This window comes from Streptosporangium sp. NPDC048047 (genome assembly GCF_040653115.1).
GTDB lineage: Bacteria > Actinomycetota > Actinomycetes > Streptosporangiales > Streptosporangiaceae > Streptosporangium.
In genome coordinates this window covers 1-114,042 of the sequence record NZ_JBEZNH010000003.1, presented here as the reverse complement: position 1 = coordinate 114,042, position 114,042 = coordinate 1, and the positions used below count along the sequence as shown (strand labels likewise).

Annotated in this window: 95 protein-coding genes and 1 pseudogene; 47 read left to right on the top strand and 49 right to left on the bottom strand. The window is 74.1% G+C overall.

Going from position 1 to position 114,042, the window contains the following annotated elements:
- The first annotated feature begins 19 nt into the window (after positions 1–19).
- The 6 genes from AB0D67_RS03905 to AB0D67_RS03880 all read left to right on the top strand — a co-directional run bounded on the left by AB0D67_RS03905 (position 20) and on the right by AB0D67_RS03880 (position 5,267).
- Positions 20–889: a prepilin peptidase gene (locus AB0D67_RS03905; protein ID WP_362929595.1), complete on the top strand. Its 870-nt coding sequence runs from the start codon at positions 20–22 to the stop codon at positions 887–889.
- Between the two features lie 279 nt (positions 890–1,168).
- Positions 1,169–2,347: a chorismate synthase gene (gene aroC, locus AB0D67_RS03900; RefSeq protein ID WP_362929593.1), complete on the top strand. Its 1,179-nt coding sequence runs from the start codon at positions 1,169–1,171 to the stop codon at positions 2,345–2,347.
- A 136-nt stretch (positions 2,348–2,483) separates the two neighbouring features.
- On the top strand, positions 2,484–2,987 hold the full coding sequence (locus AB0D67_RS03895) for a shikimate kinase (RefSeq protein WP_362929591.1): 504 nt from the start codon (positions 2,484–2,486) through the stop codon (positions 2,985–2,987).
- Entirely contained in the window at positions 2,984–4,060 is a 1,077-nt protein-coding gene (aroB, locus tag AB0D67_RS03890) for a 3-dehydroquinate synthase (RefSeq protein ID WP_362929589.1), read from the top strand. The genes AB0D67_RS03895 and aroB overlap by 4 nt, the downstream gene beginning before the upstream one ends.
- 8 nt (positions 4,061–4,068) lie before the next feature.
- Entirely contained in the window at positions 4,069–4,509 is a 441-nt protein-coding gene (gene aroQ / locus AB0D67_RS03885; RefSeq protein ID WP_362929587.1) for a type II 3-dehydroquinate dehydratase, read from the top strand.
- Positions 4,509–5,267 (top strand): SGNH/GDSL hydrolase family protein, encoded by a 759-nt coding sequence (locus AB0D67_RS03880; protein ID WP_362929585.1) that lies wholly within the window; start codon positions 4,509–4,511, stop codon positions 5,265–5,267. The genes aroQ and AB0D67_RS03880 overlap by 1 nt, the downstream gene beginning before the upstream one ends.
- Before the next feature lie 136 nt (positions 5,268–5,403).
- Here AB0D67_RS03880 and AB0D67_RS03875 read toward each other — a convergent pair whose 3' ends face one another.
- Complete coding sequence (locus AB0D67_RS03875) at positions 5,404–7,527, bottom strand: ATP-dependent DNA helicase (RefSeq protein ID WP_362929583.1); 2,124 nt, start codon at positions 7,525–7,527, stop codon at positions 5,404–5,406.
- A 352-nt stretch (positions 7,528–7,879) separates the two neighbouring features.
- Here AB0D67_RS03875 and AB0D67_RS03870 point away from each other — a divergent pair, with 352 nt between their 5' ends.
- The 3 genes from AB0D67_RS03870 (at position 7,880) to AB0D67_RS03860 (ending at position 12,828) form a co-directional block, all read left to right on the top strand.
- On the top strand, positions 7,880–9,280 hold the full coding sequence (locus AB0D67_RS03870; protein ID WP_362929581.1) for a hypothetical protein: 1,401 nt from the start codon (positions 7,880–7,882) through the stop codon (positions 9,278–9,280).
- A gap of 41 nt (positions 9,281–9,321) precedes the next feature.
- Entirely contained in the window at positions 9,322–10,905 is a 1,584-nt protein-coding gene (locus tag AB0D67_RS03865; protein WP_362929579.1) for a Na+/H+ antiporter, read from the top strand.
- A gap of 285 nt (positions 10,906–11,190) precedes the next feature.
- Positions 11,191–12,828, top strand: coding sequence for an ABC-F family ATP-binding cassette domain-containing protein (locus AB0D67_RS03860; protein ID WP_362929577.1), 1,638 nt, complete (start codon positions 11,191–11,193; stop codon positions 12,826–12,828).
- A 203-nt stretch (positions 12,829–13,031) separates the two neighbouring features.
- Here AB0D67_RS03860 and AB0D67_RS03855 read toward each other — a convergent pair whose 3' ends face one another.
- The gene (locus AB0D67_RS03855) at positions 13,032–13,289 is read right to left on the bottom strand and encodes a UBP-type zinc finger domain-containing protein (protein ID WP_362929575.1); all 258 of its coding nucleotides are present in this window, start codon (positions 13,287–13,289) and stop codon (positions 13,032–13,034) included.
- A 223-nt stretch (positions 13,290–13,512) separates the two neighbouring features.
- Here AB0D67_RS03855 and AB0D67_RS03850 point away from each other — a divergent pair, with 223 nt between their 5' ends.
- From AB0D67_RS03850 to AB0D67_RS03840, 3 genes are all read left to right on the top strand, one after another.
- Complete coding sequence (locus AB0D67_RS03850) at positions 13,513–13,914, top strand: hypothetical protein (protein ID WP_362929573.1); 402 nt, start codon at positions 13,513–13,515, stop codon at positions 13,912–13,914.
- 235 nt (positions 13,915–14,149) lie between these two features.
- Complete coding sequence (locus tag AB0D67_RS03845) at positions 14,150–14,491, top strand: DUF202 domain-containing protein (protein WP_362929571.1); 342 nt, start codon at positions 14,150–14,152, stop codon at positions 14,489–14,491.
- Between the two features lie 49 nt (positions 14,492–14,540).
- Complete coding sequence (locus AB0D67_RS03840) at positions 14,541–14,864, top strand: DUF202 domain-containing protein (protein WP_362929569.1); 324 nt, start codon at positions 14,541–14,543, stop codon at positions 14,862–14,864.
- 141 nt (positions 14,865–15,005) lie between these two features.
- On the opposite strand, the gene AB0D67_RS03835 is transcribed toward AB0D67_RS03840, so the two are convergent.
- The gene (locus AB0D67_RS03835; RefSeq protein ID WP_362929567.1) at positions 15,006–15,470 is read right to left on the bottom strand and encodes a MarR family winged helix-turn-helix transcriptional regulator; all 465 of its coding nucleotides are present in this window, start codon (positions 15,468–15,470) and stop codon (positions 15,006–15,008) included.
- Between the two features lie 269 nt (positions 15,471–15,739).
- Here AB0D67_RS03835 and AB0D67_RS03830 point away from each other — a divergent pair, with 269 nt between their 5' ends.
- Complete coding sequence (locus tag AB0D67_RS03830) at positions 15,740–17,155, top strand: MFS transporter (protein WP_362929565.1); 1,416 nt, start codon at positions 15,740–15,742, stop codon at positions 17,153–17,155.
- A gap of 166 nt (positions 17,156–17,321) precedes the next feature.
- Complete coding sequence (locus AB0D67_RS03825; RefSeq protein ID WP_362929563.1) at positions 17,322–18,386, top strand: alkene reductase; 1,065 nt, start codon at positions 17,322–17,324, stop codon at positions 18,384–18,386.
- 107 nt (positions 18,387–18,493) lie between these two features.
- Here AB0D67_RS03825 and AB0D67_RS03820 read toward each other — a convergent pair whose 3' ends face one another.
- On the bottom strand, positions 18,494–19,606 hold the full coding sequence (locus AB0D67_RS03820; RefSeq protein WP_362929561.1) for a ferritin-like domain-containing protein: 1,113 nt from the start codon (positions 19,604–19,606) through the stop codon (positions 18,494–18,496).
- A gap of 119 nt (positions 19,607–19,725) precedes the next feature.
- Here AB0D67_RS03820 and AB0D67_RS03815 point away from each other — a divergent pair, with 119 nt between their 5' ends.
- Positions 19,726–20,367 carry a TetR/AcrR family transcriptional regulator C-terminal domain-containing protein gene (locus AB0D67_RS03815; RefSeq protein ID WP_362929559.1) on the top strand — a complete coding sequence of 214 codons (642 nt, stop codon included), beginning with the start codon at positions 19,726–19,728 and terminating at the stop codon, positions 20,365–20,367.
- Between the two features lie 83 nt (positions 20,368–20,450).
- Here AB0D67_RS03815 and AB0D67_RS03810 read toward each other — a convergent pair whose 3' ends face one another.
- Both AB0D67_RS03810 and AB0D67_RS03805 read right to left on the bottom strand, forming a co-directional pair.
- Positions 20,451–20,945 (bottom strand): lytic transglycosylase domain-containing protein, encoded by a 495-nt coding sequence (locus AB0D67_RS03810; RefSeq protein WP_362929557.1) that lies wholly within the window; start codon positions 20,943–20,945, stop codon positions 20,451–20,453.
- A 322-nt stretch (positions 20,946–21,267) separates the two neighbouring features.
- A complete protein-coding gene (locus tag AB0D67_RS03805) occupies positions 21,268–21,681 on the bottom strand; it encodes a transglycosylase SLT domain-containing protein (RefSeq protein WP_362929554.1) in 414 nt (137 codons plus the stop codon).
- Between the two features lie 230 nt (positions 21,682–21,911).
- Between AB0D67_RS03805 and AB0D67_RS03800 the strand changes: the two genes are divergently transcribed.
- Complete coding sequence (locus tag AB0D67_RS03800; protein ID WP_362929552.1) at positions 21,912–22,397, top strand: glutathione peroxidase; 486 nt, start codon at positions 21,912–21,914, stop codon at positions 22,395–22,397.
- Here AB0D67_RS03800 and AB0D67_RS03795 read toward each other — a convergent pair.
- Positions 22,369–23,367 (bottom strand): substrate-binding domain-containing protein, encoded by a 999-nt coding sequence (locus AB0D67_RS03795; RefSeq protein ID WP_362929550.1) that lies wholly within the window; start codon positions 23,365–23,367, stop codon positions 22,369–22,371. The genes AB0D67_RS03800 and AB0D67_RS03795 overlap by 29 nt on opposite strands.
- Positions 23,368–23,543: 176 nt before the next feature.
- Between AB0D67_RS03795 and ugpC the strand changes: the two genes are divergently transcribed.
- On the top strand, positions 23,544–24,764 hold the full coding sequence (ugpC, locus tag AB0D67_RS03790; protein ID WP_362929548.1) for a sn-glycerol-3-phosphate ABC transporter ATP-binding protein UgpC: 1,221 nt from the start codon (positions 23,544–23,546) through the stop codon (positions 24,762–24,764).
- Between the two features lie 168 nt (positions 24,765–24,932).
- Here the strand turns inward: ugpC and AB0D67_RS03785 are convergent, their stop codons facing one another.
- Together AB0D67_RS03785 and AB0D67_RS03780 are read right to left on the bottom strand one after the other, a co-directional pair.
- The gene (locus AB0D67_RS03785) at positions 24,933–25,952 is read right to left on the bottom strand and encodes an MraY family glycosyltransferase (RefSeq protein WP_362929546.1); all 1,020 of its coding nucleotides are present in this window, start codon (positions 25,950–25,952) and stop codon (positions 24,933–24,935) included.
- Between the two features lie 184 nt (positions 25,953–26,136).
- Positions 26,137–26,889, bottom strand: a complete 753-nt coding sequence (locus AB0D67_RS03780; RefSeq protein WP_362929544.1) for an SDR family oxidoreductase — start codon at positions 26,887–26,889, stop codon at positions 26,137–26,139.
- Between the two features lie 223 nt (positions 26,890–27,112).
- On the opposite strand from AB0D67_RS03780, the gene AB0D67_RS03775 reads away from it, so the two are divergent.
- From AB0D67_RS03775 to AB0D67_RS03765, 3 genes are all read left to right on the top strand, one after another.
- Positions 27,113–27,733, top strand: a complete 621-nt coding sequence (locus AB0D67_RS03775; protein ID WP_362929542.1) for a hypothetical protein — start codon at positions 27,113–27,115, stop codon at positions 27,731–27,733.
- Positions 27,723–29,561 (top strand): DUF4012 domain-containing protein, encoded by a 1,839-nt coding sequence (locus AB0D67_RS03770; RefSeq protein WP_362929540.1) that lies wholly within the window; start codon positions 27,723–27,725, stop codon positions 29,559–29,561. The genes AB0D67_RS03775 and AB0D67_RS03770 overlap by 11 nt, the downstream gene beginning before the upstream one ends.
- A gap of 221 nt (positions 29,562–29,782) precedes the next feature.
- Positions 29,783–30,376, top strand: coding sequence for a hypothetical protein (locus AB0D67_RS03765; RefSeq protein ID WP_362929538.1), 594 nt, complete (start codon positions 29,783–29,785; stop codon positions 30,374–30,376).
- On the opposite strand, the gene AB0D67_RS03760 is transcribed toward AB0D67_RS03765, so the two are convergent.
- The 5 genes from AB0D67_RS03760 to AB0D67_RS03740 are packed head-to-tail and all read right to left on the bottom strand — an operon-like array spanning position 30,354 to position 36,096.
- Entirely contained in the window at positions 30,354–31,826 is a 1,473-nt protein-coding gene (locus AB0D67_RS03760; protein WP_362929536.1) for a polysaccharide biosynthesis tyrosine autokinase, read from the bottom strand. The two genes, AB0D67_RS03765 and AB0D67_RS03760, sit on opposite strands and share 23 nt — an antisense overlap.
- A gap of 4 nt (positions 31,827–31,830) precedes the next feature.
- Complete coding sequence (locus tag AB0D67_RS03755; RefSeq protein WP_362929534.1) at positions 31,831–32,874, bottom strand: MraY family glycosyltransferase; 1,044 nt, start codon at positions 32,872–32,874, stop codon at positions 31,831–31,833.
- Positions 32,871–33,881 (bottom strand): GDP-mannose 4,6-dehydratase, encoded by a 1,011-nt coding sequence (locus tag AB0D67_RS03750; RefSeq protein ID WP_362929532.1) that lies wholly within the window; start codon positions 33,879–33,881, stop codon positions 32,871–32,873. The genes AB0D67_RS03755 and AB0D67_RS03750 overlap by 4 nt, the downstream gene beginning before the upstream one ends.
- Positions 33,878–34,915, bottom strand: coding sequence for an NAD-dependent epimerase/dehydratase family protein (locus AB0D67_RS03745; protein WP_362929530.1), 1,038 nt, complete (start codon positions 34,913–34,915; stop codon positions 33,878–33,880). Before AB0D67_RS03745 ends, AB0D67_RS03750 begins: the two co-directional genes overlap by 4 nt.
- Positions 34,916–34,920: 5 nt before the next feature.
- Positions 34,921–36,096: a glycosyltransferase gene (locus AB0D67_RS03740; protein ID WP_362929528.1), complete on the bottom strand. Its 1,176-nt coding sequence runs from the start codon at positions 36,094–36,096 to the stop codon at positions 34,921–34,923.
- 587 nt (positions 36,097–36,683) lie between these two features.
- Between AB0D67_RS03740 and AB0D67_RS03735 the strand changes: the two genes are divergently transcribed.
- Complete coding sequence (locus AB0D67_RS03735; protein WP_362929526.1) at positions 36,684–38,024, top strand: hypothetical protein; 1,341 nt, start codon at positions 36,684–36,686, stop codon at positions 38,022–38,024.
- Here AB0D67_RS03735 and AB0D67_RS03730 read toward each other — a convergent pair.
- Positions 37,979–39,088, bottom strand: a complete 1,110-nt coding sequence (locus tag AB0D67_RS03730; protein ID WP_362929524.1) for a glycosyltransferase — start codon at positions 39,086–39,088, stop codon at positions 37,979–37,981. The two genes, AB0D67_RS03735 and AB0D67_RS03730, sit on opposite strands and share 46 nt — an antisense overlap.
- Before the next feature lie 304 nt (positions 39,089–39,392).
- Here AB0D67_RS03730 and AB0D67_RS03725 point away from each other — a divergent pair, with 304 nt between their 5' ends.
- The 3 genes from AB0D67_RS03725 to AB0D67_RS03715 all read left to right on the top strand — a co-directional run bounded on the left by AB0D67_RS03725 (position 39,393) and on the right by AB0D67_RS03715 (position 44,414).
- Entirely contained in the window at positions 39,393–40,526 is a 1,134-nt protein-coding gene (locus AB0D67_RS03725) for a glycosyltransferase family 4 protein (protein ID WP_362929522.1), read from the top strand.
- A complete protein-coding gene (locus tag AB0D67_RS03720) occupies positions 40,523–41,881 on the top strand; it encodes a hypothetical protein (protein WP_362929520.1) in 1,359 nt (452 codons plus the stop codon). Before AB0D67_RS03725 ends, AB0D67_RS03720 begins: the two co-directional genes overlap by 4 nt.
- A 178-nt stretch (positions 41,882–42,059) precedes the next feature.
- Complete coding sequence (locus AB0D67_RS03715) at positions 42,060–44,414, top strand: DUF2298 domain-containing protein (protein WP_362929518.1); 2,355 nt, start codon at positions 42,060–42,062, stop codon at positions 44,412–44,414.
- A gap of 42 nt (positions 44,415–44,456) precedes the next feature.
- Here the strand turns inward: AB0D67_RS03715 and AB0D67_RS03710 are convergent, their stop codons facing one another.
- Together AB0D67_RS03710 and AB0D67_RS03705 are read right to left on the bottom strand one after the other, a co-directional pair.
- Positions 44,457–46,772, bottom strand: a complete 2,316-nt coding sequence (locus tag AB0D67_RS03710) for a hypothetical protein (protein WP_362929516.1) — start codon at positions 46,770–46,772, stop codon at positions 44,457–44,459.
- A 152-nt stretch (positions 46,773–46,924) separates the two neighbouring features.
- Positions 46,925–47,722, bottom strand: coding sequence for a class I SAM-dependent methyltransferase (locus AB0D67_RS03705; protein ID WP_362929514.1), 798 nt, complete (start codon positions 47,720–47,722; stop codon positions 46,925–46,927).
- A 266-nt stretch (positions 47,723–47,988) separates the two neighbouring features.
- Between AB0D67_RS03705 and AB0D67_RS03700 the strand changes: the two genes are divergently transcribed.
- On the top strand, positions 47,989–50,265 hold the full coding sequence (locus AB0D67_RS03700; protein ID WP_362929512.1) for a hypothetical protein: 2,277 nt from the start codon (positions 47,989–47,991) through the stop codon (positions 50,263–50,265).
- A gap of 66 nt (positions 50,266–50,331) precedes the next feature.
- On the opposite strand, the gene AB0D67_RS03695 is transcribed toward AB0D67_RS03700, so the two are convergent.
- Together AB0D67_RS03695 and AB0D67_RS03690 are read right to left on the bottom strand one after the other, a co-directional pair.
- Positions 50,332–51,030, bottom strand: a complete 699-nt coding sequence (locus AB0D67_RS03695; RefSeq protein WP_362929510.1) for a class I SAM-dependent methyltransferase — start codon at positions 51,028–51,030, stop codon at positions 50,332–50,334.
- A gap of 204 nt (positions 51,031–51,234) precedes the next feature.
- The gene (locus tag AB0D67_RS03690) at positions 51,235–51,699 is read right to left on the bottom strand and encodes a GtrA family protein (RefSeq protein WP_362929508.1); all 465 of its coding nucleotides are present in this window, start codon (positions 51,697–51,699) and stop codon (positions 51,235–51,237) included.
- Between the two features lie 79 nt (positions 51,700–51,778).
- Here AB0D67_RS03690 and AB0D67_RS03685 point away from each other — a divergent pair, with 79 nt between their 5' ends.
- Entirely contained in the window at positions 51,779–52,786 is a 1,008-nt protein-coding gene (locus AB0D67_RS03685; protein WP_362929506.1) for a glycosyltransferase family 2 protein, read from the top strand.
- Here the strand turns inward: AB0D67_RS03685 and AB0D67_RS03680 are convergent.
- The 9 genes from AB0D67_RS03680 to AB0D67_RS03640 all read right to left on the bottom strand — a co-directional run bounded on the left by AB0D67_RS03680 (position 52,737) and on the right by AB0D67_RS03640 (position 61,877).
- Positions 52,737–53,528, bottom strand: a complete 792-nt coding sequence (locus AB0D67_RS03680) for a GNAT family N-acetyltransferase (protein ID WP_362929504.1) — start codon at positions 53,526–53,528, stop codon at positions 52,737–52,739. The genes AB0D67_RS03685 and AB0D67_RS03680 overlap by 50 nt on opposite strands.
- Positions 53,528–54,682: a dTDP-4-amino-4,6-dideoxygalactose transaminase gene (gene rffA / locus AB0D67_RS03675; protein WP_362929502.1), complete on the bottom strand. Its 1,155-nt coding sequence runs from the start codon at positions 54,680–54,682 to the stop codon at positions 53,528–53,530. The genes AB0D67_RS03680 and rffA overlap by 1 nt, the downstream gene beginning before the upstream one ends.
- A 144-nt stretch (positions 54,683–54,826) precedes the next feature.
- The gene (locus AB0D67_RS03670) at positions 54,827–55,273 is read right to left on the bottom strand and encodes a GtrA family protein (protein ID WP_362929500.1); all 447 of its coding nucleotides are present in this window, start codon (positions 55,271–55,273) and stop codon (positions 54,827–54,829) included.
- Positions 55,270–56,220, bottom strand: coding sequence for a WxcM-like domain-containing protein (locus AB0D67_RS03665; protein ID WP_362929498.1), 951 nt, complete (start codon positions 56,218–56,220; stop codon positions 55,270–55,272). Before AB0D67_RS03665 ends, AB0D67_RS03670 begins: the two co-directional genes overlap by 4 nt.
- Positions 56,217–57,203 (bottom strand): glycosyltransferase family 2 protein, encoded by a 987-nt coding sequence (locus AB0D67_RS03660; RefSeq protein WP_362929496.1) that lies wholly within the window; start codon positions 57,201–57,203, stop codon positions 56,217–56,219. The genes AB0D67_RS03665 and AB0D67_RS03660 overlap by 4 nt, the downstream gene beginning before the upstream one ends.
- Positions 57,204–57,207: 4 nt before the next feature.
- Positions 57,208–58,308 carry a DegT/DnrJ/EryC1/StrS family aminotransferase gene (locus AB0D67_RS03655; RefSeq protein ID WP_362929494.1) on the bottom strand — a complete coding sequence of 367 codons (1,101 nt, stop codon included), beginning with the start codon at positions 58,306–58,308 and terminating at the stop codon, positions 57,208–57,210.
- Positions 58,305–59,321 carry a dTDP-glucose 4,6-dehydratase gene (rfbB, locus tag AB0D67_RS03650; RefSeq protein WP_362929492.1) on the bottom strand — a complete coding sequence of 339 codons (1,017 nt, stop codon included), beginning with the start codon at positions 59,319–59,321 and terminating at the stop codon, positions 58,305–58,307. Before rfbB ends, AB0D67_RS03655 begins: the two co-directional genes overlap by 4 nt.
- A complete protein-coding gene (locus tag AB0D67_RS03645; RefSeq protein WP_362929490.1) occupies positions 59,318–60,385 on the bottom strand; it encodes a glucose-1-phosphate thymidylyltransferase in 1,068 nt (355 codons plus the stop codon). The genes rfbB and AB0D67_RS03645 overlap by 4 nt, the downstream gene beginning before the upstream one ends.
- 151 nt (positions 60,386–60,536) lie before the next feature.
- Entirely contained in the window at positions 60,537–61,877 is a 1,341-nt protein-coding gene (locus AB0D67_RS03640; RefSeq protein ID WP_362929488.1) for a hypothetical protein, read from the bottom strand.
- A 440-nt stretch (positions 61,878–62,317) separates the two neighbouring features.
- Here AB0D67_RS03640 and AB0D67_RS03635 point away from each other — a divergent pair, with 440 nt between their 5' ends.
- Positions 62,318–63,577, top strand: coding sequence for a nucleotide sugar dehydrogenase (locus AB0D67_RS03635; RefSeq protein ID WP_362929486.1), 1,260 nt, complete (start codon positions 62,318–62,320; stop codon positions 63,575–63,577).
- A gap of 157 nt (positions 63,578–63,734) precedes the next feature.
- Here AB0D67_RS03635 and AB0D67_RS03630 read toward each other — a convergent pair whose 3' ends face one another.
- The 3 genes from AB0D67_RS03630 to AB0D67_RS03620 all read right to left on the bottom strand — a co-directional run bounded on the left by AB0D67_RS03630 (position 63,735) and on the right by AB0D67_RS03620 (position 65,555).
- Positions 63,735–64,244, bottom strand: a complete 510-nt coding sequence (locus tag AB0D67_RS03630) for a carboxymuconolactone decarboxylase family protein (RefSeq protein WP_362929484.1) — start codon at positions 64,242–64,244, stop codon at positions 63,735–63,737.
- 231 nt (positions 64,245–64,475) lie between these two features.
- Positions 64,476–64,703 carry a DUF397 domain-containing protein gene (locus tag AB0D67_RS03625; RefSeq protein WP_362929859.1) on the bottom strand — a complete coding sequence of 76 codons (228 nt, stop codon included), beginning with the start codon at positions 64,701–64,703 and terminating at the stop codon, positions 64,476–64,478.
- A 24-nt stretch (positions 64,704–64,727) separates the two neighbouring features.
- Positions 64,728–65,555: a helix-turn-helix transcriptional regulator gene (locus AB0D67_RS03620; RefSeq protein WP_362929482.1), complete on the bottom strand. Its 828-nt coding sequence runs from the start codon at positions 65,553–65,555 to the stop codon at positions 64,728–64,730.
- Positions 65,556–65,745: 190 nt separating this feature from the next.
- On the opposite strand from AB0D67_RS03620, the gene AB0D67_RS03615 reads away from it, so the two are divergent.
- The gene (locus AB0D67_RS03615) at positions 65,746–66,153 is read left to right on the top strand and encodes an ATP-binding protein (protein ID WP_362929480.1); all 408 of its coding nucleotides are present in this window, start codon (positions 65,746–65,748) and stop codon (positions 66,151–66,153) included.
- Between the two features lie 165 nt (positions 66,154–66,318).
- Positions 66,319–67,614 (top strand): annotated as a pseudogene (locus AB0D67_RS03610) (M14 family metallopeptidase); the annotation flags it as partial.
- A gap of 158 nt (positions 67,615–67,772) precedes the next feature.
- Here the strand turns inward: AB0D67_RS03610 and AB0D67_RS03605 are convergent.
- From AB0D67_RS03605 to AB0D67_RS03595, 3 genes are all read right to left on the bottom strand, one after another.
- On the bottom strand, positions 67,773–68,582 hold the full coding sequence (locus AB0D67_RS03605) for a methyltransferase domain-containing protein (protein ID WP_362929478.1): 810 nt from the start codon (positions 68,580–68,582) through the stop codon (positions 67,773–67,775).
- A gap of 335 nt (positions 68,583–68,917) precedes the next feature.
- On the bottom strand, positions 68,918–70,453 hold the full coding sequence (locus AB0D67_RS03600; RefSeq protein ID WP_362929476.1) for an aldehyde dehydrogenase family protein: 1,536 nt from the start codon (positions 70,451–70,453) through the stop codon (positions 68,918–68,920).
- A gap of 110 nt (positions 70,454–70,563) precedes the next feature.
- Positions 70,564–70,995 carry a cupin domain-containing protein gene (locus AB0D67_RS03595; protein ID WP_362929474.1) on the bottom strand — a complete coding sequence of 144 codons (432 nt, stop codon included), beginning with the start codon at positions 70,993–70,995 and terminating at the stop codon, positions 70,564–70,566.
- 233 nt (positions 70,996–71,228) lie between these two features.
- On the opposite strand from AB0D67_RS03595, the gene AB0D67_RS03590 reads away from it, so the two are divergent.
- The 12 genes from AB0D67_RS03590 (at position 71,229) to AB0D67_RS03535 (ending at position 86,069) form a co-directional block, all read left to right on the top strand.
- A complete protein-coding gene (locus AB0D67_RS03590; protein WP_362929472.1) occupies positions 71,229–72,725 on the top strand; it encodes an SWIM zinc finger family protein in 1,497 nt (498 codons plus the stop codon).
- A gap of 73 nt (positions 72,726–72,798) precedes the next feature.
- Positions 72,799–74,349 carry a DUF5691 domain-containing protein gene (locus AB0D67_RS03585; protein ID WP_362929470.1) on the top strand — a complete coding sequence of 517 codons (1,551 nt, stop codon included), beginning with the start codon at positions 72,799–72,801 and terminating at the stop codon, positions 74,347–74,349.
- The gene (locus AB0D67_RS03580; protein WP_362929468.1) at positions 74,346–75,413 is read left to right on the top strand and encodes an AAA family ATPase; all 1,068 of its coding nucleotides are present in this window, start codon (positions 74,346–74,348) and stop codon (positions 75,411–75,413) included. The genes AB0D67_RS03585 and AB0D67_RS03580 overlap by 4 nt, the downstream gene beginning before the upstream one ends.
- Before the next feature lie 30 nt (positions 75,414–75,443).
- Positions 75,444–78,038, top strand: coding sequence for a DUF5682 family protein (locus AB0D67_RS03575; RefSeq protein ID WP_362929466.1), 2,595 nt, complete (start codon positions 75,444–75,446; stop codon positions 78,036–78,038).
- Positions 78,035–79,225 (top strand): VWA domain-containing protein, encoded by a 1,191-nt coding sequence (locus AB0D67_RS03570; protein WP_362929464.1) that lies wholly within the window; start codon positions 78,035–78,037, stop codon positions 79,223–79,225. Before AB0D67_RS03575 ends, AB0D67_RS03570 begins: the two co-directional genes overlap by 4 nt.
- Before the next feature lie 307 nt (positions 79,226–79,532).
- Positions 79,533–80,558 (top strand): polysaccharide deacetylase family protein, encoded by a 1,026-nt coding sequence (locus AB0D67_RS03565; protein WP_362929462.1) that lies wholly within the window; start codon positions 79,533–79,535, stop codon positions 80,556–80,558.
- Positions 80,555–81,430 (top strand): formyl transferase, encoded by an 876-nt coding sequence (locus AB0D67_RS03560; protein ID WP_362929461.1) that lies wholly within the window; start codon positions 80,555–80,557, stop codon positions 81,428–81,430. The genes AB0D67_RS03565 and AB0D67_RS03560 overlap by 4 nt, the downstream gene beginning before the upstream one ends.
- A 60-nt stretch (positions 81,431–81,490) precedes the next feature.
- The gene (locus tag AB0D67_RS03555; protein ID WP_362929459.1) at positions 81,491–82,843 is read left to right on the top strand and encodes an MFS transporter; all 1,353 of its coding nucleotides are present in this window, start codon (positions 81,491–81,493) and stop codon (positions 82,841–82,843) included.
- Positions 82,844–82,951: 108 nt separating this feature from the next.
- A complete protein-coding gene (locus tag AB0D67_RS03550) occupies positions 82,952–83,965 on the top strand; it encodes an enolase C-terminal domain-like protein (RefSeq protein ID WP_362929457.1) in 1,014 nt (337 codons plus the stop codon).
- 191 nt (positions 83,966–84,156) lie between these two features.
- Complete coding sequence (locus AB0D67_RS03545; RefSeq protein WP_362929455.1) at positions 84,157–84,393, top strand: hypothetical protein; 237 nt, start codon at positions 84,157–84,159, stop codon at positions 84,391–84,393.
- The gene (locus AB0D67_RS03540; protein ID WP_362929453.1) at positions 84,390–84,818 is read left to right on the top strand and encodes a type II toxin-antitoxin system VapC family toxin; all 429 of its coding nucleotides are present in this window, start codon (positions 84,390–84,392) and stop codon (positions 84,816–84,818) included. Before AB0D67_RS03545 ends, AB0D67_RS03540 begins: the two co-directional genes overlap by 4 nt.
- Before the next feature lie 231 nt (positions 84,819–85,049).
- Complete coding sequence (locus AB0D67_RS03535; protein ID WP_362929451.1) at positions 85,050–86,069, top strand: alpha/beta hydrolase; 1,020 nt, start codon at positions 85,050–85,052, stop codon at positions 86,067–86,069.
- A gap of 93 nt (positions 86,070–86,162) precedes the next feature.
- Here the strand turns inward: AB0D67_RS03535 and AB0D67_RS03530 are convergent, their stop codons facing one another.
- Complete coding sequence (locus tag AB0D67_RS03530) at positions 86,163–87,608, bottom strand: prolyl oligopeptidase family serine peptidase (protein WP_362929449.1); 1,446 nt, start codon at positions 87,606–87,608, stop codon at positions 86,163–86,165.
- A gap of 222 nt (positions 87,609–87,830) precedes the next feature.
- Here AB0D67_RS03530 and AB0D67_RS03525 point away from each other — a divergent pair, with 222 nt between their 5' ends.
- Both AB0D67_RS03525 and AB0D67_RS03520 read left to right on the top strand, forming a co-directional pair.
- Positions 87,831–88,958, top strand: a complete 1,128-nt coding sequence (locus AB0D67_RS03525; RefSeq protein WP_362929447.1) for an exonuclease SbcCD subunit D — start codon at positions 87,831–87,833, stop codon at positions 88,956–88,958.
- The gene (locus AB0D67_RS03520) at positions 88,959–93,140 is read left to right on the top strand and encodes an SMC family ATPase (RefSeq protein ID WP_362929445.1); all 4,182 of its coding nucleotides are present in this window, start codon (positions 88,959–88,961) and stop codon (positions 93,138–93,140) included. It begins immediately after the preceding gene.
- Between the two features lie 17 nt (positions 93,141–93,157).
- Here AB0D67_RS03520 and AB0D67_RS03515 read toward each other — a convergent pair whose 3' ends face one another.
- The 6 genes from AB0D67_RS03515 to AB0D67_RS03490 form a co-directional block, all read right to left on the bottom strand.
- Positions 93,158–94,507, bottom strand: coding sequence for a threonine/serine exporter family protein (locus AB0D67_RS03515; protein ID WP_362929443.1), 1,350 nt, complete (start codon positions 94,505–94,507; stop codon positions 93,158–93,160).
- Positions 94,508–94,547: 40 nt separating this feature from the next.
- Positions 94,548–97,565, bottom strand: coding sequence for a chromosome partitioning protein ParA (locus tag AB0D67_RS03510; protein ID WP_362929441.1), 3,018 nt, complete (start codon positions 97,563–97,565; stop codon positions 94,548–94,550).
- Between the two features lie 98 nt (positions 97,566–97,663).
- The gene (locus AB0D67_RS03505; protein WP_362929439.1) at positions 97,664–98,947 is read right to left on the bottom strand and encodes a helix-turn-helix domain-containing protein; all 1,284 of its coding nucleotides are present in this window, start codon (positions 98,945–98,947) and stop codon (positions 97,664–97,666) included.
- Positions 98,944–100,290 (bottom strand): hypothetical protein, encoded by a 1,347-nt coding sequence (locus AB0D67_RS03500; protein WP_362929437.1) that lies wholly within the window; start codon positions 100,288–100,290, stop codon positions 98,944–98,946. Before AB0D67_RS03500 ends, AB0D67_RS03505 begins: the two co-directional genes overlap by 4 nt.
- 194 nt (positions 100,291–100,484) lie before the next feature.
- A complete protein-coding gene (locus tag AB0D67_RS03495) occupies positions 100,485–101,324 on the bottom strand; it encodes an SDR family oxidoreductase (protein ID WP_362929435.1) in 840 nt (279 codons plus the stop codon).
- A 108-nt stretch (positions 101,325–101,432) separates the two neighbouring features.
- Positions 101,433–102,083: a TetR/AcrR family transcriptional regulator gene (locus tag AB0D67_RS03490; protein ID WP_362929433.1), complete on the bottom strand. Its 651-nt coding sequence runs from the start codon at positions 102,081–102,083 to the stop codon at positions 101,433–101,435.
- 57 nt (positions 102,084–102,140) lie between these two features.
- Here AB0D67_RS03490 and AB0D67_RS03485 point away from each other — a divergent pair, with 57 nt between their 5' ends.
- On the top strand, positions 102,141–102,647 hold the full coding sequence (locus tag AB0D67_RS03485) for a cupin domain-containing protein (protein ID WP_362929431.1): 507 nt from the start codon (positions 102,141–102,143) through the stop codon (positions 102,645–102,647).
- Positions 102,648–102,663: 16 nt separating this feature from the next.
- Here AB0D67_RS03485 and AB0D67_RS03480 read toward each other — a convergent pair whose 3' ends face one another.
- Positions 102,664–103,866 carry a histidine kinase gene (locus AB0D67_RS03480; protein WP_362929429.1) on the bottom strand — a complete coding sequence of 401 codons (1,203 nt, stop codon included), beginning with the start codon at positions 103,864–103,866 and terminating at the stop codon, positions 102,664–102,666.
- Positions 103,867–104,151: 285 nt separating this feature from the next.
- Between AB0D67_RS03480 and AB0D67_RS03475 the strand changes: the two genes are divergently transcribed.
- From AB0D67_RS03475 to AB0D67_RS03465, 3 genes are all read left to right on the top strand, one after another.
- Positions 104,152–105,609, top strand: coding sequence for an MFS transporter (locus tag AB0D67_RS03475; RefSeq protein ID WP_362929427.1), 1,458 nt, complete (start codon positions 104,152–104,154; stop codon positions 105,607–105,609).
- A gap of 68 nt (positions 105,610–105,677) precedes the next feature.
- Positions 105,678–106,658, top strand: coding sequence for an alpha/beta hydrolase (locus tag AB0D67_RS03470; protein WP_362929425.1), 981 nt, complete (start codon positions 105,678–105,680; stop codon positions 106,656–106,658).
- A gap of 138 nt (positions 106,659–106,796) precedes the next feature.
- The gene (locus tag AB0D67_RS03465) at positions 106,797–107,480 is read left to right on the top strand and encodes a response regulator transcription factor (RefSeq protein WP_362929423.1); all 684 of its coding nucleotides are present in this window, start codon (positions 106,797–106,799) and stop codon (positions 107,478–107,480) included.
- On the opposite strand, the gene AB0D67_RS03460 is transcribed toward AB0D67_RS03465, so the two are convergent.
- From AB0D67_RS03460 to AB0D67_RS03430, 7 genes are all read right to left on the bottom strand, one after another.
- Positions 107,468–109,582, bottom strand: coding sequence for a prolyl oligopeptidase family serine peptidase (locus AB0D67_RS03460; RefSeq protein ID WP_362929421.1), 2,115 nt, complete (start codon positions 109,580–109,582; stop codon positions 107,468–107,470). The two genes, AB0D67_RS03465 and AB0D67_RS03460, sit on opposite strands and share 13 nt — an antisense overlap.
- A complete protein-coding gene (locus AB0D67_RS03455; protein ID WP_362929419.1) occupies positions 109,579–111,375 on the bottom strand; it encodes an ABC transporter ATP-binding protein in 1,797 nt (598 codons plus the stop codon). Before AB0D67_RS03455 ends, AB0D67_RS03460 begins: the two co-directional genes overlap by 4 nt.
- Positions 111,372–113,084: an ABC transporter ATP-binding protein gene (locus AB0D67_RS03450; RefSeq protein ID WP_362929417.1), complete on the bottom strand. Its 1,713-nt coding sequence runs from the start codon at positions 113,082–113,084 to the stop codon at positions 111,372–111,374. The genes AB0D67_RS03455 and AB0D67_RS03450 overlap by 4 nt, the downstream gene beginning before the upstream one ends.
- Positions 113,085–113,202: 118 nt before the next feature.
- A complete protein-coding gene (locus AB0D67_RS03445) occupies positions 113,203–113,334 on the bottom strand; it encodes a SapB/AmfS family lanthipeptide (protein ID WP_362929415.1) in 132 nt (43 codons plus the stop codon).
- A 42-nt stretch (positions 113,335–113,376) separates the two neighbouring features.
- Entirely contained in the window at positions 113,377–113,508 is a 132-nt protein-coding gene (locus AB0D67_RS03440; protein ID WP_362929413.1) for a SapB/AmfS family lanthipeptide, read from the bottom strand.
- A gap of 34 nt (positions 113,509–113,542) precedes the next feature.
- A complete protein-coding gene (locus tag AB0D67_RS03435; RefSeq protein WP_362929411.1) occupies positions 113,543–113,674 on the bottom strand; it encodes a SapB/AmfS family lanthipeptide in 132 nt (43 codons plus the stop codon).
- Positions 113,675–113,681: 7 nt separating this feature from the next.
- A complete protein-coding gene (locus AB0D67_RS03430) occupies positions 113,682–113,984 on the bottom strand; it encodes a hypothetical protein (RefSeq protein WP_362929409.1) in 303 nt (100 codons plus the stop codon).
- Positions 113,985–114,042: the final 58 nt, after the last annotated feature.

The window sequence follows — 114,042 nt, the reverse complement described above, 5'->3', positions numbered from 1 at the left end:
TCCGGACTATGGTCGAGCGGTGGTCCTCCTCCCCGCCGCCGCGGCCCTCGCCGGAGCGCTGATCGGGCTGTGGTCGCGCCTCCTGGTCGTACGGCACTCCGTGCCCGAGGGGGAACCTCCCCGGCGTGACCGCCACGGGTGCGCCGCCTCGCCACCCGACCCGTGCGACCCCGACCCGTGCGACCCCGACCCGTGCGACCCCGGCCCGCGTGCGGCTTTCGGCGGCCGGTGCCGCAGGTGCTCCGCCCGGTCCGGGCCGCCGCCGTTCACCGTGGAGGCCGTCACCGGGCTGGTCCTCGCCGCGCTCGCCTGGCGGGCCGTCACGCCCGGCCCCGCCGGCCGTACGGGCACCTCGGGACCCCCGTGGACCGCCGGCCTGTGGACCGGCGGCGCGTGGAGCGGCGGCGCACCGGCCGCCGCCCAGGCCGCCGAGTTCCTCGCGCTCTGCTGGCTGGCCGGGGTCTGCGTCGTGCTGGCCTTCGTCGACGCGGCCGTCCGCCGGCTGCCCGACCGGCTCACGCTCGCCGCCGGCCTCGGCACCGGCGCCCTGCTGACGGTGGCCGCCGCGGCCGGGGACCGGTGGGACGACCTGCTGCGGGCCGGGCTCGGCGGGCTCGCGCTGACCGCCTTCTACCTTCTGCTCTTTCTGGTCAACCCTGCGGGGATGGGACTGGGCGACGTCAAGCTCGCCGCGGGCCTCGGCGTCGCGCTCGGCTGGCTCGGCTGGGGCGTCCTCGTCGGCGGCACGTTCCTCGGCTTCCTGGCGGGAGGCGTCTACGGCGTCGCCCTGCTGGTCACGCGCCGCGCGGGCCGCCGGAGCGAGATCCCGTTCGGCCCGTTCATGGTCCTCGGCACGTTCGCGGCGATCCTCGCCGCCCCGCTCCTCTGACGTTCGCGGCGGCCTCGCCGCTCCGCCCCTCCGGGGGAGATTCACCTGACGGGAGACGCCGGGCCGGTCCCACCGGCGGCCCCGGCGCCTGGAGCCGCCGGTGGGTGAGCACCTTCCTCCTCCGGGCCGTGAGCGATCCCGCCCGGATCGCCGGCCGTGTGCCGGAACCGGACGTTCCACGCGCGGAGGTCCGTACGGCGCGGCCCGCCGTACGGGGGCGATGTCTCACCTGGTGAGCTGCGGCCATTCCAGTGGGCGGCACATGGAAGACTTGTCGTCATGTTGCGCTGGTTGACCGCAGGAGAGTCCCACGGCCCCGAGCTCGTCGCGATCCTCGAAGGCCTGCCCGCCGGGGTCGAGGTGACCACGGCCGACATCGACGAGGCGCTGGCCAGGCGCCGCCTCGGCTACGGCCGCGGCGCCCGGATGAAGTTCGAGCAGGACGTGGTGACGATCGCCGGCGGCGTACGGCACGGCCGCACGCTCGGCAGCCCCGTCGCCGTCCGCGTGGGCAACACCGAGTGGCCCAAGTGGGAGACGGTCATGGCGGCCGACCCGGTGGACCCGGCGGTGCTGGAGGGCCAGGCCCGCAACGCGCCGCGCTCGCGCCCGCGCCCCGGCCACGCCGACCTGGCGGGCATGCAGAAGTACGGCTTCGACGACGCCCGCCCGGTCCTCGACCGCGCCAGCGCCCGCGAGACCGCGGCCCGGGTCGCCCTCGGCCAGGTCGCGAAGAAGTTCCTCAAGCAGGCCCTCGGCGTCGACATCGTCAGCCACGTCCTGTCGATCGGCGGGGCCGGCACGGACTCCGACGTCCTGCCCGGCCCGGAGGACCTGGCGAGGGTCGACGCCGACCCGGTGCGCTGCGCCGACCCGGCAGGCAGTGCCGCCATGGTCGCCGAGATCGACCGGGCCCACAAGGACGGCGACACCCTCGGCGGCGTCGTCGAGGTCGTCGCCTACGGCCTGCCGCCGGGCCTGGGCAGCTACACCCACTGGGACCGCCGCCTCGACGCCCGCCTCGCCGCCGCCCTGATGGGCATCCAGGCGATCAAGGGCGTCGCCCTCGGAGACGGCTTCGAGACCGCCCGCCGCCCCGGCTCCCGGGCCCACGACGAGATCGAGAACACCTCCGGCGGGGTCCGCCGGATCACCAACCGCGCCGGAGGCGTGGAGGGCGGCATGACCAACGGCGAGCCGCTGCGGGTCAGCGCGGCGATGAAGCCGATCTCCACCGTTCCCCGGGCGCTGGCCACGATCGACGTGCTGACCGGCGAGGCGGCCAAGGCCCACCACGAGCGGTCCGACGTGTGCGCCGTGCCGGCCGCCGCGATCGTCGCCGAGGCGATGGTCGCGCTGGTCCTGGCCGACGCCGCGCTGGAGAAGTTCGGCGGCGACTCGGTCGAGGAGGTCGCCCGCAACCTCGCCGGCTACCTGTCCTCGCTGGTGATCAAGTGACCGGACGGACCGCCGCGCACGGGACGGCCCGCCGCGCCGCGGAGGCCGCTCACGGGGCCACGCGGAAGGCCCGAAGGGAGACCATGAAGATGACCATGGAGATGAGCAGGGAGACGGCCACGGAGAAGGAGGCACGGTGAGTCCCCGCGCAGTTCTGATCGGCCCCCCGGGAGCGGGCAAGTCGACCGTCGGCAGGCTGCTCGCAGGGCGGCTCGGCGTCGCCTTCCGCGACACCGACGCCGACGTCGAGGCCGTGGCGGGCAAGCCCGTCGGCGACATCTTCGTCGAGGACGGCGAGGAGCGCTTCCGCGAGCTGGAGGCCGAGGCCGTACGGCGGGCCCTCGCCGAGCACGACGGCGTGCTGGCCCTCGGCGGCGGCGCGGTCCTGGCCGGGGAGACGCGGGAGCTGCTGGCCGGCCACCCGGTGGTCTACCTGGAGGTCGGCCTGTCGCAGGCGGTCCAGCGGGTGGGCCTCGCCTCGGCTCGGCCGCTGCTCGTGCTGAACCCGCGCAGCCGGCTGAAGAAGCTCATGGACGAGCGCCGCCCGGTCTACGAGGGCCTGGCAGGCGTCGTCGTGGCCACCGACGACCGCGAGCCGGCCGAGGTCGCCGACGAGATCGCGAAGGGACTGGAGCCGTGACCGCCTCCAGGATCAGGGTCGGCGGGGCGGCCCCGTACGACGTCGTCATCGGCGCCGGCGTGCTCGGCGAGCTGGGCGGCCTGCTCGGCGCGGGGGTCCGCACCGTCGCGGTGGTCCACCCCGTGAGCCTGCCGGAGATCGCGAGCCCGGTCCGCGACGCCCTGGAGTCGGCCGGGTACGAGGTCGTCGCGCTGCCGGTGCCCGACGGCGAGCGGGCCAAGACGGCCGAGACGGCCGCCGCCCTGTGGTCGGAGTTCGGCCGGCACGGCATGACCCGGTCCGACGCCGTGGTCGGCGTCGGCGGGGGAGCGACCACCGACCTCGCCGGGTTCGCCGCCGCGACCTGGCTGCGCGGCGTCAAGGTCGTGCAGGTGCCGACCACCCTGCTCGGCATGGTCGACGCGGCGGTCGGCGGCAAGACCGGGATCAACACCCCCGAGGGCAAGAACCTCGTCGGTTCCTTCCACCCGCCGGCCGGCGTCCTGTGCGACCTCGCCACGCTGGCCTCGGTGCCCCGCGACGACTACGTCGCGGGCCTGGCCGAGGTCATCAAGGGCGGCTTCATCGCCGACCCGGAGATCCTGGCGCTCGTCGAGGACGACCCCGAGGGCGCCCGGCGTCCGGAGGGGCGGCACACCCGCGAGCTGATCGAGCGCAAGGTGCGGGTCAAGGCCGACGTCGTCGGCGCCGACCTGCGCGAGAGCGGCCTGCGGGAGATCCTCAACTACGGCCACACCCTCGCCCACGCCATCGAGCGGGTCGAGGACTACCGGATGCGCCACGGCGAGGCCGTGGCCGTCGGCATGGTCTACGCCGCCGAGCTGTCCCGGCTGGACGGCCGGATCGGCACGGCGATCGTGGAGCGGACCCGCTCGATCCTGACGTCGGTCGGACTGCCCACGACCTACCGCCGGGAGGCCTGGCCGGAGCTGCGCGACCACATGCGGCTGGACAAGAAGAACCGCGGTGCCAGGCTGCGTTTCGTCGTCCTGGACGACCTGGCTGAGGTGTCCCCGCTGGAGGATCCGCCCGAGGAGCTGCTCGAGGCCGCCTACCACGAGATCTCCCGGTGAGCGACCTCATGAGATCCGTCTACGTGTTCAACGGCCCCAACCTGTCGCGGCTCGGCACGAGGGAGCCCGACGTCTACGGCGCGGAGACCTTCGAGGACCTGGTGGAGCTCTGCCGGGAGGCCGGCCGGGAGCTGGGCCTGTCGGTGGAGGTCCGGCAGACCGACGACGAGGCCGAGCTGGTGGGCTGGCTGCATGAGGCGGCCGACTCGCGGACCCCGGTGGTGCTGAACCCGGCGGCGTTCACCCACTACTCCTACGCGCTGCGCGACGCCATCGCCCAGCGCACCGCGCCCCTCGTCGAGGTGCACATCTCCAACCCGGCCGCGCGGGAGGAGTTCCGCCACAACTCGGTCGTCGCGGCGGTGGCCACCGGAACCGTCGCGGGCTTCGGCCTGCGGTCCTACGTGCTCGCGCTGCGGGCCGTCGCCGAGATCACCGAGGAGGCGTGATGGGCTACCGCTCCTTCGTCGCCGTCGGCGACAGCTTCACCGAGGGCATGAACGACCCCGGGACCGGCGGGGCCTTCCGCGGCTGGGCCGACCGGGTGGCCGAGCGGCTCGCCGGGCTCGACCCGGAGTTCCGCTACGCCAACCTGGCCGTCCGCGGCAAGCTCATCGACCAGATCATCGCCGAGCAGCTGCCCCGGGCGATCGAGATGCGCCCCGACCTGGTCAGCTTCTGCGCCGGAGGCAACGACCTGCTGCGGCCGGGCAGCGACCCCGACCGGATGGCCAAGAAGGTCGCGGGGGCGGTGCGCGAGCTGCGGGCCACCGGCGCCGAGGTCCTGCTGTTCACCGGCGTGGACCCGCGCGACACCCCGATCATGCGCCGCGCCCGCGGCACCTTCGCGATCTTCTTCATGCACCTCCGGTCCATCGCCGACCTGCACGGCTGTCACCTGGTGGACCAGTGGTCGATGCAGGGGCTGCGCGACTGGCGTGCCTGGAGCGCGGACCGCCTGCACATGAACGAGGAGGGCCATCGGATGGTGGCCGCCAAGGTGTGCGAGGTGCTCGGGATCGACTGCGACGACGACTGGCGGAAGACCTGGCCGCCGCTCGGCCACGTCGATCCGGCGGCCAAGCGCCGCGAGGACGTCCAGTGGCTGCGCGAGCACTTCGGCCCGTGGGTGGTCCGCCGGATCCGCGGGCGTTCATCCGGCGACGGGCTCGACCCCAAGCGCCCCGGTCTGGAGCCGTTCCGCTGATCCTCCGCGGCTGAGGGCCCGCCCGCCGGTACGGCCCGGCGCGGGACCGTGACGGGGCCGGGGCGCGGCGCCCGCCGTACCCAGGGCTGAGCACGGGCCGTCAGCGCTCGCCGTACTCGGGGCCGGGCGCGGGCCGTCAGGGGGCCGCGAGCCGTCGCAGCGCCTGGCGGACCTTCTCCGGGTCGTTGGTGGGCCAGAACGGCGGCAGGGAGTCGCGCAGGAAGCCTGCGTAACGGGCGGTGGCCAGCCGGGGGTCGAGGACCGCGACCACGCCCTTGTCGTGCTGGCTGCGCAGCAGGCGGCCCGCCCCCTGCGCGAGCAGCAGGGCGGCGTGGGTGGCGGCGACCGCCATGAAGCCGTTGCCGCCCTTGGCCGCCACGTGCCGCTGGCGGGCGGAGGTCAGCGGGTCGTCGGGGCGGGGGAACGGGATGCGGTCGATGATGACCAGTCGCAGCGACGGCCCCGGCACGTCCACCCCCTGCCACAGCGACAGGGTGCCGAACAGGCAGGTCGGCTCGTCCTCGGCGAACTGCTTGACCAGCAGCATGGTGGAGTCGTCGCCCTGGCACAGCAGCGGCACGCTCAGCCGGTCGCGCAGGGCCTCGGTGGCGGCCTTGGCGGCGCGCATCGAGGAGAACAGGCCGAGGGTCCGGCCGCCGGCCGCCTCGATCAGCTCGGTGATCTCCTCCAGGTACGCCTCGGGCAGGCCGTCGCGGCCCGGCTGGGGCAGGTGCCTGGCGACGTAGAGGATGCCGCTGCGCGGGTGGTCGAACGGCGAGCCGACGTCGAGGCCGGTCCAGCCCTTCGCACGCTTCCCGCCCTTCTTGTCCGGTTTCCCGGCGGCTTTCCCGGCGATCTTGTCCGCCCCGCCGGCGCCCTCCCCGGAGTCGCCCTCGGCGTCGTCCTTGGAGCGGTCGCCGGTGCCCAGGCCCCACTGGCGGGCCAGGCCGTCGAACGCGCCGCCCAGCGCGAGCGTCGCGGAGGTCAGGATCACCGTACGGTCGCCGAAGAGCTTGTCGCGCAGCATCCCCGCCACGGTCAGCGGGGCGATCCGCAGCACGGGCGGGCGGCGGTCGGTGCCGGCGTCCAGCCAGACGACCTCGGCCCGGTCGATCTCCTCGGCGTGGCCGAAGGCGTCGAGCATCCGCTGGGCGGTGTCGTGGACCTCGTCCAGGGCGGTGAAGGCCGCCTTGCGCAGCCCCGCGCCCTCGGGGTCGTCCTTGTCGCCGCCCTGGCGCGGGCCCAGGGAGGTGATGCACGCCCACGCCGCGTCGCGGACCAGGGCGAGGGTCATGCCGAGCACCTGGGGCAGCTCGTCGAGCCGGCCGGGCGGCGCGGCGGCCAGCAGGGCCTTGAGGTCCTCGCCCGCCTCCATGAGGCGGTCGGAGGTCGGCTGGTCGATCAGCCGCCCCACCCGCCGCACGGCCGCCGTGACCATCGTCTCCGACAGCTCGCCGCTGACCACGGAGGTGACCCGGTCGACCAGCTCGTGGGCCTCGTCCACCACGACCACCTCGTGCTCGGGCAGCAGCGGGAAGTCCTCCATCGCGTCGATCGCCAGCAGCGCGTGGTTGGTGACGACGATGTCGGACTCCCCGGCGCGGGCGCGGGCCAGCTCGGCGAAGCACTCGGCCCCGCTGGGGCAGCGGGTGGCGCCCAGGCACTCCCTGGCGCTCACCGAGAACTGCCGCCAGGCCTGCTCGTTGACGCCGGGCACCAGCTCGTCGCGGTCGCCGGTCTCGGTCTCCTCGGCCCACTCCTGGATGCGCTGGACCATCCGCCCGGTCGCGCTCACCTCACGCGGGTCGAAGAGCTGGTCCTGCTCGTCCTCGGGCCACCCCGCGGTGGCCTTGTACCGGCACAGGTAGTTGCGGCGGCCCTTGAGGATCGCGAACGCGGGCTCGTGCGGCAGGTGCGGGGCGAGCGCGTCGGCCAGCCGGGGCAGGTCGCGGTCGACGAGCTGGCGCTGGAGCGCGATGGTGGCGGTGGAGACCACCACGGCGCCGTCGGAGGTCATCGCGTGCCGGACCGAGGGGATCAGGTAGGCGAGGGACTTGCCGGTGCCGGTGCCGGCCTGGACGGCCAGGTGCTCACCCTCGTCGATGGCCCGCTGGACGGCCCGCGCCATCGTGAGCTGGCCGGGCCGCTCGACCCCTCCGACCGCCTTGACGGCGGTGCTCAGCAACTCCTCGACGGGCGGCAGGAGCTCCTGCGAGGAGTCGTCGTCGGCTTCGGCGTGGGCGATGGAGTCGGTCGGCACGACAGCCAACCGTACTCGGTCCCCACGACGATCGCCGCCGCTCCGGGCGGTTCCGGGCGGCGAGCCTCGCGACGGCCGCCGCCGCTCCGGGCGGTTCCGGACGCCGAGTCCCGTGACGGCCGCCGCCGCTCCGGCCGGGGAGCGCGCGGGCCCGTCCCGGCATTCCGGAAGCCATGTCCCATGTCGCGTGGCAGACTGGCACCGGCACCCGGCCGCCGGAACGTCCTCGGTCGAAAGGAGATCGTCCGTTTCGGTGTCACCGGGGCGAAAGATGGGGACGGAAGGACCGGTTCGGTAGAGTTTTCCGGGGTCGAGTGGACGAATAAAGGCTGGTTGAAGCACGATGTCCTCCATGTCGGAAGTTGTCCCGTTGCCGTCATTCGGCGAGGTGTTCTTTGACGAGCGTGGCCAGGAGCGGGTTCTACGGGTCACCTGGCACGAAGGCACGCTGGTCCTGAGCCTGTGGCGCGGAGAGATGTGCACCGCCAGTTTCCGCATGCCGCTGAACGACGTCGGCCGCCTGGTGGACGCCCTCGACGAGGGGTTCATCCAGGCCGGGGGCCAGTACCCCGACGAGGTGGACGACCAGCGGCAGGCCGCGCCCCCGGCGGCCCGGACCGGCCAGGAGGCCCCGGCCGTGCCCGCCGGGCACGGCGATCCCGGGGGCTTCCCCGTCTCCGGAGAGTTCCCGGCGGCCGGCGAGCTGCCGGGCACGGGGCAGTACGCCCGTCCCCGCCCCGAGGAGTACGCCCAGCCGCACCCGTACCCCGACCCCGACCGGCCGTATCCCGACCCGGATCGGCGATACCCCGACGCCGCCGCCCAGCCCGAGCCGCCGGACGAGCGCCCGGTGCCCGCCCACGGACCCAACGACGTGCTGGTGGCCCGCGGAGCCGTGCCGGCGCCGCCGGACCGTCCCGCGGCCCGCGCCGCCGACTACGAGTACGGCTCCGGCGACGCGGTGCCCCGGGAGAACATGATCGTGGGCGACTCGCTGTCGTACGGCGGGTATCCCGCCGACCCGCTGGGCCCGGCCTCCGGCGACCCCGCCTACCAGTTGCCCGGCGGCGACCGCTACGCGCCCCGGCAGCCGGACCCCTTCGCCGCCCCGCCTGCCGGATCCGACGCCTACGGCGCGGCGCCCGAGCCCGACCTCTACGGCGGGCCGTCCACGCAGCCCGGCCCGTACGACTCCCCGGCGCCCCGCCGGCGGTCCGGCTCCCACGCCCCGCACGACGAGCGGTACCCATCCCGTTCCAGGCATTCCGACCACTACGCCTCCCCGGACGCGGCGTCCCAGGGGCAGCACTCCACCGACCCGTTCGGTTTCGCGGCGCAGCAGGCGCAGCAGCGGCAGCCGGCCTACGAGGCCGGCCCGCCCGAGCTGTCCGACCCCTACGGCTACCCCGCGCCGCAGGCCGACCCGTACGCCGACGGTGTCCCGGGTGTCCCGGGTGTCCCGGGTGTCCTGGGCGCCCCGCAGCCGGGTACGGCCGGCCACCCCCCCGACCTGCGCGACCTGTACGGCTCGCCGCCCGCCGGATACCAGCAGGGGGTGGACCCGTCCGACCCGCTGGGTTTGCGCGGCCGGCAGCCCGACCCCGACCCGCTGGGCCTGCACGGCCGGCAGGATCCGCGGATGTCGCGCCCGTACGTCCCGGACCCGCCGCACTCCACCGGTGAGCGGCTCCGCCCCGACCAGGGGTACGAGGAGCACCGCCGCGACGAGCGGGACGACCGTCACGACTGGTGATCCCGGGAAGGACATTCGGGATCACCGCGCTCGGGGGAGCCATGAGTCAGGAGTCCGTACTCCAGCTGCTGCTCGTTCCGGTCATCGCCATCGCGGTGGCCGCCGTCGCCAGGCGGCGCGAGTGGTCCGCGCCGCTGCTGCTGGTGCTGGCCGGGCTGGTGCTCTCGCCGCTGGTGCCCGGCTACCAGCTGGATCCCGAGCTGATCCTGCTGGTGTTCCTGCCCCCGCTGCTCTACTCCGCCGCGATCGACAGCTCCTACACCAGGCTCAAGGCCGTCCGCAGGCCGATCGGGCTGCTGTCGGTCGGGCTGGTGCTGTTCACCACCGTGGTCGTCGGCTGGGTGACCCACCTGCTGCTGCCCGAGCTTCCGGTGGCGGCGGCCTTCGCGCTGGGCGCGATCGTGGCGCCGCCCGACGCGGTCGCCGCGGTCGCGGTGGCCCGCAGGCTCGGGCTGCCCCGCAAGATCGTCTCCATCCTGGTGGGGGAGAGCCTGTTCAACGACGCCACCGCGCTCACCGTCTACCGGGTGGCCGTCTCCGCCGCGCTGGGCGCCGGGGTCACCTGGCCGGAGGCGGTGGGCAGGTTCCTGTACGCCGCGGTGGGCGGCGTGGTGATCGGCGTCGCGCTCTCCTGGCTGCTGAACCGGCTGCTGCGGCTGCTGCGCGACCCGCTCACCGAGAACACCGTCATGCTGCTCATCCCGTTCGGGGTCTACCTGGCGGCCGAGGTCGCCCACACCTCCGGGGTGGTCGCCGTGGTGATCGTCGGGTTGTCCATCGGGCACAGGATGCCCTCGGCGGGCTTCGGCACCCGGCTGCTGTCCGGCGCGGTGTGGCGGGTCATGGGGTTCTTCCTGGAGACCATCGTGTTCATGCTGATCGGCCTGCAGCTGTGGCCGATCATGAGCGCGCTGGGCGGGGAGGACCCGTTGAGGCTCGCCGGGATGGCGCTGGCCGTCTTCGTGGCGACGGTGCTGGCCAGGGCCGTGTGGGTCGTGCCCGGCATGCACCTGCCGAGGAGGCTGTCGGCCCGGATCCGGCGGAACGAGCCGAAGCCGCCGTCCTGGCCGGGGACGCTCATCGTGAGCTGGGCCGGCATGCGCGGGGTGGTCTCGCTCGCCGCGGCCTTCGCCCTGCCCGAGGACTTCCCCGGCCGGCCCACGATCCTCTTCCTCACGTTCACGGTGGTGATCGGCACGCTGCTGATCCAGGGCCTGTCGTTCCCGGCGCTCATCAGCCGGCTGAGGGTCTCCAACGAGCAGGAGATCTTCGCCGACAACCTCGCCGAGGCCGGAGCCAAGCAGCAGGCCGCCACCGCCTCGCTCGCCCGGCTGGAGGAGCTGGTCGGCGAGGGGGTCCCCGAGTCCGGCGAGCACGTGGTGCGGCTGCTCAGGAAGCGGACCGAGAGCCAGCCGCTCGCCGCCTGGGAGCGGCTCGGCGGCGGGACCGGCCAGGAGGGCGAGGAGACGCCCAGCGGGCTCTACCGGCGGCTGCGCCGGGAGATGCTGGCGGTCGAACGTGACGTGCTCGTACGGCTCCGCGACGAGGGCCGCCTCGACGACGAGGTGCTGCACCGGGTCATCAGGGAGCTCGACTTCGAGGAGGCCAACCTGGAGCGCGAGTAGGGGCCCGTTCCCGGAGGCCGTCGGCGTGCCGTACGAGGCCGCACGGCTCCGGAGCCCGGACGGCGTCCGTACGCGGGTGCTATCGTGGGCGGGACCCGTGATCGCGATCGATGAGGAGACCGGGAATGGCAGGGGACCTCGACATCTCCGGGTGACACCGGAAGTGGCCGGCCCGCGGCAGGCGTGTGACATCCGCCGCCGCCGGGGCCATGTCGTCGTCCCATCGATCCCTGCCGACCGCCGGGCGTCCGCTGACGCGCCCGCTTCCGTACGAGGTCATCTCTCATGTCCGACGCTTCCGTCGTCTGCTCCGACCTGTCCTTCTCCTGGCCCGACGGCACCCCGGTCTTCCGGGGGCTGTCCTTCACCGCGGGCCCCGGCCGTACCGGCCTGGTGGCCCCCAACGGCGCCGGGAAGACCACCCTGCTCAAACTCATCGCCGGCGAGTACCGGCCGGCCGGCGGCGGCGTCACCGTCGGGGGCGTGCTCGGCTACCTGCCGCAGAGCCTCCCCCTGTCCGGCGACCTGACCGTGGCCGAGGTCCTCGGGATCGCCCCGGTGATCGCGGCCCTGGACGCCATCGAGTCCGGCGACGCCGCCGAGGAGCACTTCACCGTGATCGGCGACGACTGGGACGTCGAGGAGCGCACCCGCGCCCAGCTCGACCGGCTCGGTCTCGCCGACCTCGACTTCGGCCGCCGTCTGCGCACGCTCAGCGGCGGTCAGGCCGTCTCCCTGGGGCTCGCCGCGCAGCTGCTGCGACGGCCCGACGTGCTCCTGCTCGACGAGCCGACCAACAACCTCGACCTCGACGCCCGCCGCAGGCTGCACGGCGTGCTCGACGACTGGACCGGCTGCCTGCTGCTGGTCAGCCACGACCGGGCGCTGCTCGACCGGATGGACCGCATCGCCGAGCTCGACCGGGGGGAACTGCGCTCCTACGGGGGGAACTTCACCGCGTACGAGGAGGCGGTGCGCGCGGAGCGGGAGGCCGCCGAGCGGACCGTCCGCAGCGCCGAGCAGGAGCTGAAGCGGGAGAAGCGGGAGATGCAGCAGGCCCGCGAGCGGGCCGAACGCCGGGCGGGCAACGCCGCCCGCAACCTGAAGAACGCCGGCCTGCCGCGTATCTTCGCCGGGAACATGAAGCGCGGCGCGCAGGAGTCGGCGGGCCGGGCGGGGCAGGCGCACGCCACGCGGGTCGAGGACGCCAGGACACGCCTCGACGAGGCGAGCCGGGCCCTGCGCGACGACCAGCGGATCGCGCTGGACCTGCCGGGGACCGAGGTGCCGGCCGGGCGCACGGTCTTCCACGGCGAGCACGTGCGGGTCCGCCGCGGCGACCGGCCGGTCTTCGCCGGGCAGGGGATCGACCTGACCGTCCGGGGCCCCGAACGCATCGCGCTGACCGGGCCCAACGGAGCCGGCAAGACCACCCTGCTCCGCGTGCTCGGCGGCGACGTGGAGCCGGAGGGCGGCCGGGTCACGCGGGCCGCCGGCCGCGTCGCCTACCTGTCCCAGCGGCTGGACCTGCTCGACCTCGACCGCACCGTGGCGGAGAACCTCGCGGCGTTCGCGCCCGCGATGCCGCAGGCCGAACGGATGAACCTGCTGGCCCGCTTCCTGTTCCGCGGCCCCCGAGCCCACCTCGCGGTCGGGGCGCTCTCCGGCGGCGAGCGGCTGCGCGCCACGCTGGCCTGCGTCCTGTACGCCGAGCCGGCGCCCCAGCTGCTGCTGCTGGACGAGCCGACCAACAACCTGGACCTGGTGAGCGTCGGCCGGCTGGAGAGCGCGCTTCAGGCGTACCGGGGGGCGTTCGTGGTGGTCAGTCACGACGAGCGGTTCCTCGCCGAGATCGGGGTGAACCGCCGGCTGCGGCTCGCCGAAGGCCGCCTGCTGGAGGAGGGGGCTCCGCAGGACGCCTGACGGGCGCGCCCCGGTCCCGGGCCTCCGGGGCCGGGGCGCGCCCCCGGGTCCCGTTCTCGCGGACCGTCCCGCCTGCCGCGGAGATCCGCGGAACGGGACCTGGGTTCTCCTCCGCGGATCCTCTCCGTGACGGGGATCCGCAGGACGGGACCTGGGACCTGTTTTGTGGATCCTCGCCACGGCGAAGATCCACAAAACAGGTCCTAGCCGAGCGTCTCGTCGACGAAGCACCACCGCCAGGTCTCGCCCGGCTCGAACGAGGCGATGACCGGGTGGCCCTCCTCCCGGAAGTGGGCGGTGGCGTGCCGGCCGGGCGAGGAGTCGCAGCAGCCGATGTGCCCGCAGTCCAGGCACCTGCGCAGGTGGACCCAGCGCATTCCGGTCTTCAGGCACTCCTCGCACCCCTCGGGGGTGCGAGGGGACGGATCCCCGGCCTTGGTCAGGTGTTCGCAGGTGGTCATGTGTTCCCCCTTGGTCGAAGACGCCTCACGGAGATCGTACGGTCACCGCCCGGGACGTCCGGCGGCGGCCACGCGGCCACCGCCGAGGCGGTCCGGCGGTGACCGGGCGGCCCCGCCGAGGGGACCGATCGTACGGTCTCCGCCGCCGGACCGGCCGCTCCGGCGGGACATGTGTCCCGGCGGCGCCGCTCGCCGTACGGGTCCGCCGGGTAGGGTCTTTCGCATGCGACCCCTTACGCGACGTGTCCCCGCTCTCGCCGCCGCCGCGCTGGCCGCCGCCCTGTTCACCACGGGATGCTCCGAACTGCAGGAGGTGAGTCAGGGCGTCGACAAGGCGCAGCAGTGCCTGCAGGCCACCGGCATCGTCACCGAGACGGTGAGCAAGATCTCCGGCCTGACCGACGATCCCGCCGCCCTGGAGAAGGCGCTGAACGACGGCGCCTCGAAGCTCAGCGGTCTCGCCGACCAGGCCGCCAACACCACGCTGAAGGAGGCCGCCGACGGGGTGGCCGCCGACCTGCGGAAGGTGAACGTCACCGACGCCAACAGCGCCGTCGACGCGGCGCAGAAGACCGCGACCGACTCGGTGCGCTGGATCGAGCAGCTGGGCTCCGCCTGCTCCTGACCCGCCTTTCCCGGCCTGCCGTGCGAAAGCCCGCCGGTCCGCTGCTCGGGGTCCGCTGCCCGGGGTCCGGCGGGCCGGGCGGAAACGCCCGGTCCGCGTGGCGGAGACCCCGGCTTCTCACGGTGCCCGCGATCCGTCGATGAGGAGGCCGGTCCGCGCGAGGAAACCCCCGAGCCGGGCGCCAACGGGATCCCGGGTTCTCTATGGGAAATATCGGGGAAATACCGTCGATTGCATGAGCGCCCCTGGTCACGAACCGGATCCCCGGTTCACACTCGCGAACGAACGCACCTTCCTGACCTGGCTCAGCACCTCGCTGGCGCTGAGCGCGGGCGGCGTCGCCATGGCCGCGGTCCCCGAGGACGTCTTCGTGCCCTGGATGCGGACGGCCCTCGCCGTCCTCCTGGTGTTCCTGTCGGCGGTGTCGGCCGCGATGGCCTACCCGCGCTGGCGTCGCGTGCAGCAAGCGCTGCGCAACGCCTCCCCGCTCCCGGCGCCGGCCCTCGCCCCCGTCCTGGGGTACGGCGTGGCCACCGTGGCGGCGCTCGCCCTGATCCTCATCCTGCTGGGCCGCTGACCCGGTGCCCGCCGCACCGGAGACCGGAGCCCGCGCCGGAGGTGACCCGATGAACCAGCTGTGGGACGAGGGCCTGCAGAACGAGCGCACCCGGCTGGCCTGGATGCGCACCGCCGCCACGCTCGCCGTCGGCGGCCTGGGCGCCGGGGGGATCGTCCTGCGCACCGGTATCCGGCCGGTCGTCGCGATCCCCTTCGTCCTGGCCGCCCTCTGCGGGGCGCTGCTGCTGTCCCGCGTCGGCGTCCGCTACCGGCGCGTGCAGCGGGCCCTGCACGAGGGCCGCCCCCTCGACGACCGCGCCGACGCCGTCATCGCCTGGCTCGGCACGATGGCCGTCGCCGCCGGCGCGATCGGCTTCGTCCTCGTCCGTTAGAGGGCCCGTGCGTGGAGGGTCCGCGTGTGAGGGCTCATGTGGGGAGGGCCCGCGTGACGGCCGGTCCCGCGCCGACGGCCGTCATGGTCCGGATGCGCGTCCACCGCCCGGCGTCACGCCCCGGCCGGCGTGCCCGGCATCTCATGATCCGGCGTCCGGGCCGTGGGGACGGGGGCGTCTGGCGTCGACGTTGCCGGTCAGCGTCCGGAGGACGCCGGGCAGCTCCGCCACGGTCCGGGCGGGCAGGCCGGTCACGGTTTCCTCCGCCAGGGCGCACCACAGCAGCTTGACCCGGTCGGCCAGGGCTCTGCCGCTGTCGGTGAGTTCGACGACGCTGGCGCGTCTGTCGGCGGGGTCGGGCGTGCGGCGGATGTGGCCGGCGGCTTCGAGCTTGCGGGTCATGAGCGTGACGCTGGGCGGCTCGCAGCCGAGTGCCTCGCTGAGCTGGGCCTGGATCCTCGGGCCGGTCCGGGCGAGTTCGAGCAGGAGGGCCTCCTGCCCGGGGTGCAGGCCGAGCGGGGCGAGCAGCGCCGCGGCCCTGGCACGGTGACGCAGGCTCAGCAGGCGGATGGCCTGGTTGAGCGCGTCCGCTTCCTCGAAGTCCATGGGCCCTCCTTGACACATTAGTTATGCGCATAATATTTATCTGCTTAACTAATCCTACTCGACACCGAGGGGCCGGCGCATCCGCTGTGACGCCGGGGGCCTGCGCGTCCGCCCGCTACCGGACCGTCCGCGGAGCCGGAACCGGAACCGGGCCGTCCGCGGAGCCGGAACCGGGCCGCCTGTGGAACCGCGCCCGGGCCGCCTGTGGAGCCGGGACCCGACGATCTCCCCGTCCGTGTGAGCGGCGGGACGGCAAGGGAGAAGAACCCATGACGAGCACCCGCACCACGACTCCACGGGCCAGACCGTACGCGGCCTGGCTGGTCCTGCCGCTGGTGTGCGCCTGCCAGTTCATGGTCATCCTGGATTCGGCCATCATCAACGTCGCCCTGCCCTCGGTCCGCGAGGACCTCGGCTTCACCCCCGTCGGCCTGGCCTGGGTCGTGAACGGCTACCTGCTCACCTTCGCCGGTTTCATGCTGCCGGGCGGGCGCGCCGCCGACCTGTTCGGCCCGCGCCGGATGCTGGTCGCCGGGCTGCTCCTGTTCTCGGTCGCCAGCCTGGCCGCCGGCCTGGCGGCCACCGCGGAGGTGCTGGTGGCGGCCCGGGTCGCGCAGGGCGCCGGAGCCGCCATGATGGCCCCGGCGACGCTGGCCGTGATCAACACCTCCTTCACCGAGCCGGGCGCGCGAGCCAGGGCGTTCGGCGCGTGGTCGGCCTCGGGCGGTGTGGGCGGAACGGTCGGCGCGGTCGCCGGCGGCGCCATCACGACCGGCGTCTCATGGCGGTGGGTCTTCCTCATCAACGTGCCGATCGGCGCGGTGCTGATCGGCGCGGCCGTGATGTCGCTCGCCGGCACGCGGACCGGCCGGCGCGGATCGCTCGACCTCACCGGCGCGGTCACCGGGACGGCGGGGCTGGCCGCGCTGGTCTACGGGGTCATGCGGGGCGCCGACGGCGACTGGGCGTCCGTACCGGTCGCCGGGCCGATCGCCGCGGGACTGCTCCTGCTCGTCGTCTTCACGGTCGTGGAGGCGCGTCTCGCCGACCGGCCCATGGTGCCCCTGCGGCTGTTCAGGATCCGGGGGGTCGCCGCCGGCAGCGGCACGCTGCTGCTGTTCGGCGGGATCACCATCGCGATGTGGTACTTCACCTCGCTCTTCCTGCAGAATGTCCTCGGCTTCAGCGCGCTTCAGGCCGGGCTCGCCCAGACCCCCGCGGCGGTGACGTTCCTGCTGGTCGCGCGATGGGCGGCCGTCCTGCCGCCCCGGTTCGGGGCACGCCTTCCCGTGATGGCCGGCGGCGCATTCCTCCTGGCCGGTTTCGGGTGGCTCGCCCAGGCCCACACCGGCAGCGGCTATCTCACCGGCGTGCTCGGGCCCATGCTGCTCGTCGCGGCCGGCATCGGGCTGACCTTCCCCACCCTCATGGCCGCGTCGACCGCCGACGCCCCCGAAGGAGACGCGGGGATCGTCGGCGGCCTGGCCCAGACCGCCGGTCAGGTGGGCGGGTCGATCGGCCTGGCGGTGCTCGCGACGGCCGCCGGCGCCAGAGCCGCCTCGGCGGCCGGTGCGAGCTCCCCGGCCTCCGCCCTCGCCTCCGGCTACGCCCTGGTCTTCCTCCTGGCGGCCGGGCTCGGCCTGGCCGTCGCGGCGGCCGGTCTGCTCCTGCCGCGGCGCCGATGAGGCCGGTCGCCCGCGACGCGGCGACGCCGCTCACCGTGACCCCGTACGACCCCCGGATGCCCCCGTACGACACCCGTACGACACCCGTACGTACGACCCGCCGGCCCGTGCCCGGCGGACCGGCCAGCGGGCCGGCCGACAGGCCGGCCGGCGAAGAGGAGACAGCATGACCAGCGCATTCGATCCGATCACCGTCGGCGGCACGCGACTCGCCAACCGGGTGGTCATGGCACCGATGACCCGCAGCCGCGCCCCCGGCGGACTGGTGACGGAACTTACCGCGGAGTACTACGCCCAGCGCGCCTCCGCGGGACTGATCATCACCGAGGGCGCCCAGCCGTCGGTGACCGGCCAGGGGTATCCGTTCACCCCCGGCCTGCACTCCGCCGAGCAGGTCTCCGCCTGGCGCAAGGTGACCGACGCGGTGCACGCGGAGGGCGGGAAGATCTTCGCCCAGCTGCTGCACACCGGCCGGATCGGTCACCCCGTCCTGCTGCCCGGCGGCCTGGTCCCGGTGGCGCCGTCGCCGGTCGCCGCGCGGGGGCGGTTGTTCACCCCCGACGGCATGAAGGACTTCGTCACCCCGCGCGAGCTGGAGGCCGCCGAGATCGAGCAGATCGTCGCCGACTACGCGAGCGCCGCCCGCAACGCCGTCGAGGCGGGCTTCGACGGGGTGGAACTGCACGGCGCCAACGGCTACCTGATCCACCAGTTCCTCGCCCCCGGCACCAACCGGCGCACCGACGGCTGGGGAGGCTCGGTCCCGGGGCGCATCCGGTTCGCCGTGGAGGCCGTCTCCGCGGTCGCCGCCGCGATCGGCGGCGACCGCACCGGCCTGCGCCTCTCGCCGGGAGGGACGAGCAACGACATCCACGAGCCCGACCCGCACCCCGTCTACCAGGCGCTCGTCGAGCGGGTAGCCGCCCTGGACCTGGCGTACCTGCACGTCATGGAGGCCGGTCACCGGGACCTGACGCACGCCATGCGCCGGAGCTTCCCCGGCGCGTTCATCCTCAACCCGTACACCGGCGACCGTCCGACCGGCCCTGAGGAACTCGCGCTGATCCAGGACGGGACCGCCGACCTGATCGCCTTCGGGCGGCTCTTCCTCGCCAACCCCGACCTGCCCCGCCGCCTGGCGACCGGCTCCCCTCTCAACACCGCGGACCCGGCCACCTTCTACGGCGGCGGCCCGGCCGGATACACCGACTACCCGGCCCTGCCCGCCTGACCGGGCGGGGCCGGGCACAGCCGGCCTCGCCCGGCGGGAGGCGGCGGCCGAGCGCGACGACGCCGCCTCCCGGCGGGGGAGGCGGGGCGGGCACCGTACGGGAGGGGTCAGGAGCCGCCGAGGGCCACCGTCTCGGCCACCTCGTCGTGGCGCTCGGCCTCCTCGGCGGCGAACCGTTCGGCGTCGAGCCGCTCGGCGATGTCCTCGTCCTGCTTCATCAGCGCGTCCAGGCTCTGGCCCGCCATGTCCAGGACGCCCATGTCGGCGTAGGCCTGCTGCAGGCGCGGGCTCCACAGCCCGATGTCCTTGACGCAGGGGACGATGCGGCTGAACAGCAGGGAGCGGAACAGCTTCATGTACTCCGACTGGTCCACGGACTCCATGGCCTGGGCGACCTCGGCCTTGTTCAGGCCGATGGTCTCCCACGTCTCCCGGCCGCGCAGCCGGTCGCGCATGAGGTAGCAGCCCTCGATGACGAACTCCTCGCGCTCCCGCAGCTCGCTCTCGCTGAGCTGACGGTAGTAGTCGCGCAGCGCCATCCGGCCGAAGGCGACGTGCCGGGCCTCGTCCTGCATCACGTAGGCGAGGATCTGCTTGGGCAGCGGCTTGGTGGTGATGTCGCGCATCACCCCGAAGGCCGCCAGCGCCAGGCCCTCGATGAGCACCTGCATGCCGAGGTAGGGCATGTCCCAGCGGGAGTCGCTCAGCGTGCTGTCCAGCAGCGACTTCAGGTGGGGGTTGATGGGGTAGGCGTGGCCGACCTTCTCCTGCAGGAAGCGGGCGTAGGTCTCGGCGTGCCGGGCCTCGTCCATGGTCTGGGTGGCGGCGTAGAACTTCGAGTCGAGGTCGGGGACGGACTCGACGATCCGCGCCGAGCAGATCATCGCGCCCTGCTCACCGTGCAGGAACTGGGAGAACTGCCACGAGGCGTTGTGCAGGCGCACGTCCTTGCGCTGCTGCTCGCCCATCCTGTCCCACAGCGGCGTGCCGTAGATGGCGATGGTGGTGTCGGGGACGCCGAGCACGTCGTACGGATCGACCTCGAGGTCCCAGTCGATGCGCTTGACGGAGTCCCACTGCTTGTCCTTGCCCTTCTGGTAGAGGGCGAGCATGCGGTCCCGGCCCTCGTCGTACTCCCACGTGAAGCGGGCGGCTCCGGCCGCCTCGACGTCCCACGTGGAAAGCTCGGCGGGGATCGCGTACAGGTCGTGCGTCGACATCTGGCCTCCAGGGACGTACACCGTACGTACACTGCGAGACTGGCACCCGTGCCGCGCGCGCGTCAAGAGACGAAGAGACGCGTGCGCCGGGAGAACCAGGAGAAGGAGACAATGGCGCCATGCCCGCCCAGCCGCTGTCCCGCCCGCGCATCGTCGCCGCCGCCGTCGACCTGATCGAGCGCGAGGGCGCCGACGCCGTGTCCATGCGCAGGATCGCCGCGGACCTGGGCGTGGGCGTGATGTCGCTCTACAACCACGTGCCCAGCAAGTCGGCCCTGCTGGACGGCGTGGCCGAGGCGGTGCTCTCGCAGATCGAGTTCGCCGACGACCCGGACGCCGAGTGGACCGACCGGGTGCGGATGCAGGCGCGGGCGTTCCGGCAGATCGCCCACCACTACCCGCGCTGCACGATGGTGGTGGTCAGCCGCCAGCTGAGCTCGGCCGCCGGACTGCTGCCGGTGGAGCGGGCGCTGTCCACGCTGCGCGACGCCGGGTTCGGCGGGCGGGAGGCCGTGCGCGTCCTGCGGGTGTTCATCGCCTACATCGTGGGCTCGCTGCTGCGCGAGGTCGGCGTCACCCCGACGTTCGCGCCGGTGCACCGGCCCGACATCGCGGTGGCCGACGCAGATCCGCTGCTGTTCCCCCAGGTGAGCGAGCTGGCGGGGCCGCTGGCCGACTGCGACCACGAGGCGGAGTTCGAGTTCGGCCTGGAGATGCTCATCCAGGCCGTCGCCGTGCGGCTGAGGTCGTCGGCGGGGTGACGCCCGGGGCCTCGTGAGCCCCGGGCGCCGGTGGTCCGGCTCCGGCGGGAGTGCTCCCTTCCCCTGGGCACTCCTCGCCCGCGTCAGTACCAGTTGCTCGCCTGGAAGTGACCCCATGCGCCGCACGGCGTGCCGTAGCGGTTCTTGATGTAGCCAAGACCCCAGTGGATCTGGGTCGCGGGGTTCGACCGCCAGTCCCCGCCGCTGCCGCTCATCTTCGAGCCCGGCAGGGCCTGGGGAATGCCGTAGGCGCCCGAGGCGGGGTTGTGGGCCTGGTGGTTCCAGCCGCTCTCCCTCGTCCACAGGCTGTCGAGACATCGGAACTGGTCGTATGACCATGCGCGCCGGGCCAGCAGGCGGAAGGCGATCGCCCTGTTCCTGCTGCTGGCCGTCCTCACGGCGACTCTGACCGGCCTGGCCCGGGTGAACCAGGTGCCGCGGTGCATCATCGCCCCGGCCTGCTTGCGCAGGACGGGCTCCGCGAGCTCCTCGGCCCACCCGATCGCCGCCGGGCCGACCATTGTCGAGGTGGCGAGCATGGTCACAACTGCGTTACGCAGAACGCGATAACTGTCCACATCTGTCCTTCTTCGCTGGCCGCGTGCGGGAGGCGGCGGGGGAGACGGTGCTCCCTCGCCGCTCGGCGTTCCGGCACCCGTGGCTCGGATGCGGAAGCCCGCGCGGTCTCGCCGGCCCGATTCCGGCATGAGGCCCGCGGCGATCTCTCTACGGCGCTTTCTAGTACGCGCGAAGAGCGCCGGTCGCCGACTGCGGCGCGCGGAGGAAGGATGTTTGCGGGTTCTTAGCGGTACCCGGGCGGTTCGGCGACGTCTTCCTTGCCGGACGTCGTTCCGCCATGCGAGGGGAAGGAATGAAGATCAGCCCGGGATGGGGTTTCGATCAGTACCAACCGTGGGAGCGGAAGTGGCCCCACGCGCCACACGGCGTGCCATAACGCTGCTTGATGTACGAAAGACCCCATTTGATCTGGGTCCTGGGGTTGGTCCGCCAGTCGCGGCCGGCGCCGGCCATCTTCCCTCCGGGGAGGGCCTGGGGGATGCCGTAGGCGCCGGAGTAGCGGTTGTGGGCCCGGTGGTTCCAGCCGCTCTCCCTCGCCCAGAGCAGGCTCAGGCAGCCGAACTGCGCCCTGCTCCATCCCCGCGCGGCGACCATGGAGGCGCCGATGGCCTTGTTGGCCTGCGCCGAGGTGCGGGAGGCGGAGGCGAGGGCGGGGGAGGACTGGGTGGCGACCCCGGCACTGAGGGCCAGGGCGGAGGAGGCCAGCAGGACACCGGTACGGCGGAGCGTCGGCATAGGCATATCCCTTTCGTCTGGTTCGTCTGGCTGGGTGACTCCGACACGATGCCGCAGTCACCCCGGGACGGACCAAGCCGACAGGGGAAGTCAAGATCCATGTCAAAGATCGGTTAGAGTTCGATCAAGACATCGGCGAGGGGGTGGGCGCGCCGCCTATGAGCTGTGTCACATTTCCCAAAGCGGGCGTCATAACTCCCGGATGTGACAGCAGGAATAGGCTGCAGATCATGAGTATTCGTGATATTTCCGTCCGTACGCTCGATGACGCCTCCACCACGCTCGGCGAGCTGGCCGGCGACGGGCCCGCCCTCGTCGTGAACGTGGCCTCCCGGTGCGGCCTCACCCCCCAGTACGCCGGTCTCGTCGAGATCCAGCGCGCCTACCGCGAGCGGGGCCTGACCGTCGTCGGGGTGCCGTGCAACCAGTTCATGGGCCAGGAGCCGGGGAGCGCGGAGGAGATCCAGGAGTTCTGCTCGGTCACCTACGGCGTGGACTTCCCGCTGCTGGCCAAGGCCGACGTCAACGGCGAGGACCGTCACCCGCTCTACGCCGCGCTGACCACGGCCTCCGACGCCGACGGCGAGGCCGGGGACGTGCAGTGGAACTTCGAGAAGTTCCTGGTCTCGAAGGAGGGGGAGGTGCTGGCGAGGTTCCGGCCCCGCGTCGAGCCCGGGGATCCCGCCGTCATCGCGGCGATCGAGAAGTCCCTCTAGGGGCGCAGCTGCCCCGCACGACCAGCTCGGTCGGCAGCAGCACGCCGCGAGGGCGCCGGCCGTCCCCGCGCAGCACCAGTTCGGCCGCCCGGTACCCGATGTCCTGGGCCGGCTGGGCGATCACGGTCAGCGGGGGAGCGCACAGCTCGGCCCAGGGAACGTCGTCGAACATGATCAGCGACAGGTCCCTGGGCACCCGCAGGTCCAGCTCCCGGGCGGCGAGCACGGCCGCCTCGCCCAGGAGGTTGCCCCCGGCGAGCACGGCGGTGAGGTCGGGGCGGTGCTGGAGGAGCCCGGCCGCGGCGGCGTAGGCGGAGTCGCGGCTGCCGCGGGCGAAGACGAGGAGGTCCTCGTCCACCAGGGGGCCGAGCGCCTCGCGGAAGGCCGCCACCCGCTGCTCCTGCCCCGGGCCGCCCAGATAGGCGATGCGGCGGTGGCCCAGCCCCGTCAGGTAGTCCACCGCGGTCCGCACGCCCGCCCGGTCGTCGGCCAGGACGGCGGGCACGTCGCCGCGCCCGGCCGGAACCCGGTGGGCGAACACCGTGGTCAGCCCGGTGCGCAGGGTGGGCTCCCAGATCTCCCCGCTCCCGGAGGGGACCGCGACCATCCGGCCCACGCCCTGTTCCAGCAGCATGCCGACCATCTCGGCCTCGCGCTCGGGGTCGTCGCCGGTGGCGCCCAGGATCACCGGCTCACCGGCCGAGCGGGCGCAGGCCAGCACGCCGTCGGCCAGGCGGCCGTGGAAGCTGTCGGTGATGTCGGGCACCAGCAGGCCGATCCCTCCGGAGCGCTGCTGGCGCAGGTTGCGCCCGAGCGCGCTGGGACGGTAGTCGAGCTGGGTCGCGGCGGCCAGCACCCGCTCCCTGGTCTCCGGGCTGGCCGAGCCGCCGGACAGGACCCGCGACACGGTGGCCACCCCGACCCCCGCCGCCCCGGCGACGTCCTTGATGGTCGTGCGACGCATACTCATGGAAACGATTCCATCATGTTTTCCGTATCCGATCCAGTGCGGAGCGACACCTTCAGGCCGCCGGACAAGCCGAAATCGGGCAAACCCTTGACAGGGATGTCCGGTTCCGATGAGATGCATGAAAACGTATCCACATCGGGTGAACGCGGGGTTGGCCCGAGGCGCGAAGGACTGTGATGGCATCCATCGTTCTCAGGAACGTCGACAAGATCTACGCGGGTGGCGTGAAAGCCGTGAACAGCCTCAACCTTGAGATCAAGGACGGCGAGTTCATGGTGCTGGTCGGCCCCTCCGGCTGCGGCAAGTCGACCGCGCTGCGCATGATCGCCGGGCTCGAGGACATCAGCGGCGGCGAGATCATCATCGGCGACCGGGTGGTCAACCACCTGCCGCCGAAGGACCGCGACATCGCCATGGTCTTCCAGAACTACGCGCTCTACCCGCACATGACCGTCGAGGAGAACCTCGCCTTCGGTCTGAAGCTCCGCAAGATGCCCAAGGCGGAGATCTCCAAGCGGGTCAACGAGGCCGCCAAGATGCTCGGCCTGGAGCAGTACCTCAAGCGCAAGCCCGCCGCCCTGTCCGGCGGTCAGCGCCAGCGTGTCGCGATGGGCCGCGCCATCGTGCGTGAGCCGCAGGCCTTCCTCATGGACGAGCCGCTGTCCAACCTGGACGCCAAGCTCCGCGTCTCCATGCGCGCCTCCCTCAACACCCTGCACGAGCGGCTCGGCGTGACGACCGTCTACGTCACCCACGACCAGGTCGAGGCCATGACCCTCGGCGACCGCGTCTGCGTCCTGCGCGACGGCCTGCTCCAGCAGGTCGACACCCCGCAGAACCTCTTCGACAACCCGGTCAACCTGTTCGTCGCGGGCTTCATGGGCTCCCCGTCGATGAACTTCGTCAACGCCGAGCTGGTGCGCGGCGACGGCGGCGCCTCGGTCGCCTTCGCCGGATTCAACCTCCCGGTGCCGCAGGAGACCTTCACCGAGAAGCCCGGCCTGGACCAGTACATCGGCAAGCAGCTCATCCTGGGCATCCGCCCCTCCGACTTCGACGACTCCGTCGTCGCCAACGGCCAGGCCGGAGGCTGGACCCGGCTGCCGGTCCGCGCCGAGGTCACCGAGGAGCTGGGCTCGGAGATCAACGTGCTGTTCCTCATCGACGCCCCGCCGGTCCAGCACCAGGACACCGTCGCCGCCGCCGACGCGGGCGACGACGAGGAGGCGGCGCTGCCGCTGGTGGGCGACAAGTCGCTGTGGACCGCCCGGGTCAACTCCCGCAGCCACGTCCGTCCCGGCCAGAACATCGAGCTGGTCGTCGACACCCACAACCTGCACTTCTTCGACCCGTCCTCCGGCCTGGCGATCGGGCACCCGGCCCACGCCCGCGTCTGAGCCCCGGCGGGCCGAATCCGGCCACCCTGGATGGACCGAAAGGGCCCGTGCCACGACCCCCTCCCGTGGCGCGGGCCCTTTCGCCTGCCCGCACCTGTCCGCGTCCGCCCGCGTGTCCTGTCGCCCCCCCGCCCGTCCGCCGGCGCACCCGCCCGCCTGCCCGTCCGCTCAGGCGCGCGGCGGGGCGGGGCGCGGCGCGGGACCGGCCAGCAGCAACCCGCAGGTCAGGACGAGGCACGTGCCCGCCCCGGCCACGACCGCGGTGAACGGCTCGGCGACGCCCGTCGCCACGGCCAGGTTCAGCGAGCACGTCACCGCGGTCAGGCTCGCCGGCAGCGCGGCGACGGCCCACGGGCGCAGCCCGATCCGGCGCAGGCGGTGGGAGAAGTGGCCGGCGGCGTCCCGCGCCGGCCGGCCGCCCAGGCGGGCCGTCAGCACCACGGCGGTGTCGGTGAGCGCGACGAGGGACGGCAGGACCAGGCCCGCCGCGGCGTGCGGCGCGGGACGGCCGGTCACCAGGAGAGCCGCCGAGGCGGTGAGCAGGAACCCGGTGAACAGGGAACCGGCGCTGCCCATGAGCACCCGGGCCGGTGCCCAGTTGTGCCAGAGGAACCCCAGCCCCGCCGCCGCCACGGCGATGAGCAGGACCCCCGGGACGGCCCGCCCGGTGAGGAACGCCGCCATCGCCAGTCCCGTCCCGGCGACCACCGCCATCGCGGCCAGCGCGCCGTCGGCGTTGTCGAGCAGGCTGAACGAGCGGGTCGTCACCGTCAGCCAGGCCACCGTGATCGCGAGGTCGAGCCACCCGCCGGTCACCGTGACCCGTACCCCGCAGGCGGCCACCGCGGCGGCGGCGACCCCCGCGACCGCCGGCAGCAGCGCCGGGGGCAGCGGGGCGACGTCGTCCACCAGACCGGCCGCGGCCAGCGTCAGCGCCCCGGCGAGCACCGCGCCGCTCACGGGGTCGCGCAGCACCCACGGCGCGGTGACGAGCGTGCCGAGGGCGACGGCGACCCCGCCCAGATAGGGGGTGGGCCGTCCGTGGACGCCCCGGCTGCGGCGGCGGTCGGTCAGCCCGCAGCGCAGCGCCAGCCATCCCAGCGGGGCCGACAGCGCCAGCGTCACCGCGAAGGCGGCCGGGGCGACGCCGAACAGCCAGATCACGTCGCCCGCGGGGTGGTCGCCCATTGACGGAACGTTAGCGGGCGTCCCCCGGAGATCATCCCGGCAACACGCCGGGCACGGCCGTCACCCGGCCGGGGAAGCCGTACGGCCGTCCGCCGGGGCGGCGTCCGGCCGGCCGGACGTGCGGCCTCCGCGCGACCCCCGTGACGACGCCGTACGGCGGGCCCGCGGAGACCGGCGGTTGAGACTAGCGGCGGCCGAGGCGGCGGGAGACCTGGCCGGCCAGGCCGCGGGGGATCAGCCTGCCCGCCCCCACGATCACCTTGTAGCGGATGTCCGGAACGCTCACCCGCGCCCCGAGGGCGAGGTCGCGCATGGCCGCGGCCACCACCTTGTCCGCCGACAGCCACAGGAAACCGGGGATGCCGGAGGTGTCCATCGAGGCGCGGTCGTGGAACTCGGTGCGCACGAACCCCGGGCACAGCGCCATCACCCGGACGCGGGTGCCGGTCAGCTCGGAGGCGGCGGACTCGCTGAAGTTCACCACCCACGCCTTGGACGCGCTGTAGGTGCCGCGGGTGAAGAACGCCGCCACCGACGCCACGTTGACCACCGCGCCGCGGTCGCGCTCACGCATACCCGGCAGCGCCGCCAGGGTCAGCCGCAGCACCGCCTCGCAGTGCACCTTCAGCATCCGCACCTCGTCGGCCACCGGGACGTCGAAGAAGGAGCCGGGGTGGCCGAACCCGGCGTTGTTGACGAGGAGGTCCACCCCCTCGCGCAGGCGGCTCTCGACCTTCGCGATCCCCTCGTCGGCGGCGAGGTCCGCGGGCAGCACCTCGGTCTTGACGCCGTAACGGCGGTGGAGTGTCTCGGCGGAGGCGCTCAGGCGCTCCTCGTCGCGGGCGACCAGGACGAGTGAGAACCCGTCGGCGGCCAGGCGGCGGGCGAACGCGGCGCCGATGCCGGCGGTCGCGCCGGTGATCAGTGCGGTGGGCATGCACGCAGTCTAGGGAGTCGTGTCTCCGCGCGCCGAACGCCGGGCATGCCGCGCCGCGCCGATCGTCAAAGGTCGGAGAAGCGCCGCCGATCGTTCGGTAAGCGCGGTGTGCCGGGCGGCCTGCGTGATCTTTGGGTGAATATAACGGGTTGCGGGGACATGTCGCTCGTGCTCCGACCGACATCGATCAGGGCCTGAACCGACAACACGGGGGAGTTGGAAAGTGGCCAGAAAACACGCGATACCCGTCATTGTGGCGGTGGTGCTGGGCGGGATGCCGGTCCTGGGCGCCGCGGGGACGGCGATGGCCGCCGCACCGGCGCCGGCGGCGGTACGGCCGGCGTTGCGGTACCAGCCGCCCTACCCGCCGCCGATACCGCCGGTCTCCCCGTTCGACGAGCTGGAGGCGGCGGCGCTGCTCGCCGCGCTGGCGGACGCGACCCAGCCGGACGAGGCGGACGAGGAGGAAGAGCAGGCCAGGGAGGAGGACGAGAACCCCTTCGACCCGGTGAACGCCATCATCAACCGCGCCGAGAACGCGGTCGCGAACGCAGGCCGTCCGGACGACGACGACCCGCACGGGCAGGGCTGGGACCCCACACGCGGGCTCGGCGGCGGGGACGGCGACTGTGATGACGGCGACGGCTGCTGCGGCGGCGGAGGCGGATGCTGCGGTCCGGGGTGCGCGGCGCGCAAGGAGGTCCGCGGCCAGGCCGCCCAGGAGCTGCCCTACACCGGAGCGCCCGTCGGCCTCCTCGCCTCGGTCGGCGGCGGCCTGCTGGCGGCCGGGTCGGCCGTCGTGCTGATATCCGCCCGGCGCCGCCGATCCCCTCATGCGCGGTAGACCCGCCCTCGACGCCGGGTACGGCCCCCGGGCTTCGGACACGTATCCGGCGGCGCGGCGCCTCACCCGGTACGGGAGGCGCCGCAGACGCCGCCGGGCCGCGCTGCTGGGCCTGCTGGTCCTCGCGGGAGCCGTCGTGCCCGCCGGGGGCTGGTCGGCCCACCTGGCCCTGGGCGTCCGGGACCACCTGGAGGCGGCGCGGGACGCGCTGCTGCGGCTGCGGGCGGCGGCGGCCTCGGGGAACCCCCTGCTGATGGCCGCGCCGCTGGCCGAGGCCCGGCTGCACGCCGCCGAGGCCAGGAGGCTCACCGACGGCTTCGACTGGGCGCTGGTCGCACACGCCCCGCTGGTGGGCGGGGGAGCCACGACCGTGCGGGGGATCGCCCACGCCGTGGCGGAGGCCACCGAGGCGCTGACCGGGGTGCAGCGGACCGGCGCGCGGCTCCTCACCGCCGAGGTGCTCCGGGGCGAGCCGGGCCGGCTGCTCCGGGCCCTCGGCGCGGCGGCGCCCGCCCTCGACGCCGCCGCCGCGCGGCTCGCCCGCGCCGAGGCCGTCCTGGCGGCGACCCCGGCCGACACCGGCTCCGGCCAGGTGGACCTGGCGCGCGGTACGGCGCTGCGGGAGATCGGCCGGCTGCGCGGCTGGACCGGCGGCGCGGCCACGGCCGCCGCACTGCTGCCGCCGATGCTGGGCGCCGACGGCCCGCGCCGCTACTTCCTGGCCTTCCAGACCAACGCCGAGGCGCGCGGGACCGGCGGGCTGGTCGGCGCGTACGGGATCCTGCGCGCCGGCCGGGGCGCGATCGAGGTCGACCGGCTCTCGGCCGAGAACGGCATCGGCAGTCCCACCCCGGTCGCGCACCACGGACCGGCGTTCAAGCGCCTCTACGGGCCGTACGCGACGAAGATGCTCTCGGTCTCCAACCTGTCGCCGCACTTCCCCTACGCCGCCGAGACCTGGACCGGCCTGTGGGAGCGGCGGACCGGCCGGCGCCTGGACGGCGCCGTCGCCGTCGACCCGGTCGGGCTGTCCTATCTGCTGGGGCTCATCGGTCCCGTCACCCTGCCCGGCGGCGAGGCCGTGACCGCGGGCAACGTCGTGGACCTCACCGAGCGGCGGGCGTACGCCCGCTACCCCGACGTGGCGGAGCGCAAGCGGTTCCTCATCGACATCGCCGCCGCCGTCGCCCGGCGTCTGCCGTCGGCGCTCACCGACCCGGTGCGGCTGCTGCCGGTCATGGCCCGTATGGCGCAGGAACACCGGGTCCAGGCGTGGAGCCGGCACGACGCCGAGCAGCGCCGCCTGGCGGAGACGCCGGCCGGCGGGGTGCTGCCCCGGAGGCCGGGGCCGTTCGCCGCGCTGGTGGTCAACAACTCGGCCGGCACCAAGCTCGACTACTACCTGGAGCGCTCCGTCGACTACCGGCTGGGAAGCTGTGTGAACGGCCTGCGCCCCAGCTCGGTGCGGATCCGGCTCACCAACGACGTGCCGAGGGCGGAGCTGCCGCCGTACGTCACCAGCCGCCTCGACGCCCCGCGGAGGGATCGCACCCCGGGGTCGAACCTGTCGTGGGTGTCGCTGTACGCGGCGCCCGGCGCGAAGATCACCGATGTGCGGCTCGACGGCGAGCGCGTCCCGGTCGCCACGAACGAGGAACGCTCGCACCCGGTCTACTCGGTCCGGGTGCCGTTCGCCCCCCGGCAGACGAGGATGCTGGAGTTCGGCCTGGCCGAGCCGGCGTCCGCCGAACCGCCCGTGGTGCCGGTGCAGCCGCTGGTCCGGCCCCAGCGCACCACGGTCGCCGGGGACTGGCGGGGCTGCGCCTGACGACGTGGCGGCCGCGGTGCGGCCCGCCGCGCGGCGGGCCTCCCGCCGGGTACGGTGCCCGGCGGGAGGGGCGCCGCACGGAAAGGGCAAAAGGCGGCGCGCCGCCGCCGCGGCCCCGTTCCGGGCCGCCTACGATCACGTCCACTGAAGATCTTTTCAATGAGGGGGCCCGGACGCGGCGGCCCGGGGACGGCGACCGCGTCCGGCGAGGTGGGGGATGCATGACCGTGCCTGAGGCATGGGAGGGGGCGGGGTTCCGCATCCTGTTCGTGTGCACGGGGAACTACTGCCGCTCCCCGATGGCCGAGCGGCTGGCCCGCTCGGCCCTGGAACCGTTCCCGGCGATCCAGGTGATCAGCGCGGGCACCCACGCCCGGCCGGGAAGGCCGCTGCCGGAGCCGACCCGGCGCGCGCTGGCCCGCCTCGGCGCGGACCCCGAGGGCTTCCTCTCCCGGCTGCTCACCGCGGACCTGGTGGCCGCGGCCGACCTCGTGCTGACGGCCACCGCCGCCCACCGGTCCGCCGTGGCCGCCCAGCACTTCCCGGCCGCCGCGCGCGCCTTCACCATCGCCGAGTTCGGCGCGCTGGCGCGGGCGGTGCCCGCCGCCGAGGTCACCCGTCACGAGGATCCGGTACGGCGGGCCCGCGCGCTGACGGAGCGGGTCTGCGCGCTGCGCGGGACGGTGCCGGTGGACCGGCTCGACATCCCCGACCCCAACGGCCGGTCCCGGTGGGCCTACCGGGCCGCGGGACGGCGGATAGCCCGCTCGCTCGCCGTCCCGCTCCGGCTGCTCACACTCGGGCCGAGGCCCTGACCCTGGGCTCGGCGGCCGGCCGGTCGTACTCGCCGCCGTAGCCGTAGTAGTAGCTGTTCTTCAGCGGCGCGAAGTTCAGCACGCAGCCGACCAGCCGGGCGTTGACGGCCGTCAGCACCTTCAGCGCGCGGGTGACGTGCTCCCTGCGGGTCCTGCCGTGCCGGGCGACGAGGAGCGTGCCGTCGCAGATCGCGCCGAGCGCGGCGGCGTCGGTGACGGGCAGCAGCGGCGGCGCGTCGAAGATCACCATGTCGTAGCCGGCGACGAGCCTGGCGAGCAGGTCGCGCATGCCCTGCGAGCTGAGCAGCTCGCTCGGGTTCGGAGGGATCTGCCCGCCCGGCAGGACGTGCAGGCCCGCCTCCCCCCAGACCTGGATGACGTCCGCCAGCACGGCCTGGTCGATCAGCACGTCGGTGAGGCCCGCCGCCCCCTCGATCCCGAGGTAGGCCGGGACGCGCGGGCAGCGCAGGTCGCCGTCGACCAGCAGTACCCGCCAGCCGGCCTGGGCGAGCGTGATGGCCAGGTTGACGGAGACCGAGGACTTCCCCTCGTTCGGGAGGCAGCTGGTGACCACGAGGGACCTCGGCTGCCGGTCGACGCCGATGAACTGCAGGTTGGTGCGGAGCGCGCGGAACGCCTCGGACCGGGTGGAGCGGCCGCGGTGGCGGACGATCAGCGGCTGACGTTTCGCGCTCCGCTCGTAGCCGATGACGCCGAGGACCGATCTGCTCGCCGCCGTCTGCAGCGCCTCGCTCGACTTGAGGGTGGTGTCCAGGCGGTCGCGGAGCACGATCGCGGCCAGCGCGATCAGCAGGGCGGACAGTACGCCGACCGCCAGGTTGAACGGCGGGTCAGGGCTGATCGGCGCATTCGGGACGTCCGCCGGGTCCACGATGGTGACCTTCACGTTGGGGCGCGACACCTTGGGGTGCTCGTCCTTCCCGTCGCCCCGGTCCCCGCTCTTCTCCCGGTCCTTGTTCTCTTTATCCTCTTTATCCTCTTTGTCCTTGCGGACGGGAGGCGGCCGCTCGATCTCGCCGATGAGCCGGATGAAGGCCGCCCCCAGGGCGTTGGCGACGCGCGCGGCCCGCTGGGGGTCGGTGTCGGTGAGCGTGGCGCGCAGCAGCACGGTGCCCGGGATGGCGTAGGCGACGAGGTTCGACTGGATGCGCTGGACGTCGTCGCCGCGGGCGACCTGGCCCACCACCCGCTGGCTGGACATCAGGTTGGCGTAGGACTGCACCCGCTGCTGGGACAGCGACCCCGCCTGGATGGCGGTGAAGAGACTGCCGTCCTTGTTCTGCCCGGACACCAGCAGGGTGATGTCGGTGACGTACTTGGGCGGGGTGTGCGCGGTCACGTACAGCGCCCCGGACACCCCCAGGGCCAGCGCCAGGATGATGAACAGCCAGTTCCTGCGCGCCAGCCGGGCGAAATAGAGCAGGTCCACGGGGTCAACGCAACCTTTCGTGAGTTCTCGGGGGCGTGTGCGGGTGCTCGGACGACGCGTAGACGTCCACCCCCCGCAGCAGGACGATGAGCACGAGCGCGGTCCCGACGCCGACGACCGCCGCGACCAGCGGCGCCACCCAGCCCAGCGCCAGTGCCAGGCAGAGCGACCCGGCGAGCGCGGTCACCGCCCCGAGCACGGCGGCGACCGTCCCGGTGCCGAGGCCGAGGTGGCGCAGCCGGTGGGAGACGTGGTCGCTGCCGGCCGTCATGGGTGAGCGGCCGGGCGCCAGCATCCGCGCGAGGAACACCGTGCCGGTGTCCACCGTCGCGAGGAACGTGGGCAGCAGCAGGCCCGCGACCGCCGTGCCGGAGCCGTGCCCGGTGACCAGCAGAGCGGCCGAGCAGGAGATGACGAACCCGATGAACAGCGATCCGGTGTCGCCCATGAAGACCTTCGCCGGCGGCCGGTTGTGCAGCAGGAAACCCAGGCACGCGTGGGCCAGGGCCGCCAGGAGCAGTCCCAGCGCGGGGTGGGCGTGGACGAACGCCGCCCCGGAGAGGAAGGCGGCGCCGATCGCGGCGATGGTCCCCAGGGCGCCGTCCATGTTGTCCAGCAGGTTGAAGGAGTTGGTGACGACGACGATCCACAGCACGGTGACCGGCCCGTCCAGCCACGACCCGGTCAGCGGCGCCTGGACCCCGCCCACCACCACGCCGACGGCGGCCACCGTCTCCACCGCCAGGCGCACCAGCGGGGAGAGCGGCGAGAAGTCGTCGATCAGTCCCAGCAGCGCCACGGCCGCCGCCGCGAGAACGATCGAGGTGACCCGGACGTCGTCCAGGCCCGCCAGAACCGCGAACGGGGCGACGGTGGCGAACATGATCGCCACGCCTCCCAGGTACGGCACGGGCCGCCCGTGCGTCTTGTAGCCGCCCGGACGGTCGACGAAGCCCCAGCGCAGCGCGAGGCGGCCCAGCAGCGGGGTGCCCGCCGCGCTCAGCAGGCAGCCCGCCGTACCCGCGATGACGACGGCGGCGCCGTTCACGACCGCGACACCGCCGGCTCGGCGTGGAACTCGGCGCGGGCCTCGGCGATGGTCTCCCGGAGGATGTCGTCGAGGGTCCGCCTCGGCGTCCACCCGGTGAGCCCGCGCAGCTTCGCGGTGTCGGGGACCCGGCGGGTCATGTCCTCGAACCCCTTCTCGTACGCCTCGGCGTAGGGGATCAGGTCGATCCCGGCCGTCGAGCCGGTCAGCTCGCCGATCGTCTTGGCCAGCTCCAGGATGCTGATCTCCTCGTCGGAGCCCACGTTGAAGGTCTCGCCGACCGCGTCGTCGTGGTCCAGGAGCCCCACCAGCGCCTCCACCACGTCCGCGACGTGGGCGAAGCAGCGGGTCTGGGTGCCGTCGCCGAACACGGTGAGCGGGAACCCGCCGAGCGCCTGCTGGACGAGGCGGGGGATGACCATGCCGTAGGCCGGGCTCTGCCGCGGCCCCACCGTGTTGAACAGCCGGACGATGACCGTCGGCAGGCCGCGCTCCTTGTGGTAGGCGTTGGCCAGGATCTCGTCGACGGCCTTGGAGGTGCTGTAGGCCCACCTGGCCACCGCCGGGCTGCCGAGGATCCGGTCGGACCGCTCGGTGAGCGGCCCGCCGGAGTTCTTGCCGTAGATCTCGCTGGTGCTGGTGACGAGGATCTTCCGCCGGTAGCGGTGCGCGGCCTCGATGACGATCTCCGAGCCGCGGATGTTCGTGGTCAGGGACCGCAGCGGCTGCTCGACGATCAGCTTGACGCCGACCGCCGCGGCGAGGTGGACGACCACGTCGCACCGGTGGACCAGCTCGTCGACGATGAGCTCGTCGAGGACCGAGCCGTGGACGACGCGTAACCGGGGATGCCCGGCGGCGTGGGCCAGGTTGGCCGCGCGGCCGGTCGAGAGGTTGTCGAGGACCACCACGGAGTCACCGCGCGCCAGCAGCGCGTCGGTCAGGTGGGATCCCACGAAACCGCTTCCCCCGGTTATGAGATGGGTGCTGCCTGCAGGGCTGCTCACGGGTTGCTCCCGATGCGGTGTGGAAGGGCTGCTTGCGACGAGGCGGCCGGCGCGGCGAGAGCGCCGGGTGCCCCGGCGGGGGCGGCGCCGGCCGCCGGGACGTGGTCCGCCGTGTTCCGGAACCAGGCCACGGTCATGCGGAGCCCCTCCTCCAGCGGTACGGGACGCACGCCGGGGAAGAGCTCGGACAGGAGGCGACAGGACGCCCGCGAGTCGCGGATGTCGGCGGCGCGCGGCGGGAGGAACGACGTCGCGACCGCCGTACCCAGGACCGAGGAGAGGGTCTCTCTCAGCCGGAGGAGCGACACGCTCGTCCCGAACGCGAGGTTAACCGGCTTCGCGCTCGTCACCCGGCGGACGGCCGCCTCGGCGAGGACGGCCGTCACCGACCCCACGTAGGTGAAGTCGCGGGTCTGACGGCCGTCGCCGTGGATCGGCGCCGGCAGGCCGCGCAGCGCCGCCGACACGAAGGCCGGGACGACCGCGGCGTAGGCGTGGCCGGCGGGCTGCAGCGGGCCGTACACGTTGAAGAAGCGCAGGGGCAGCACCGGCAGCCCGAAGCTCCCGGCGTAGGCCAGGGCGTAGGACTCGGCGGCGAGCTTGCTGGCGCCGTACGGGCTCAGCGGCCGGGTGGGCAGGTCCTCGTGCTTGACGGGCTCGGGGCTGTCGCCGTACACCGAGGACGACGACGCCAGGACGACGTGCGCCCCGGTGCGGCGGCACGCCTCCAGGACACGGAGGGTGCCGGTGGCGTTGACCTCGTGCGAGGCGGCGGGGTCGCTCAGGGAGCGGGGCACCGACGGCCGGGCGGCGAGGTGGAAGACCGTGGAGACGCCGGGCACGAGCCGGGCGAGGAGGTCCTCGTCCAGGACGCTGCCCTCGGCGAGGTCGGCCCCCGTGCCGTCGAGGTTGGCCGGGAACCCGCTGCTCAGGTCGTCGAGCACCGTGACCCGCTCGACCTCGGGGCGGGCCGCGAGCGCGTGGCACAGGTTCGCGCCGATGAACCCCGCCCCTCCGGTGACCAGGATCCTCATCGCCGTCACCCCTCCCGCGGCGTGGCCGCGGCGGGCGCGGCGATGCGGGGACGGCCCGCCCGGCGAGCGGCGCCCAGGGAGCGGTAGAGGGCCTCGGTGTCCGCGACCAGGCGCTCCACGCCGAACGACGCCCGGGTCCGGTCACGGGCCGCCTGGCCGAGCCGGCGGGCGAGCGCCGGGTCCAGGAGCAGCCGCAGGGTGCGCTCCGCCAGTTCGCCGGGGTCGGGAGGGGCCAGCAGACCGGTGGTCCCGTCCAGGACCACCTCGGCGACGCTGCCCACCCGGGTGGCGACGGCCGGCGTCCCCGCCATCCCCGCCTCGATGAGGGTGAGCGGCGTGCCCTCGTTGTCGGAGGTCAGCAGGACCACGTCGGCGGCGGCGTAGACCGTCTCGACGTCCCCGCGCCAGCCGAGCGGGTGGAAGGCGTGCCGTACCGGTTCGATGTCCCGCGCGAGCCGGTCGTGGAGCTCGCCGCCGCCGCAGACCAGGAACCTGCAGTCGGGCAGCCGGTCGAGGACGGCGCGGGCCGCGGCGGCGAACCGGTCCGGCCGCTTCACCCGGGTGAGCCGTCCGACGTAGGCGACGACGGGGGCGTAGACGGGGACGCCCAGGGCGCGCCTGGCGGCCTCGCGCGCCGGGACCGGCCCGATGCGGACCCCGGGCGGGACGACGACGTACTGCCCGGGGCGGCCGATCCCGGCGTCGAGCAGGTCGTCGCGGACCCGGGTCCCGACGGTCACCAGCCGGTCCGACAGGGACGCCAGGAACCGCTCCGCCCGGACGTAGACCGACCGCTTGGCGGGGGAGAAGTAGCCGTCGAGGAGGTGGCCGTGGAAGACGTGCATCCTGGCCGCGCGGACACCGGACAGGGAGACGGCGGTCCGCCCGAGCGCCCCGGCCTTGGCGGTCCGGGTGTGCACGACGTGCGGGCGGAACTCCCGCATCGCGCGGGCCAGCGCGCACAGGGCGCGGCAGTCGTCGGCGGGCCGCACCGACCGCCCGAGCCCGGGGACCCGGTGCACGGTCTTGGCCGCGTCGCGGAGCCGGAAGCAGTCCTCCTCGTCGTCACCGACGTGCCCGGCGTAGAGGCGGTGGTCGAACTCCCCGGTGTTCAGCCCCTCGTGCAGCCCCATGAGCTGGGTGGCGGGTCCGCCGACGTTCGTTCGGGCGATTATCTCCATGACGCGGATTCGATTGTCCGGCTTCATGCGGGCTCCTCGGCGATGACCTGATCACCTCAGAAAGGTAGTCTCCCGCCCTATCTGTCGTACGGTGCCGCAGCGGCGGCGGATAAGTGTTTCCCTATTCCCTACCTTCGCATGATGCGGGCGGGCTGGTCGGGATGACCGGAATGAGGCCCCCTGCCGTAAGTGCATATTTCGTAAATAAGGGTTTTGAGGGATCGTGTTTCGCCCGGAAATGTTCCCCGGCTGGCGGACGGTGTCCGGCGCGCGCCTTTGACGTGGGGAAACGCCGGGTTCGTTGCGGGTGACGCCGCAGGACGGGCATGTATCGTGTTTTCCGCCGTACCGCGTCGATCCCGTCCGGACCGGGGCGGCTCTGCCGCCTGAAAAGGTCTGATTCCGGCCGTTCCACCGGGTGGGCGGCCCGCGCTGGGAACGAGGCGTGAAAAGAACGTGTGACGCGGGACGGGAATCGCGGGGGGACGCGCCGATCCACGGCGCGCGGGAGAATCGGCGCCCCTCCTTTCCGGTGTCGCTCCGGCGTCATCCGACATCAGACCAGTGGACCGGCGAAGGGCCTTTCCGTGGAGTACGTGATCATCGCCGCCGCCGTGGCGGCCCTCGTCCTGGTCGTCCACACCACCCTGGACGCGCGGACGGCGCGGAAGGTCCTGCCCGTGCTGGTCGTCGCCTTCCTGGCCCGGCTGGCGGTCCACCTGCTCTACCTGAGATCGGGCCTCACCGACTACGGCGGGGACAACTACAACTACGAGACCAAGGCCCTGAAGGTCGTCGAGTACTGGCAGGAGAACGGGATCCGGTTCGTGACCGAGGACGAGATCCCCCTCATCGCCGCGGTGACCCTCCCGTGCAACCTGTTCGCGCTGGTGATCTACGCGTGCGGAGGCCCCGCCCCCCTGGCATGCACCGCGCTCGTCGCGCTCATCGCCTGCACGCTCTGCGTGGTGATGTACAAGTTCGCCCGGCTGGCCGGCGCCGACGAGCGTGCGGCACTCAGGCTTCTCGCCGTGGTCGCGTTCATGCCCGCGTTCCTCCTGCACACGTCCGACATGTTCAAGGACGGTTTCAACGCCTTCCTCGTCATCACCTGCCTGGCACTCGCCGCCGCGAACATGCGGCGCTTCGCCCTCCGCAACGTCGTCATGATCCTGATCCTCCTGGTGGCGCTGTGGAACGTGCGCCCCTACATGGTGGTCATGTGCCTGCCCGCGCTGCTCGTCGGCGTCGCGAACCCCCGGCGTGCGCTCTCGGCGAGGTTCCTGGCCGTCTCGGCGGTTCTGCTGGTCGTCGCCACCGCCCTCCTCGCGGGCGCGCTGCACCTGGGTCCCGCCGACGAGGTCATGGAGGACCTCGAACGGGGCCAGGCCGAGAACGTCCGCAGGGCGAACGCCTCCCAGCGCTCCGGGGTGACGTTCGACGACGGGGGAGGGCCCTGGGGCGCGCTCCTGCCGAAGATCCTCTACACGCTCTTCTCGCCGTTCCCGTGGACGTCGGGCTCGGTGACGCTGCAGCTCGGGAAGATCGAGATGCTGGTGGCCTACTGCCTGTTCTACTGCGCGGTCCGCGGGACCCTCCGGCTGTGGCGGAGCGACCGGGGGATGCTCCTGTTCCTCCTGGCGTTCCTGGTGCCCGGAACGGTCGCCTACGCCACGACGATGTCCAACATCGGGCTGATATTCCGGCAGCGCATACCCATCGTGCTCATGGTGGGGCTGCTGGCCGCGCTCGCGTGGACCGGGGAGGCGGAGCGCCGGCGGGCGGAGCGGCGGGACCCCGCCGACCGTGAGCCGGACCCCGGCGCCGACCGTGAGGCCGGCCGTGCGCCTGCCCTCGGTGACCGCGGGCCGGACTCCGCCGACTACGAGCGGGACCCCGCCCGAGCCCGCGAGGAGATCTCGTCGTAGAGCCGGTCGAACCACTCCGCGGCCCGGCCGATGTCCAGCGCGTCCCCGCTGTCGCGGGCGCCCCGGCGGAGCCGCTCGTGGGTCTCGGGCCGCATCGCCGCGAGGATCCCCCCGGCCAGCGCGTGCGGGTCCCCCGGGGGGACCAGCAGGCCGTTGCGGCCGTCGTCGACGAGGTCCGGCACGCCCCCCACGGCGGTGCAGACGACGGGGACGCCGGCCGCGAACGCCTCCATGACGACGACCGGCAGCCCCTCGTGGGAGGAGCCGAGCACCAGGAGGTCCGCCGCCGCGATCAGCCGGGCGGCGTCGGCCACCGGCCCGAGGAAACGCACCGCGTCCGAGCCCAGCCGGGCGACCATGCGGACGACCTGCTCGTGCAGCGGGCCGGTGCCCGCCAGCAGGAAGACGGCCCGCGGGTCGCGCCCGGTCACCTCGGCGGCGGCCTCCACGACCGTCCCGTGGCTCTTCTTCGGGTAGAGGTTGGCGACGTGCACGACGAGGAAGGCCGACTCCGGGACGTCCCACTCCTTCCTGATCGTCTCCGCCTCCAGCGCGTTGCGGCGCTGCCGCTCGACGCCGGCCCCGTGGACGCGGACGCGCAGGTCACGGGATCCCCAGCTGGTGACGGCCCGCGCCACCTGCGGCGACACCGCCACGGTGCAGGCGTCCAGCCACCCCGTCGCCCGGTCCGCCAGCAGCGTCGGCAGCCGGTAACGCACGTTGTGCACGGTCGAGACCAGGACGGGGCGGGGCCTCCAGAACCGGGACGCGACCCGCAGCACCGACGCCGTCAGCGGCGAGTGGTTGTTGACGACGTCGGGGCGCAGGTCCCGGACGACCCGGACCAGCCGGAGGAGGCGCAGCGGGCGCGGGACGGCGGTCAGGTCGACGACCTCCGTACCCGCCGCGCGCAGCCGCCGGACGAGCTCGTCGGTGGGCACCCGCGTGCACACGACGGTGTGGCGCTTGCCGGTCGGCGGGGTGGCGAGCAGCCGCTCGGCCAGGAGCTTCTCGGAGCCGCCGTGGCCCAGCGCCTTGATGACCTCGCAGACGTGCACGCCCATGACGCCGCCTCCCGTAGAGAATGACCCGGTCATCATCGCAACCGGGGCCTTCGCGCCGATGGTGACACTCCGTGGTCGTCCGGACGCGTTGAAGGACCCTCCTCCGGCGCGGCAGGCCCGGAAAGGGCCGGGCGCGGCATTACGATCGATCCGGATCGGGCCCGAGCGGGCCCGTGACGGGCGGCCCGCACCCGTTTTCGCGCGGGCGGCGGCAGCGGTCCCCGGCGCTCCTCCCCGGCGGCCGGCGCCCGCATCGCACCCCCCGAGAAGCCGGAAAAGACCGGACGCTTCCCGGAAGGCGCACATGAGAGTTCTCCATATCGGATACCGGCTGCCGCCCATGCCCGGCGGCAAGGAGCGCTACATCGAGGAGCTGGTGGCCGAGCAGCTGAGGCGGCGGCACGAGGTGCTCGTCGCCCGGCGGCTGGGCGAGGTGCCGCCCGGAGCCCGGGAGTTCCCCCTCGCGCCGACGCCCGCCGCCCGCGTCGTCTCCAGGAGGTCCGACGTCGTCGCCTTCGCCATGGAGTGCGCCCGGGCGCTTCCCCGGGCCCGGGGGATCGACGTCGTCCACGCGCACGGCGACCACCGCGAGGCGCTCGGCCTGGGCGCCGCCGCGCGGCGGCTCGGGGTCCCGCTCGTGCTCCACGTGCACGGAGCCCTGACCGCGCGCCACCGGCGGATCATGCCCCTGGCGTTCCGGCACGCCGACGGCTTCATCACGGCGGGCCCGGCGCCCCGGGCGGACCTGCTGGCGGCCGGGGTCCCGGCGGAGCGGATCCGCATGGTCCCCAGCGGCCTCGACCTGGACCGGCTGGCCGCGTTCCGGGGCGGGAGCCCCGTCGAGCGCGGGCTGATCGTCAGCGTGGGCTCGCTCGTGCCGGTGAAGAACCACGCCCTGACCATCGAGGCGTTCCGCGAGCTCCGCGAGCTCCGCGAGCTGCGCGCGACCCGGCCCGACGCGCGCCTGGTCATCGTGGGGGAGGGGCCCGAGCGGGCGCGCCTCGAACGGCTCGCGGCGTCCGTCCCCGGGGTGGAGCTCACCGGTCACCTCGCCGCCGACGACGTCTACTCGCTGGTCGGCCGGGCCCACGCCTTCGTGCTCGCCTCGCACCGGCTCCCCACCATCGGCGAGGGGAGCCCCATCGCGCCGCTGGAGGCCCTCGCGCTCGGCACGGCCGTCGTCGTCTCCTCCGAGGCCCTCCCCGACCCCCTCATCGACCCCGGCGCCTACCTCGTCTTCCGCTCGGGCTCGGCGGGCGAGCTGGCGGACCGGCTGCGTTCCGTCCTGGACGACGAGACCGTACGGCCGCGCCTGGCCGAGCGGGGCGTGCGGGCCGTGGCGGCGGTCGGCTGGCCCCTGGTGGCCGAGGGCATCGAGGAGTGGTACGGCATGCTCGGCGCGGACCGGTCGCCCCACTCCGCGGCGGTCCTGCCGTGAGGCTGCCCGGGAGGCGGCACCTGCGGACCTTCACCTCGCTGTCCGGCGCCGGCGTGGGGGAGGCCCTGCTGCCCGCCCTCAGCCTGATGGCCCTGGTGCGGCTCACCGGAACCCACGTCTCCGGGCAGGTCATCTTCGCCCAGTCCGTCGCGGGCGTCTGGTTCCTCCTGCTCGACCCCTGCCTGGAGAACGCCGCCCAGCGGTTCGTCCCCATGGAGCAGGAGCGGAGCGGACGGGGAGCGTCCCTCTTCGCCGGCATGCTGCGCTGGGACGTGCTGATCGGCGTGGCGGTGACCGGCGCCGGCCTGGCCGTGGTGGCGGCCGTACGGCTGCTGGGCCTGGCCCCGGCCGAGGTCCAGCTCATGCTGGCCCTGGCGGTCGTCACGCGGGGGGCCATGGCCCCGTACGGCACGGCCTCGGCCGGCTTCGCGCTGGCGGACCGGCTCCAGGGGCTCGGCCTGCTCCGCCTGGGGTGCGCGGTCCTGTCGTTCGGGCTGTCGGTGGGCGGGCTGCTGGCCGGGGGAGCACTGCTCTACCTCGCGGGCCAGGCCGTGGCCGCCGCGGTGATGGCGCCGGTGTACTGCGCGCTGGCGACCCGGGTGCTGCGCGCTGGGCTGGGACCGCCCGGCCCGCGGGTGCCGATGCCCGCCGGAATGATCCCCTTCCTCCTGAAGACGTCCGTCGGAACGACGGTGGCGGGCGTCTCCGACGTGGGCATCCTGAGCTTCGCGGGCTTCATCGGCGGCCCGTCCCTCGTCACCATCCTCAAGATCGCGTCGGCCCCCGGGCGGTTCTACGCCAACCTCGCCATCCCCATCGCCGCCATGCTGTACCCCCGCATCTCCCACCGGATCGCCACCGACGCCGGCACCGCCGCGGTACGGCGGGACATGACCCGGACGACGTGGCTGTTCACGGTCGCCGGGGCGGTGACCGTCGCCGCCGCCCTCCCGGTGATCGACGACGTCATGGGCCTGGCCTACGGCCACGGGTACGCCCGCGCCGGCGGGGTGGCCATGCTGCTGCTGGCCGCCGCGTGCGTGAAGGGCATGGTGCTGTGGTCCAACGTCCTGCCCCTGGCCCTGGGCCGGGCGGGCTGGCGGCTCGCCTACCTCACGGCCGAGGGGGTGTGCTTCGTCGCGGTGCTCGCCGTCGCGCACCTGGCCGCCCCCGAGGTGTTCCGGACCTCGCTCGTCTACGGCTGGGGGGTACTGGCCGCGGCCGTCGCCGGGACCGGCTTCTGGATCGTGTCGATGCGCCGGGTCCTGGCCGACGACCGGTCCCGGCCGTTGGACCCGGACGCGGGACGGATCCCCGGGGAGGAGACGGCGGGCGCCGGAACCGGGCGCGCGTGAGGCGGGGCCGCACGGGGCGGGACCGGGCGGGCCGGGGCGGCGGAGTGCGCCGTCCCGGCCGCCGGGCACGTGGGCCTCCGCCCGGCGGTGCCGGGGTTGTCCAAAGATCGGGCAAGGACTCCGCCGACCACCGCGATCGGCCGGGACGGCCCCCGCCGGCGGAGATCACACTCGCGATATGAACGTGCTTCCGGCCCTTCGCAGTGCTCTACCCGGCTCGTCCGGATCGGCGGGAGACGTCCGGCGCCGCGCCCCCGGAGAGGACGGCGCGGGCGGGCTCCGCCGCGGAACGCGGCGTCTCGCGTCGTCCGGATGGCCGCCCGCGGTCGCGGTGACGCTCCTGGCCGCGGTCGTGTCGGCGCACTACGGCGTCTCGGCCCGCGACATCGCGGCCTTCGGCGTCTACCTCGTGTTCGGGCTGGCGCTGCCGGGGACGCTGCTGGTCCGGGCGCTGTACCGCGGTTCGCGCACGTTCGCCGAGGAGGTCGCCCTGGGGACGGCGCTGGGCTACGCGGTGGAGGTGCCGGCCTACATCGCCGCCCGCGCCGCCGGGACGCCCCTGGCCGTCGCGCTGTGGCCGGCCGTCACGTACGCGGTCTTCCTGGCCGTCCCCCGGCTGCGCCGGCACTGGAAGGGCGGATCCCGCCGGAGGCCACCCGTCTGGTGGCCGTGGTCGATCGCGCTCACCGTCGCGTTCCTCATCGCCTGGAGCGCCCTCGCCTTCTTCCGGTCCCAGGCGATCACCTGGCCCGGACTCGCCGACTCGCGTCTCGACATGCCGTTCCACCTGGCCCTCGTCGGTGAGCTGAGACACCACATGCCGCCCTCCACGCCCTGGTTCGACGGCGACCCCCTCTACTACCACTGGTTCGTCTACGCGCACATGGCGGCGGCCGGCCGGCTGACCGGGGTGGAGCCGGTGATCCTGCTGTTCCGGCTGGCCATGCTGCCCATGCTGGCCGTGCTCGTCATCCTGATGGCCATGATCGGACGGCGGCTCATGCGCTCCTGGGGCGGGGCGTCGGTGGCCGCCGTATCCGGGATCTTCGTCGCGGCGCCGAGTCTCTACCTGGGGCCCAACCCCAAGTTCACCTGGGGCGGGCTCCAGGACACCGCCTGGTCCAGTCCCACCCAGACCTTCGGGGCGATGCTGTTCGCCCCCGTGGCGCTGTCGCTGGTCGAGATACTGCGGCACGGCCGGCGGCCGGTCGGCGGATGGATTCTGCCGGGAGTGTTCCTGGTGGCGGTGATGGGGGCCAAGGCGACCTACCTGCCTCTCGTCGCGGCGGGTCTGGCGGCGGTGGTGGTGACCGAGCGGATCCGGTCGCGCCGATGGTGCCGGCCCGCGCTGGCCGCGCTGGGAGCGGTCGCCGGATGCCTGCTGTTCGCACAGCTCGTCCTGTTCGGCCTCGGACGACAGGGGATGGTCATCTATCCCCTGTCGTTCGTCCGCCTGACGTGGAGCGAACTGGCCGGTCCGGACCACGGCGCCGCCGGCACGGCCTCGATCCTCGGTTTCACCGCGGTGTACCTGCTGAGCTGGGCCGTCGCGTGGTGCGGCGTTCTGGGGCTGCTGAGCCGGCCGCGGCTCGTCCTGCGCCCCGACGTGGTCCTCCTGCTGGGCATCGGCGCGGCGGGGCTCGGCGCGGTGCTCCTGCTCGGGCACGCGGGCCTCAGCCAGCTCTACTTCCTGCGCGGGGCCTATCCCTACGTGGTGCTCGTCGCGGTCCACGGGCTCCTCACCCTCCTGCGCCGGGTCCGTATGCCGCTGCGGGCGACGGCGGGGGCGATCGCGGCCGGAGCGACCGCCGCGTACCTGCTGCCCTTCGCGTGCGGAGTACGGGTCCCCCTCGCCCCCGGCGAGCCGGGGGCGAGGCTGTACCTTCCCTGGGCCGCGCTGCTGGCCCTGATCGTCCTGGTGCCGTCCGTACTGCTCGCCACCGGGATGAGCGGACCGCGTGCCCTCGCCTTCACCCTCGTCATGGTCACCGCCATCGGGCTGCCCGCGGCCGGGCACGCGCGGGTCCTGTCGTTCCTCTCCAGCGGTTCGCTCGCCTACAGCCCCGAGCCCGGCCGTCTCCGGCAGGCAACGGCCGTCGGTGTTCCCTCGGGGGAGATGGCCGCGGGCCGGTGGCTGCGCGACCACTCCGATCCGGACGACGTGGTGGCCACCAACGTGCACTGCCGCTGGGGGTACGAGAACCCGTGCGACGCCAGGCAGTTCTGGGCCGCGGCCCTGACCGAGCGGCACATGCTGGTCGAGGGGTGGGCGTACTCACCGGTGAATCTGGATCACTGGAACATGAACGGCTCGCCCAGCCAGGATCCCTTCTGGGACGCGGGACGGATGCGGGCGAACGAGGCGGTCTTCCACACGCCCTCGCCTGCTGCGATCCGCGAGCTGCGGGAGCGCTACGGCGTGCGCTGGATCTTCGCCGACGAGAGCCGGCTCGCGCCGCAGACGAGACTCGGTGAGTTCACGTCCCTGCGGTTCCGTTCCGGCGACTACGCGGTCTACCGCGTCGTCGGCTGACGTTCTTCCGGCCCCCGTGGAGCGCGGGTCCGGCGGTGGGCGTCAGCCCGGCACCCGGTACACGGCGTAGTCGCCGGAGCGGAACCGGAGCGGCGCGTACGCGCCGAGTTCCGGACTCGTCCGCCCCGCGCGTTCGTCGGCCAGCAGCCAGCGCACGCCGTAGCGCTCCCGCAGCTCGCGGAGCGCGCTGGCCGAGGGCGCCGCGAAGGCCGCGTCGTTGGCCCGCATCCGTGCGGTGTCCCAGAACGGGAAGGTCTCCGGGGCCTGTCCCGGACGCCAGCGGCTCATGTTCGCCGCCGTGTAGGTCCACCCCTCGACCAGCACCCGCCGCTCGGTCAGCGCCGCGGCCCAGAACTGCCGGCTGTCACAGGGGTTCTCGAACCCCCAGCGGCAGTGCGTGTTCGTCGCCACCAGATCGTCCGGGCCGGAGTGGTCGCGCAGCCATCGCCCCGCTGCCAGGGCCTCCCGGGGGACGTCCCGCGCCGCGACCGGCGGCACCCCCTCGAGCGGGGAGCCCGTCGGCACGCCCTCCGCCGCCGACAGGGCGCGCAGGCACCAGGCTGCGGGCAGGCCGACGGCCGCCAGCGCGACGACGAGCGCCGCCCAGGGACGCGGCCCGGCCCGTCTCACCGCGAGGACGGCCGCTCCGAGGACGACGAGGGCGAACAGCGCGGCGTAGGGCAGGTACAGGTCGCTCTCCGGCCTGCCCGGCGGCAGCGGGACCCGGGTGCCGCAGGCGACGCGGACCGCGCAGGCCGCGACCATCCCGGCGACCGCCGCCGCCCCGACCGCGGCGGGCGGCATACGGCCCCGCCGTACGGCCGTCACGAGCCCGTAGGCGGCGACCGTCGTCAGATACGGGCAGGCGGCGCTGAAGAAGTAGAGCTGACCCTGGCCGGGATGGCCGAACAGGAGCACGACGCCGAGGCACGCCGCCCCCATGCCGAGCATGAGCAGCACGCCGGGCCGCAGCAGCAGGCCGGGCCGGACGAGCAGCCCCAGGACGCCGGCCCAGGTGATGAGCAGACACAGCAGGTACACCGCCGCGAGCGTCGCCAGGGAGCCCGGCGCGGGGGCGTCGCCGAGGTCGTGGCCGGTCAGCCCGGCCCAGGCCGGGCGCAGCAGGGACAGCGGATCGACCACCATCGCCTGCCGCGCCCCGCCGAACAGCACCGCCTGCCCGTAGAGGACGCACGCGCCGGTCATCCCGAGCGCGGCCAGGGCGGACCAGGGCGGCCGGCGCCGCCGGACCGCCTCGACGGCGGCCACGACCGCCAAACCCGCGGCGAGCGGCGGCAGGTAGGTGGCCTTGGCGCCCGTCATCGCCACCAGGAACACCCCCAGCAGGAGCCACCGCCCGGCTCCCCGCCGGCCCGCCACCAGGTCCAGCAGCAGGAGCACCACCGGGGCGAAGAGCAGGGCGCCGAAGGTCTGGGTGGGGCTCGTCCAGCCGTGGACGCTCCGCCAGGTGAACGTGCCGAGGCTCGGGCCCGCGTAGAGATTCGGCGCGGTGGCGAGGAACGTCCCGCCGACCGCCAGCAGCGCCCCGCCCGGCGAGCCGGTGAGGCGCCGGGCCGTCATCGCCAGCAGGACGACCAGCGCGGCCAGCATGGGCAGCATCGACAGGCGGAGCAGCAGGACGAGCGGCTCGACGCCCGTCACCCAGCTCGCCGCCGCGAAGTGGGCGTAGACGAACCAGTGGTAGAGCAGCGGCTCCCCGGCGACCGCGGGCACGGTCGGCGGCATGTGGTGCCTCAGCTCGCCGATCAGCGCGAGGTGGAAGGGGATGTCGAGGTCGGAGGCCGCGAGCGTGGGCCAGCCGAGGGCGTTTCCCCGGAAGAACCGGGCGGCGCTCAGCACGACCAGGTAGGTCATGACCAGCGAGAGGGCCGCCGGCCACCAGACGGGCGTCACCGGCCGGCGGGCACGTCCCCGCCAGTGCCGCCGCAGTCCCGGCACCGCCAGGAACACCGCGTACGTCACCGCGGGCCAGGCGAGCACGGCCAGTGGCGCCCCGGCGGCGCGGGCGGCGACGTAGACCCCCGCCTCCACCGCGTACCCCAGCGCCAGTCCCAGGGCGAGTTCCTCCGCCAGCGTGCGCGCACCGCCGTACAACGCCCGGACCAGCAGTGTTCCGGGAAGCGCCAGGCACAGCGCGACGTAGCAGCCGAACGCGGCCAGGTCGCGGACGGAGACCCCATAGAAGAGGAGCGTCCCGGTGACCAGGGCGGTGACGAGGGCCGTCGGCAGCCACCGCCACGCCGCGGAGGGCCGGAGGCGTCGACCGCCCACGCCGGACGCGCCCGGCGCGGAGAGCTGTTCCGGCGCCGGACGGCCGGCGGATGATGCGGTGTCCATGCGCGCAAGCCTGCTGGCGCGATCACATCAGCGGGGACCCGGACGCATGCCTTTGATCGTTTCCTTCCCGACTTATGGGGGCCATGGGGAGGAGTCCCGTGCCGCGCCCGGTGGACCCCCGCCGGGCGAACGGCGGGCCCGGCGGCCCGGTGTCAGGTTCCGGCCGCCTCTCGCTCCAGGGCGACGAGCCCGGGGCCGGTCATCCCGATGTACTTCCCCCGGTACTCGAAGACCCGGTAGCGGGGGCGGCCCTCCACATGGCGGCGGAAGACGAGGTTGTCCTGGATGTCGTCCATGACGAGGACGTGGCCCGCCCCGAGGTGGTTCCTGACCCGCCCGAGGAAGAACTCCCGTCCTTCCCTTGATTTGTCGGAGTCGTAGTGGACGAGGTCCACCGAAACCCCCGGGAGGAGTATTCTCTCCAGGTTTCTCCGGTCACCTTTGACATGGAGCGTCCAGGAGGTTCGCAGCTCCTCGGGAATGACGTACCCGATGTACTGCTCGGGGTTCGCGAGGCGGAAGAACGGGAAATCGCTCGAATAGAGGTGGCCGCCGCCGTTGGCGCGCATCGCGCCGAGGATCGCCGAGGTCGACCAGCCGGCGGCGACGCCCGTCTCCAGTGCGACGGCGGGCCGCAGCAGCCGGGCCAGGACGTACAGCAGCTCGATCCCGCCGGGTCCGCCCAGGTCGACCCCGTCGCGGGCGAGTTTCCGCAGCCGCCACCGCGCCGACTCGGCGAGCCAGGCCGAGAAATCCTCGGCCTCCCGCCACAGGAGCGGGTCGATTCCTCTCACCCAGCTCTCGACGTCCTCGGCGTGGCGCGCCGCCCACGCGGTCGCGGCCTTTCTCTCGCGGTCGTGCCCGTATCTCGCCCTTATCCATGCCTTGTGCGCCATTACGGGCAGATAAGAGGGCCGGAGGGCGTTCCGGGCGATGGAAAGGACGGTCATGGCGGCATGATATGGAGCCGCGATATCCGTCCCGCCGGGGCACGGGCGTGATGCGAAGATTTTTACGGAAAGCAGATCCGCCGGTGCGTGGCCGTCCGGGCCGTCCAGGTGTTCGTGCGACCTGACGCCCGTGCGGCCTGACGTCCGTTCGGGGGCGTCAAAGGTCTGGCAAGGACTTCGCCGGAGCGGTGGGTGCGCGGGCGGGCGAGATGGCGGGGAGTCCCAGGCTTGCGGGCATGAAGGTGATTTCATCCCTGGGACGTGCCGTGTCGGATTCGCCGGTGCCCGCGGCGGGCATTCCGGGGGATCAGTCCGGATGGGGCGGCGGGACGCGGCGGGTGGCGGGGTCCGGCTGGACGCCGGCGGCCGCGGTGGCGCTCCTGACCGCGGCGGTGCTGGTGTACTACGGCGTGTCCGTCCGGGATCTGACGTTCTTCGGCGCGTACGTGGTTCTGGCGCTGGCCCTGCCGGGGACGTTGCTGGTCCGGGCGTTGTACGGCGGTGCGCGCACGCTGGCGGAGGAGTTCGCCCTGGGGCTGGCGCTGGGGTACGCGGTGGAGGTGGGGGTCTACGTCGCCGCCCGCGCCGCCGGGGCGCCACTGGCCGTGCTCGCCTGGCCCGCGGTGACGTACGCGGTGTTCCTGGCGGTGCCGGGACTGCGGCGGCACTGGCGGAGTGGCGCGCGGGTGAAGGCGCCGGCGTGGTGGTCATGGTCGATCGCACTCGCCGTCGCGTTCCTCGTCGCCTGGAGCGTACTCATGGTCTACCGCATCACCCCTCTCGCCTGGCCGGACCTGAAGGCGGCCTTCTACGACCTGCCGTTCCACCTGGCGCTGGTCGGTGAGCTGAAGTATCATCTGCCGCCGACGACGCCGTGGATCGCCGGCGAGCCGCTCTTCTACCACTGGTTCGTCTACGCCCACCTGGCGGCGGCGAACTGGATCACCGGGGTGGAGCCGGTGGTCCTGCTGCTACGGCTGGCCATGCTGCCGATGCTGGCCGCGATCGTCGTCGTCTTCGGCCTGATCGGGCGGCGGGTGACCGGTTCCCACACGGGCGGCCTCCTGGTGGTCGCCGGAATCCTCTTCGTGACGGTGCCGAGTCTGTACCTCGGCAAGAACGGGGCTTTCACCTGGGGCGGTGTCCCTGACCTCTCCTGGCAGAGCCCGACCCAGACGTTCGGGACGCTGCTGTTCGCCCCGCTGACGCTGCTGGTCGTCGACATGCTCGGGGGCCGGCGGGGGGCGGGCCGGTGGGTGATGACGGGCGTCCTGACGGTCGCGGTGATGGGGGCCAAGGCCGTCTATCTCCCACTGCTGGCCGTAGGCCTGGCGGCGGTGGCGGTCGTGGAGACGGTCCGGCGGCGCCGTCCACACCGGACCTCACTGGTCATGCTGGTGATGACCGCAGTCTGCCTGCTGTTCGCCCAGTTCGTGTTGTTCGGCGGGGTCCGGCAGGGCGTCTCCCTCGCGCCCCTCTTCCACATGCGCACCGCCTGGACGGAGCTGACGGGCCTCGCGGGCGAGCCGCCGGCGGCCTCGCTCCTGGGTATCACGCTGGTCTTCCTGCTGGCCCAGGTGATCGCCTGGTCCGGGATCCCCGGTCTGCTGAGCCGGCCGGGGCTGCTCGCCCGGCCCGAGACGGTGCTCATGCTGGGCATCGGCACGGCCGGGATCGGCGCCGGGCTCCTGCTCGGGCATCCCACCCGCAGCCAGCTCTTCTTCCTCTGGGCGGCCTACCCCTACCTGACCGTCCTGTCGGTCCACGGACTCCTCACCCTCCACCGGCGCGCCGGTCTGCCGCGCCGGTGGACGGCCCTCGCCGCCGGTGGTGGGGTGGCCGCCGTCTACCTGGTCCCGTTCGCCTGCGGCGTCGTGGTCCCCCTGGGGCCGGGGCGGCCGGACAGCCTGCTGTACCTGCCGTATGTCGCACTGCCGGCCGTGGCGGTCGTCGCGGCGGCCGTCCTGGTCCGCACGGCCGGGCGGCTGCGCGCCTGGGCGTTGATCACCGTCGCGCTCGCCGCCGTCGCGCTGCCCGCCGACCTGCACGCCCGGGTCCTCGCAATCGGACACGACACCCCGGGCACCCTCGTCGCGCCCGGGGAGCGGAGCCTTCCCCCGGGCGCGCCGGCCGCCGCCCGGTGGCTGCGCGACCACTCCGATCCGGACGACCTGGTCGCCTCCAACGCGCACTGCCGCTGGGGTTATCACGACCTGTGCGACAAGGCGCAGTTCTGGGTGGCCGCGCTGTCCGAGCGGCGCGTACTGGTCGAGGGGTGGGCCTACACCGCGACGAACCTGGACCGGGCGCGACCCGGCGAGGTCCACCAGCTCCCGTTCTGGGACGCCGACCGGCTGCGGGCCAACGACGCGGTCTTCTCGTCCCCCTCGGCGGCCGCGGTCCGCGAGCTGCGGGACCGGTACGGCGTGCGCTGGCTCTTCGCCGACGAGCGGCAGCCGGGGCTCGGCGCCGGGTTGGGGAAGGTGGCGGACCTGCGGTTCCGTTCCGGCGGCTGCGCCGTCTACCGGCTGCCCGACGCCTGACCGCCCTGACCGCCCGGACCGCCCGGACCGCCCGGACCGGGGTGCGCGCCCGGTGGGCGCGCACCCTCAGCGAGGACGGTGTGCCCGCACGATGAGGGAGACCCCGGGCCGCGACTTCACCGGGAGGTACCGCTCAGCGGTGATCACGGCGGTGAGGGCCAGGTTGACCAGCGGGGACGTCTCCACGACGTCGGACCCGGAGGTGTGCCTCCTGCGGCGCGCGACGACCGGCCGCAGCAGGACGTTCCAGCTCCACATGCGATCGATCGCCAGGCCCGCCTCGGTGAGCAGGGCGGTGAGGCCGTCGCCCGTGTAGCGGCGGACGTGGCCGGACGCCACGTCGTGGGCCGACCAGAGCGCCATGTCGCAGGGCACCGAGATCAGCGCCCTGCCCCCGGGGCGCAGCACGCGCACCAGCTCGCGGGCGGCCGCGTCGTCCTCCTCGATGTGCTCCAGCACGTCCATGGCCACGACGAGGTCGAAGCCCGCGTCGGGCAGCGGGAGGTCGCGCGCGTCGGCGTGGACGGCCCGCAGCCCGCGCTGCCGGGCCAGCTCCACCGCGGTCTCGGAGAAGTCGGCGACCAGTGCGTCCCAGCCGTGCTCGACGAGCACCCGGGTGTTGCCGCCCCCCGCCGCGCCGATGTCGAGCGCGGCGCCGGGGGCGCCGATGCGGCGCAGCTCGCGCGCCAGGATGGCGCGCCGTTCGCGGTACCACCAGTGGCGGTCCTCCAGCTCGACGGTGCGGCGGATCTCGATGGCCTCCATGCGTTCCTCCTCGCGAGAGCGGTGGTGGGAGGCGGCGATCCGGGGCCGGGACCGCGCGCCCCGAAGCACGGCTCCCGCCGGGCGGGGCACCGCCGTACGACGGTTGCGGCGGCGCCCCGCTCCGCCGAATCTATGAGGAGTCCGGAATGACGGCTCTTCACCGTCCTTCGCCTTTGTCGAACGGTTCAGGGAACGTTGCCACCGCTAGAGGGTTCTACGTTTTGAAAATGTCCACGTACGGTGGACGACGTAGCTCAGTGGGGGACTCAGGGCGATTATCATGGCCTGGGCCGCCACGATCGGAATTCCGGCTATTTCCACCAAAATGGGAAGTCCGACGGCCGAGGCGGCCATGAACCCCAGTCCCACCGTGTAGAACCGCGCGAGACCGGTCAGCCACGGCTGGCCGGAGGAACGGAACACCACCGCCCTGAACAGCGGATAGACCAGTAGCACCGTCACTGCGTGGCTGGCAAACGCCAGGAAAAGGTACGGAACCCTATCGTCAGTGACGGCCAATGCCAGGCAGAGGAGAGCGTAATAGGCGGCGGCCGTTACGGCGCCGGCCAGGAGATATGTGATCCTCTGGTGGCTAAGTGCGGAGATAAGTGATCGTCGCCGGGAAGGAAGGTTCCCGTCCCGATCGGCCCCGCTTTCCAGTCGAACCATGTGGCGGTCACTCCGGGATCGTAATGGTCGGCGGGATAAATGAGGATTGTAATCGGCCACGGTGAATTGTGGGGGATCCATGCCGGTGTCAGTGGTCATTCCGTGTTACCGCTCCGCGCGGACCCTTCCGGAACTGCTCACCAGGCTCGTGCCGGTCCTCAGGGCGATGTCGGTGCCGTACGAGGTGATACTCGTCGTCGACGGCGGCCCGGACGACACGTGGGAGACGGCCGCCGAACTGGCCCGCGGGCACGACCACGTCCGCGCGCTGCGGATGTCCCGGAACTACGGCCAGCACAACGCGCTGGTCGCCGGGGTCAGGGAGGCCCGCCACGACGTCGTCGTCACCATGGACGACGACCTGCAGCATCCGCCGGAGCAGATCCCCCTCCTGCTGGCCGCCCTGGAGGGCGACCGCCTCGACCTGGTGTACGGGGTCTCGCATCGCGAGGAGCACGGGTTTCTGCGGAGCCTGGCCTCCCGGTCGATCAAGGCGGCCATGGCCGGCGCGCTCGGAGTCGGCGCGGCCCGGTCGATCAGCGCCTTCCGCGCCTTCAGGACCCGCCTGCGCGACGGGTTCGAGGACCTGTCCGGGCCGCACGTGTCGGTGGACGTGGCGCTCTCCTGGTCCACCACCCGGGTCGGCTCGGTCCGGGTGCACATGGACAAGCGCGGCGACGGGCGGTCCAACTACACCGTCCCCCTGCTGGTCCGGCACGCGATGACCATGCTCCTCGGCTACAGCACCGCCCCGCTCCGGGCGGCGAGCTATCTGGGGTTCCTGGTGGGCCTCGTCGGCCTGGTGCTGGGCGGCCTCGTGCTGTGGCGGTTCGTGACGGGGGACACCACGGTCGCCGGGTTCACCACCCTCGCGACGATGGTCGCACTGTTCTCCTCCGCCCAGCTGATGTCCGTCGGGCTGCTCGGCGAGTACGTCGGGCGCATCCATGGCAACGGGATGGGCCGGCCCGTCTACGTGGTGAGCGAGCGGGCCGGGCCGCCCGCCGGCTCCGCCCTGCCGGGCCGCCCGGTGGAGGTCAGCGTTCCGGTGCACGCGGGAGTCGGCACCGGACCAGATGAACGGTGAGCGCGGTGCAGACGGGCTCGAACCCGTAGCGGGCCCACGCCCGCTGCACCCCGGTGTTGTGCCCCTGGGTGGAGATGACGACCTCGGCCGCGCCGCGGGCCAGGGCTCGCTCCTCCACCCCCTTCAGCAGGTGGGCGTACAGACCGCGGCCACGCGCTCCGGGGACCGTGCCGGCGAGCAGGATCTCCGTCCGGGTGTCGTCCTCCTCGACGGTGGCCAGGCCCAGCAGCCGGGACCCCGGCCCGTCCGGGGCCTCGCCGTACAGCCCCAGGCAGCCTCCACCGGCCGCGGACCGCAGCGCCCAGTCCCGATAGCCCTCCAGGGCCGCCCCGGCGTCGAGCAGGGGGTTGGCCAGGTAGTGGTTGCCGTAGGAGCCGAAGACGGCCGAGACCGCCTCCCGCACCACGGCCGGGTCCGTCACCCCCGCCGCCCAGAGGCCGGGTGACGGCTCCGGCCCGCGGCCCTTGCCCGCGTCGAGCCGCCAGTAGACCAGGGAGTCGGCGAGGACGGCGGTACGGCCCAGCGCTGTCAGGGCGGCGAACCACTCCACGTGCCGTGCCGGGTAACGGAGCACCACGATGTCCGCCTCTGACCTCCGTACCGCCGTGAGGACGGCGGAGAGCGGGGCGTCCGAGGCGGCGGAGACCGTGACGCGCTCGAACGAGAGACCGAACCGGGCGGACTCCAGAGGGGACTCCCGCACCGGCAGGCCGTCGGCCTCCACCAGGTCGTGCCACGACATCAGCCCACCTCGTACGTGCGGGCCGCGTCGAGCACGCGCGCCACGTCGGCCTCGGTCAGGTCGGCGAACAGCGGCAGCCGGACGAGCCGGTCGGCGACGTCCTCGGTGACCGGGCACCCGCCCGGGGCGGTGCGGCCGTGGCGCACGCCCGCCGGGGCGGCGTGCAGCGGCTGGTAGTGGAACACCGCCCGCACCCCCCGACCGGCGAGGTGGGCGATGAACGCCTGCCGGTTCGCCAGGTCCGGCAGCAGCAGGTGGTAGATGTGCGCCGGGTGCTCGCAGCCGTCCGGCACCGTGGGCCGGGAGACACCGTTGCGGGCGGCCCACTCCGCCAGCCCCTCGTGGTAGGCGTTCCACACCGCGTGGCGACGCGCCTGGATCTCGCCGAACGACTCCAGCTGGGCGGTCAGCTGCGCGGCGAGGACGTCGGACAGCAGGTAGCTGGAGCCGACGTCGACCCAGCGGTACTTGTCCACCTGGCCGCGGAAGAACCGGCTGCGGTCGGTGCCCTTCTCCCGGATGATCTCGGCCCGGGTGACCAGGCCGGCGTCATTGACGAGCAGCGCCCCGCCCTCGCCGCACTGCACGTTCTTGGTGTCGTGGAAGCTCTGGGCGGCCATGACGCCGAAGGATCCCAGCGGCCTGCCCCGGTACGAGGCGCCCAGGCCGTGGGCGTTGTCCTCGACCAGGGCCAGGCCGTGGCGCTCACAGACCTTGCCGATCATCTCCAGTTCGCACGCGACGCCCGCGTAGTGGACGACCACCACGGCGCGCGTCCGGTCGGTGACCGCCTCCTCCAGCAGCCGCTCGTCGACGTTCAGGGTGTCGGGCCGGCAGTCGACGAACACCGGGACCGCTCCGCGCAGGGCATAGGCGTTGGCCATCGACACGAAGGTGAACGACGGCATGATCACCTCGTCGCCGGGCCGCAGGTCCAGGAGCAGGGCCGACATCTCCAGCGCGTGCGTGCACGAGGGCGTCAGCAGTACGTGCGCGGCTCCCGTCACCGCCCGCAGCAGCGCGCCCGCACGCCTGCTGCAGGGGCCGTCACCGGAGGTCGACCCCTGCAGCAGGGACCGGCCGAGGTGGTCGAGCTCGTTCGCCGCGACGTACGTTCGGTTGAACGGGATGTCGCTCACATCGGTAGTGGTCATGGCCGCAGTGAACAGGGAGAAGGATCCGTGACACGCGCCGTTTCTTATTGCGTTGGGGGAAATTTCTGAATTCTTGCCTTCGTGTCCATCGTGAGATTTTACGGCGAAATTCTGTCGCCTAGGATGATGGGCTGATAAAAGGCGTTATTTGCCGAGAGAAGGTTGGTTCGCGGACGGAGTGGGCGGCGCGGCCGTCCGTTCCGGAGCCGGGACGCCGGCCTTCCCGAGGACGAGACGGGTCATCGCGAACGTCAGCGGGACGTTCACCGCCAGCACCGCCGCCATGGCGAGCCTGCCGTCGATCCCCGCCCGGGTCAGCGGCGTCAGGATGCCCAGGCCGGCCAGGTAGGACACCAGATACACGACGGGGAAGCGCGCGGCCGACCCGGCGCGGGGACGCACCCGGAACACGAACATCGTGTTGACGAAGTAGGCGATGGCGACACCGGTGAGGTACGCGGCGGAGTAGGCGGCCGGGGGCGTGATCCATCGCGACAGCAGGACGAAGAGCCCGTAGGTCGCCCCGGTGTTGGCCGCCCCGCCCACGACGAACCGGGTGAACGGGGTGAACCGCCGCAGCCGATCGCTCACGTCGGTGCGGGGAGGTCGCGGGCGAGTTTCCTGAACTCGTCGTAGGAGCGGATGTAGTCCTCCGGGTCGTAGTAGTGCGAGGCGAAAACGAGAAGGACGGCGTCGGGGGAGTAGCGGTACTGCGTGCCCCAGATCATCGGCGGCATGTGGACGCCCAGGGCGGGACCGTCCAGGGTGATCTCACGCCGGTTGCGCCCGTCGTCGAGGAGGACGCCGCAGGAGCCGTGCACGCAGATCAGGAACTGCGCGCAACGCCGGTGGGCGTGCTCGCCCCGCACCTCCCGGCTCGGCACGTTGAAGACCACGAAGTAACGCCGGGGGACGAAGGGCAGCTCCCGCTCGAACTCGCCCACCGACAGCTCACCGCGCAGGTCCTTCGTCACGCGCATCCCGTGCAGGCAGGCGCCGCCGACTCCCAGATCCACCCTGCCCGTCTCCGGAGGGCCGGAGCCGGGTTCCGGAACTCCGGCGCGGCCGGTGTCGGTGACGTAGCCCTTGATGCGGGCGGGGTTGCCGGTCACGATCGCGTTCGGCGGCACGGAGCGCGTCACCACCGCACCCGCCCCCACCATCGCACCGGTACCGATCTCCACCCCCGGCAGGATCGTGGCGTTCGCGCCGATGGACGCCCCCGAGCGGACCACGGTGCGCGCGAACCGCTCGGGGCGGACCTTGCTGCGCGGGAACGGGTCGTTGGTGAACGTCGCGTTCGGGCCGACGAAGACGTCGTCCTCGACGGTGATCCCGTCCCAGAGCTGGACGCCGCACTTGACGGTCACCCGGTCGCCGAGGACGACGTCGTTCTCGACGAACACCCCGTCGCAGAGGTTGCAGTCGGCTCCGATCCGGGCGCCCGGCAGCACGTGCGCGAAGGCCCACACGCTGGTGCCCGGTCCTATCTCGGAGCTCTCACAGATGGCCCGGGGATGGACGAAAACGGATCTCATGGCAGTCCGCCGATCTCGTGGACGAGGGAAACGGGTCCGGGCGCGCCCTCGAAGACGCGAGCCGTACGGACCAGGGCGAGCGGGCGTCTCTTGGTGTTCTCGTAACTGCGCCAGGCATAGGAGCCGATGAAGCCGAGCCCCAGGGTGTTCAGCGCGCCGAAGAACACGATGACCAGGATCGTCGCGGTGTAGCCGGCCGCCTGGATGTGGCCGGTCAGGCGCATGGCGACGACGAACGCCGCCAGGCACGCGGCCACGGCGAAACCGAACGCTCCGCAGGCGGTGAGGATCCGGATCGGCAGGTCGGTGAAGGCGAAGACGCTGTCGGTGAGGTAGTCGACCTTCTTGCGGAACGTCCAGCCGCTCCTGCCGAGCTCGCGGGCCCGGCGCCGGTAGGGCACCTCGACCCGGCGGAAACCCAGCCAGTACACCAGCCCCACCAGCGAGCTGTTGGCCTCCTCCAGCCGCAGCAGCTCCTCGCGGATACGCCGGTTGCAGCCGAAGACGTCGACGCCGCCGGACGGGATGTCGCGTACCACGAAGCGCCGGTAGAACCCCCAGAAGACGTTCGCCGCCAGACGGGAGGCCCCGGGGTCGTCACGCGACTCACGCACCCCGACCGCGATGTCGGCGCCGCCGCCGGCCAGCTCGTCGAGGAACCGCAGCAGGAGCCCCGGAGGCTCCTGCAGGTCGGCGGCGATGACGGCGAAGTACTCACCCGACGCGGCGCGCAGCCCCGTCCGGATGGCCGCGAACGACCCGAAGTTGCGCGCGTGCAGCAGCAGCCGCGAACGGAACGGCGCCTCCGGCAGGGCCTTCTCCAGCAGCTCGAAGCTGTCGTCGGGACTGCCGTCGACGACGAAGACGAACTCCGTCGCCATGCCGAAGCGCTCCGCGACCGTCGCGGCGATCACGGTGAACTCGGCGACCAGCCGCGGTACGAACTCCGCGTTCCGGTAGACGGGGATGATCACGGAGAACACGGCGTCACCAGGAGTTCACTCGGGAGATCACCCTGGTGACCTCCTCGTCGGACAGCCCGGGATGGCACGGCAGCGTCAGGACCGCCCCCGCCAGCTCCTCCGTCACCGGCAGCGCGGGCCGCCCGCCGAGTCCCTCCCGGACGGGCTGCAGGTGCTCCGGGACCGGATAGTGCACGTCGGCGCCGATCGACGCCGCGGCCAGATGAGCCCGCAGCGCCTCCCGGTCCTCACACGCGACGACGTAGAGGTGTGCGACGAACTCCTCGCCGCACACCGCGGGGCACCGCAGACGCGGATGGCGGATCTCGCGGGAGTAACGCGCCGCGATCTCACGGCGCCTGTCGTTCCAGCCGTCGAGGAACGGCAGCCTGGCACGCAGGACCGCGGCCTGCATCTCGTCGAGGCGGCTGTTGCGGCCCCCGGGAACGCCCGCCCGGTATCTTTCCTGCCAGCCGTACTGCCGCAGCAGCCGGACCCGCTCGGCGACCTCGGCGCCGCCGGTGACCACGGCGCCCGCGTCGCCGAGCGCCCCGAGGTTCTTCGTCGGGTAGAAGCTGAAGGCCGCCGCGGCGCCGAAGGAGCCGGCCGTACGGCCGTCCCGGCGGGCGCCGTGCGCCTGCGCGCAGTCCTCCAGCACCGGGACGCCCGCGCCCGCCGCGATGTCCAGCACCGTCCCCATGTCGTGCAGCAGCCCGTACAGGTGGGTCACCACCACCGCGTCGAGGTCGCCGCCGCCCGCGACCCGTTTGAGGTGGTCCGGGTCCATCAGCATCGTGCCGGGGTCGACGTCGACGAACACCGCGTGCGCGCCGAGGGCCGCAAGCGCCGTCGTGGTGTAGGAGCCGGCGTTCGCGACGGTGGCGACCCGGCTCCCGGAGCCCACGCCCAGGGCGCGCAGCGCCAGCTCGATCGCGTCGGTGCCGTTCGCGACGCCCACGCAGTGGGCGGTGCCGCAGTAGGCGGCGAAGTCCCGTTCGAAGGCATCGACCTCCGCACCGAGGATGTACCGGCCGCTCTCCAGCACGCGATTCACCGCGGCGCGCGTCCTCGCCTCCACGAGGGAGCCGGAGCGACCGAGATCGTTGACCGGGACGCGGTCGCTCATCGCCCGCCCCCGGTCTCCTCGGGCCGCGCCGTACGGCGGGCGGCGCGTTCCTTCAGGGGGCGCCACCACGCCTCGTTGTCCCGGTACCAGCGCACGACCCCCTCCAGCCCCTCGTCGAAGTCCACCCGGGGCTCGTAGCCGATCGCCCGGATCTTTCCGCTGTCCACCGAGTAGCGCAGGTCGTGCCCGGGGCGGTCGGCGACCCGCTCGACCATCTCCCAGCCCGCGCCGAACGTCGCCAGCAGTCGCTCTGTCAGTTCGAGGTTGGTCAGCTCGACCCCGCCGCCGACGTTGTAGACCTCGCCGGCCGCTCCCTTGTCCACGACGAGCTGCACGGCCCGGCAGTGGTCGTCGACGTGCAGCCACTCGCGGACGTTGCGGCCGTCGCCGTACAGCGGGACGGGCAGCCCGTCGATCAGGTTGGTGACGAACAGCGGGATGACCTTCTCGGGGTACTGGTAGGGGCCGTAGTTGTTGGAACAGCGGGTCACCCGCACGTCCAGCCCGTAGGTCCGGTGGTAGGCGCGGCACAGCAGGTCGGCCCCGGCCTTGGACGCCGCGTAGGGGGAGTTCGGCTCCAGCGGCGCGTCCTCGTCCCACGACCCCTCGGCGACGGATCCGTAGACCTCGTCGGTCGAGACGTGGACGAACGTCCGCACCCCCGCCTCCAGCGCCGCCTGCAGCAGCCGCTGCGTGCCCAGCACGTTGGTGGTGACGAACGCGCCGGCCCCGGTGATCGACCGGTCCACGTGCGTCTCGGCGGCGAAGTTCACGACGACGTCGTGACCCGGCACCAGGCCGGCCAGCAGCTCGCCGTCGGTGACGTCGCCGCGCACGAAGGTGTGGCGGGGATTCCCGGCGACCGGCCACAGGTTCTCCGGGTTTCCGGCATAGGTGAGCTTGTCGAGCACCGTCACGTGGACGTCCTCGCAGCCGGGGTGGGCGCCGGTGAGCAGCGAACGCACGTAGCAGGAACCGATGAACCCGGCGGCGCCGGTGACCAGGATCCTCATGCCGGCACCTGCACCTTGCTGTGGTCGCCCACCATGAGCTGGTGCATGTTGGGCGCCCTCGTCGCGCGGGTGACCTCGACGTAACGGCCGATCAGCGAGCAGGTGAGCCGCGAGATGCCCCTGATGGCGGAGCCGCCCAGCACGATGCTGTACTCCACCTCGGTGTCCTCCAGCACGCACCCCTCGCCGATCGAGGTGTAGGGGCCGACATAGGAGTCAATGATCTTGGTGTCGGCGCCGATGACGGCGGGCCCCCGGATCACCGACCCCTCCACCGTGGCGCCCGGCTCCACGATGACGCGTCCCGTGATCTCCGACAGGCCGTCCACCGTCCCCGCGATGCCCGGCTCGATCGTCTCCAGGACGATGCGGTTGCACTCCAGCATGTCCTGCAACCGCCCGGTGTCCTTCCAGTAGCCGCTGACGAAGTGGGAGTGGACCCGGCGGCCGCTGCGAATGAGCCATCCGATCGCGTCGGTGATCTCCAGTTCGCCGCGCGCGGACGGCGCGATCGCCCGGACCGCCTCGTGGATCGCGGGCGAGAACGTGTAGACCCCCACGATCGCCAGGTCGCTGCGGGGATGCTCGGGCTTCTCCTCCAGGTCGACGATCTCACCGTCCGGACCGAGCTCGGCGACCCCGTAGTACTGCGGCTCGGCCACCCGGGTCAACAGGATCTGGGCGTCGTAGTCGGCCGCGAGGAAGGAGTCCACCAGGCCGGTGATGCCGCCGACCAGGAAGTTGTCACCCAGGTACATCACGAACGGGTCGTCGCCGAGGAACTCCCGTGCGATCAGCACGCAGTGCGCCAGCCCCAGCGGGGCCTCCTGTGGGATGTAGGTGACCTCCAGGCCGAGCCGTGAACCGTCGCCGACCGCCTCCATGACCTCGTGAGCGGTGTCGCCGACGACGATCCCCACGCTGGTGATGCCCGCGTCCCTGATCGCTTCGAGGCCGTACTGCAGCACCGGCTTGTTGGCGATGGGGACCAGCTGCTTTGCGGAGGTATGGGTTAGAGGGCGGAGTCTCGTGCCCTTTCCTCCCGCTAGAACAAGTGCTTTCACCGTTCTTCGAGCCTTCCCGCGAAAAGCGAATGGCCGCAGCGGCCGTCTGTCCGCTTTAATTTATGTGGAAGGTGAATTGACCGCCGCGTTCCGTCCATCACCTTTGATGAAGAATGGGGCCCGAATTGCCGAACCCATAGTTTTCGGCCGCCTAGCCCGGAGCCGCACAGTCGTGAATCTCCAGCGCACCCACCGGCAACGGAGGCAGCGGATGGGAGAGTCCCGCCGTGGCGGACACGACGACCACCAGGGTGCCGGCCGCGACCGCCACCGCCCACACCGGGCGGACCGTACGGCTCCGCCGGATGGACGCCAGGGCGAGGGCACTCCCTACGATGCCGAGAAGTACCACGGGCAGCGCGAACCGCGTCTCGGCGGCGGACGCCAGCAGCGTGACGCACGCCCCCAGCATCGCCGCGGCCACGAGTGCCGCTTCGGGCCGCCTGCCGGCCGAGCCCCGCCGTAGAGCGGCGGCGATCAGGGCCGACGTCCCGCAGACGGTGATCGCCGCGACAGGCAGGAGCAGGCTGTAACTCTCGTCCGCCGGCGGTACGGAGTACGGCACGTGCGGCGACCAGGCCAGCGCGGCGGAGAACTTCTCCAGCAGGAACACGGCCGACCAGGGAAGGTTCGTGAGCATCGTGAACGGGAGGTCCGCCACCGACGTGACAGCGCGTCCGAGGAAGGCGTGCGCCATGTGGGGATCGCAGTAGAACTGCTGGGGCGGGCCGGCGAGAAGAGTGTCGTACCTGACGATGTACGACGACAACCCCGCCTGGAAATTCGCCAGTGACCCCGACAGAGGCGGGACCGGGAACCATCCGAAACCACCGACGGCGTTGACGGCGAACTGCGGGACGAGCGCGACGGCCACTCCCGGGAGCAGCCAGAGGCCACGAAGGCGGCGGACGGCCGCTATCACCACCACGACCGCGGCCAATGGCACGAGGTACGCCGGCCGCAGGTTGAGCGCGATCCCCGCGCAGAGCCCCGCCGCGACGAGACACCGGCGCGACCCCGCCGACGCCAGCAGTACCGCGCAGAGGAACACGGCGGCGGCAGGGACGTCCATCAGCGGATACGGTGCGAACGGAGCCACGAGGAGCCAGACGCCCGCCGCGCACCAGCAGATCGTGGCGGGGCCCCGGACTCCCAGGGTCCGGGCGATCGCCGGGAGCACCACGGCGCCGAGCACCGCGATGATGAGCGCGTTCTCCACGAGCACCGCCGCCGCTCCCGAACCGGCGGCGAGCCGGTCGGCCAACGCCGCGGGCGCGTAGACGACGAAGGCCAGAACCCCGCGCAGCCCCAGGGCGGCGTGCTGGATGACCGGGGTGTCGGTGGTGAGAGCCGACGTGCTCGCGCCCCCGGTGGCCGGAGCGTCGCCGAAAAGGAATGCCCAACCGGTCTGGGCGCCCCGCCAGTACCGTATGGCGTCCCCCTGAAAGTCCCGTGCGGGGTTCCGGGCGACGGTGAGCGCGAACAGTGCCACCGCCGCGACAAGGGTGACGCGGCGGCGTGTCGCGACTGAGGACTCCGCTGGATCGCTCCATCCGGAAGCGAGCGGAGCATCCATAATCACATGGTTATCGGCTGACACGAGGACGTTTTACCAGGTGAAACCGGGTGAAGCCGTAAGCCGCGCCGCTCGGGGACGCCGGTGCCCGGACCCGCTCGGGGACGCCGGTGTCTGGACCCGCGAGGGGGCGCCGGTGTCTGGACCCGCGAGGGGGCGCCGGTGTCTGGACTGAGGAACGCAGCCGCGAAGCGGCGGAGAGACGAGGGAAGACATCGGGTAAGAGCCCCCGAGCCGCGACACGCAGTGTCGCCATGAGCCCGACACGCCTGTTTCGCCGGTGATCGGTCATACGGGAAGTCCGGACCCTTACAGTCGGGATTCGTACCTCATCTCACAGTGACGGGGGTCCTGACATGGGGGAGAAGCTGGCCGTCGTCGGCCAGGGATACGTCGGCCTGCCACTGGCGATGCGGGCGGTCGAGGCGGGGTTCGAGGTCGTCGGGATCGACGTGGACGAGCGAAGGGTCAAGCGGCTCAACGCCGCCGACTCCTACGTCGAGGACATCGCCGACGAGGTTCTGGCCGAGGCGCATCGCTCGGGCCGCTACCGGGCCGGCTCCGACTACGCCGACGCCGGGGAGTTCGACGTCTGCGTGATCACCGTGCCGACGCCGCTCAGCGACGGCGCCCCCGACCTGCGCCACATCGGTTCGGCGGGCGAGTCCCTGGCCCCGCTGCTGCGACCCGGCGTCACGGTGGTCCTGGAGTCCACCACCTATCCCGGGACCACCGAGGAGTACCTCCGGCCGCTGCTGGAGACCGGCTCGGGCCTGCACGCGCCCGGCGACTTCTTCCTGGGCTACAGCCCCGAGCGGATCGACCCGGGCAACGCCCGCTGGTGCCTGGAGAACACGCCGAAGGTCGTGTCCGGGATCGACGCGGCCTCCCTGGAGCGGATCCGCGCGTTCTACCAGCGGATCGTGCGCGACGTCGTCCCCGTCTCCTCGACGCAGGTGGCGGAGCTGTGCAAGCTCCTGGAGAACACCTTCAGGCACGTCAACATCGCCCTGGTGAACGAGCTGTCGATCTTCGCGCAGCAGCTCGGCATCGACGTCTGGGAGGCCATCGACGCCGCCTCCACCAAGCCGTTCGGCTACATGCGCTTCACTCCCGGTCCCGGCGTCGGCGGGCACTGCCTGCCGATCGATCCGTCCTACCTGTCGTGGAAGGTCAAGCGCAGTCTGGGGCACAGCTTCCGCTTCGTGGAGCTGGCCAACGACATCAACGACCACATGCCCGGTCATGTCGTCCACCGGCTCATCCTCGCGCTGAACCGGCGGGGCCTGCCGCTGCGGGGCAGCCGGGTGCTCCTGCTGGGCCTAGCCTACAAGGCGAACGCCGGGGACTGCCGCGAGTCGCCCGCGATCGAGGTGGCCAGGGCCCTGGCCAAGCTGGGCGCGGACGTGCGGGTGGCGGATCCCCATGTGGACGCCTACCTCGCTCCGCCGGGGATCGAGCTCGTCGTGGCGGGCGAACGGGAGCTGTCGGAGGCGGACGCGGTGGTCGTCCTCACGGATCATGACCGCTTCGACTACGAGCTGGTCCAGCGGGTGAGCCCGTTCGTCTTCGACACGCGCCGCCGCTGCCGGGGGTCCAACGTCGAGCACCTCTGAACGGCTCCCGACCCACCCCGCCCCCCGGCGCGACGCGCCCCGGTCGCCGGCCGTACGGCGGGCCGCCGGGCCGGAGGGAGGCCGGCCGGGCCGTCCGCCACGGGTGCATGACGTAGGTGATCGGCAGGGCGCGTGCTCAGAGCGCGCCCGAAGCCGGCTATGGCCGCATGACGCGGGCGATCAGCTCCTCGACCTGGGTGTTGAGCCGGGAGCCGCGAGGCCATCCGGCGTAGTGAGTGAGGAAGATGACGATCTCGCGGAGTTCGTCCGGGGTCAGCTCGCCGGTCCGCAGCGCCGCGTCGAGCTGGACCTCCACCAGGTCGTCCATGCCCTGGCCGACGAGGAGGCCGAGCAGGAGGAGCCTGCGGTCGCGCATGCTCAGCCCCTCCCGGGACCACACCTCGCCGAACAGGCGCTCCACGGTCATGCCGAAGAAGTCGCCGGGACTCTCGCCGGAGCCTCCGCCCCGTCCCGCCCCGGCCGTCGCGGAGCCGTCACCGGCGTCGTCGCCGCCGTGGACCCGTCTCATGATCTCCAACCCGCGCGCCTGGCGGTCACAGGTGCTGTCGTCCGGACACTGGTTCATGCCGCACTCCGGTCCGTCGCCGGCCGGCCGGCCGGGGACGAGCACGATGGATGGCGTCTCACCCCGTCCATCGTTGGTCATTTTCCGCTCCGGGAAAAGTCGTTGCCGACTTTCAATCCCAACATTTATCACTATGTCGTTTAAATGGGTGATAGGCGTTACATAACGATTGTCCCTTCCGTTCGCCGGCGGTGGGAATGGAAGGGCCGGGAGCCCCCGAGGGGGCTCCCGGCCCTGTTCATGGTGCCGGAGGAGGGAACCTCCGACCGGACCGGGGGGACCGGCGGACCGGTCCCCCCGGGGGGAGATCTGTCAGCCGAACTCGCCGTCCTTGACCCCGCCGAGGAAGGCGTCCCATTCACCCTGGGTGAACGCCAGGGCCGGGCCGTCCGGATCCTTGGAGTCACGGACGAGGTAGAGCTCGTCCTCCTGGGCCTTGTGGGCCGCCACTACCGGGTCGCCGGGCACGATCGCCACTTCGACGCAGTTCCCTCCGGTACTGCGGCTGCTCTTGCGCCACGCGACGCTGGACAGATCCATGGTGGACCTCTGCACTCTTTCTTCCTATCGCTGGTTGGAACATTTCTTCGCCAGCTCCGCGATGAATGCGGCCGAGGCGTCCGTCCTGAGAGCCATCGCGGTGAGGCTCCCGAACATGAGCGTGTACCGGCGCACCTCGTCCGGATCCTCCAGGACGAGCCCGCTCGCCGCCTGCTCCAGATAGACCAGGTCGAGATCGCCGGGCTCGGGAAAGCCCAGCAGGCAGAACGGGCCGTCCATCGCGGCGTGCGCCCCCGCGGAGAACGGGATGACCCGGATCTCCACGTTGGGCAGCTTGCCGAGATCGACGAGGTGCTCCAGCTGCTCACGCATCACCTTCGGCCCGCCGACCTGGCGGCGGAGCACCGCTTCGTCGAGCACGGAGACGAGCTGGATCGGCTCGCCGGGGCCGTGCAGCAACTGCTGGCGTGAGATGCGTACGGTGACCTTCTCGTCGACTTCAGGAGGGGCATGGGTCACTGTGGTCACCTCGATGACGGCACGCGCGTAGGCCTCGGTCTGCATCAGGCCGGGGACGACCAGTGGCTCGTAGGAGCGCACCACCGACGCCTCCGCCTCCAGTCCGATGTAGGAGTCGAAGCCAGGCTTGAGAGCCTGCCGGTGGCGATGCCACCAGCCACGCTGCCGGGCCTCCCTGGCCATCTGCACCAGGGTCTCCCGTGCCGCGCCCGTCACGCCGTACACATCGGTGAGGGCTGCCACGTCGGAGGGTTTGGGACGGGTGAGACCCGTCTCATATCTCCATACGGTGGTGTCGGTGGAGCCGATCCGCTCCGCCACCTCCGCCCGTGACAGCCCGCTGTCCTCCCTCAACCGCGCTAACTCGGCCATGAGACGGCGATGCCGAGCTGTCGGGCTGCGCCGGGTAGCCATGCACGTATCTCCGTCCTTGGACAAGAAAACTGTGGAATTTCAATATGAGCTATTGAAGTCCCTGGTAGAACAGTTCACCGTGAGTGAGTGTGCCATCTCAGAGCGCGACGCGCATGGGAATGCGCGGGTCCGGGGAGCGAGGCCGATCATGACAACGCGGCAGCAGACGGTTCAACCTCGATTAACGCTCACCCTGCGGGGCGTCCCGGAGTCGGTGTCGGTGGCCCGGCACCGGGTCCGGGAGCTCCTGGGGGAGTGCCATCCCGCGTACGAGGACGTCGTCCTCCTCGTCAGTGAGGTGGTCACCAACTCGGTCGTGCACTCCGGGTCGGGCGGCGGCGGTGCGGTCACGATGACCATGCAGGTCGGGGCGGGGGTCGTCCTCGTCGAGGTCTCCGACGCGGGCTCGGGAGCCTCGGCGCCCCACGTCCGCAACGACCCCGACGCCGAGAGCGGCCGCGGGATGTTCCTGGTCGACCTGCTCGCCGGCCGGTGGGGCATCGAGGACGGCTGCCAGGGCGACCCCCGGACCCTCTGGTTCGAGGTCGACTTCTGACCGGTGAGCGGTGAGCGGTGACCGGTGACCGGTGACCGGTGACCGGCGGCGGGCGACCGGCGGTCACGTTCCGTGACCGTCTCGCGCGCCGGACCCCCGGTCGCCACCCGCGCCCGCGGCCCGGGACCGTTCCCGGCTCCCCCCGAGCCGGTACGCCGGGGTCCGATGGTCCGGAGCCGCCCTTCCCCGGGCCCCGGACCGGGTACGCCGGAGCCGAAATCGGGGTCATCGCCTGTCGACGGCCCCGCCCGTCTCCCGGCGCGACCGCGCGGCGACCGCTTGGATCGGTTGTCCGGGGGGAGACCGATGAGACACCGGCCGATCGTGGCGTGCGCGCTCCTGGTCTTCACATGCCTGGGCGGAAGCGTCCTCCCCGTGCCGGCTCCCCGCGCCCCGGTTCCTCCCGCCTCGGCCTCCCACGTGCCGGTTCCTCACGTCCCGGCCTCCCGCGCTCCGGTCTCTCCCGTCTCGGCCTCCCACGTGCCGGTTCCTCACGTCCCGGCCTCCCGCGCCCCGGTTCCTCGCGCCCCGGCTCTCCGTGTCCCGGCCCCGCACACGTCGCACGGCTCCCGGACGGCCCTCTCCGGCTACCACTCCTACGCCGAGACGGCGGCTGAGGTCGCCCGGATCGTCGCCGCGCACCCCGGCATCGCCCGCAGCTCCGTCTACGGCACCTCCTACGAGGGCCGCGACCTGGTCGTCGTCAAGATCAGCGATAACGTCGCCGTGGACGAGGACGAGCCGGAGGTCCTGTTCACCCACCACCAGCACGCCCGGGAGCATCTCACCGTCGAGATGGCGCTCTACCTCCTCCGCCTGCTCACCGAGGGCTACGGCCGGGACCGGCGGATCACCGGGCTGGTCGACGGGCACGAGATCTGGATCATGCCGGACCTCAACCCCGACGGCGGCGAGTACGACCTCGCGGGCGGCTCCCGCCGCGGCTGGCGCAAGAACCGCCAGCCCACCCCGGGCTCCTCCGCCGTGGGCACCGACCTGAACCGCAACTGGCCCTACCTCTGGGGCTGCTGCGGGGGTTCCTCCGGCTCGCCCGCCGCCCAGACCTACCGGGGCCCGGCGAACGGGTCGGCCCCCGAGGTCAGGGCGGTCGCCGACTGGGTGGGCGGCCGCGTGGCGGACGGCGTCCAGCAGATCAGGGCGCACATCGACTGGCACTCCTACGGCGAGCTGGTCATGTGGCCGTACGGGCACACCCGCGCCGACACCGCCCCGGGCCTGACCCGGGACGACCGGGAGGCGTACGCCGCGCTCGGCCGGAGCATGGCCGCCGTCAACGGCTACACCCCCCGCCAGGCCGGGGACCGCTACATCATGGACGGCTCGCTCGGCGACTGGATGTGGGGCGTCTTCAAGATCTTCAGCTACACCGTCGAGATGTACCCGGCCCGCGGCGCCCCCGGTTTCTACCCGCCCGCCGGGCGGATCGGCCCGCAGACGGCCCGCAACCGGGAGGCCGTGCTCCGCTTCCTGGAGTACTCCGGCTGCGTCTACCGGATCATCGGCGAGGCGGCGCGGTACTGCGGCGCGGGAGCGGACCCGGCCGCCGCGTCTCCGGCCGGCGTTCCTGGCGGGCGTCCCGGCGCGGGGCGCGCCGGCGCTCAGGCGCGGCAGACCAGCTCGCCGTGGAGCAGCGACAGCCAGCCGTCCTCGTCGCCCGCCCACCTCAGCCAGCCCTCGGACAGGCGGCGCAGGTCCTCCTCGGTGGCGGCCCCCGAGGAGAGGGTGTGACGGGCCATGTCCGAGCGCAGGATCCGTTCGGCCCACATCCCGCCCCACCAGGCCCGATCCTCGGGCGTGGCGAAGCACCAGGTCGAGGAGGAGGGGGTGATGTCGGTGAAACCGGCCGCGCGCGCCCACGACAGCAGCCGCCGTCCCGCGTCGGGCTCGCCGCCGCACGCCCTGGCCACCCTCTGGTAGAGGTCCATCCACTCGTCCAGCTCGGGTAGCCGGGGGAACCAGGCGAACGCGGCGTAGTCGCTGTCGCGCACCGCCACGATCCCGCCCGGACGGCACACCCTGCGCATCTCCCGCAGGGCCCGGACCGGGTCGCCGACGTGCTGCAGGACCTGGTGGGCGTGGACGACGTCGAAGGAGTCGTCGGGGAAGTCGAGCGCGTGCACGTCGGAGACGGCGAACTCGACGTTGGACGCGCCCCGCCGTCCGGCCTCCGCACGGCCCAGTGCCAGCGCCTCCGCGGTGACCTCCACCGCGGTCACCGTACCCGGCGCGACCCGCTCGGCCAGGTCCGCGGTGATGGTCCCGGGGCCGCAGCCGACGTCCAGCACGGACATCCCGGGCCTCAGGTGCGGCAGGAGAGGGGCGGCGGAGTTCTCGGCGGTCCGCCACCTGTGGGACCGCAGCACGGACTCGTGATGGCCGTGGGTGTAGACCGTGTTCTCGGCTGTCATGGGAGATCACTCTTTCGGTCGGCCGGATGCCGGATGGAGCGACCGTAACAGGTATCTCATATGCCAAGAAAGAATGTCTCGAATGGTGAAATGGCGACCGGCCCGGGGCGTGCTCGCGGGCCGTGCCGTACGGGTCGGTGGGGCGTGCCGTACGGGCCGTGAGAGGCCGCGCCGCAGCTCACGGCCCCCCACGTCTCCCGGCGCGCCTGACGGCCGCCGGGTGCGCGACGGCCCGGCCGCTTTCCGGACGTTCCCGGAGTACGGCGCGGGCCGTCGTGTCCCTCGCAAAGGGGATGCCGCGCTTCCGATGGGGAGAACCCCCCGGAACGGCAAAGTCAAAGACGGAAGTTCACATCCGGCACGATGTCCGCCACGTCCATCTGGGCCTTCTGCAGCCTGCCGGAGTGGTCCCAGTTCATCGCCTGCCAGCGGGTGAACTGGTCCAGCACCCACATCCCCGACTGGCGGCTGCCGTTGCCGGACTTGCCGTTCCCGCCGAAGGGCAGGTGCGCCTCGGCCCCGGAGGTGGAGTTGTTCACGCTGACCATGCCCGCGCCGATGCCCTCGCGGAACCGGAAGGCCGTCGCGGGGTCGGTGGTGTAGACGGAGGAGGAGAGCCCGTACCCGGGGCGGTTGGCGAGTTCCAGCGCCTCCTCCAGGGTCGAGAAGGAGGTCACGCCGATGATCGGGCCGAAGGTCTCCTCCAGGAACAGCCGGTCGTCGGGGCGCACGCCGTCCACGATCACCGGGTGGTAGTACAGGCCGCCCTCGCCGGTGAAGTCCCCGCGCGGGTTGCCGGCGGTGATCCGCCCGGTCGCGCCGGAGACGACCTTGTGGTGCGGCTGGATCCAGCCGAGATACTCCTCGTAGCGGGAGGCGAACCTGTGGTCCAGGAGCGGCCCGCACAGCACGTCGCCCGCCGGGTCGCCGATCTCCGCCGCGGCCAGCGCGCGCGTGAGGCGGCCGAGGAACTCGTCGTGGACGCTCTCGTGCACGATGGCCGTTCCGAGGGAGGTGCAGCGCTGCCCGGCCGTGCCGAACCCGGAGAACAGCGCCCCCTCCACCGCCAGGTCGAGGTCGGCGTCGGCCGCCACCACCATCGGGTTCTTGCCGCCGAGCTCCAGGCAGGGCGACTGCAGGTGGCGCCCGCACAGCTCGCCGATCCTCCGGCCCACCTCGGTGGAGCCGGTGAACCCGACCTTGTGCACCGTGCCCTCGCCCAGCGCCGCCTCAAGACCCTCGAACGCCGCGGCCCCGTCGGCGAACACCAGGTTCAGCACGCCGTCGGGCAGTCCCGAGGCGGCGAACAGCCGGTACATCGCCTCGGCGGACGCCGCGGCGTACTCGGCGGGCTTCCACACGACCGCGTTCCCGGCCAGCAGCGCGGGCACCAGGTACCACGACGGCACCGCGACCGGGAAGTTGCCCGCCGTGATCACCGCGGCCACCCCGACCGGGACCCGGAAGGTGAACAGGTTCTTGTCCGGCATCTCCGAGGGCACCGTCTGCCCGTACAGGCGCCGCCCCTCGCCCAGGAAGAAGTCGCAGGTGTCGACGATCTCCCGGACCTCGCCCAGCGCCTCGGCGTACGGCTTGCCGATCTCGCGCGTCACCAGCCGGGCCAGGTACTCGGCGTTGGCCTCCACCAGCCGCCCGATCGACGCGATCACCCGCCCCCGGACGGGCGCGGGGACCCGCGCCCACTCCCGCTGCGCCGCCGCCGCCGTACGGCAGGCGGAGGAGAACGTCTCCGCGTCGGCCAGCCGGACCCGCGCGACCACCTCGTCGACGCGGGAGGGGTTGATCGAGTCGTATTCCCTGCCGTCCGCCGCCTGCTCGCCACCGATCACGGAGCTGATCTCGCCGGTCACCGTCGACCTCCTCGTCTGGGTTCCTCTGACGGCATTCTCCCCGCGGCCGGCCGCGCCGTCACACCCCGGCGGGCACGCCGAGCCGCGGAGACCGGCCGGAAGGCCGCCGGTCAGATCATCCGGAAGTCGGCGAAGTCGAAACCCGGGGAGACCACGCAGCTCACCAGGACCCCCTCGTCCCCGGCGGGCCGGGCCGCCTGCCAGGTGCCGCCGGGGACCACCGCCTGGGGGACCTGGCCCTCCTCCACCCTTGGTCCGAGGACGACGGTTTCGGACGGCTGCCCCTCGTGGCCGCCGAGGACGAGGAGCAGCGGGCCGCCCCGGTGCCACAGCCACACCTCGTCGGAGCGGACCACGTGCGGCCGCGACTCCTCGCCCGGCTCCAGCAGGAAGTAGATCCCGGTGGCCGTGGCCCGGGGCCCGCCGTACCCGGGAGGGGCGACGTCGAGGGAGGACCGCCAGGTCTCCCGGTACCACCCGCCCTCCGGGTGCGGCAGCAGCCCGAGCGTCTCGGCGAGCGGCGGACGGGCGGGAACGGTCATCGGGCACCTCCGGCGCGGGACGGGCCCCGGCCGCTTCGCGGCGCGGGCGACGGACAGTCTGCCATCCCGGCCGCCGTCCCGGCGGCGCGGCGGCACGGGACGGGCGAACCGGGCCGCAGGTCGGGGCGGGGGAGCGCGGAGAAAGGGGGGTGCCCCGGGGGAAGGGGACGCACCGGTGAAGGGACGAGTTCCCGGGGCGGGATTTGTCGGTGGGGCTGGCTAGCGTTCGAGGCGTGACCGAACGGTGGAACCGGGACCAGGTGCTGGCGCTCGCGCCCGACGCGTCGTCCCAGAAGGCGGCCCAGGGGGTCTCCTCGCCCGGCAAGTGGTCGGGCGCCGGGGCCACGGCGGGCGCGCTGTGGGGAGAGTGCAGGGGCAGCGGCTCCAAGCCCTACCTGGCGTGCGTGGACCTGTCCGAGCCCGCCTACCGCTGCAGCTGCCCGAGCCGGAAGTTCCCCTGCAAGCACGCCCTCGGGCTGCTCCTGCTGTGGTCGGCCGGCGGCGTCCCGGACGCCTCCGGACCCGCCGACTGGGCCGCGGAGTGGCTCGACCGGCGGCGCGACCGCGCGGCCAGGGCGGCGATCCGTCCGCCCGCCCCCGCGGACGGCGACGGGACGGAGGCGTACGGCGACGCGGCCGAGGGCGGTGACGAGGCGGCGGGGGCCGGTGGCGGGGCCGCGGAGGCCGGCGGTCAGGCGGACGGCGGTGGCCGGGCGGACGGCGGTGCCACGGCGGGCGGAGCGGGCCGGGCGGGCGGCGCGGCCTTGGCGGCCGGGCCGGGCGGTCCCGCCGACGCCCGGCGGGCCGCGCAGCGCGAGCGGCGCGTGGCGGCGGGCCTGGCGGAGCTGGAGCGCTGGCTCGCCGACCAGGTCAGGCAGGGCCTCGTCGCCTCCCGGCGGCACGACCAGTGGGACGACCTCGCCAAGCGCCTCGTCGACGCCCAGGCCCCGGCCGTCGCCGGAGCCGTCTCCCGTCTGGGCGCGGTGCTGAGCGGTGACGACTGGCCCGCCCGCCTGCTGGGCGAGTACGCCCTGCTCCACCTGCTGGCCGTGTCCCACCGGCGCCTCACCTCGACCGCCGCCGCCCCGGCCGAGCTCGGGAGCGCGCTGCTGCGGACGGTCCGCGAGCGGGTCGGCTTCCCCGTCGCCAAGGAGGAGGTCCTGGCCGGTGAGACGGTCCGTGACCGGTGGGACGTCCTCGGGCGGCGCGACACCGAGCAGGACCGGATCACCGCCCGCCGGGTCTGGCTGCGTGGCCGGTCCACCGGCCGGGCCGCGCTCGTGCTGTCGTTCGCCCCGGTCGGCCAGGCACTCGACGCCTCCCTCGTGACCGGCACCACCGTGGACGCCGACCTGGCGTTCTACCCCGGCTCGTGCCCGTTGCGCGCCCTCGTCGCCGCCCGCCACGACCCCGCCCCCCACCTCTCCGCCGGCCCTCCGCCGGGTTCCACGGTGGACGGCGCGCTGGACGAGGTGGCCCGCGCCCTCGCCGCGGACCCCTGGACGGACTCCTGGCCCCTGGTGCTGGAGGCGGCGGTCCCCGCCGGGAGCACCCTGAGGGCGCTGTCCGGTCCGGGCGGCGCGCTGGCGCTGCACCCCTCCTGCGGCACGCCCTGGCGGCTGGTCGCGGCCTCCGGTGGCCACCCGCTGACCGTGGCCGCCGAATGGACCCCCGAGGGACTGCGCCCCCTCACCGCCTGGGACGGGGAAGGACAGGTGATCGTCCTGTGACCGCCCTCCCCACCTGTCATGTCCGTCCCGAACACCCCGGCTCGCGGTCCGGGGCGATCCCTGGGAGGTCCTGGTGAACGCCCCGCCCGAATGGGAGGAGCTGGTCTCCGCCGCCTTGGTCGGCACCGACCGCCGGCCCCTGGCCGGTGCGGCGGCCCCCGAGGCGGAGCTGCTCGAACGCGCCGCCGTGCACACCGTACGGATGCGGGCGGGCCGCCGGCCGCCGGCCGCCGAGCCGGTGGACGCCGCCCCGCCCGAGGATCGGCCGGCGGTCTCCCGGCCGGCGGCCGACCGGCTCGCCCGGATCCTCGGCGGCGAGCAGCCGAGACTGCTTCCCGAGTGGCTGCGCGTCGCGGCCGGGCACAGTCTCCGCGTCCCGCCGCACCTGCTGCCCGAGCTCCTCGACCAGGCCGCCCGCGACCGGTCCCTCCGGCCCCACCTCGGCGTCCTCGCCGGAAGCCGGGGCCGGTGGCTGGCCGGTCTCAACCCCGCCTGGAGCTTCCTGCTGCGCGAGCCCACCGCCCCTGCCGCCGTTCCCGTCCCCGTTTCGGCCGGAGTCTCCGCCGACCAGTCCGGAGCCTCCGCCGGCCCGGCCGGAGCCGGCGTCGTCCCCGGCTCTCCCGCTTCCCCCGGCGATCCGCAGGGCCCCGCCCCCGGAGGCCCCGATGAACCGCGGCGCCCCGGTGGCGCGCCGGACGTCTGGGAGCTGGGCGCCCCCGGCGACCGCCGCGCCTTCCTGGCCGCGCTGCGGGCGGCCGATCCGGCGGCGGCCAGGAGCCTGCTCACCCGGGGATGGACGAAGGAGACCCCCGACGACCGCGCGGCGTTCCTGGAGATCCTCGCCGACCGGCTCTCACCGGACGACGAGCCGTTCCTGGAGGCCGCCCTCGACGACCGCCGCCGGGAGGTCCGCCAGCTGGCCGCCGACCTGCTCACCCGGCTGCCCGGTTCGCAGCTGGCCACGCGGATGGCCGAGCGGGTCGCAGGGTGGTTCACCACCGAGGACGGCCGGATCAGAGTCACCCCGCCCGTCGCCTGCGACGCCGCGATGGAGCGCGACGGCGTCCGCGCCAGGCCGCCGCACGGCACCGGCGAGCGGAGCTGGTGGCTTCAGCAGGCGGTGGCGCGTACCCCGCTCGGGGTGTGGCCGCGGCTGCTCGGGCATCCGCCGGGTGAGCTCGTCCGCATGAGGATCGCCGACTGGGGCCGCGAGGTCATGGCGGGATGGGTGCGGGCCGCCGTCCTGCAGGGCGACCCCGAGTGGGCGCGGGAGCTGTTCGACCACGACCCGCTCGCCGACCTGCTGGCCGTACTGCCCGCCGCCGAGCGGGAGCGCGTCGCCGCCGGCTTCGTCAGGCGGCATGACCTCGACGGGCAGCTGATCATGGTGCTCGGAGGCGCCGCCGCGCCCTGGGGGCCCGAGCTGGCCTCCGCCGTGCTGGAGAAGATCATCGAGGTCTCCGGCACGCAGCCCTGGAACCTCGGCGAGCTGACCAGGCTCGCCGGCGAGCGCGTCGACCCCGCCCTGTACGGCGAGGCCGAGCGGCTCTCGCCCGAACCGCCCGTCCAGGAGGTCGCCGCCCTCCTGCGTTTCCGCCACGACATGGTGAAGGAGCTTTCTTGACAACGGTTCTGCGGGCCCACGCCGAAGACCAGTTCGCCGACGAGCTGGAGATCCTCGCCAAGGGCGACGACCGGCCCCGGCCGCCGGGCTGGAGGCTGTCGCCGTGGGCGGTGACGACGTACGTCATGGGCGACGGCGAGACGATCACGCCCAAGTACATCGGTCCCCGGCGCATCGTGGAGGTCGCCGTGGCCACCCTCGCCACCGACCGCGCGCTGCTGCTGCTCGGCGTCCCCGGCACCGCCAAGACCTGGCTGTCGGAGCACCTGGCCGCCGCGATCAGCGGTGACTCGACGCTCCTGGTGCAGGGCACGGCCGGCACCGCGGAGGAGGCCGTCCGCTACGGCTGGAACTACGCCCGGCTGCTCGCCGAGGGGCCGTCGCGCGAGGCGATCACCCCGAGCCCGGTGATGCGCGCGATGGCCGAGGGGCGGATCGCCCGGGTGGAGGAGCTGACCCGCATGCCCTCCGACGTCCAGGACGCGCTGATCACCGTGCTGTCGGAGAAGACGCTGCCGATCCCCGAGCTGAACCAGGAGGTCCAGGCGGCACGCGGTTTCAACGTCATCGCCACGGCCAACGACCGCGACCGGGGCGTCAACGAGCTGTCCAGCGCGCTGCGCCGCAGGTTCAACACCGTCGTGCTGCCCGTCCCGGCCACCGCCGAGGAGGAGGTGGACATCGTCTCGCGCCGCGTCGGGCAGCTCGGCCGCTCCCTGGAGCTGCCCGAGACCCTGACCGGCCTCGCCGAGATCCGCCGCGTCGTCACGGTCTTCCGCGAACTGCGCGCCGGCGTCACCGAGGACGGCCGTACCAAGGTCAAGTCGCCCAGCGGCACGCTCAGCACCGCCGAGGCGATCTCCGTCCTCACCGGTGGCATCGCCCTGGCCGCGCACTTCGGCGACGGGGTGCTGCGTCCCTCCGACGTCGCCGCCGGGATCGTCGGCGCCGTCGTCCAGGACCCGGTCTCCGACAGCGTCGTCTGGCGCGAATACCTCGAGACCGTCGTCCGCGAGCGCGAGGACTGGCGCGACTTCTACCGGGCCTGCCGCGATGCGGGCTGAGACGACGCCCCCGGTGGCCGGGAGCGGCCGATGAGCGTCTCGGTGCTGGGGATCCGGCATCACGGGCCGGGGTCGGCGCGGTCCCTGAGAGCCGAGCTCGAACGTCTCAAGCCGGACATCGTGCTCATCGAAGGGCCACCCGAGGCCGACGCGCTGGCGGGGCTGGCCGCCGACCCGGACCTCGAACCCCCGGTCGCGCTGCTGGCCCACGTGCCCGGAGAGCCGTCCAGGGCGGCGTTCTGGCCGTTCGCGGAGTTCTCCCCCGAGTGGCAGGCGATACGGCACGCCGTGCGGACGGGCGTCCCGGTCCGCTTCTGCGACCTGCCAGCGGCCCACGGACTCGCCCTCGACCGGGACGACTCGCCGGACGGCGGCCCCGCCGGTGACGGCCCCGGCGCGGGCACGCCCGGATCGGACGCGCCCGGGCCGCCGGGACCCGGATCGGACGCGCCGGGTGACGGCCCCGGTGAGGTCCGGCCCGGGGACGTGCCCGGTGACGGCCCCGGTGCGGGCACGCCCGGCGACCGGTCGCGGGAACGCGACCACGACGCGGCGGAGTCCGGGGCGCCGACCGTACAGATCGACCCGATCGCGGTCCTCGCCCGCGCCGCCGGATACGACGACCCGGAACGCTGGTGGGAGGACGCGGTCGAGCACCGGGGCGACACGCCGTTCGAGGTGATCGCCGAGGCGATGGCGGCGGTCCGCGACGGACACGTCCCCGAGGCCCGCGAGGCCCGGCGCGAGGCGTACATGAGGCGCACGATCCGCAGGGCCGTCAAGGAGGGGTTCGAGCGGATCGCCGTCGTCTGCGGCGCCTGGCACGTCCCCGCCCTGACCGGCGTCCCGGGCAGGGGCGGCGCCTGGGGCGCCGGGCTGCCCCCGGCCAGGGCCGACGACGCGCTGCTGCGGGGCCTGCCCAAGGTCAAGGCCGAGATCACCTGGGTGCCGTGGACGTACGGCAGGCTGGCCGCCTGGAGCGGCTACGGCGCCGGGGTGACGTCGCCGGGCTGGTACCACCACCTGTTCGCCTCCGCCGACCGGCCGGTGGAGCGGTGGCTGACCGCCGCCGCCGGCGTGCTGAGGGACGAGGGCCTGCCGGTCTCCTCGGCGCACGTCATCGAGGCGGTACGGCTGGCCGGAAGCCTGGCCGTGCTGCGCGGCCGGCCCCTGGCCGGGCTCGCGGAGGTCACCGAGGCGGCGCGGGCCGTGCTGTGCGAGGGCGACGACCTGCCGGTGGAGCTGATCCAGCGGCGCATGGTCGTGGGGGAGCGGCTCGGCCACGTCCCCGACTCGACGCCGATGGTGCCGCTCCAGCGTCACCTGCGCGAGGAGCAGCGCCGGCTCCGGCTCAAGCCCGAGGCCCTCGACCGCGAGGTGGATCTCGACCTGCGCAGACCCCTCGACCTCGACCGCAGCAGGCTGCTGCACCGGCTGCGGCTGCTCGGCGTCGACTGGGGCGTCCCGGCGCGCAGCCGCGGCAAGGGCACCTTCCGCGAGTCGTGGACGCTCGCCTGGCGGCCGGAGTTCGACATCGACCTGATCGAGGCGGGCGCCTGGGGCACCACCGTCCCGGCCGCGGCCTCCGCCCGGGTCCGCGACCTGGCGGACGGCGGACCGCCCTTGAGCCCGTCCGCGGCCGGTGCCCCGGGTCAGGTGGGCCCGGCGGGTCCGGTCGTTCCCGGCGCGCCCTCCGGCGGTCCCGGTGGCTCCGGTGGTCCCGGCGGCTCCGGTGGCCGGGGCTCCGCCCGGGTGTCGCTGGCCGACCTCACCGGGCTCGTCGAGCGTTGCCTGCTGGCCGACCTGCCGGACGCGCTGCCGTACGTCCTCGACACGCTGGCGGCGCGGGCGGCGCTCGACGGCGACGTCACGCACCTGATGGCCGCGCTCCCGGCGATGGTGCGCGCCCGGCGCTACGGCGACGTGCGCGGCACGCCCGCCGAGGGCCTGACCGCGATCGTCGACGCCCTGCTCACCCGGATCTGCGTCGGGCTGGGTACGGCGGTCACCGGCCTGGACGACGACGCCGCCCGCGACCTGCTGCGTCACCTCGACGAGGTGCACGCGGCCGTGGCCCTCCTCGACGGCGGCCCCGCCGCCCCGGCGTCCCCTTCCGGTCCTTCCGGTGGCGTCTCCGGTGACGAGGCGCCGCGCGGACGGTGGACGGCCGCGCTGCGCGGCCTGTCCGGCCGTTCCGGCCTGCACGGACTGATCGAGGGCCGGCTCACCAGGATCCTGCTGGACGCCGGCGACCTCGACGACGTGGAGGCCGGCCGGCGGATGGCGCTGTCCATGTCGGCGGGGCACCCCCCGGCCCGCGTGGCGGCCTGGATCGAGGGTTTCCTGTCCGGCGGCGGCCTGCTGCTCGTCCACGACGCCCGGCTGCTCGGGCTGGTCGACGGGTGGCTGACCGGTCTGGCCCCGGAGGTGTTCGTGGACGTGCTGCCGCTGCTGCGCAGGACGTTCGGCGCGTTCGCCGCGCCGGAGCGGCGCTCGATCGGCTCCCGTGTCCGGACGCTCGGCACGCGGGAGATCGCCGCCACGGCCGACGAGATCGACGAGGCACGCGCGGCCGGCGCGGTGCGGACCGTGCTGGCGCTGCTGGGAAGGGCGGAGAGCGCATGACCGCACAGGAGACGGGCGTGGATCCGGTGGACGACGAGAGGCTGCGCCGCTGGCGGCTCGTGCTCGGCGGGGACGCCGACGGCACCGGGTGCGCGCTGTCCGGCGCCGACGCCCGGATGGACGGCGCCCTGGCCGCCCTCTACAACCGCGACGGCGGCGAGGGGCCGGGGGAGCGGAGCGGCGGCCTGGGCGCCTCGGCGCCCCGCGTGGCGCGCTGGCTGGGCGACATCCGCTCCTACTTCCCCTCGACCGTCGTCCAGGTCATGCAGAAGGACGCCGTCGAGCGGCTGAACCTCACCCGGCTGCTGCTGGAGCCGGAGATGCTGGAGGCCGTCGAGCCGGACGTGCACCTGGTCGGCACCCTCCTCTCTCTGAACCGGGTGATGCCGGAACAGGCGCGCGAGTCGGCCCGGGCGGTGGTCCGCAAGGTCGTCTCGGAGCTGGAGCGGCGGCTCACCCAGAAGACCAGGGCGGCCGTCACCGGGGCGCTGGACCGCTCGGCGCGGACCCACCGGCCCAAACGGGCCGCCGACATCGACTGGGACCGTACGATCCGGGCGAACCTCAAGAACTACCTGCCCGACCGCGGCACCGTGGTGCCCTCCAGGCTCGTCGGGTACGGCAGGCGGCAGCGCGCCGTCCAACGCGAGGTCGTACTGTGCATCGACCAGAGCGGGTCGATGGCGGCCTCCGTCGTCTACTCCAGCGTCTTCGGCGCGGTCCTCGCCTCGATGCGCTCGCTGCGGACGTCGCTGGTGGTCTTCGACACCGCGGTCGTCGACCTCACCGACCGGCTTCACGACCCGGTGGAGCTGCTGTTCGGCACCCAGCTCGGCGGCGGCACCGACATCAACCGCGCCATCGCCTACGGCCAGGGCCTCATCACCCGGCCCACCGACTCCATCTTCATCCTGATCAGCGACCTGTACGAGGGCGGCGTCCGAGAGGAGATGCTGCGCCGGGTCGCGCAGATGACGGCGGCCGGGGTCCAGGTGATCGTGCTGCTCGCGCTGTCGGACGAGGGCGCGCCCTTCTACGACCGGGACAACGCCGCCGCGCTGGCGGCGCTGGGCGTCCCCGCGTTCGCCTGCACCCCCGACGCCTTCCCCGGCCTGATGGCCGCCGCGATCGAGCGGCGCGACATCGGCGGGTGGGCCGAGCGGGAGCTGGGCCGCACGGCCACCTGACCACCGGTCCGTGCGGCCATCCGGCCACCGCGCCAGCGGCCATCCGGCCATCCGGCCATCCGGCCATCCGGCCACTCGGCCACTCGGTCGCCCGGTCGCCCGGCCACTCGGCCGCCCGGCCACCAGGCCGTGCGGTCACCTGACACCGGCGGGGACGGGAACGGAGGCCCTGTCCCCGCCGGACGCCGGACGCCGGCCGGTGGCCCCGGTGGATTTTTGGCCCATTCCAACGGTGCGTTTGACTTTCCGGGCGAACTATGTGAATCCACCGTCTGATAGCGTCGCCGTCATGCCGGGATCATGTGTCGTGTCCATTGACACGGAATTCGCGTGGGGCGTCGACCCCTCCGGCCTGTCGCGTTATTCGCGGTTGTTCGACGAGGAGCCCCGGACCGTCCGCCGCCTGATCGACCTGCTGGACGAATATCTGATTCCCGCGACGTGGGCGGTCGTCGGGCGCCTTCTGCTGGAACCGGGCGGGGAAAGGCGGCGGACCCCCGAGAGCTGGTACCACGCGCCGTACATCCTGGACTGGATCCTCGGCGCACGCGCCCCGCACGAGATCGGCACCCACACCTTCAGTCACCTTCACACCGGGAACCCGTCGGTGACCCGTGAGGAATGGGTGAGCGACCTGGAAACGGCGGTCCGGACGGCCCGCGAACTCGGGGTGGACATACGTTCCATTGTTTATCCTCGCAACCAGGTGGCGTACACCGAAATTCTCCCTGATTTCGGAATCATCGCGTACCGGGGGGTTGAAAAGACCTGGTACGGCAGCGGCCGGGGCGGCCTGCATTTCCTGGACCGGGCCCTCGGAGTGGCCTCCCCGACCTATTCCCCGTCCGGGCTCGCGGAAGGCGACCGCCTGGTCAACATCCCGGCGTCACAGTTCCTCATGGGGGACAACGGCGTACGGAGGATGATCCCGCCCTCCTCCCGGATCAGGCAGGCCAGGCTGGCCCTCGACCGCGCGGGCCGGCGGGGGGAGATCTACCACCTGTGGTTCCACCCCTTCAACCTGGGCGGCGGCGGGCGGATGTTCCAGACGCTGGAGCGGATCCTGCGGGACGTGGCCGCGCGCCGTGAGCGGGGGGAGCTGACCGTCGTGACGATGGGCGAGGCGGCCCGACTCGTCCTCCAGGAGACGGCCGGCCGAACCACGGGACGGCCCGATCACACCGCGGGACGGACCGGCCACGCCCCGGGAGGGACCGGCCACGCCACCGGACTGACCGGCCGCACCTCCGGGCGGACCGGCGATGCCTCCGGACGGACCGGCCACGCCCCGGGACCGGCCGGCGACCCCACGGGGCGGCGGAGCCCGGCGTGAGGCCCGTGGTCGTCCTGGCCTCCCGCAGCAGGACGTCGTACCTGCTGATAAACCACCTGGCGGCCAGGTTCGACGTGGCCGCGGTGGTCTTCGAGAAGAAGCACCGCGGGAGGTTCCTCCGCCACCGGCTGCGCAGACTCGGCCCGCTCCGGGTGGCGGCGCAGCTGGCGTTCGTCCTCTACGACCGCCTGGTGATAGCGCCGAGGTCGCGCGCCGCCGTCGATCGGCTGCTCGCCGGTCACGACGTGCGCCCGCCCGACGGGCGGCTCAGGGTGCTGGACGTCGCCTCCGTCAACGGGCCGGAGGTGACGGACCTCCTCCTCGGGGAGCGGCCCTCGGCGGTCGTGGTGTCCGGCACGGGCATCATCGCCGGACGGGTGCTCGGCCTCGCCCCGGCCTTCGTCAACATCCACACCGGCATCACGCCGAGGTACCGGGGGGTGCACGGCGGCTTCTGGGCGGTGTGCGAGGGCCGGGCGGACCTGGCCGGGACGACTGTCCACCTGGTCGACCCCGGCGTCGACACCGGCGGGATCCTCTTCCAGGAGACCGTCTCCGTCGATCCCTTCGAGGACACGTACCGCACGCTCCCCGTGAAGCAGTACCTGGCCGCCCTCGACGCCATGGCGGAGGCCGTACGCCAGGTGACGAGCGGGCGGGCGCGGCCGTACCGGCGGTCCGATCTCGGCAGCGAGCAGTGGTACACGCCCACGCTCCGCGACCACCTCCGGTTCCGGCGCGCGATGAGGACGCTCCGCGGGCGGTCCGGCGACCGCTCCACGCCGGAGGCGGCGCCCGTCGCGCAGGGGGATCCGCGGGGCCCGGCCCAGAACCCGGGACCGAGGGGCCGCGCGCCGTACGCCCGGTCCTAGGACCAAGGGCCCGCCGTACGGCCGACGCGGTGCGCGGGCGCCCGCCGTACGCTCCCATTCGTGACGACTACCACGACCACCGCGCCGGCGGAGGGGATCTTCGCCGTACGCCACCGAGCCCTCACCGTGGGCCTGGTGGCGATCATCACCCTTGTCGCGTTCGAGTACCTGGCGGTGGCGACCGCCATGCCGGTCGTGGCGGACGAGCTGCACGGGCAGGGACTGTACGCGCTGGCGTTCAGCGGGGCGCTGGCCGCCGGCGTGGTCGCCACGGTGCTGGGCGGGCGGTGGAGCGACGTCTCCGGGCCGGTCGCGCCGCTGTGGACCGGCGTGGCGACCTTCATCGCGGGCCTGGTGGTGGCGGGGGCCGCGCCGACGATGGACGTGTTCCTCGCCGGCCGGTTCGTCCAGGGGTTCGGCGGCGGCGTCTTCCAGGTCTCGATGTACGTGCTGGTCTCCCGGGCCTACCCGGCGACACTCCACCCCCGGGTGTTCTCCGTCTTCGCCACCGCCTGGGTGGTGCCGTCCATGGTCGGCCCGGCGGTCGCCGGATTCGTGGTGGAGAACACCGGCTGGCGCTGGATCTTCGGCGGCGTGGCCGTGCTCGTCCTCCCGGCCGCGCTGCTGCTCCTGCGTGGCCTGACCACCACGCCGATGTCGGAGCGGCCGCCGCGGGGGGAGCTGGCCCCGATCGGGCGGCGGCTGGGCTGGGCGATGCTGGCGGCGACCGGCGCGGCGCTCATGCAGTACGGCGGCGCGGCCCGCGGCGCGGGCCTGCTCCTGCTCCTCGCCGGCCTGGCGCTGCTGGCCGGGTCGCTGCCCCGGCTGCTGCCCGTCGGCGCGCTGCGCGCCGCCCGCGGCCTGCCCGCGGTGGTCGGGCTGCGCGGGATCGCGGCGGGCGCGGTCATGGGCGGCGAGGCGTTCCTGCCGCTGATGCTCAACCAGCAGCGCGGCCTGACCCTCACCATGGCCGGTCTCACCCTGACCGGCGGCGCGCTGAGCTGGTCGTTCGGCTCGTGGGTGGTGGGGCGCAGGCGGATGGACCGGGTGCTCGTCCTGCGGTCGGGCATGGTGCTCATCACCGTGGGCCTCGCGCTGATGGCCGTCGCCGTCTTCACGGCGGTCCCGATCGCCGTCGCGTTCCTCGCGGAGATCATCGCGGGCCTCGGCATCGGGATCGTCTACCCGACGCTGTCGGTGCTGGTCCTGGAGCTGTCGAGGCCGGGGGAGGCGGGGGAGAACAGCGCGTCGATGGGCGTGGCTGAGTCGGTCTACACCGTCGTGTCGATCGCGGTCGCCGGCGCGGTGCAGGCCGTCCTCGGCGCCGCGACCCTGACCTACGTTCTCTCCTTCGTCCTCGTCGCCCTGCTGGCGGCGGCCGGGGCACTCGTCGCGGGCAGGGTCAGAACCTGACTACCGTTGGAGCATGGGAAGAACGCCGCTTCCCTCCGTGTTGAGACGCAAGTCCCGCCTCCGGGCGGGATTCGTGTTTCGGCGCTTCGGGGAGATCAAGGGGGCTTCATGCCGCGCGTACGTGAGCTAGAGGTGTTCCGGGTGGTCCTGCCGTACGGCAGGCGGCCCGAGAGCCTCATGGTCCGGCTCACCGACTACGGGGGCATGACCGGATGGGGCGAGGTCGTCGATCCCGACGCCAAGACGTGGGCGGCGATGGAGGAGGGGCTCAGCCGGGCGCTGATCGGCGTCGACTGGGAGCACCCCGACGAGCTGGGCGCGGTCCCCGGGGGATCCGCCTCCGACATGGCCTGCTGGGACCTGTGGGCCCGGATGCGCGGCGTGCCGCTGTCCCACGCGCTGGGCGGCAACCGCACCTACCTGACCGCCACCGTCCGGATCGCCGCCGAGCGCGACCTGGACAGTCTGGTCGCCCGGGTGAACCGCCACGTCTGCGCGGGATACACCCACGTCACCCTGGACGTCCACCCCGGCTGGGACATCGAGCCGCTGCGCGCCGTCCGCCGTACGTACCCGGCGCTGGGCATCGGCGTGGACGCCCACGGCGCCTACACCGACGTCGGCGCGCTGGAGGCGCTGGACGGCTACGCGCTCTCCGCCATCGAGCGACCCTTCGCCGGGCCCGCCGGCTTCGCCGACCACGCCGACCTTCAGGAGCGGGTCGCCGCGCCGGTCCTGCTGGAGACGTCCTCGGTGGCCGGGCTGTGCGAGGCGATCGCCGCGGGGGCCGGGCGGGCACTGCTGCTGCGTCCCGCGGCCATGGGGTCGCTGCGCGAGGTGCGCCGGGCACACGACCACGCCGTCGCCGCGGGCTGGGAGATCTCCTGCGCCGGCGGGCAGGGCGGCGGGCTCGCGCGGGCGGCCACGGTCGCCGCGGCCAGCCTGCCGGGCTGCGGCCTGCCGTGCGACGTCGCCGAGCCGCCGCGCAGCGCCCAGATCGTGACGCCTCCGGTCGGAGCGTCCGGCGGGGTGGTGGCGGTGCCGCTCACCCAGCCGGGCCTCGGCCACAACGTCGACGAGACCCGCGTCCGCCGCCTGGCGAAGGAGTCGTACGCGGCCTGACGGGCGGCCGGGGCCCGCCCGGCCCGGCCCGGTTCCGGCGCTTCATCGGCCCGGTCGTCAGCGTGAGCGGTCCTGCCATACCAGGTGAATCCCGGAACTACGTATGATCCGGATCCGTCGTGCCCGGACGACGAGTCCTGTGCTCATGCATTCTCAGCCGCTCGGGCAGGGCCGTGCGTACACTCGAAGGCATGACCGCCGCCCATGACTACGATGACGTACACCACCTCGTTGAGCAGTTGACCCCCGACCAACTGGTCGAGGTCCGTGCCCATGCGCTCCGGTTGGTCACCGGCCGCCGGACCTTCGTACCGTGGAGCGAGCTCAGGCGCACAGCCGCCCGCCTGCCACGCATCGACTACACCGAGTTCCGCAGCGACGTCGATGCTGCGATCGACCAGGACGCCCTGTTCGGGGATGCTCGGTGAGCGACCCGCACAACCTCCTGCTCGACACCTCCGCCGTCATCGATCTCGAACGGCTCGATGAGCAGCGCATCGCCGGCACTCTCGGCTGTCGGCCGGGCGACCTTCGCCCGGCGATCAGTTGCATCTCGATGGCCGAACTCGCAGCCGGGCCACACGCGGCCAAGACCGCCGACGCGCGAGCCGTACGGCAGGCGGTACCGCAGTGGGCGGAGTCCACCTTCGACCCGATCCCCTTCGACACCGATGCCGCCCGCGCCTACGGGATCATTTACGCGCTCGTGCTGGACCTCGGCCGCCGGCCGCGCAAGCGGCTCGCCGATCTGCTGATCGCATCGGTCGCCGCGGCCAACGGGCTCCCCCTGGTGACCCGGAACCCCGATGATTTCGCCGGGCTGGAGTCTCAGATCCAGGTGATCACCGCCTGAAACGGCCATCTCAGGGATGGCTGGACGGTCTGCGCAGGACCGCCTCGGCGCATAAGGGTTCGGGATGAACCCCCGACCGCACCCGAGGATGAGGCAGAGGGATGATCTCTGAGAGGCCGGAAGAGCATCACCACGAGCCCGCGAGGCGGTCACGGTGAAGCAGAGAGGTACTCTCCGCTCATGATCCGTGGACGGTCAGCCCGCCGGCCGTCCTGAAATAGGATGCCGCCCATGTCCTCCCCCGAGACCGGACACGGCGCCGTCGTCCCCGAAGCCCCCGCCGGGGACCATGACCGCGAGGGCGACGCCCCGGCGCACGACGTCCTCGGCCCCGGCTACGAGCTCACCGTCCTGCCCATGGCCGACGACGACGAGGGGAAGGTCGTCGCCACGCTGGTGCGCCGGCGCACCGCGGAGCCCGCGCGCGGCGCCGTGCTGTACGTCCACGGGTTCACCGACTACTTCTTCCAGAGCCACCTGGCCGAGCACTTCGCCGCCGGAGGGTTCGACTTCTACGCCCTCGACCTTCGCAAGTACGGCCGCTCGCTGCTGCCGCACCAGACCCGCGGGTTCGTGCGCAGCGTCACCGAGTACTTCCCGGAGATCGACGAGGCGGTCCGGATCGTCCGCGAGCGGGACGGCCACGGCACGGTCGTCCTCAACGCCCACTCCACCGGCGGCCTGGTGACCGCGCTGTGGGCCGACCGGGTCCGCGGCCGCGGCCTCGTCCAGGGACTGATGCTGAACAGCCCCTTCCTCGACCTCAACGTCCCCGCCCCGCTGCGGATCGCGGCCGACCTGATGAGGGGGCCGATGGCGAGGATGCCGCGGCGCGCCGTACTGCCCCTCGGCACCGCCACCGCCTACGGCACCAGCCTGCACCGCGACCACCACGGCGAGTGGGACTTCGACCTGGAGTGGAAGCCGATCGGAGGCTTCCCGGTGCACGCGGCCTGGCTGGCCGCGATCCGCCGGGCCCAGCGGCGCCTGCACGCCGGTCTGCGGGTGGACGTCCCGGTCCTGGTGCTCTGCGCCGCCAAGGGGCTGCGGCTGCGTGACTTCGCACCGGAGGCCCAGGCCGCCGACGTCGTGCTCGACCCCGAGCAGATCGCCCACTGGGCGACCAGGATCGGGCACCACGTGACGTGCGTGCGGGTGGCGGGCGGCGTGCACGACCTCGCGCTGTCGGCCGAGCCGGTCCGCGGGCGCGTCTTCACGGAGATGGACCGCTGGCTCACCTGCTACGTCTGACCGGGCCGTACGGCCGGCCGCTCCCGCGGGCCTGTCTCTTTCACAAGGCCCACCAGGCCGTACGGCGCGCCGCCCCGGGCGGCCTCACCGGATCTACCAGGGAAAGGCGTACAGGCTGTAGTAGGCGCCGGCCACCAGCAGCACGCCGGTGCCGCCCAGCACCCCCGCCGTCGCCACGCGCTGCGCGCGGTTCGGCCGCCAGCCCTGCCCGATCCCGGAGGCGACCGCCGCGACGGCGGTGATCTCCTGCACCAGCATGAGTACCGCGAGGATCCGGATGACGAGCCAGCCGGAGAGCACCGCCGGCCACGCCCCCGCCTGGTTGACCGAGAACAGCACCAGCAGCGTGAGGAACGCCGCCACCGCGGCCAGCAGCCCCGCGCCGGTCCACGCCATCCGGCGCAGGCGGCGGCGGATCGGCGGCCACACCAGGGCGCAGGTCTCGGCGTGCGGCCGCCGCCCGCGCAGCCGCACCACCATCTCCGCCACCGGCCCGGCGACGTATCCGGCGAGGGTCAGGAAGAGCGCGAGCGTCAGGACCGCGCCCCCGGCGTACCAGGGGGCGCTGGGCGGGTCGCTGGCCTCGAACCGCTGGACGGGGGTGGCCCCGGCGACGCGCACGGCGGGCCGCGCGGTGCCGGGCAGGCCGGTGACCCAGTTGGCCAGGGTCGGCAGGTAGTCGCGGACGAACGGGCCGCCGTGGACCCGCATCCCGTGGTCGGCGCCGTCCAGGTAGCGGATCGTGTAGTCGGAGTTGCCGCCCGCGGTGAGCGCCTCGGTGAGCGCCCGGCTGCTCTCCACGAACGGAATCGACGGGTCGCGCGTGCCGTACAGGGCGAGGACCGGCTGGCGGATCCGGCGCAGCACGGGCGTCCCGTCGTAGCGCAGGAAGTTCATGTGGACGGCGCTCATCGCCCTGATGATGAGGTCGCGCACCCCGCCGGGCGCGTGCAGCCGGTCGAGCTGCTCGCCCATCGCCCAGGTGACCTGCCGCAGCGGGGAGACGTTGGGCGCCGACACCAGCACGGCGAAGGCGACGTCGGCGCTTCTGGCCGCCGCGATCGGGACCACCCAGCTGCCCTCGCTCACCCCCCACAGGCCCGTCCTGGCCGGGTCGACGTCGGGGCGCTCGCGCAGCAGGGTCAGCATGCGCAGCGCGTCGTCGGCGAGCAGGCCGAAGTCGCGGTCGCGGAAGTCGTAGCCGACCGTGCGCTTGTCGTAGGCCAGGGTGACGACGCCGGCCCTGGCCAGCCATTCGGCCTGGGTGGCGAACTCCCCGCGCAGCCCGGCGCCGGCCCCCTGGACGAACACCATGGCCGGGTGCCGGCCTGGCGTCAGCGGAGCCCGTACGGTGGCCTCCAGGGTCACGTCCCCGGCCTGGACGGTGATGTCCCGCGTGGTGATCGGGGCGGTCGCGGCCACCGGCCGGAGCTCGGCCGGGGGCTGGGCGGGCAGCGCACGGAAGACCGGCCCGGCGCTCAGCGGCGCGGGGTCGAACCGCGGTGGCAGGATGTAACCCACCAGCGCGAGAATGATCATGGCTATGCCTGCGGCGGCGCTCACCGCGCCCCGGCCAACCCGCATGCCGACCCGCTTCCCGATCGTCACCCGCCTCGCGGGAGGACCCCGCCCCCGGTGCGCGACCGGTACGGCCCCCCTGATCATCCAGGGTACCCAGCCTCGTGCCCGCGGGGTATGGGGCGTTTCCCATGTGACGCAAGTAGCCACATTTGCCTCCGTGGCCTGTTAGCTTCAGGTGACATGCGCCTGCTGCACACCTCGGACTGGCACCTGGGCCGTTCGTTCCACCGCGAGAGCCTCCTGGCCGCCCAGGAGGTCTTCGTCGACCACCTGGTCGAGACGGTCCGGGCCGAGAAGGTCGACGTGGTCGTGGTCTCCGGTGACGTCTACGACCGCGCGCTGCCCTCGGTCGACGCGGTGCGGCTGTGCGACGTGGCGCTGCGGCGGCTGGCCGCCGAGGGCGTCCGCACGGTGCTGATCAGCGGCAACCACGACTCGGCGCGCCGCCTCGGGTTCGGCGCGGACCTGATGGACGCCGCCGGGGTCCATCTGCGCACCGACCCCGGCCGGGCCGGTGAGCCCGTGGTGATCGACGACGTGGCGTTCTACGGCATCCCGTACCTGGAGCCGGAGCTGGTCCGCGGGCCGTGGGAGCTGCCCGAGCGCACCCACACCGCGGCCCTCGGACACGCCATGTCGCTGGTCCGCGCCGACCTGGCGCGCCGGGGCGGCCGGTCCGTCGTCCTGGCCCACGCCTTCGTGACCGGCGGGCGGGCCAGCGACAGCGAGCGCGACATCAGCGTCGGCGGCGTCGCCCACGTCCCGGTCTCGGCCTTCGACGGCGTCGACTACGTCGCGCTGGGCCACCTGCACGGCCGCCAGACGATGAGCGGGACCGTCCGCTACTCCGGCTCCCCGATCGCCTACTCCTTCTCCGAGGAGGGGCAGGTCAAGGGCTCCTGGCTGGTGGACCTGGCGCCCGGCGGCGGGGTGAGCGCCGAGTTCGTCGAGGCGCCGGTGCCCCGCCCGATCCGCACGCTCAAGGGGCGTCTCGACGACCTGCTCACCTCGGCCGAGCACGCTCGCCACGAGGACCACTGGCTCCACGTGACGCTCACCGACCCGGTCCGGCCGAAGGGCGCCATGGAGCGGCTCAGGGCCCGCTTCGAGCACACCCTGGCGCTGTCCTTCGAGCCGGAGGGCGGCGTCCGCGAGACCGTGACGCAGCCGCGGCTGGCCGGCCGCGCCGAGATCGAGGTGGCGCTCGACTTCGTCCGCGAGGTGCGCGGCGAGGCCGCCGACGATCACGAGACCCGGTTGCTCCAGGAGGCCGTCGAGGCCTGCCGCATCAAGGAGGCGATGGCGTAGATGCGTCCGCACCGTCTGTGGATCAGCGCCTTCGGCTCCTTCCCCGGTGAGGAGGAGATCGACTTCGAGGCCCTCACCGAGGCCGGCCTGTTCCTGATCCAGGGCCCCACCGGCGCGGGCAAGACCACGGTGCTGGACGCGCTCTGCTACGCCCTCTACGGCAGGGTGCCGGGCAAGCGCGACAGCGCCAAGAGCCTGCGCTGCGACCACGCCCCGCCCGGCCGGGGGCCCAGCGTCGCGCTGGAGGTCACCGTCCGGGGGCGGCGGCTGCGGATCACCCGCTCGCCCGCCTGGCAGCGCCCCAAGCTCAGGGGGTCCGGCACCACGCGCGAGAACGAGAAGGCCGTGCTGCAGGAACTCCTCCCCTCGGGGGAGTGGACGGGGCTGACCACCCGGGTCGACGAGGCCGGGGAGCTGATCGGCAACCTGCTGGGCATGAACGCCGACCAGTTCTTCCAGGTGGCGATGCTGCCCCAGGGCGACTTCGCCCGGTTCCTGCGCGCCGACGGGGAGGACCGCCGCCGGGTCCTGGAACGCCTGTTCACGGTACGGCTCTACGCCGCCGCCGAGAACTGGCTGGCCGAACGGCGGACCGAGGCCCATCGCGAGCAGCAGACGCTGCGCAGGGAGGTCGACTTCGCCGTCAAGCGCCTGGAGGAGGCCGCGGGCCCGGCCCTCCTCGCCGCCCTGACCGCCGCCTCCGAGGCGCCGGGGACGCCCGGCGGCGCCGGGAACACAGCGGGTGGGGACGCGGCGGGTGAAGACGCCGGAGGGACGACCGCCGACCCCGTCCCGGCGCCGGATCCCGAGGACGACCCTCGGGGCTGGGCCGCCGCCCTGGAGGCGCTCGCCGCCCGGGAGGCCGCTCGGGCGGGCCTGGCCCGCGCCGACAGCGAGGCGGCGGTACGGCGGGCCCGCGCGGAGCTGGACCGGGGCATGGCCCTGGCCGACCGGCGCCGCCGTCACGCCGACGCGCTGGCACGCGGTCACGCCCTGGAGGAGACCGCCGAGGAACGGGCCGACCTGGAGATCATCCTCGCCGAGGCGGCCCGCGCCGACCGGGTGCTGCCCTTCCTGCAGGCCGTCGAGCAGCGTGCCGGGGCCGCCGAGAAGGCTCGCGGCCTGGCCGCCGACGCCCTCGCCCGGGCACTGCCCCTGCTCGGACTCTCCGGCGACGCCGTGGGCACCCCGAACGCCGCGAGCGCCCCGGACATCACGAGCGCCCCGGACATCACGGCCGCCGTGGACGTCGCGTCCGGCGCGATCACCGCCGGCGGCGCGGCGGTCGCGGACGCCGTGGACGTCGCGATCGCCGCGGACGTCACCCCCGACCGCCTGACCGGACTGGAAGGCGACCGCCGCGCCGAGATCAGCCGGCTGGCGGAGCTGCGCGCCGAGGAGGCGCGCCTGGCACGGATCCGCGAGGAGCGCGGGCGCGCCGCCGTCGAGATCGCCGATCTGGGCGCGGCCCAGGACGAGACCGACGCCCGTCTCGCGGTCCTGCCCGGCCTGCGCGAGGACGCCGAGGCCCGCCTGGCCGCGGTCCGCCTCGACGCGGCGCGCATCCCGGCCGCCGAGGCCGCCCGGCAGGCCGCCGCCGCCCGTCTGGCGGCGGCGGAGCACCGCGACCGCCTCGCCGCCGAGCTGGCGGACGCCCGCCGTGACGTCGCCGCCCGGCTCGCCGCCCTCCCGGACGCCCTCCGCCCGGCCGGAGGCCCCTCCGCGGCGGCCGCCCCCGGTGTACCGGACACTCCCGCCGCGGCGGTCGTTCCCGGTGTTCCGGACGCTCCCGGTGCATCGGGCAGTCTCGGCGTATCGCCCGCTTCCGGCGCGTCGGGCGGCCCCGCCGCGCTGCGCGAGGCGCTCGCCGTCCGTGAGCGCGAACGCGGCGAGGAACTGGCCGCACTGGAGGGCCTGCGGGCCGACGAGGACCGCCTGGCCGAGCTGGAGCGCCTGCTGGCCGGCCTGGACGCCGAGCTGGCCGCCGCCGAGGCCCGGGAGGCCGCGCTCCAGGAGACCCAGCGGGACCTCCCCGCCGCGCTGGGCGAGGTGACCTCCCGGCTGGCCGAGGCCAGGTCGCGGGCGGCCCGGGTGCCCGCCGCGCGGGCCGCCGCGGACGCCGCCGCCGCCCGGCTCGACGCCGCCCGCCGCCGTGACGGGCTCGGCGTGGAGCTGGCGGAGGCCCGTACGGCCCTGGCCACGGCGACCGACCATGCGCAGCGGCTCCGCGACCGCCACCTCGACCTCCGCCAGGCCCGGATCGACGGCATGGCGGCCGAGCTGGCGGCCAAGCTCAGCCCCGGCGAGCCATGCGCGGTCTGCGGCTCGCCCGACCACCCCGCCCCGGCCGCCCCCGCCGCCGAGGCCCCCACCGCCGAGGACGAACGCGCAGCCCAGAGCGCCTACGACGCCGCGGCCGAACGCCGCCGGGCCGCCGAGGTCACCGTCACCGCCCTGGACTCCCGGCTCGGCGAGGCACTCGCCGTCGCCGGAGACCTCACGGCGGCCGGAGCCGAGGAGGCCGTCGGCGAGGCCCGCCGTGAGCTGGCGGACCTGTCCGCCGCCGCGGAGACCGAGGCCGCTCTCGCCGCGGAGGCCGACCGCCTCGCGGCCGAGCTGGACGACACGCGACGGCGGGCCGCCGAGGCCGCCCGCGCGCTGGCCGAGGGCGGCGCCCGCAGGTCGGGCTGGCGGGCCGAGCACGACCGGCTGACCACCAGGCTGGACGACGCCCGCGGCGCCGACCCCACGGTCCAGGCCCGCCGCGACCGGCTCGCCGGGGAGGCCGCGCTGCTGGCCGCCGCGCTCGCCGCCGCCGTCCGCGCCGCCGACGCCGAGACCGCCCACCGCGACGCGTGCGCCGCCGCCGTCGCCGCCATGCCGGTCGGCTCGGAGCCGGCCGCCGCCGGTCCGACCGTGGCGGACGCCGCGGCCGGGCTGGCGGAGGCCGAGCGGGCCCTGGCCCGGCTGCGGGAGTCCGCCGCCGCCGAACCGGCGCTCGCCGAGCAGGCGGACCGGATCGCGGCCGAGCTGGAGGCGGCGCGGGAACGCTCGCGTGAGCTGGCGGTCACCCTGGCCGCCCGCCGTACGCACGCCGACAAGCTCGCGGCGGAGGAGGAGCGGCTGGCCGCGCGCCTCGACGAGGCCCGCGGCGAGGACCCGAGCCTGGCCCACCGGCTGGATCGGCTGGCCGACGAGGCGGAGCTGCTCAGGGAGGCGGCCGAGGCCGCCAGGGAGGAGCGGGTCGCCGCCGCCGAGCTGGGGGCGGCCCGGACCCGCGCCCTGGCCGCCGTCGCCGAGGCGGGCTTCCGGAGCGCCGACGACGCCCGTTCGGCGGTCCGTCCGCTCGCGGAGCAGGAGGAGAAGGCCGCGCGGCTGCGCGGGCTCGACGAGGAGCGCGCCGCCGTCACCGCCATGCTGGCCGACCCGGAGCTGGTCGCCGCCGCCGCGGAGCCCGAGCCCGACCTCGACGGGCTGCGCGGGGACCACGACGCCGCCGACGAGGCCCACGCCGGCCTGCGGTCCGCCCTGCACGGCGCCGAGGCGCGCCGGGAGCGGCTGGCCGCGCTCCGCGCCGAACTGGAGGGGTGCCTGGACCGCTGGCTGCCCGCCGCCGAACGGCACCGCCTGACCGAGCGGATGGCCGCCCTCACCGGCGGCAACTCCACCGACAACCGGTGGAACATGCGGCTGTCGTCCTACGTCCTCGGCGAGCGGCTGCGCCAGGTGGTCGCGGCGGCCAACGAGCGGCTCGACCACATGTCCGGCGGGCGTTACCTGCTGGAGCACAACCTCGGCCGCTCCGCCGGGGACCGCAGCAGGTCAGGCGGCGGCCTGGGCCTGCGGATCCTGGACGGCTGGACCGGTGTGGACCGTGACCCGGCGACGCTGTCCGGCGGGGAGAGCTTCATCACCTCGCTGGCGCTCGCGCTGGGCCTGGCCGACGTGGTGACCGCCGAGGCCGGCGGAGTGGAGATCGGCACGCTCTTCGTCGACGAGGGCTTCGGCACGCTCGACGAGGACACCCTCGACGGCGTCCTCGACATCCTCGACGGCCTGCGCGACGGCGGCCGGGCCGTGGGCATCGTCAGCCACGTCGCCGAGCTGCGCACCCGCGTCCCGGCGCAGCTGCGGGTCCGCAAGGAACGCCGCGGCTCCACCCTGTCCGTGACCGGCGTCTGACCTCCGGGCCGACGCGGTCAGGAGCCGCGGGTGCGGCGGGCCGCCGGGCGCGGGATGAACGGCCTGCGTGCCCGCCGGGCGGCCGGCCGTACCCGCCGGGCCAGGTCGGACCCGGTGGCCGCCCGCACGACCTCCGCGCCGAGCATGACCCCGGCGCCCAGGGCCAGGGCGGTCGACAGGGCCTGCAGCAGGCTGGACATTCCCGCGTCGGCGTGGCCGAGGTTGGCCTCCAGCATGCCGCGGTACAGGGCCGTTCCCGGCAGCAGTGTGCCGATCGCCGGAACCGTGACCACCAGCGACGGCACCCGGGCCGTCCTGGCGTACGCCGCGCCGAACAGGCCCACGGCCGCCGCGGCGACGGCCGTCGCCAGCACGACCGGGACGTCCCAGCCGCACAGCAGCACGAAGACCACCCACGCCAGCGTGCCGCCGATCACCGCGGCCACCAGGTGCCGGGGCGGCACGAGCAGCGCGACCGCGAACGACAGCGTCACCCCGGCCGATCCCAGCAGCTGCGCCGGCTCCAGCAGCAGCGGCGCGGCCGGCACGTCCTCCACGCTCAGCGGCACGCCCAGGCGGACCGCGGTGTACAGGGTGACGCCGATCCCGGAGACGACCGCGGTGAGGATGAAGAAGACCTCGAACAGCCGGCCCGTCGCCGTGACGTACTCGCCGGCGATGCCGTCCTGCACGCAGGCCACCATCAGCCGTCCCGGCAGCAGCGCGACGACCGCGCCGACCACCACCGCCTCGGCCCGCACCTGCACGCCGAGCGCGATCAGCAGCACCGCGGCCAGCGAGCCCAGCATGGCCGCCACCGCGATCTGGAAGAACTCGGCCACGCCCCGGCCCGCCAGCCACGCGCTGGCCCGGTCGCCCAGCACGGTGGCGGCGAACGCGGCGAGCGCGACCCTCGCGCCACCGCCGACCAGGATGCTCGCCGAGGCGGCCACCGCCGCGACCGCCGTCACCAGGAACCAGTCCGGGTACACCCGCACCCGCCGGGTGATCCGCCGCAGCCGCGCCTCCGCCTCCTCCAGCGGCAGCTCTCCCGCGGCGGCCTCGGAGACCAGGGCGTGCACCGCGATCAGCCGGTCGTAGTCGGGCAGCCGGCGGCGGACCCGCCGCTCGACGGTGACCGGCACGCCGCCGTCCGCCGGGACGTGCGACAGCGTGATGGCCGACAGGTTGACGTCGGCCTCGCTGTGCGGCACGCCGTACGCGTCGGTGATCCGGCGCATGGCGCCGGAGACCGTCTCGTTGGACTCGCCGCTGCCGAGCAGCAGCTCGCCCACGCGCAGCGCCAGAGCCATGGTCAGGTACAGGTCACGCCGCGGAGGTGCCTGCTCCAGCGGTGTCGACGACACCGTTTCCCCCGATACTTCCGAAATAGAACCTGCGCAGAGGCTATCTGCTCACCGCCGCCGACAGCGCACGCACCCGCTCGGCGTGACGGTCGTGACCGATGACCACCGGCGGCTCGTTGTACGGCATCGCGTCGGAGGACCGGCGCAGCTTGACGTACTGGCCGCAGGCGTCGACCGCGTAGGGCTCCATGTCGTCCTGCAGCGCGCCGATCACCGTGATCCCGTACGTCTCGCCGATCCGGCGGAACAGCGCCACGGCCTCCCTGCGATGCTCCTTGCCGAGGTTGCGGCCCAGCTCGTCCAGGACCAGGCACAGGTGGCCGCCGCCGGAGGAGGCGATCGCCGCCGCGCAGACCAGCTTCACCGCCTTCTCGTCCATCAGCGCGGTGTTGGCCCGCCGGTTGTACGGCACGTAGCCCTGCCCCTCGCCGCGCCGCCACCTGGGCGTCACCCGCCACGCCCAGCGCTGCTCGGGGTCGGCGGGCGCGGGCGGCACCGGGAAGTCCAGCGTCGCGCCGTAGCCGCCGTAGGCCAGGTCGAGCCGTTCGAACTCCTCGGCGACCCGCGTCAGCCGCGCCTTGACGGCCGCGGTCAGCGCGGCCCGGTGCACGGCGGTGGACTGCGCCGCCTCCTCCGCCCCCTTGGCGGCGGCGGACAGGTCGCGGCGGCGGGTCTCCAGCTGGGTCTCGATCTGGCGGCGCTGGTGGCGCTCGTACTCCTCCTGACCGCGGAGGTAGGACGCCAGGGCCGCGCAGACGCCGGGGAACGTGGCCTGCTCACGCGCGGTGCGCCCGGCCCCGGGCTCGGTCCGCTCCCTGATCAGGAACCGCAGCTCCTCGGGCATCTCCTCGTCCTCGCCGGGGAAGGTGTCACGCAGCGCCTCGTCGAGGTGGCGTTCGGCCGCCCGCCACCACTCCTCGGCCGTCAGCGGGCGCTCGTCCTCGCCCAGCGCCTCCAGCCACTCGCCGGCCCCGGCGACCGTGCCGCCCCAGTCGACGGCCATCGCGTCCAGCGCGAGCGCGTCGCGGTCGGACTGCACCTTCGCCGCCTGCTCGGCGGCCTGGTCGCGCTCGGTCTCGTGCCGCGCCCGGCGGCCCTCGAGGCGTTCGATCTCCATGCTCCTGGTGCGGGCCCGGAAGTCGAGCGCGGCGACCTCCCGCTCAGCCTCCGCCACCCGCGGCGCGGCCTCGGCCAGGGCCGCGACGAGCCCGGTGAGGACCTCGCGCCGCTCGGCGAGCCGCCGCTCGACGTCGGCCAGCCGTACCGCGGCGCGAGCCCCCTCCAGCCGCCGGGCGGCCTCCGCCATGCCGTCCTCGGCGGTCCGTACGACCTCGGCGGCGGCCTCCTGGACGTCCCGCGCCCGGTGCAGCCGCTGCTCGGCGGCCTTGATCCGGGCCTCACGGCCGGTGGCGACCGCCTCGAACGACCCGACGACCGTGATGCCGGCCGCGCTGACCAGCACCGACCCGGGCAGTGCGGCCAGCGTCCGCGTCGCCTCGGGGAGGTCGGCGGCGTCCACGATCACCGCGTGCTCCTGCGGCCAGCCCCGGGCGGCCAGCAGAGCCCCGCCGGCGTGGTCCGCCGCGGCCTCCTCGTCGCGGGCCTGCTCGGCGACGTCGACCGCGTCGAGCAGACCGGTCGCCCGGAGCCCGGCCGCGGCGAGCGCGTCGAGCTGCGCCGCCGCCGGGCCGCCCTCGGCGTCGTCCAGCGCGGCCTTCGCCTCGTCCACCTCGCGGTCGGCCACGCCCAGCGCCTTCAGCGCCTCGTTGAGGACGACCCTGGCCCGCTCCAGCTCGGTCTCCGCCGCCGCCACGTCGCGGCCGTCGGCCAGCCGCCGCTGCTCCTCCAGCCCGGGGACGCGGGCGCGCAGCTCGTCGGCGGCGTTCTCCGCCACCGCCCGGTCGGCGTCCAGCTTGGCCGCGCGGGCCTGCAACGCGGCCAGCTCCCGGCGGGCCCCGGCCAGGGAGCGCTCCAGCGAGTCGTCCCGGAGCGTGGCGATCTCCGCCTTCACCGTCTCGATCGCCTCGGCCGCGCGGCCGCCCGCCTCGCGCAGCCGCTCCAGCTCGGCGGCGAGCGCCTCGTCCCGGCGGGCCGCGTCGGCGAGCCTGCGCGCCAGTCGCCCCCGCCAGGAACGCATCGCCCCGGCCAGCCGGACCCGCGCCCGGTCACGCCGGTCGAAGGTCGTGAGCAGCGCCCGGGACTCCTCCTCGAAGTCCGTCAGCAGCTCCGCGGCCCGCGTCGCCCGCACCCGCCTGGCGTGCTCGTCGCGCCGCGCCTCCCGCTCCTGGTCCAGTTCGGCGTCCAGGCCGGTCAGCGCGGCGATCGCCTCGAACACCCGCTCCGGGGAGATCTCGTTCAGCGGTTGCGACAGCAGGTTCGTGGCGACCTTGCTGCGCACCGAGGTGGACAGGAACGACACGCATCTGACGCGGTCGCCGTACAGGAACCGCGTCAGGTCGCGCGCCACCACGTCGCGGCGGCCCGCCGAGCGCGGCAGCGACGCCCACACCTCGTCGGCCAGCGCCACCCGCTCCGCCTCCGAGGGCGCCGCGGCGAGCCTGATGCCCGGGGTCACCCGGATCTCCAGGTGCGGTGCCTCCTGGTTGACCCGCAGCCACACCGTGACCGCGTCGTCCACCGAGCCGGGCGGGGCGAAGACGCCCACGATGTAGCCGTGGTCGGCGCTGGCCCACGTCCCGGCGCCGCCGCCCGCCGCCAGCTCGGCGTTGAACAGCAGCTCCGCCACCGCCTTGGCGCCGGAGGCGAAACGCCACTGCTCGTCACCGAGCAACGCGGTGATCATCGCGATGAACGACGACTTGCCCGCGCCGTTGGAGTCCTTCGGGCCCGCCCCGGCCACCACGATCAGCGTGCCGGGCACGACCGGCACCGGGTGGGTCGACAGCCGCGAGATGTTGACCGCCTGCACGGCGACCAGCACGCGGTCGCCGACCACGTCGTGGTCGGGCGCGGCGGGCCTGACCTCCACCGGCACCAGCCCGATCTGACTGCCGCGCGCCCGCGCCGCCGCCGTCTCAGCCGCCCTGGACGGTTTCACGGCCGTGCTTCCCGTGGTACTTTCCACGGTGTCCTCGACAGGGCGGTCGGCCGCGCGGCGGCCCCTCGCGCCCCGTCCCGCCCGCTCCGGCTGTCCGGTCACCCCTGGTATTCCCTTCCTCGACGATTCGCCCGAATGGCGGCGGCCAGCGGGGTGTGCGGCCCCGCGGCCAGGATGAGCTCCTCCTGCAGGCGGCGCCTGGCCGCCGGGGTCAGGCGGTGGAACTGCGGGCCGGGGACATAGCCGCCCGCCTCCTCCCCGGCCTTCACCTGCGTCACCAGGCCCGCGTGGCGCAGCGTCCGCAGCGCCGCGTCCAGCGCGCCGACCGGCAGCCGGGTGTGCCGCCGCAGCTCCTCCACCGGCGCGGGGAACGGCGACAGCCAGCTGTCGGCGGGCAGCACGCCCTCGGCCCGGGGGATCGCCACCGAGTGGACAAGCACCAGCGTCAGCACCGCCCGCTCGGCCTCGCCGACCGCCCCGCTCACCACGGCGCCCACCTCGTCGGCGTATCCCGAGATCCACGTCTCGCGGCCCTGGACGAGCACCCGGCCGCGCCGCCGCAGCATCTCGGCGACCGTACGGCGCGGCGCCGGGTCGCGCAGCGCCGGGAAGCGGGCCTCGTGGACCGGCTCGGCGGCGTGCTCGACCGCCATGAACGCCGCGACGATCTCGGCCCTGCGCCGCTCGTCGAACGCCTCCAGCAGGTCGGCGTCGAGGTCCGCGGCGGCGATGACCTCCGAGGCCGCCGCGACCTGCCCGCCCGCCGAGACCTCTTCAGGCTCCCGGGGCTCCCCGGCGTCCCCGTCCGGGCCGTCCGTCGCCTCCCGGGCTGCCTCGCCGTCCCCGGCGAGGACCGGGAGCACGGCGGGCCGGACGGCGCCCTCCGTGCCGGAGGGCAGGCGGCGCAGCAGCTCCCGGAGCTGCGCGTGGGACTCGGCGGGCCAGGACGCGCAGCGCGGGCCGAGCCGTACCACGCCGGCCTCCACCGTCAGCCAGGCCGAGTCGTGCAGGCGGCGCAGCGCGCCGACGGCCCAGTTGCGCATCAGGTCGTCGCCGCGCCCGATGAGGGCGCGGTAGGCGGAAAGCACCTCGTCCACCGGCGCGGGCGAGCCCGGCCACGGGTCGGCGGCGAGGTCGGTCCAGCAGCACCTCAGCGCCGCCGCCAGCACCCGCCGGGTCTCCCCGGAGCGTTCCACCGTCGTCGGCGCGACCTGGTACTCCTCCAGCAGCGACGGCGTCGCGCCGTCGGGCCAGGCGGGCAGCGCCGTACCCGTGCCGTCGCCGAGACCGGCCCGGAGCATGCCGGCCGGGGCGGGCTCGCCGGGGCCCAGCGGCAGCGGCCCGGCGGACCGGGCACGCGCGTGCGTCAGCTCGGGCGTCATCGTCCGTCCTCCCCGGGCTTTCCGAACCCTCCGGACGGCCGCGCACCGCTTCGGGCGTCTCGTCCGTGCTTCCCGGACGGCCGCGCCCCGGCTCGGGCGCCGTCTCCGTCCTCAGCCTTCTCCGTTCCCATGTCCGTCCTCTCCAGGCGGCCGTGCGACAGCCACGCGGGTTCCGCGCCAGGGGCCGCGGTCAGGCCGTCGGACCAGCGCAGCCGGTAGGGCGACTCCGGGCGCAGGTCGGCCGAGACGAGGTCGGCCAGCAGGCGGCGCGCCGGGACCCACTCGCCGCCCGCGGCGAGCACCTCCTCCAACGGCGCGGACGGCCGTCCGGCGAGGACCGACTCGGCGACGGCGGCCAGGCGGCCGAGGACGGCGTCACCGGTTCCGGCGTCGTGGGTGCCCGCGGGCCCGGGGTCGGGCACGACCGAACGCGGGGGAGTGGGCTGCGCCGGAGCCGGGCGGGGACTCTCGTCCACCGCCCGGACGATCGCCGCCGGGTCGTGCCAGGGCGCCGGGGCGTCGAAGGCGAAGCCGTCCAGCACGGCCGCGAGCCGCTCCCTGTCGGCGGTCTGCGCGAACGTCCGCCAGGTCTCGGCGGGCAGCAGCGTGAGGTTCCGCGTCGTGCCGGCCGAGTCGGCCAGGCGGCCCGCGGCGCGGCGGGAGGCGTCGCTGTAGGCGTAGATCGCGGCGCGCAGCTCGGTGCAGGTGCGGTCGAGCTCGGGCCAGCGGGTCAGGATGGTCGCGTGCAGGCTCTGCGCCCGGCGGGCGATCTCCTCGGTGCCCCACAGCTTGGGGGCCTGCTCGCGCAGCTCCTCGATGGTGCCGCCGACCAGCGTGATCAGCTCCAGCGCCCACAGCCGGAAGGCCCGCGACAGGTTCCGCGCGCTGAGGCGCGCCTCCTCCATGGTCGTGCGGGGGTCGGCGACGTTGAGGTCCTCCAGCGCCAGCAGCCGGTGCATCTCCGACTGGCCGCCGTCGGCCATCATCCGCCGGACGAACATCAGCCCCACCACGCTGGTGAACGACGCCCGGTAGCGGAGCTGGTTGGGCTTGGGGAACACCTCACGGATCGCGCCGAGGCCCTTGAGCACCCGCAGGCGGTTCTCGAACATCTCCACCGGATAGGCGCGGCAGACGTGGCGCATCTGCTCGTGGGTGAGCCACTCCTCACCGGCCTCGGCGAACGCCGCGAACAGCGTCTCGGCGATGTCGACCAGCACCGGGTCGTCCACCACCGCGCCGCTGTCGCGGGCGAGCGCGGCGAACATCCGCCGGTAGGTCGACAGCACGGACTCCTCGGTGAGGGCCGCGTCGAGAGTGATCTCCTGGTCGGTCTCTGGCACGCCCAATACCGTAGGGCCTCGCCCCGACATCCCCGTCCCCGGCGGAGCGGGCGCGCTGTCCGGGATGGATTCTCCCGTTCAGCGCTCCACCCGGGGACGGGCGCCCCTCGGCCGGTGCGCCGACGGCCGTCCGCGCACCGTTCCCGCTCGCCCGCTCGCCCGCTCGCCCGCTCGCCCGTTCGCCCGTTCCTTGTTCACCGGCCGCCGGGCGGAGGCGGCGGCTGGACGGGGACGCGGGGCGGCACCCCGTTGCGGAGCGACCAGCCGCCGTCGCTGACGATCGTCTGGCCGGTGATCCAGGAGGCCTCCTCACCGGCCAGCCACCGCACCAGCCCGGCGGTCTCCTCGGCCGTGCCCCACCGGCCCCGCGGGTGCCGGCCGGACAGCCACTCCCGGTCCTCGGGCGAGGCGTATCCCGTGTCGACGGGCCCGGGGTTCACGCAGTTGACGGTGATGTCGCGGACGCTCAGCGAGGCGGCGAGGCTCGCCGTCAGCTGCTGCACGGCGCCCTTGGTGGCGATGTAGGGCAGCTCGGTGGGCATCGGCTCCAGGTGCTGGCCGGAGGTGAAGGTGACGATCCGCCCGCCGTCCAGGTCGGGCTGGGCGGCGAACTCCTGCACCAGCAGCAGGGTCGCCCGGACGTTGACCGCCCAGCACAGGTCGAGCTCCTCGGCGGTCAGCTCGCCGAGCCCGGCCTCGGAGCTGCGGGCGTGGTTGGCGACCAGGACGTCCACCCGGCCGAACCGCTCGCGGGCGGCGGCGACGATCCGGGCGGGCGCCGCGGGGTCGGCCAGGTCGGCCGCCAGGTGCGCCACCGCTCCGGCGCCCTCGGGCAGCTCCTCCCGCAGCGCCGCGACGACCCCCTCCGCGCCCAGCGGGTCGGCGCCCCAGGGCTGTTCGGCGTCGTGCGGGGACCACGAGCAGGCCAGGAGGTTCATCGGCGCGGAGGCCAGCTCACGGGCGACGGCGTAGCCGATGCCGACGCGCCGGCTGACCCCTGTGACGATCGCGGTCCTGATCGGAACAGAGGTCATCGTTCTCCCGTCTTTCGTTGTGAACGGCATGGCGGCCCATCATCACATCGAGATCATGGAAGCGTCCATCCGCCAACGACGGGACACCGGCCGGGCCGGCGGTCCGCGTCAGCGGGGGAGCAGCGCGTCGCGCATCATGCCGGCCAGCCAGCCGCAGAAGGCGTCCGGCGTCCAGCCGCACCCGGTGACCATGGCGTGGTGGTGGGCCGGGTCGTTGAGGAACCACAGGACGTCGACGGCCCGCTCGGAGTCGAGCTCCGGGCGCAGCGGGCCGAGGCTCGCCGCCCGCTCGGCCACCATGCGCGCCCCCGCCCGCCGGTTGGCCTGGAGGGCACGCCACAGTTCGGTCACCTCGGGGGCGGCGTCCGCCGCCCGGCGCACGGTCTCGAAGATCGGCGCCGCGCGGCCTCCGATCAGGACGCAGACCCGCGCGTACGCGTCGAGGACGGCGGCCGGGGTGGCGGCGTCCCAGACCGGGCGGAACCATGGGCGCTCGGCCACGGGGACGGGGGCGTCGTCCCCGGCGAGGGCCTGGTCGAGCACCTCCTTCAGCAGCGCGGGCTTGGAGCCGAAGGCCGAGAAGACGGTGGGCCGGGCGACGCCGGCGGCGGCGGCGACGTCGGCCAGCGAGGTGGCGACGTAGCCGTGTGCGACGAACAGCTCGCCGGCGGCGGTGACGATCGCCCGGCGGGTGCGCCGGGCGCCGTCGGCCCGGACGGAGGACCGGTACGGCCTCCTCCCCGGCTCGTCCTTGACCATGACGGGAATACTAGCGTTATATTCACTATACCGTTGTCTGTTGAAAAGTAGGCGGCCATGACCCCAACCTCCGCAGCCCGCCCCTACGTCCGCACCTCCGGGGACGGCCCGTCGATCCGGTTCCTCGGCGGCCTCGCCACCGTCAAGGCCGGGGGCGCCGAGACCCGCGGCCGCCTCACGGTCGTCGAGTTCGTCAACCCGCCAGGTTTCGCGCCCCCTCTCCACCGGCACCTCCGGGAAGACGAGATGTTCTACGTGCTGTCGGGCACCGCGACCTTCCACTGCGAGGGCGAGACCCTGCCCGCCGGGCCCGGCGACTTCGTCCTCCTCCCCGTGGGGCTGCCCCACAGCTTCGTCGTCGATCCCGGGGAACCGCTGCGGACCCTGCAGATCACCACGCCCTCGGGCTTCGAGGACTTCGCCGCGGAGGTGGGCGAGCCCGCGACCGGGCGGCCGTCAGGCCCTCCCGTGATCGACCCCGTCGCCCTCGGCCACGCCGCCGCCCGGCACGCGATCGAGATCCTCGGCCCGCCCCCGGGGCACGACGGGCCTCCGCGCTCCTGACGGAGCCGCCCGTGGATCACGACGGCTCCCCGAGACGAGGCTCGGCGTGTGCGGGCTCTTCGAGGGGAAGCCCGGCGCGTACGGTGAAGCCGCCCCCGGCGCGCGGCTCCGCCCGCAGCCGGCCGCCGAGCGCCGCGACGCGCTCGCGCATGCCGAGCAGGCCCGTCCCGGGCACGGGCGGCGCGGCCGGGTCGGCCCCGCCGTCGTCGTCGACCTGCACGACCAGCTCGTCGTCGGCGTAGTCGACGCGCACCGCCGCGGCCGCCCCGCCGGCGTGCCGGGAGACGTTGGTGAGCGCCTCCTGGACGATCCGGTACGCGGCCCGGTCCGTCTCGGCCGGCAGCTCCCGCCGGGTCCCGGACACCGTCACCGGCAGCCCGGCCGAGCGGGCCCGCTCCACCAGGTCGCCGAGCCGGTCGAGCCCGCTGGGCGCGACCTCGGCACCGGAGGCGTCGGAACCGCCGGGACGGCCCGGATCGCCGGGGCGGCCGGGGTCGCGCAGCACCTCCAGGGCGGCGCGCAGCTCGCGCATGGCGTCACCGCCGGCCTCCTGGATGGCCAGCAGCGCGGGCGGCACGTCCTCGCCGCGCTTGCGCGCCAGGTGTACGGCCACCCCGGCCTGGACCTTGATGATCGAGATGCTGTGGGTGAGCGAGTCGTGCAACTCCCTGGCGATGCGCAGCCGCTCCTCGCCCGCACGGCGCCGGGCCACCTCCTCACGGGTGCGCTCGGCCTCGGCGGCCCGCCGCTCCGCCTCCTCCAGGTACGCCTGCCGGTGGCGGGCCACCGTCGCCGCCACACCCGCCGCCACGAACCAGCCGACCAGCAGCGAGGTGTCCTCGAGGATCCGCACAAGCCCGCCGGCGCCGGGGAGCCGCACCGCCAGGTCCACACCGAGGAAGACCACGCCCGCCAGCGCCGGGGCCGTCCGATGGCCGGTCCTGACCGCGGCGAACACCGAGATCAGCACGGGGAAGGCGGCCGGCGGGCCCGGCTGGAGGCGCGCCGTGAGCACGAGCATGCAGGCCGTACCGGCGAACAGCGACACCAGGGGCGCCCGCCGCCAGGCGAGGAGCGCGAGCGAGCCGGCGAGGGCGGTCGCGAGATCCACCGCGCCCGCGCCCGGCGTGCCGAACACGACGGCCGACAGCAGGGCGGCCATCACCGCGGCGAGCACGCCGTCCTGGGCGAGCGGCCGCCACCGCTCCATAGGTCTCATCCGTGCAGATTACGATCTGCCGGGCCGGAGGTCGTCCCCGGTGCGTCGCAGCGAATCCCTACTCCCCAGGATGTAGCCGGGCCGGTCCCGTCTCTCCCGGTGCCAGGTGAATGAGCCTTCCCGGGCACGACGACCACCGGCCGGTCCCGGCAGCACGATGTCCGGCATGCACACGATCCGAGCAGAGAGCGGGCTCCGCCACGTGAGCCCGGAGAGCCGCCGGCCGTCACCGTTCCCGCCCGGGCCCCGCACGGGCGGTTCCGCGGTCACGGGGAGGGCCGAGCCGTGCTGAGAAACGCGGGAACCGCGGGAGGACGGACCGTCCGGCCGGGGGTCACCCTCGCCGCGGTGGCCGTCGTGCAGTTCATGGTGTCGCTGGACCTGTCGGTGGTGAACGTCGGACTTCCACGGATCGCCGCCGGCCTGGGGTTCAGCGCGGTGGGCCTGACCTGGGTGATCCACGCCTACGCGCTCACCTTCGGCGGGCTGCTCCTCCTGGGCGGAAAGGCCGCCGACCGGTATGGCCGCAGGCGCGTCCTGCTGTCCGGGCTGGGACTGTTCGGCCTCGCCTCGCTCGCCGGCGGCTTCGCCCAGGAACCGGGTCACCTGATCGCCGCCCGCGCCGCGCAGGGCGTCGGGGCCGCCGCGCTGGCCCCGGCGGCCCTGGCGCTGCTCACCGCGACGTTCCCGTCGGGCAGGGACCGCGTCCGGGCCTTCGGGGTGTGGAGCGCGACGAACGCCGCCGGCGGCGCCCTCGGCGTCCTGATCGGCGGCGTGCTCACCGAGTACGCCGGATGGCGCTGGGTGATGTTCGTGAACATGCCGATGGCCGCGGGCGCGCTGGCCCTGGCCTGGCGCGGCGTCGCCGCCGGCCCGCCCCCGGCCCGCGGCGGCCGCCCGGACGTCCCCGGCGCCGTCCTCGCCACCGCGGGCATGACCCTGCTGGTGTTCGGCGTCGTCCGCACCGACCGGTATCCGTGGACGTCGCCCGTCACCCTGATGACCCTGGCGGTCGCCGTCGCGCTGCTGGCCGCGTTCGTCCACGTCGAGCGGACCACCGCCCGCGAACCGCTGCTCCGGCCCGGTCTGTTCGCCAACCGCTCGGTCTCCCGCGCGAACGCCTACAACCTCTTGGTCGGGGCCGCCATGGCCTCGTCCTTCTACTTCATGTCCCTCTACCTGCAACGCGTCCTCGGGACCGGACCGGCCCTGGCCGGGATCGAGTTCCTGCCGTTCGCCCTCGGCGTGGTCGCCGGCTCCGTGCTCGCCGTCGAACTCGGCTACCGCCTCGCGCCGCGGACCCTCATGGTCGCCGGAGGGCTGCTGACCGCGACCGGCTTCGCCTGGTTCGGCCTGATCAGCCCGGACGGCGCCTTCGTCACCGACGTCCTGGGGCCCTCGATCGTCACGAGTGTCGGCTTCGGGCTCTGCCTCGCGCCGCTCGTCTCCACCGCCACCGCCGGCGTCGCGCCCCACGAGACCGGCACCGCCTCGGGCCTGCTCAACAGCTCACGCCAGATCGGCGCCTCGCTCGGACTGGCCGTCCTCGGCACCGTCGCGCACGACCGCACCGGCCGGATCGCGACGCCCGAGACCCTCACCGCCGGGTACGCGCTCGGCATGACGATCGGCGCCGTGCTTTTGGCCGCCGCCGCCCTCGTCGCCCTCACCCTCCCGCGCCGGACCGGCCCGCCGTCACCGGCCGGGCAGGCCGGCGGCCGAAGGGAGGAAACCCCCGTATGACCACCGTCGCCCCGATCGACCTCTTCGCGTCCGTCGCCCGCCTGTAACCTCCGTATAGAAGGACGATCATGAAAGACAAGGCCCCGCTCGGCACCCGCATCCTCCTCAGGGACATCCTGGACTGGGAGGCGCTCACCGACGACCAGGTGATCGCCGCGAGGGAGAAGGCCGAACGCGTCCGATCATCCCGTGCGGCACGGATCATCACCGGCCTGCCCGACCGTCGCGCCCGCATCGAGGAACGCACGATCGACCTGCCGGGCCGCCGCCTGAGGCTGCGGGTGCACCGTCCGAAGAACCCGGCTCCGAGGCTGCCGCTGGTCCTCTCCTTCCACGGCGGCGGCTTCATCATGGGCGCCCCCGCGCAGAACGACTGGCTCAACAGCCGCCTCGCGGCCCGCTGCCCGGCGGTGGTCGTGTCGGTGGGCTACCGCCTCGCCCCCGAGCACCCGTTGCCCGCGCCGGTCGAGGACGGCTACGACACGCTCCTCCGGATTCTCGAAGACCCCGCCGATTGGGGCGTCGACCCGGCGGCCGTCGCGGTCCTCGGCGAGAGCGCCGGCGGCACGATCGCCGCGCTCATCGCGCTGCGCGCCCGCGAGGACGGCCCGCCGCTGCACGCCCAGGTGCTGACCTGCCCGGCCACGGACTGGTCGGACACCATGGCCGACTACCCCTCGATCACCGCGAACGCCGGCAACCCCGGGCTCTCACCGTCCAGGTGGCGCACCGCCCGCAGGCTGAGCGTTCCACCCGCCCTCGACCCGCTGAGCGTGTCGCCCATGAGATTCGGGAACCTCGCCGGCCTGCCGCCGGCACTGGTCGTCACCGGCACACTGGACGCCGCGGACGACCAGGGACGCCGATACGCCGAACGGCTCCGCGCCGACGGCGTCGACGCCCGCCTGTCCCCTTACCCGAGGGCCGTCCACGCCTTCCTCAGCATGCCCGGGCTGGTCCCGGCCGCCCGGCCCGCACGCCGCGAGATCCTCGCCTTCCTGCGGAGCCGCCTGCGCCCCGCAGAATCCGCGCAGGAAGGGGAGCGATGAAGGCCGGGAACCTCCCGCGGATACCACCGGGGGAGTACGGCGGCAGCGCGACCCGGAGCGGATGAAAGGCGGCCGGCGGGGCTCTACCGTGTCCGGTATGAGGATCATGCCCCAGTGGTGCCCGGCCGGAGGCCTGTCGTGATCCGGGTGCTCCTGGTCGATGACCAGCCGCTCATCCGCGCGGGGTTCCGCGCCCTGCTGGAGGCCGAGGACGACCTCCAGGTGGTCGGCGAGGCGGGGGACGGCGCGCGCGGCCTCGCCCTGGCCCGCGAGCACCGGCCCGACGTCGCGCTCGTCGACGTGCAGATGCCGGTGATGAACGGCATCGAGACGACCCGGCGGATCGCCGCCGACCCCGCCCTGGCCGGGGTGCACGTGGTGATCCTCACCAACTACGGCCTCGACGAGTACGTCTTCGACGCGCTGCGCGCGGGCGCCACCGGGTTCCTGGTCAAGGACACCGAGCCGGCCGACCTGCTGCACGGCGTCCACGTCGCGGCGCGGGGCGACGCGCTGCTCGCCCCGGCCGTCACCCGCCGCCTGATCGGCGAGTTCGTCGCCCGCCGCCCGCTGACCTCCGCCACCGGGCTGGACGTCCTGACCAACCGGGAACGCGAGGTGATGGCGCTGGTGGCGCACGGCCTGTCCAACGACGAGATCGCGGCGCACATGGTGATCAGCCCGGCCACCGCCAAGACCCACGTCAGCCGGGCGATGACCAAGCTGGCGGCCCGCGACCGCGCCCAGCTCGTCGTCCTCGCCTACCAGTGCGGCCTGGTCACGCCGGGACGGCCCGGCGCGCTCCCCGGTCAGGGCGCCTGACCGGCGCCGTCCACGACCGGCGGCGCGTACGGCACCGGCCCGGGAACCCCCGGGAACGGCTCCGATGCGACGCCCGCCCCGAGCCCCGGAGCGGGCTCCGGGGCGAGCCGGAGGCCGGTGTGCTCGGCGAGGAAGGCCAGCAGGTCACCCGCCAGCCCCACCGACCGGCTCGCCGACCGCGCCGCGTGCCCGACGCCCTCCTCGTGGCGCAGCAGGACCGGCCGTGTCCCCGAGGTCGCCCACTGCAGCGCCGCGCACAGCTTGCGCGCATGCATGGGGTCCACGCGGGAGTCACCGCCGAAGGCGGCCAGCAGCGTCGCCGGGTAGTCCACGCCCTCGCGCACCCGGTGGTAAGGGGAGTAGCCCAGCAGCCAGCCGAGCTGCTCCGGGTCGTCGGCGGAGCCGTACTCCGACCGCCAGGACGGGCCCAGACCGGACCGCTCGTAGCGGGCCATGTCCGTCAGCGGGGCCGAGCAGACCGCGGCGGCGAACAGGCCGGGTCGCTGCGTCAGCGCCGCCGCGGCCACCAGCCCGCCGTTGGACTCGCCGCACAGGCCCAGCCGGTCCGGGGCGGTCCAGCCCTCGGCGACGAGGTGCTCGGCCACCGCCACGAGGTCGTCGACGGCGTTCTGCTTGCGGTCGAGCGCCCCGTCGCGATGCCAGGCCGCGCCCTCCTCGCCGCCGCCGCGTAACTGGGCCAGGACGAACACGCCCCCGGCCTCGACCCACGGCAGGATGTACGCCGAGTACGAAGGCGTCATCGGCCGGCCGAACCCGCCGTAGCCGTACAGCACCGCGGGGCGCGGGCCGTCGCCGGGCCGGGCGAGCACCACCATCCGCACCGGCGTGCCGTCCCGCGAGGCGCAGACGAGCCGGCGGGAGACGATCCCGGGCACCTCGACGGCGCCGGGCGCCGCGGCCCACGGCGTGGTCCGCCCGGTGCGGGTGTCGTAGCGGTGCACGCTCGTCGGCCTGACGCCGTCGGTGTAGGTGAACCACACCTCGGGGCCGCCCTCGGGGCGGGTGAACATCCGCCCGGCCGCGCCGAGGCCGGGCAGCGGCACCTCGCCCAGCCTCCCGCCGGTGGCCGGATCGTGCACGGCGATCTCGCTGATCGCGTGCCGGGTGCGGCCGACGAGCAGCACCGGCGCGCCGGGCTCCCCGGCGAACGCGAAGTCCCCGGTCACCGCCTCCGGGTCGGGGCCGACCAGCTCCCGCCAGCCCGTCACGCCGGGCCGCGCCGGGTCGGCGACGCACAACCGGCCCCGCGGGGCGTCCAGCGTGGTCAGCAGGTAAAGACGCCCGTCCGGGCCTACCGCGGGCACCGTCACCGCGGCCGCCTCCTCCTGGACCACCCGCAGGCAGGGGCGTTCCGGCGGCCCGGCCGACAGATCGGCCAGCCACAGGTCGTTGCCGCCGCCGGAGGCCGCCGAGACCGTCAGCCAGCGGCCGTCGGCGCTCATCCCCAGACCGTAGGACCGCTCGTCGCCGCAGACCACCGCGTCGTCGTCGGCGGGGGTGCCCAGCAGGTGCAGGCACACCCGCCGCGAGCGCACGTAGAAGAACGCCTTCCCGCCGGGCAGCCAGACCACCGGCGAGTAGCGGCAGCGGTCGATCGGACCGTCCACCGGCCGTCCGGTGGCGACGTCGAGGACCCGCAGCTCCGAACGCTCGTCGCCGTTCCTGGAGAGCTGGTAGGCCAGCAGCCGCCCGTCCAGGTCGGGCTGCCAGGAGTCGAGGACGGTCAGCCCGGACGGGTCGAGCTCCGCCGGGTCGAGCAGCGCCCGCTCGGGCCCGTCGGGACCGGCGGTGTACAGCACGGCGTGCTCCTGGCCCGCCTCGCGGCGCAGGAAGAACCGGCGCCCGCCCCGCCACAGCGGCGGTCCCGCCATCCCCGCGGACATGAGTCGCTCCACCCGCCCGTGCCACGCCGCGCGTCCGGCGAGCGCGTCCGCGTGGCCGCGCCACAGCCTCTCCTGCGCGGCCAGCCACTCCCGCGTCCGGGGATCGCCGGCGTCCTCCAGCCACCGGTAGGGGTCGGCCACCGCGCGCCCGTGCGGGTGGTCGACGATCGGCTGCCGCTCGGCGGGGGGATAGATCACGGCACCATCTCCTGTGGTTTCGCGGGGTTCCAGTGGCCGACCAGGTCGGCGTAGAGGGGAGAGGCGGCGAGCAGCTCCTCGTGCCCGCCGAGCCGCACGCTGGTGCCGTCCATGACGAGGATCCGCCGCGCCCGCGTCGCCGAGGTCAGCCGGTGCGCGATGACGACGAGGGTGCCGCCGCGGCGGGCGAACGCCTCCTCCGCGCGGGCCTCCGCCGCCGGATCCAGGTGGCACGTCGCCTCGTCGAGGACCACCAGGCGGGCCGGGGACAGGTGGGCGCGGGTCAGGGCGACGAGCTGCCGCTCGGCCGGGGACAGCGCGCCGGAGGACACCTCGGCGTCGTAGCCGCCCAGCCGTTCCGCCAGCGCGGTCAGGCCCACCGCGCGGGCGGCGGCGTCCAGCTCCTCACGCGACGCCGGCGAAAGATAGGTGAGGTTGTCCCGCAGCGTGCCCCGGAAGACGTAGGCCTCCTGGGGGATCAGCACCCGGCAGGCCGGGTCGAGCCGGTCGGCCGGGACGCCGCCGACCTCCACGCGGCCCGCGCCGGGCCGGAGCACCCCCGCCAGCAGCGCGCCCAGCGTCGACTTGCCGATGCCGCTGGGCCCCACCACGGCGAGGTGGTCGCCCTCGGGGATCGACAGGTCCAGCCCGGAGATGACCGGCTCGGCGTGCGGGCCGTACGCGAAGGTGACCCCGCGCAGCTCGGCGCGGACGTTCCGTACGGTGACCCGCCCGGCGGGACCGTACGGCGCCGCCGCGGGACCGGGGGAGGGGGACGGCGGGCCGGCGGGGAGGGCGGGACACTCGGAGGCGACGGCCGCGGGAGCGGGGAGGACGGGGGAGACGGGGCCGGGCGGGGCGTCCGGCCGCAGGATGCGGTCCAGCGACACCCGCAGCCGGACGCCGCTGATCCCCAGCCCCTGCACGAGGTTGCCCAGCGCCGGGGCCAGCGACTGCGTCACGTACGCCAGCGCGCCGAGGATCACCCCGGCCCCGGCGCCCCGCGACAGCAGCCAGGGGGCGCCGGCCAGGATCAGCAGGACCGGCAGCCGGCCCCCCACCGCCAGCGACAGCGTGCGCAGGGCGGTCACCCGGGCCAGCGACCGTCCCGCGGCGGCCTGCTCGGCCACCCGCGCGCCGACGGAGGCGGCCACCCTGTCCTCCGCCGCGCAGGCGGTGATGTCGCGCAGGGCGCCCACCGCGCCGGCCAGCGACCCGGCGGTGCGCTCGTCGGCCAGCAGGAACTCCCGCTGCCGCCGGGCCATGGCCGGAAGCGACAGCAGGAACAGCCCGACGCCGGCCGTGAACGGCGGCAGCACCAGGACCAGCACCTCGGGGACCAGCGCGCCCAGCCCCAGCACCACGCTCACCACGGTGAAGGCGAACGACCTGACCACCGTGATGACCGAGGCGAAGGCGTCACGGGCCAGCTCCACCTGGAGGTTGGACCGGGCCACGGCCGCGGTGCCCGGCCCGTGCCCGGCGGCGGACGCGCGGTCCAGCGCGCCCTCCACGATGTGGCCGAGCAGGTCCTCCCGGAACGGCTCCACGATCGCGGCGACGGCCAGCACGACCTGTCGCGCGCCCGCCGCACCCACCAGCCAGGCGGCGGCGAGGACCGCCAGCCAGGCGAAACCGGTGCCGGGCCGGCCCGCGGCGAAGCCGTCGTCGATCGCCCGCGCCACGGCCAGGCCCACGACGAGGGCGGGCGCGGTCTCCGCCACCGACCACACGGCGAGCCTGACGAGCAGGCGCGGGTCGCGGCGAAGCGCCCGGCGGACCGGGCGGTTCACGGCGTCCCCCGCACGGGTGCGGAACCGGGAGGCGGGTCGTCCACCTGGAAGACGGCGCGATAGGCCGGGTCCTCCCACAGCGTCAGGTGCGTGTCGTAGCCGCGCACCCGCCCGCCGTCCAGCCAGATCACCCGGTCCGCCGCCGCCGCGGTCGCGGCGCGGTGCGTCACGACCAGCCGGGTACGGCCGCCGAGCCGCCCGGCCAGCGCCGCGGCGACCTGCCGCTCGGTGACGGTGTCGAGGCTGGAGGTGGCGTCGTCCAGGACGAGCAGCCGCCGCCCGTGCGCGAACGCCCGCGCCAGCCCCAGGCGCTGCCGTTCCCCGCCCGACATCGGGGCGTCGTCCAGAGGCGTGCCGTATCCCAGGGGGAGCCGCCGGACGAACGCGTCGGCGCACGCCTCCCGCGCGGCCCGGCGCACCGCTCCCGGGTCCGGCTCGTCCAGGCCCAGGCCGACGGCGTCCTCGACGGTGTCGCCGACCAGCGCCGGGCGTTCGAAGGCGTAGCCGGCCGCCCGGCGCAGCGCCCCGGCCGACAGCCGGGGCAGCGGCACCCCGTCCAGCAGGACCGTCCCGGCGGCGGGGTCGGCCAGCCGGCCGGCGAGCGAGGCCAGGACCGACTTGCCGCTGCCGGAGCGCCCGACCACCGCCACCGAGCAGCCGCCCGGGACGACCAGGTCGATCTCGCCGAGCCCCTCGGCACGCACGCCGCGCAGTTCCAGCGTTCCGGGACCGGCGGGCAGCGGGCTGTCCCCGTGGGCCCGCGGCGTCCCGGCGGTCAGCTCCGTGATGCGGCCCGCCGCGGCGCGCGCCCGCGCCAGCCGGGCGACCTGGCCGAGCGCCGAGCCGATGCCGGCGCCGAGCACGACGTAGCGGGCGGCGGAGTACAGCTCGCCGGCGGTCAGCCCGCCGTCGGCCAGCCGCAGCCCGCCCACCGCCAGCACCGCCACCTCCAGCAGCGGCACCACGGCGCCCGCCCGCACACCGGCGCTCGCGTTGGCCCGCCACATGTCCATGGCGTGCCCGCGCAGCCGGGGCAGCGCGGCCAGCACCCGGGCCTTCTCCACCGCCTCGGTGCCCGCGGCGGCGATCGTCCGGGCCCCGGCCAGCGCGTCGACCAGGCGGGCGGCGATGTCGCCCTGCGCCTCCTGGTAGCCGCCGGCGATCGAGGTGCCGGCCCGCAGGAACGCCCGCAGCACGAACGTGATCAGGACGAGGCCGCCGACCAGGGTCAGGGCCAGCCGGACGTCGATCAGGGCGAGCGCGACGATGCCGCCCGCCGAGGGGATCACCAGTGCCGCCGCGGTGACGAGCGCCTCCGGGGCCCGCCCGGCCTCCTCCGCGTTCACCCCCATCCGGGTGACGAGATCGCCCTCGGAGAGGCGGCGGGTCAGCGCGGGCCCGGCTCCGAGGACGTGCCGCAGCGTCCGCAGGCGCAGCCACGCCGTGGCCTGGGCGCCGCTCACCCCGGAGCCCCAGACGCCCAGGGCGTCGCAGGCGACCGCCCCGGCCACGAGTGCCGCGCAGACGCCCGCCCAGGTCCAGGCCCCGCCCGCCGGGCCGGCCGCGACCAGGGCGTCCACCGCCCGGCCCAGCGCGTAGGGGAGCGCCAGCTCGGCCAGCGCCCCGGCGACGGAGGAGACGGCGAGGACGCCCAGCCAGGGGCCGCCACGCCGTACGGTCTGGGCGAGCAGCCGGTCCGCCGTCCGCACCGGTCCCTCCTTCGCTCGAAAGTCCTGGGCCCGCCCGGTGGGGGCTTGGAGAAGCCCCCGGGAACGGGCCGTGCCCGGGACGGCCGCCGTCATCGGCCGACCCGGGCACGGGGTGTCACTAGTGGCAGAGCAGCAGGCTCAGGTTGCTCGGCGTGTAGGACTCGCAGCCCAGGACGGTGAGCGAGCTGCCGCCGCCACCGCCGTGGCCGCCGCCGGGGGTCTCGAGAGCCTGGAGGTCGAGAAGAACCATTTTCTTACCTCTTCCTTGTGATTCCTGGTGATCCGTGGACGACTAGTGGCAGAGCAGGGCGCTCAGGTTGCTGGGGGTCTGGGACGCGCAACCCAGGACGGTCAGCGTGCTGCCGCCACCGCCGTGGCCGCCACCGGTCGGAGCCTCGAGAGCCTGAAGGTCGAGAAGAACCATGGTGTTACTCCGTTTCTGGCGATCGGGAAGAGGATCAGTGGCAGAGCGCCACGCTGAGGTTGCTCGGCGTGTGGGACTCGCAACCGAGAACGGTCAGCGAGCTGCCGCCACCGCCACCGCCACCCCCGGTGGGGGCTTCCAGGTTCTGGAGGTCGAGAAGTACCATGCTGTTGTCACACCTCCTTCGAAGGCTCGCGGGGGGAAAGCCGCTCGGCGGATTCATGCGCGGGCAGTGCCATGGACAGGGCACCCGCGCCGCCGGGCGGCTCGACAAAGGGGAGGAGCACCCGCCGGTCGCCCAGCGCGGAGCTCATCGCGAACAGGACTCCGGCCGTGCCGGTCGCGAAGTCCATCGAAAGCCTGAGCAGCTGGTCACCGGGGAAGGCCAGGCCGTCGCCGTACGACAGCGCGTGCCAGCCCAGTCCCCTGATCTGCTCGGCGAGGTCTGTGGCGGTCCCGGAGCCGGCGGAGCCCATGGGCCGCTACGCCCGCGTCCGGGTCCGGCGGCGGCTGCTGCCCGCCCTGGAGGAGGAG

Excerpts from the sequence above, each read along its gene's own strand:
- aroQ (WP_362929587.1), top strand. The coding sequence starts at position 4,069 with ATGAGATCCGTCTACGTGTTCAACGGCCCCAACCTGTCGCGGCTCGGC.
- AB0D67_RS03855 (WP_362929575.1), bottom strand. The coding sequence starts at position 13,289 with ATGACCACCTGCGAACACCTGACCAAGGCCGGGGATCCGTCCCCTCGC.
- AB0D67_RS03525 (WP_362929447.1), top strand. The coding sequence starts at position 87,831 with ATGCGCCTGCTGCACACCTCGGACTGGCACCTGGGCCGTTCGTTCCAC.
- AB0D67_RS03620 (WP_362929482.1), bottom strand. The coding sequence starts at position 65,555 with ATGGCCGAGTTAGCGCGGTTGAGGGAGGACAGCGGGCTGTCACGGGCG.
- AB0D67_RS03680 (WP_362929504.1), bottom strand. The coding sequence starts at position 53,528 with ATGTCGTGGCACGACCTGGTGGAGGCCGACGGCCTGCCGGTGCGGGAG.
- AB0D67_RS03825 (WP_362929563.1), top strand. The coding sequence starts at position 17,322 with ATGACCAGCGCATTCGATCCGATCACCGTCGGCGGCACGCGACTCGCC.
- AB0D67_RS03800 (WP_362929552.1), top strand. The coding sequence starts at position 21,912 with ATGAGTATTCGTGATATTTCCGTCCGTACGCTCGATGACGCCTCCACC.
- AB0D67_RS03470 (WP_362929425.1), top strand. The coding sequence starts at position 105,678 with ATGAAAGACAAGGCCCCGCTCGGCACCCGCATCCTCCTCAGGGACATC.
- AB0D67_RS03495 (WP_362929435.1), bottom strand. The coding sequence starts at position 101,324 with ATGACCTCTGTTCCGATCAGGACCGCGATCGTCACAGGGGTCAGCCGG.
- AB0D67_RS03480 (WP_362929429.1), bottom strand. The coding sequence starts at position 103,866 with ATGAGACCTATGGAGCGGTGGCGGCCGCTCGCCCAGGACGGCGTGCTC.
- AB0D67_RS03845 (WP_362929571.1), top strand. The coding sequence starts at position 14,150 with ATGAGCGCCCCTGGTCACGAACCGGATCCCCGGTTCACACTCGCGAAC.
- AB0D67_RS03605 (WP_362929478.1), bottom strand. The coding sequence starts at position 68,582 with ATGACAGCCGAGAACACGGTCTACACCCACGGCCATCACGAGTCCGTG.
- AB0D67_RS03625 (WP_362929859.1), bottom strand. The coding sequence starts at position 64,703 with ATGGATCTGTCCAGCGTCGCGTGGCGCAAGAGCAGCCGCAGTACCGGA.
- AB0D67_RS03485 (WP_362929431.1), top strand. The coding sequence starts at position 102,141 with ATGACCCCAACCTCCGCAGCCCGCCCCTACGTCCGCACCTCCGGGGAC.
- AB0D67_RS03835 (WP_362929567.1), bottom strand. The coding sequence starts at position 15,470 with ATGGACTTCGAGGAAGCGGACGCGCTCAACCAGGCCATCCGCCTGCTG.
- AB0D67_RS03665 (WP_362929498.1), bottom strand. The coding sequence starts at position 56,220 with ATGAGATCCGTTTTCGTCCATCCCCGGGCCATCTGTGAGAGCTCCGAG.
- AB0D67_RS03615 (WP_362929480.1), top strand. The coding sequence starts at position 65,746 with ATGACAACGCGGCAGCAGACGGTTCAACCTCGATTAACGCTCACCCTG.
- AB0D67_RS03870 (WP_362929581.1), top strand. The coding sequence starts at position 7,880 with ATGTCGGAAGTTGTCCCGTTGCCGTCATTCGGCGAGGTGTTCTTTGAC.
- AB0D67_RS03880 (WP_362929585.1), top strand. The coding sequence starts at position 4,509 with ATGGGCTACCGCTCCTTCGTCGCCGTCGGCGACAGCTTCACCGAGGGC.
- AB0D67_RS03630 (WP_362929484.1), bottom strand. The coding sequence starts at position 64,244 with ATGACCAACGATGGACGGGGTGAGACGCCATCCATCGTGCTCGTCCCC.
- AB0D67_RS03520 (WP_362929445.1), top strand. The coding sequence starts at position 88,959 with ATGCGTCCGCACCGTCTGTGGATCAGCGCCTTCGGCTCCTTCCCCGGT.
- AB0D67_RS03730 (WP_362929524.1), bottom strand. The coding sequence starts at position 39,088 with ATGGGCGTGCACGTCTGCGAGGTCATCAAGGCGCTGGGCCACGGCGGC.
- AB0D67_RS03765 (WP_362929538.1), top strand. The coding sequence starts at position 29,783 with ATGACCGTGCCTGAGGCATGGGAGGGGGCGGGGTTCCGCATCCTGTTC.
- AB0D67_RS03440 (WP_362929413.1), bottom strand. The coding sequence starts at position 113,508 with ATGGTTCTTCTCGACCTTCAGGCTCTCGAGGCTCCGACCGGTGGCGGC.
- AB0D67_RS03770 (WP_362929540.1), top strand. The coding sequence starts at position 27,723 with ATGCGCGGTAGACCCGCCCTCGACGCCGGGTACGGCCCCCGGGCTTCG.
- AB0D67_RS03545 (WP_362929455.1), top strand. The coding sequence starts at position 84,157 with ATGACCGCCGCCCATGACTACGATGACGTACACCACCTCGTTGAGCAG.
- AB0D67_RS03685 (WP_362929506.1), top strand. The coding sequence starts at position 51,779 with ATGCCGGTGTCAGTGGTCATTCCGTGTTACCGCTCCGCGCGGACCCTT.
- AB0D67_RS03850 (WP_362929573.1), top strand. The coding sequence starts at position 13,513 with ATGCGACCCCTTACGCGACGTGTCCCCGCTCTCGCCGCCGCCGCGCTG.
- AB0D67_RS03635 (WP_362929486.1), top strand. The coding sequence starts at position 62,318 with ATGGGGGAGAAGCTGGCCGTCGTCGGCCAGGGATACGTCGGCCTGCCA.
- AB0D67_RS03530 (WP_362929449.1), bottom strand. The coding sequence starts at position 87,608 with ATGATCATTCTCGCGCTGGTGGGTTACATCCTGCCACCGCGGTTCGAC.
- AB0D67_RS03780 (WP_362929544.1), bottom strand. The coding sequence starts at position 26,889 with ATGCCCACCGCACTGATCACCGGCGCGACCGCCGGCATCGGCGCCGCG.
- AB0D67_RS03690 (WP_362929508.1), bottom strand. The coding sequence starts at position 51,699 with ATGGTTCGACTGGAAAGCGGGGCCGATCGGGACGGGAACCTTCCTTCC.
- AB0D67_RS03815 (WP_362929559.1), top strand. The coding sequence starts at position 19,726 with ATGCCCGCCCAGCCGCTGTCCCGCCCGCGCATCGTCGCCGCCGCCGTC.
- AB0D67_RS03570 (WP_362929464.1), top strand. The coding sequence starts at position 78,035 with ATGACCGCACAGGAGACGGGCGTGGATCCGGTGGACGACGAGAGGCTG.
- AB0D67_RS03745 (WP_362929530.1), bottom strand. The coding sequence starts at position 34,915 with ATGAGGATCCTGGTCACCGGAGGGGCGGGGTTCATCGGCGCGAACCTG.
- aroC (WP_362929593.1), top strand. The coding sequence starts at position 1,169 with ATGTTGCGCTGGTTGACCGCAGGAGAGTCCCACGGCCCCGAGCTCGTC.
- AB0D67_RS03490 (WP_362929433.1), bottom strand. The coding sequence starts at position 102,083 with ATGGTCAAGGACGAGCCGGGGAGGAGGCCGTACCGGTCCTCCGTCCGG.
- AB0D67_RS03705 (WP_362929514.1), bottom strand. The coding sequence starts at position 47,722 with ATGACCGTCCTTTCCATCGCCCGGAACGCCCTCCGGCCCTCTTATCTG.
- AB0D67_RS03860 (WP_362929577.1), top strand. The coding sequence starts at position 11,191 with ATGTCCGACGCTTCCGTCGTCTGCTCCGACCTGTCCTTCTCCTGGCCC.
- AB0D67_RS03840 (WP_362929569.1), top strand. The coding sequence starts at position 14,541 with ATGAACCAGCTGTGGGACGAGGGCCTGCAGAACGAGCGCACCCGGCTG.
- ugpC (WP_362929548.1), top strand. The coding sequence starts at position 23,544 with ATGGCATCCATCGTTCTCAGGAACGTCGACAAGATCTACGCGGGTGGC.
- AB0D67_RS03535 (WP_362929451.1), top strand. The coding sequence starts at position 85,050 with ATGTCCTCCCCCGAGACCGGACACGGCGCCGTCGTCCCCGAAGCCCCC.
- AB0D67_RS03595 (WP_362929474.1), bottom strand. The coding sequence starts at position 70,995 with ATGACCGTTCCCGCCCGTCCGCCGCTCGCCGAGACGCTCGGGCTGCTG.
- AB0D67_RS03575 (WP_362929466.1), top strand. The coding sequence starts at position 75,444 with ATGAGCGTCTCGGTGCTGGGGATCCGGCATCACGGGCCGGGGTCGGCG.
- AB0D67_RS03715 (WP_362929518.1), top strand. The coding sequence starts at position 42,060 with ATGAACGTGCTTCCGGCCCTTCGCAGTGCTCTACCCGGCTCGTCCGGA.
- AB0D67_RS03435 (WP_362929411.1), bottom strand. The coding sequence starts at position 113,674 with ATGGTACTTCTCGACCTCCAGAACCTGGAAGCCCCCACCGGGGGTGGC.
- AB0D67_RS03550 (WP_362929457.1), top strand. The coding sequence starts at position 82,952 with ATGCCGCGCGTACGTGAGCTAGAGGTGTTCCGGGTGGTCCTGCCGTAC.
- AB0D67_RS03830 (WP_362929565.1), top strand. The coding sequence starts at position 15,740 with ATGACGAGCACCCGCACCACGACTCCACGGGCCAGACCGTACGCGGCC.
- AB0D67_RS03740 (WP_362929528.1), bottom strand. The coding sequence starts at position 36,096 with ATGGAGATAATCGCCCGAACGAACGTCGGCGGACCCGCCACCCAGCTC.
- AB0D67_RS03785 (WP_362929546.1), bottom strand. The coding sequence starts at position 25,952 with ATGGGCGACCACCCCGCGGGCGACGTGATCTGGCTGTTCGGCGTCGCC.
- AB0D67_RS03805 (WP_362929554.1), bottom strand. The coding sequence starts at position 21,681 with ATGCCGACGCTCCGCCGTACCGGTGTCCTGCTGGCCTCCTCCGCCCTG.
- AB0D67_RS03725 (WP_362929522.1), top strand. The coding sequence starts at position 39,393 with ATGAGAGTTCTCCATATCGGATACCGGCTGCCGCCCATGCCCGGCGGC.
- AB0D67_RS03820 (WP_362929561.1), bottom strand. The coding sequence starts at position 19,606 with ATGTCGACGCACGACCTGTACGCGATCCCCGCCGAGCTTTCCACGTGG.
- rfbB (WP_362929492.1), bottom strand. The coding sequence starts at position 59,321 with ATGAGGATCCTGGTCACCGGCGCCGCCGGGTTCATCGGTTCCTGCTAC.
- AB0D67_RS03655 (WP_362929494.1), bottom strand. The coding sequence starts at position 58,308 with ATGAGCGACCGCGTCCCGGTCAACGATCTCGGTCGCTCCGGCTCCCTC.
- AB0D67_RS03445 (WP_362929415.1), bottom strand. The coding sequence starts at position 113,334 with ATGGTTCTTCTCGACCTCCAGGCTCTCGAGACCCCCGGCGGCGGCCAC.
- rffA (WP_362929502.1), bottom strand. The coding sequence starts at position 54,682 with ATGACCACTACCGATGTGAGCGACATCCCGTTCAACCGAACGTACGTC.
- AB0D67_RS03795 (WP_362929550.1), bottom strand. The coding sequence starts at position 23,367 with ATGAGTATGCGTCGCACGACCATCAAGGACGTCGCCGGGGCGGCGGGG.
- AB0D67_RS03430 (WP_362929409.1), bottom strand. The coding sequence starts at position 113,984 with ATGGGCTCCGCCGGCTCCGGGACCGCCACAGACCTCGCCGAGCAGATC.
- AB0D67_RS03695 (WP_362929510.1), bottom strand. The coding sequence starts at position 51,030 with ATGGAGGCCATCGAGATCCGCCGCACCGTCGAGCTGGAGGACCGCCAC.
- AB0D67_RS03710 (WP_362929516.1), bottom strand. The coding sequence starts at position 46,772 with ATGGACACCGCATCATCCGCCGGCCGTCCGGCGCCGGAACAGCTCTCC.
- AB0D67_RS03865 (WP_362929579.1), top strand. The coding sequence starts at position 9,322 with ATGAGTCAGGAGTCCGTACTCCAGCTGCTGCTCGTTCCGGTCATCGCC.
- AB0D67_RS03505 (WP_362929439.1), bottom strand. The coding sequence starts at position 98,947 with ATGACGCCCGAGCTGACGCACGCGCGTGCCCGGTCCGCCGGGCCGCTG.